At 71.4% G+C, this 115,343-nt stretch carries 84 protein-coding genes, 2 pseudogenes and 1 riboswitch (1 of these 87 cut by a window edge); of the genes and pseudogenes, 41 read left to right on the top strand and 45 right to left on the bottom strand.

Annotated features, from left to right (window positions below):
* Positions 1-302: 302 nt before the first annotated feature.
* From OG622_RS07350 to OG622_RS07335, 4 genes are all read left to right on the top strand, one after another.
* Positions 303-2,066 (top strand): reverse transcriptase domain-containing protein, encoded by a 1,764-nt coding sequence (locus tag OG622_RS07350; RefSeq protein ID WP_371574201.1) that lies wholly within the window; start codon positions 303-305, stop codon positions 2,064-2,066.
* Positions 2,067-2,167: 101 nt separating this feature from the next.
* Positions 2,168-3,472, top strand: coding sequence for a group II intron reverse transcriptase/maturase (gene ltrA, locus OG622_RS07345; protein ID WP_371574200.1), 1,305 nt, complete (start codon positions 2,168-2,170; stop codon positions 3,470-3,472).
* Positions 3,473-3,702: 230 nt separating this feature from the next.
* Positions 3,703-4,245 (top strand): winged helix-turn-helix domain-containing protein, encoded by a 543-nt coding sequence (locus OG622_RS07340; RefSeq protein WP_371572540.1) that lies wholly within the window; start codon positions 3,703-3,705, stop codon positions 4,243-4,245.
* Positions 4,170-4,772 (top strand): transposase, encoded by a 603-nt coding sequence (locus OG622_RS07335; RefSeq protein ID WP_371572542.1) that lies wholly within the window; start codon positions 4,170-4,172, stop codon positions 4,770-4,772. Before OG622_RS07340 ends, OG622_RS07335 begins: the two co-directional genes overlap by 76 nt.
* A gap of 434 nt (positions 4,773-5,206) precedes the next feature.
* On the opposite strand, the gene OG622_RS07330 is transcribed toward OG622_RS07335, so the two are convergent.
* From OG622_RS07330 to OG622_RS07310, 5 genes are read right to left on the bottom strand one after another with little or no spacing between them, the layout of a single operon-like run.
* Positions 5,207-6,253: a branched-chain amino acid ABC transporter permease gene (locus tag OG622_RS07330; RefSeq protein ID WP_371574199.1), complete on the bottom strand. Its 1,047-nt coding sequence runs from the start codon at positions 6,251-6,253 to the stop codon at positions 5,207-5,209.
* Positions 6,250-7,122, bottom strand: a complete 873-nt coding sequence (locus tag OG622_RS07325) for a branched-chain amino acid ABC transporter permease (RefSeq protein WP_371574198.1) — start codon at positions 7,120-7,122, stop codon at positions 6,250-6,252. Before OG622_RS07325 ends, OG622_RS07330 begins: the two co-directional genes overlap by 4 nt.
* On the bottom strand, positions 7,119-7,841 hold the full coding sequence (locus OG622_RS07320; protein ID WP_371574197.1) for an ABC transporter ATP-binding protein: 723 nt from the start codon (positions 7,839-7,841) through the stop codon (positions 7,119-7,121). The genes OG622_RS07325 and OG622_RS07320 overlap by 4 nt, the downstream gene beginning before the upstream one ends.
* Positions 7,838-8,578 (bottom strand): ABC transporter ATP-binding protein, encoded by a 741-nt coding sequence (locus OG622_RS07315; RefSeq protein ID WP_371574196.1) that lies wholly within the window; start codon positions 8,576-8,578, stop codon positions 7,838-7,840. The genes OG622_RS07320 and OG622_RS07315 overlap by 4 nt, the downstream gene beginning before the upstream one ends.
* Complete coding sequence (locus OG622_RS07310) at positions 8,575-9,915, bottom strand: ABC transporter substrate-binding protein (protein ID WP_371574195.1); 1,341 nt, start codon at positions 9,913-9,915, stop codon at positions 8,575-8,577. Before OG622_RS07310 ends, OG622_RS07315 begins: the two co-directional genes overlap by 4 nt.
* 196 nt (positions 9,916-10,111) lie before the next feature.
* Between OG622_RS07310 and OG622_RS07305 the strand changes: the two genes are divergently transcribed.
* From OG622_RS07305 to OG622_RS07275, 7 genes are all read left to right on the top strand, one after another.
* The gene (locus tag OG622_RS07305) at positions 10,112-11,506 is read left to right on the top strand and encodes an amidase family protein (protein WP_371574194.1); all 1,395 of its coding nucleotides are present in this window, start codon (positions 10,112-10,114) and stop codon (positions 11,504-11,506) included.
* Between the two features lie 70 nt (positions 11,507-11,576).
* Positions 11,577-12,602, top strand: a complete 1,026-nt coding sequence (locus OG622_RS07300; protein WP_371574193.1) for a nitrilase-related carbon-nitrogen hydrolase — start codon at positions 11,577-11,579, stop codon at positions 12,600-12,602.
* Positions 12,508-13,260: an IclR family transcriptional regulator gene (locus OG622_RS07295; RefSeq protein WP_371574192.1), complete on the top strand. Its 753-nt coding sequence runs from the start codon at positions 12,508-12,510 to the stop codon at positions 13,258-13,260. The genes OG622_RS07300 and OG622_RS07295 overlap by 95 nt, the downstream gene beginning before the upstream one ends.
* A gap of 314 nt (positions 13,261-13,574) precedes the next feature.
* The gene (locus OG622_RS07290) at positions 13,575-15,200 is read left to right on the top strand and encodes a thiamine pyrophosphate-dependent enzyme (protein WP_371574191.1); all 1,626 of its coding nucleotides are present in this window, start codon (positions 13,575-13,577) and stop codon (positions 15,198-15,200) included.
* Between the two features lie 11 nt (positions 15,201-15,211).
* On the top strand, positions 15,212-16,144 hold the full coding sequence (locus tag OG622_RS07285; protein ID WP_371574190.1) for a malate dehydrogenase: 933 nt from the start codon (positions 15,212-15,214) through the stop codon (positions 16,142-16,144).
* 249 nt (positions 16,145-16,393) lie between these two features.
* A complete protein-coding gene (locus OG622_RS07280) occupies positions 16,394-17,128 on the top strand; it encodes an SDR family NAD(P)-dependent oxidoreductase (protein WP_371574189.1) in 735 nt (244 codons plus the stop codon).
* Positions 17,129-17,434: 306 nt separating this feature from the next.
* A complete protein-coding gene (locus tag OG622_RS07275) occupies positions 17,435-18,394 on the top strand; it encodes a helix-turn-helix domain-containing protein (RefSeq protein WP_371574188.1) in 960 nt (319 codons plus the stop codon).
* Between the two features lie 145 nt (positions 18,395-18,539).
* Here the strand turns inward: OG622_RS07275 and OG622_RS07270 are convergent.
* Positions 18,540-18,788: pseudogene (locus OG622_RS07270) on the bottom strand (IS21 family transposase); the annotation flags it as partial.
* A gap of 176 nt (positions 18,789-18,964) precedes the next feature.
* On the opposite strand from OG622_RS07270, the gene katG reads away from it, so the two are divergent.
* Entirely contained in the window at positions 18,965-21,154 is a 2,190-nt protein-coding gene (gene katG / locus OG622_RS07265; RefSeq protein WP_371574187.1) for a catalase/peroxidase HPI, read from the top strand.
* A gap of 137 nt (positions 21,155-21,291) precedes the next feature.
* Here the strand turns inward: katG and OG622_RS07260 are convergent, their stop codons facing one another.
* Positions 21,292-21,684 carry a VOC family protein gene (locus tag OG622_RS07260; protein WP_371574186.1) on the bottom strand — a complete coding sequence of 131 codons (393 nt, stop codon included), beginning with the start codon at positions 21,682-21,684 and terminating at the stop codon, positions 21,292-21,294.
* A gap of 204 nt (positions 21,685-21,888) precedes the next feature.
* On the opposite strand from OG622_RS07260, the gene OG622_RS07255 reads away from it, so the two are divergent.
* Positions 21,889-22,071: a hypothetical protein gene (locus tag OG622_RS07255; RefSeq protein ID WP_371574185.1), complete on the top strand. Its 183-nt coding sequence runs from the start codon at positions 21,889-21,891 to the stop codon at positions 22,069-22,071.
* A gap of 526 nt (positions 22,072-22,597) precedes the next feature.
* Here the strand turns inward: OG622_RS07255 and OG622_RS07250 are convergent.
* The 9 genes and pseudogenes from OG622_RS07250 to OG622_RS07210 all read right to left on the bottom strand — a co-directional run bounded on the left by OG622_RS07250 (position 22,598) and on the right by OG622_RS07210 (position 32,688).
* Complete coding sequence (locus OG622_RS07250; protein ID WP_371574184.1) at positions 22,598-23,194, bottom strand: isochorismatase family protein; 597 nt, start codon at positions 23,192-23,194, stop codon at positions 22,598-22,600.
* A gap of 213 nt (positions 23,195-23,407) precedes the next feature.
* Positions 23,408-24,262 (bottom strand): urease accessory protein UreD, encoded by an 855-nt coding sequence (locus OG622_RS07245; RefSeq protein WP_371574183.1) that lies wholly within the window; start codon positions 24,260-24,262, stop codon positions 23,408-23,410.
* Entirely contained in the window at positions 24,259-24,948 is a 690-nt protein-coding gene (gene ureG / locus OG622_RS07240) for an urease accessory protein UreG (protein ID WP_371574182.1), read from the bottom strand. Before ureG ends, OG622_RS07245 begins: the two co-directional genes overlap by 4 nt.
* Before the next feature lie 39 nt (positions 24,949-24,987).
* Positions 24,988-25,662, bottom strand: coding sequence for an urease accessory protein UreF (locus OG622_RS07235; protein WP_371574181.1), 675 nt, complete (start codon positions 25,660-25,662; stop codon positions 24,988-24,990).
* A gap of 111 nt (positions 25,663-25,773) precedes the next feature.
* Positions 25,774-27,831 (bottom strand): urease subunit alpha, encoded by a 2,058-nt coding sequence (locus OG622_RS07230; RefSeq protein ID WP_371574180.1) that lies wholly within the window; start codon positions 27,829-27,831, stop codon positions 25,774-25,776.
* The gene (locus OG622_RS07225) at positions 27,828-28,391 is read right to left on the bottom strand and encodes an urease subunit beta (protein ID WP_371584024.1); all 564 of its coding nucleotides are present in this window, start codon (positions 28,389-28,391) and stop codon (positions 27,828-27,830) included. The genes OG622_RS07230 and OG622_RS07225 overlap by 4 nt, the downstream gene beginning before the upstream one ends.
* A pseudogene (locus OG622_RS07220) lies at positions 28,389-28,685 on the bottom strand (urease subunit gamma); the annotation flags it as partial. The gene OG622_RS07225 and the pseudogene OG622_RS07220, both read right to left, overlap by 3 nt.
* A gap of 527 nt (positions 28,686-29,212) precedes the next feature.
* Positions 29,213-29,524, bottom strand: a complete 312-nt coding sequence (locus OG622_RS07215) for a hypothetical protein (protein ID WP_371574179.1) — start codon at positions 29,522-29,524, stop codon at positions 29,213-29,215.
* A 539-nt stretch (positions 29,525-30,063) separates the two neighbouring features.
* Positions 30,064-32,688, bottom strand: a complete 2,625-nt coding sequence (locus OG622_RS07210) for a cellulosome protein (RefSeq protein ID WP_371584023.1) — start codon at positions 32,686-32,688, stop codon at positions 30,064-30,066.
* A gap of 812 nt (positions 32,689-33,500) precedes the next feature.
* Here OG622_RS07210 and OG622_RS07205 point away from each other — a divergent pair.
* The 6 genes from OG622_RS07205 to OG622_RS07180 all read left to right on the top strand — a co-directional run bounded on the left by OG622_RS07205 (position 33,501) and on the right by OG622_RS07180 (position 42,932).
* Entirely contained in the window at positions 33,501-34,544 is a 1,044-nt protein-coding gene (locus OG622_RS07205) for a LacI family DNA-binding transcriptional regulator (protein ID WP_371574178.1), read from the top strand.
* Between the two features lie 165 nt (positions 34,545-34,709).
* On the top strand, positions 34,710-35,954 hold the full coding sequence (locus tag OG622_RS07200; RefSeq protein WP_371574177.1) for an extracellular solute-binding protein: 1,245 nt from the start codon (positions 34,710-34,712) through the stop codon (positions 35,952-35,954).
* A gap of 19 nt (positions 35,955-35,973) precedes the next feature.
* Positions 35,974-36,960, top strand: a complete 987-nt coding sequence (locus tag OG622_RS07195; protein ID WP_371574176.1) for a carbohydrate ABC transporter permease — start codon at positions 35,974-35,976, stop codon at positions 36,958-36,960.
* On the top strand, positions 36,957-37,799 hold the full coding sequence (locus OG622_RS07190) for a carbohydrate ABC transporter permease (protein WP_371574175.1): 843 nt from the start codon (positions 36,957-36,959) through the stop codon (positions 37,797-37,799). The genes OG622_RS07195 and OG622_RS07190 overlap by 4 nt, the downstream gene beginning before the upstream one ends.
* A 92-nt stretch (positions 37,800-37,891) precedes the next feature.
* Complete coding sequence (locus tag OG622_RS07185) at positions 37,892-39,652, top strand: amylo-alpha-1,6-glucosidase (RefSeq protein WP_371574174.1); 1,761 nt, start codon at positions 37,892-37,894, stop codon at positions 39,650-39,652.
* An 85-nt stretch (positions 39,653-39,737) separates the two neighbouring features.
* Positions 39,738-42,932, top strand: a complete 3,195-nt coding sequence (locus OG622_RS07180; RefSeq protein ID WP_371574173.1) for an RICIN domain-containing protein — start codon at positions 39,738-39,740, stop codon at positions 42,930-42,932.
* A 51-nt stretch (positions 42,933-42,983) separates the two neighbouring features.
* Here the strand turns inward: OG622_RS07180 and OG622_RS07175 are convergent, their stop codons facing one another.
* The 12 genes from OG622_RS07175 to OG622_RS07120 all read right to left on the bottom strand — a co-directional run bounded on the left by OG622_RS07175 (position 42,984) and on the right by OG622_RS07120 (position 67,194).
* Positions 42,984-43,253, bottom strand: a complete 270-nt coding sequence (locus OG622_RS07175; RefSeq protein WP_371574172.1) for a hypothetical protein — start codon at positions 43,251-43,253, stop codon at positions 42,984-42,986.
* A gap of 22 nt (positions 43,254-43,275) precedes the next feature.
* Positions 43,276-43,776: an SRPBCC family protein gene (locus OG622_RS07170; protein ID WP_371574171.1), complete on the bottom strand. Its 501-nt coding sequence runs from the start codon at positions 43,774-43,776 to the stop codon at positions 43,276-43,278.
* Positions 43,776-44,999 carry a cytochrome P450 gene (locus OG622_RS07165; RefSeq protein WP_371574170.1) on the bottom strand — a complete coding sequence of 408 codons (1,224 nt, stop codon included), beginning with the start codon at positions 44,997-44,999 and terminating at the stop codon, positions 43,776-43,778. Before OG622_RS07165 ends, OG622_RS07170 begins: the two co-directional genes overlap by 1 nt.
* A gap of 114 nt (positions 45,000-45,113) precedes the next feature.
* Positions 45,114-45,944 carry an LLM class F420-dependent oxidoreductase gene (locus OG622_RS07160; protein WP_371574169.1) on the bottom strand — a complete coding sequence of 277 codons (831 nt, stop codon included), beginning with the start codon at positions 45,942-45,944 and terminating at the stop codon, positions 45,114-45,116.
* Positions 45,945-45,960: 16 nt separating this feature from the next.
* Positions 45,961-47,508, bottom strand: a complete 1,548-nt coding sequence (locus OG622_RS07155; protein WP_371574168.1) for a class I adenylate-forming enzyme family protein — start codon at positions 47,506-47,508, stop codon at positions 45,961-45,963.
* A gap of 92 nt (positions 47,509-47,600) precedes the next feature.
* A complete protein-coding gene (locus OG622_RS07150) occupies positions 47,601-55,073 on the bottom strand; it encodes an SDR family NAD(P)-dependent oxidoreductase (RefSeq protein ID WP_371574167.1) in 7,473 nt (2,490 codons plus the stop codon).
* 41 nt (positions 55,074-55,114) lie between these two features.
* Entirely contained in the window at positions 55,115-63,283 is an 8,169-nt protein-coding gene (locus tag OG622_RS07145) for an SDR family NAD(P)-dependent oxidoreductase (protein ID WP_371574166.1), read from the bottom strand.
* Between the two features lie 12 nt (positions 63,284-63,295).
* Positions 63,296-64,753, bottom strand: a complete 1,458-nt coding sequence (locus OG622_RS07140) for a class I adenylate-forming enzyme family protein (protein ID WP_371574165.1) — start codon at positions 64,751-64,753, stop codon at positions 63,296-63,298.
* Complete coding sequence (locus tag OG622_RS07135; RefSeq protein ID WP_371574164.1) at positions 64,750-65,295, bottom strand: coronafacic acid synthetase; 546 nt, start codon at positions 65,293-65,295, stop codon at positions 64,750-64,752. Before OG622_RS07135 ends, OG622_RS07140 begins: the two co-directional genes overlap by 4 nt.
* Positions 65,292-66,401 carry a beta-ketoacyl synthase N-terminal-like domain-containing protein gene (locus OG622_RS07130; protein ID WP_371574163.1) on the bottom strand — a complete coding sequence of 370 codons (1,110 nt, stop codon included), beginning with the start codon at positions 66,399-66,401 and terminating at the stop codon, positions 65,292-65,294. Before OG622_RS07130 ends, OG622_RS07135 begins: the two co-directional genes overlap by 4 nt.
* Before the next feature lie 29 nt (positions 66,402-66,430).
* Positions 66,431-66,925 carry a 3-hydroxyacyl-ACP dehydratase FabZ family protein gene (locus OG622_RS07125; protein WP_371574162.1) on the bottom strand — a complete coding sequence of 165 codons (495 nt, stop codon included), beginning with the start codon at positions 66,923-66,925 and terminating at the stop codon, positions 66,431-66,433.
* Positions 66,922-67,194, bottom strand: a complete 273-nt coding sequence (locus OG622_RS07120; protein ID WP_371574161.1) for an acyl carrier protein — start codon at positions 67,192-67,194, stop codon at positions 66,922-66,924. The genes OG622_RS07125 and OG622_RS07120 overlap by 4 nt, the downstream gene beginning before the upstream one ends.
* Positions 67,195-68,243: 1,049 nt before the next feature.
* On the opposite strand from OG622_RS07120, the gene OG622_RS07115 reads away from it, so the two are divergent.
* Together OG622_RS07115 and OG622_RS07110 are read left to right on the top strand one after the other, a co-directional pair.
* Entirely contained in the window at positions 68,244-69,101 is an 858-nt protein-coding gene (locus OG622_RS07115) for a LuxR C-terminal-related transcriptional regulator (RefSeq protein WP_371574160.1), read from the top strand.
* Between the two features lie 105 nt (positions 69,102-69,206).
* Positions 69,207-71,102 (top strand): ThiF family adenylyltransferase, encoded by a 1,896-nt coding sequence (locus tag OG622_RS07110; protein WP_371574159.1) that lies wholly within the window; start codon positions 69,207-69,209, stop codon positions 71,100-71,102.
* Positions 71,103-71,326: 224 nt separating this feature from the next.
* On the opposite strand, the gene OG622_RS07105 is transcribed toward OG622_RS07110, so the two are convergent.
* Complete coding sequence (locus OG622_RS07105; RefSeq protein ID WP_371574158.1) at positions 71,327-72,565, bottom strand: cytochrome P450; 1,239 nt, start codon at positions 72,563-72,565, stop codon at positions 71,327-71,329.
* Positions 72,566-72,879: 314 nt separating this feature from the next.
* Between OG622_RS07105 and OG622_RS07100 the strand changes: the two genes are divergently transcribed.
* From OG622_RS07100 to OG622_RS07080, 5 genes are all read left to right on the top strand, one after another.
* Positions 72,880-73,149 (top strand): hypothetical protein, encoded by a 270-nt coding sequence (locus OG622_RS07100; RefSeq protein ID WP_371574157.1) that lies wholly within the window; start codon positions 72,880-72,882, stop codon positions 73,147-73,149.
* Between the two features lie 104 nt (positions 73,150-73,253).
* Positions 73,254-74,450, top strand: a complete 1,197-nt coding sequence (locus tag OG622_RS07095) for a radical SAM protein (protein ID WP_371574156.1) — start codon at positions 73,254-73,256, stop codon at positions 74,448-74,450.
* Positions 74,447-75,925: an MFS transporter gene (locus OG622_RS07090; RefSeq protein WP_371574155.1), complete on the top strand. Its 1,479-nt coding sequence runs from the start codon at positions 74,447-74,449 to the stop codon at positions 75,923-75,925. Before OG622_RS07095 ends, OG622_RS07090 begins: the two co-directional genes overlap by 4 nt.
* A 93-nt stretch (positions 75,926-76,018) precedes the next feature.
* Positions 76,019-78,184 (top strand): prolyl oligopeptidase family protein, encoded by a 2,166-nt coding sequence (locus tag OG622_RS07085; protein WP_371574154.1) that lies wholly within the window; start codon positions 76,019-76,021, stop codon positions 78,182-78,184.
* Between the two features lies 1 nt (position 78,185).
* Positions 78,186-79,304 carry a glycosyltransferase gene (locus OG622_RS07080; protein ID WP_371574153.1) on the top strand — a complete coding sequence of 373 codons (1,119 nt, stop codon included), beginning with the start codon at positions 78,186-78,188 and terminating at the stop codon, positions 79,302-79,304.
* A gap of 305 nt (positions 79,305-79,609) precedes the next feature.
* On the opposite strand, the gene OG622_RS07075 is transcribed toward OG622_RS07080, so the two are convergent.
* The 6 genes from OG622_RS07075 to OG622_RS07050 form a co-directional block, all read right to left on the bottom strand.
* A complete protein-coding gene (locus OG622_RS07075; protein ID WP_371574152.1) occupies positions 79,610-80,221 on the bottom strand; it encodes a GAF domain-containing protein in 612 nt (203 codons plus the stop codon).
* Positions 80,218-81,078 carry a S8 family serine peptidase gene (locus OG622_RS07070; protein WP_371574151.1) on the bottom strand — a complete coding sequence of 287 codons (861 nt, stop codon included), beginning with the start codon at positions 81,076-81,078 and terminating at the stop codon, positions 80,218-80,220. Before OG622_RS07070 ends, OG622_RS07075 begins: the two co-directional genes overlap by 4 nt.
* Entirely contained in the window at positions 81,075-84,149 is a 3,075-nt protein-coding gene (locus OG622_RS07065; protein ID WP_371574150.1) for an AAA family ATPase, read from the bottom strand. Before OG622_RS07065 ends, OG622_RS07070 begins: the two co-directional genes overlap by 4 nt.
* Positions 84,150-84,238: 89 nt before the next feature.
* On the bottom strand, positions 84,239-84,448 hold the full coding sequence (locus OG622_RS07060; protein ID WP_371574149.1) for an aroma-sacti cluster domain-containing protein: 210 nt from the start codon (positions 84,446-84,448) through the stop codon (positions 84,239-84,241).
* Positions 84,441-85,133, bottom strand: a complete 693-nt coding sequence (locus tag OG622_RS07055) for an iron-containing redox enzyme family protein (protein WP_371574148.1) — start codon at positions 85,131-85,133, stop codon at positions 84,441-84,443. Before OG622_RS07055 ends, OG622_RS07060 begins: the two co-directional genes overlap by 8 nt.
* A complete protein-coding gene (locus OG622_RS07050; RefSeq protein WP_371574147.1) occupies positions 85,130-86,197 on the bottom strand; it encodes a radical SAM protein in 1,068 nt (355 codons plus the stop codon). Before OG622_RS07050 ends, OG622_RS07055 begins: the two co-directional genes overlap by 4 nt.
* 437 nt (positions 86,198-86,634) lie before the next feature.
* Here OG622_RS07050 and OG622_RS07045 point away from each other — a divergent pair, with 437 nt between their 5' ends.
* The gene (locus OG622_RS07045; protein ID WP_371574146.1) at positions 86,635-88,689 is read left to right on the top strand and encodes a BTAD domain-containing putative transcriptional regulator; all 2,055 of its coding nucleotides are present in this window, start codon (positions 86,635-86,637) and stop codon (positions 88,687-88,689) included.
* Between the two features lie 239 nt (positions 88,690-88,928).
* Here the strand turns inward: OG622_RS07045 and OG622_RS07040 are convergent, their stop codons facing one another.
* Positions 88,929-89,882, bottom strand: a complete 954-nt coding sequence (locus OG622_RS07040) for a LuxR C-terminal-related transcriptional regulator (RefSeq protein ID WP_371574145.1) — start codon at positions 89,880-89,882, stop codon at positions 88,929-88,931.
* Between the two features lie 206 nt (positions 89,883-90,088).
* On the opposite strand from OG622_RS07040, the gene OG622_RS07035 reads away from it, so the two are divergent.
* Complete coding sequence (locus OG622_RS07035; protein ID WP_371574144.1) at positions 90,089-90,274, top strand: hypothetical protein; 186 nt, start codon at positions 90,089-90,091, stop codon at positions 90,272-90,274.
* 170 nt (positions 90,275-90,444) lie between these two features.
* On the opposite strand, the gene OG622_RS07030 is transcribed toward OG622_RS07035, so the two are convergent.
* From OG622_RS07030 to OG622_RS07015, 4 genes are all read right to left on the bottom strand, one after another.
* Entirely contained in the window at positions 90,445-91,467 is a 1,023-nt protein-coding gene (locus OG622_RS07030; RefSeq protein ID WP_371574143.1) for a 2-hydroxyacid dehydrogenase, read from the bottom strand.
* 85 nt (positions 91,468-91,552) lie between these two features.
* The gene (locus OG622_RS07025) at positions 91,553-92,620 is read right to left on the bottom strand and encodes an L-idonate 5-dehydrogenase (RefSeq protein WP_371574142.1); all 1,068 of its coding nucleotides are present in this window, start codon (positions 92,618-92,620) and stop codon (positions 91,553-91,555) included.
* A gap of 15 nt (positions 92,621-92,635) precedes the next feature.
* A complete protein-coding gene (locus OG622_RS07020) occupies positions 92,636-93,439 on the bottom strand; it encodes an SDR family oxidoreductase (RefSeq protein ID WP_371574141.1) in 804 nt (267 codons plus the stop codon).
* The gene (locus OG622_RS07015) at positions 93,436-94,332 is read right to left on the bottom strand and encodes an NAD(P)-dependent oxidoreductase (protein ID WP_371574140.1); all 897 of its coding nucleotides are present in this window, start codon (positions 94,330-94,332) and stop codon (positions 93,436-93,438) included. Before OG622_RS07015 ends, OG622_RS07020 begins: the two co-directional genes overlap by 4 nt.
* Before the next feature lie 269 nt (positions 94,333-94,601).
* On the opposite strand from OG622_RS07015, the gene OG622_RS07010 reads away from it, so the two are divergent.
* Both OG622_RS07010 and OG622_RS07005 read left to right on the top strand, forming a co-directional pair.
* Positions 94,602-96,080 carry a gluconokinase gene (locus OG622_RS07010; protein ID WP_371574139.1) on the top strand — a complete coding sequence of 493 codons (1,479 nt, stop codon included), beginning with the start codon at positions 94,602-94,604 and terminating at the stop codon, positions 96,078-96,080.
* Complete coding sequence (locus tag OG622_RS07005) at positions 96,077-96,199, top strand: hypothetical protein (RefSeq protein WP_371574138.1); 123 nt, start codon at positions 96,077-96,079, stop codon at positions 96,197-96,199. The genes OG622_RS07010 and OG622_RS07005 overlap by 4 nt, the downstream gene beginning before the upstream one ends.
* Before the next feature lie 377 nt (positions 96,200-96,576).
* Here the strand turns inward: OG622_RS07005 and gnd are convergent, their stop codons facing one another.
* The 4 genes from gnd to OG622_RS06985 are packed head-to-tail and all read right to left on the bottom strand — an operon-like array spanning position 96,577 to position 100,474.
* A complete protein-coding gene (gene gnd, locus OG622_RS07000) occupies positions 96,577-97,473 on the bottom strand; it encodes a phosphogluconate dehydrogenase (NAD(+)-dependent, decarboxylating) (RefSeq protein ID WP_371574137.1) in 897 nt (298 codons plus the stop codon).
* A 6-nt stretch (positions 97,474-97,479) separates the two neighbouring features.
* On the bottom strand, positions 97,480-98,409 hold the full coding sequence (locus tag OG622_RS06995) for an NAD(P)-dependent oxidoreductase (protein ID WP_371574136.1): 930 nt from the start codon (positions 98,407-98,409) through the stop codon (positions 97,480-97,482).
* A complete protein-coding gene (locus OG622_RS06990) occupies positions 98,406-99,482 on the bottom strand; it encodes an NAD(P)-dependent oxidoreductase (protein WP_371574135.1) in 1,077 nt (358 codons plus the stop codon). Before OG622_RS06990 ends, OG622_RS06995 begins: the two co-directional genes overlap by 4 nt.
* Positions 99,482-100,474 carry a cyclase family protein gene (locus OG622_RS06985; protein ID WP_371574134.1) on the bottom strand — a complete coding sequence of 331 codons (993 nt, stop codon included), beginning with the start codon at positions 100,472-100,474 and terminating at the stop codon, positions 99,482-99,484. Before OG622_RS06985 ends, OG622_RS06990 begins: the two co-directional genes overlap by 1 nt.
* Positions 100,475-100,667: 193 nt before the next feature.
* Here OG622_RS06985 and OG622_RS06980 point away from each other — a divergent pair, with 193 nt between their 5' ends.
* From OG622_RS06980 to tal, 6 genes are all read left to right on the top strand, one after another.
* Positions 100,668-101,462 (top strand): IclR family transcriptional regulator, encoded by a 795-nt coding sequence (locus OG622_RS06980; RefSeq protein WP_371574133.1) that lies wholly within the window; start codon positions 100,668-100,670, stop codon positions 101,460-101,462.
* 156 nt (positions 101,463-101,618) lie between these two features.
* On the top strand, positions 101,619-103,214 hold the full coding sequence (locus tag OG622_RS06975; protein ID WP_371584022.1) for a sugar ABC transporter ATP-binding protein: 1,596 nt from the start codon (positions 101,619-101,621) through the stop codon (positions 103,212-103,214).
* Complete coding sequence (locus OG622_RS06970) at positions 103,214-104,557, top strand: ABC transporter permease (protein ID WP_371574132.1); 1,344 nt, start codon at positions 103,214-103,216, stop codon at positions 104,555-104,557. Before OG622_RS06975 ends, OG622_RS06970 begins: the two co-directional genes overlap by 1 nt.
* Before the next feature lie 101 nt (positions 104,558-104,658).
* Positions 104,659-105,777, top strand: coding sequence for a substrate-binding domain-containing protein (locus OG622_RS06965; protein WP_371584021.1), 1,119 nt, complete (start codon positions 104,659-104,661; stop codon positions 105,775-105,777).
* 198 nt (positions 105,778-105,975) lie between these two features.
* On the top strand, positions 105,976-108,084 hold the full coding sequence (gene tkt / locus OG622_RS06960) for a transketolase (protein WP_371574131.1): 2,109 nt from the start codon (positions 105,976-105,978) through the stop codon (positions 108,082-108,084).
* A gap of 13 nt (positions 108,085-108,097) precedes the next feature.
* Positions 108,098-109,246, top strand: a complete 1,149-nt coding sequence (gene tal, locus OG622_RS06955; protein WP_371574130.1) for a transaldolase — start codon at positions 108,098-108,100, stop codon at positions 109,244-109,246.
* Between the two features lie 173 nt (positions 109,247-109,419).
* On the opposite strand, the gene OG622_RS06950 is transcribed toward tal, so the two are convergent.
* Positions 109,420-109,716: a DUF2218 domain-containing protein gene (locus OG622_RS06950; RefSeq protein WP_371574129.1), complete on the bottom strand. Its 297-nt coding sequence runs from the start codon at positions 109,714-109,716 to the stop codon at positions 109,420-109,422.
* A 256-nt stretch (positions 109,717-109,972) separates the two neighbouring features.
* On the opposite strand from OG622_RS06950, the gene OG622_RS06945 reads away from it, so the two are divergent.
* From OG622_RS06945 to OG622_RS06925, 5 genes are all read left to right on the top strand, one after another.
* Positions 109,973-110,938, top strand: a complete 966-nt coding sequence (locus tag OG622_RS06945) for a D-2-hydroxyacid dehydrogenase family protein (RefSeq protein WP_371574128.1) — start codon at positions 109,973-109,975, stop codon at positions 110,936-110,938.
* Positions 110,939-111,192: 254 nt separating this feature from the next.
* Positions 111,193-112,476, top strand: a complete 1,284-nt coding sequence (cbiE, locus tag OG622_RS06940) for a precorrin-6y C5,15-methyltransferase (decarboxylating) subunit CbiE (protein ID WP_371574127.1) — start codon at positions 111,193-111,195, stop codon at positions 112,474-112,476.
* Positions 112,473-113,222, top strand: coding sequence for a precorrin-4 C(11)-methyltransferase (cobM, locus tag OG622_RS06935; RefSeq protein WP_371574126.1), 750 nt, complete (start codon positions 112,473-112,475; stop codon positions 113,220-113,222). The genes cbiE and cobM overlap by 4 nt, the downstream gene beginning before the upstream one ends.
* 199 nt (positions 113,223-113,421) lie before the next feature.
* Positions 113,422-113,492: riboswitch (cobalamin riboswitch) on the top strand.
* 133 nt (positions 113,493-113,625) lie between these two features.
* The gene (locus tag OG622_RS06930; protein ID WP_371574125.1) at positions 113,626-114,681 is read left to right on the top strand and encodes a FecCD family ABC transporter permease; all 1,056 of its coding nucleotides are present in this window, start codon (positions 113,626-113,628) and stop codon (positions 114,679-114,681) included.
* Positions 114,682-114,683: 2 nt separating this feature from the next.
* Positions 114,684-115,343 carry the 5' portion of an ABC transporter ATP-binding protein gene (locus OG622_RS06925; RefSeq protein WP_371574124.1) on the top strand. It continues 108 nt past the right edge of the window, so only the first 660 of its 768 coding nucleotides appear in the window; it begins with the start codon at positions 114,684-114,686; the stop codon falls past the right edge of the window.

Here is a 115,343-nt window from a genome sequence, read left to right as displayed (position 1 = left end):
CCGGAAATAGTGCCTGATACCGGCGCCACACCCTGTATCGGCATCACGAGGTGGCTGATACATCCTCCGGGATGTGGAGCGATGCCCAACGAGGGCATTCAAGGAGATGAATGAGGATCCTAAGTCGCACTATCACGTATGACAGAGACGAACGTGGGATCACCTAAGGGGCGCGAGCCCTACGGTGACAGAGGCCCCGTAGTAGTCGTAGGAGTAACGCCCTACCGAGGGGGACGGGAAGGCCGTCCGCAGGGCCAAGGGGGCCAGGTGATCGGGTATTCGAAGACTGGGAGGTATGCGTAATGCAGAGCGCCGAAACAGTACTGAGTATCCTCCGTGATCGCGGTAGGCGTGGCCTGCCGTGCAATGAAATGTTCCGACAACTGTTCAATCCGCAGATGTATCTGATGGCCTACGGGCGCCTGTACTCCAACCATGGAGCCATGACGCCTGGGGTCGATGGAGAAACCGCAGACGGCATGTCGCTGGCAAAGATTGAACGCATCATCGACGCCCTGCGTCACGAGCGGTTTCGGTTTAAGCCAGCAAAACGGATCTACATCCCGAAGAAGAATGGGAAGCAGAGGCCGCTCGGCTTGCCTTCGTGGTCGGATAAGCTCGTCGGTGAAGTGGTCCGCCTCTTGCTGGAGGCGTACTATGAGCCGCGGTTTTCTGACCGTTCACACGGTTTCCGTCCCGGCAAGGGCTGTCACACTGCACTCAGCGAAGTGGCGGACCTTTGGACTGGCACGGCATGGTTCATTGAGGGTGATATATCAGACTGCTTTGGAAGCCTTGACCGCGAGGTCATGCTCTCGATGCTGGCTGAGAAAATCCACGACAACCGGCTCCTCCGGCTGATCGAACAGATGCTACAAGCCGGATATCTGGAGGATTGGGTATGGAACGAAACGCTCAGTGGAGCCCCACAGGGCGGTGTCGTTTCGCCGATCCTTTCCAATATTTACTTGGACCGGCTGGACAAGTTCATCGAAACAGTTCTGATACCGCAGTACACCAGAGGAGCTAGCAGGGCCAACAACCCTGCCTACGCAAGGGTACGAATGGCGGCGGTGCGCGCTCGAAAACGCGGCAATGTAACCGCAGCACGCGAGTTGCGTAAACAGCTACGGGGAACGTCCAGCAAGGATCCTCAGGATCCGGGCTACAGGCGACTCCGCTACTGCCGGTACGCCGACGACACCCTCCTCGGATTCGCCGGACCGAAGGTCGAAGCTGAGGAAATCAAGCAGCGTCTGGCACAGTTCCTTCGAGACGAACTCAAGTTGGAACTGAACCCGGACAAGACGCTGGTTACGCAAGCCCGTACCCGGGCAGCGTCTTTCCTTGGCTACGAGATCACTGTCCAGCACAGCGCGACCCGCCCGTCTGTTAACGGCAGCGTCGCTCTGCGCGTCCCACGACAAGTGATCAAATCCAAGTGTGTCCCCTACCTGAAGCACGGAAAACCCGAGCGCCGCACCGAGCTGTTCAACCGTGACGACCTCACGATCATCAGCACATACGGAGCGGAATATAGGGGTCTCGTCCAGTACTACCTGCTGGCCGGTGACGTCTGGAGACTGAGCCGGCTGAAATGGGTCGCACAGACCTCCATGCTCAAGACGCTTGCCGCCAAGCACCGTTCGACGGTGTCGGCGATGGCCCGCAAGTACAGGGCCAAGATCTCGACACCAGATGGACCACGGACATGCTACGAGGCCAGCATTCAACGAGCAGGCAGGAAACCACTGGTCGGAAGGTTCGGCGAAATCCCGCTGAAACGGCAGAAGAAGGCGGTACTACAAGACCGCCCGGTAGTCCGACCCGTTGCCCGCAAAGAGCTGATTACACGGCTCCGCCTGGGCAAGTGTGAACTGTGTGAGCAGATAGACCAAGTGGAAGTCCACCAGGTCCGAAAGCTCGCCGATCTCACCGAGTCCGGACGACCACAGCCCCCGTGGGCACAACACATGGCAAAGAAGCGGAGAAAAACCCTCGTGGTCTGCACCCGCTGTCATGAGGCCATCCATACGGGGCAACCCACCGCGCAATTCACGGAGTAGTCGCTGGAGAGCTACGTGCACCGAAAGGTGCCCGCGTGGTTCGGACCGGGGGCCGCTGGAGCAGGACCGTGGTAACACGGCACCTCGCCAGCGGCCTACCGGTGTTCGCCGATCCCGCTTTCCTGTTGGTCGCGTGGGACCGGGTGCGGGGGAACAAGGGAGCCAAGACGGCCGGGATCGACGGGCGCACTGCTTCGTCGATCGCATTGTCGGTTGGGGTCGATGAATTTGTCGACCGGGTGCGGGTCTCGCTCAGGGACCGCACTTTCCAGCCGATGCCGGTGCGGGAGCGGATGATCCCCAAGACGGGCGGCAAGTGGCGTCGTCTGGGGATCGCGACGATCACCGACCGGGTCGTGCAGGCATCTCTGAAACTGGTGTTGGAGCCGATTTTCGAGGCGGATTTCCTCCCGTGTTCTTACGGGTTTCGCCCGAACCGTCGGGCTCACGACGCGATAGCCGAGATCCGCCACCTCACCTCCCACTCCTACGAGTGGATCGTGGAGGGCGATATCAAAGCCTGCTTCGACGAGATCTCGCACCCCGCTCTGTTGGACCGGGTGCGTCTTCGGATCGAAGACAAACGCGTCCTTGCCCTGGTCAAGGCGTTCCTCAAGGCGGGCATCCTCGGAGAGGATCGCGTGCTGAGGGAGAACAACGCCGGTACCCCCCAGGGTTCGATCCTTTCACCGTTGCTCAGCAATGTGGCCCTCTCAGTCCTCGACGAGTTCATCGCCGACGGTCCGGGCGGTCCCTCGCTGACCAACGGCCGCAGGGCCAAGCGCCGGGCCCAAGGTCTGCCGAACTACCGTATTTCAAGGTACGCGGACGACTGGTGCCTGATGGTCTCGGGCACTCGGGCACACGCCGAGACTCTGCGCGATGAGATCGCCGCAGTTCTGAGCACGATGGGGTTGCGGCTTTCCGAGGAGAAGACCCTGATCACTCATATCGACGACGGCCTCGACTTCCTTGGCTGGCACATCCAGCGCCACCGCAAGCGAGGTACGGACAAGCACTACGTCTACAACTACCCGGCCAAGAAGTCTCTGACCTCGATCACCGGAAAGATCCGGACGTTGTGCCGACAGTCAACGCACCTGGAGTTCGATCACCTGTTGTACCAGCTCAACTCGGTGCTGCGGGGCTGGACCACGTACTTCCGAGCGGGGGTTTCCTCCGTCACGTTCTACTACCTGCACGCCTTCCTCTGGAAACGCGTCTGGTATTGGCTGCGGAGAAAGCACCCCCGCGCGACTTGGAAGGAATTGCGCCGCCGCTACTGCGGGGGCGGATGGTGGCCCAGCGGCCAGAAGGCAGTCCTCTTCGATCCGGAGAAAGTCACCACGCAGTGGTACCGCTTCCGAGGAACGAAGATCCCAAGCCCATGGCCGATCACCGGATGAGAAGAAGAACACGTCCCATCAGGACCTGTGGAGCGCCGGATGCGTTGAAAGGCGCACGTCCGGTGCGGGAAGCGGTTCGGGGAAACCTCTGGTGGAAACATCAGCATGGCGCCCCGGACCGACTTTCACTACAATCCCTGCCGCATCCAGAAACGCCTCGGCTACTCAGGTTGAACTCGTAGAGCCTGTGGGGTCGTGACGGTTCGTGATCCCTGCGGTACGACGGGATCGTGAGGTATGCGCAGAGGGGCGGGTATACGCCCGTCGAGCAGGAGAAGCGGGAACTGTTGAGGCTGGAGGCGGCCGAGCGGTTCGGGCGCGGTGATGAGGCCACGGTGATCGCGGCCGACCTGCGGGTCACGGAGCGCACGGTGCGGCGGTGGCGCAAGGTGTGGCGCGAGGGCGGGGTCGCGGCGCTGAAGTCGAAGGGGCCCGTGTCGCGGGAGCGGCTGTCGGTGCGGGAGTGGGACCGGCTGGAGGCGGAGCTGAAGCGGGGGCCTCTGGCCCACGGCTTCAGCGATGACCAGCGGTGGACGCTGGGCCGGATCAAGACCCTGATTGGCAGGCTGTTCCACAAGGGCTACACGATCCAGGGGGTGGCCAAACTGCTGAAACGGCACGGCTGGTCCTGCCAGGTCCCGGTGCGCCACGCGATCGAGCGCGACGAGGAAGCCATCGAGATGTGGAAGGACGAGGTGTGGCCGGAGTTAAAAGGACAGCGGCGGACCTGGGCGCCTACATCTGTTTCGAGGACGAGGCGGGCCAGGGGCTGAGGCCGCCGAAAGGCCGTACCTGGGCACCGCGCGGAGCACGCCCGGTGGTGCGGGTGCGGGGCCGGGGGAACGGCCGGGTCAACATCGCCGGCGCCGTCTGCTACCGGCCCGGCAGCCGCCCGCACTTCTTCTACCGGTTGCACGTCTACCACGGCCGCAAGGGTGAGCCGAAGACGTTCGCCTGGCACGAGTACCGTGACCTGATCATCACCGCCCACCAGCAGCTCAACGCCCCCCTGGTGTGGTGCTGGGACAACCTCAACGTCCACCTTGCCAAGGATCTCGCTGCCTTCGCCGAGGAACACGCGGACTGGTTACGGATCTTCCAGATGCCGTCCTACGCACCGGAGTTGAACCCCGCCGAAGGCGTGTGGTCGCTCCTCAAGCGCGCCATCGCCAACTTCGTCGCCCCCGACCTCAGCGGCCTCGTCCGCATCGTCAAACGCAAGCTGAAGAAGATCCAGTTCAGACCCCACCTGATCGACGGCTGCCTCGCCGGGACCGGACTGATCATCGAACCTTGGTGATCGCTCAGGCAGACACTACGAGTTCAACCTGAGTATCACAGCCCCATCGAGTTCGAGGAGAAACACTACGCCGACCAGGCAGCGGCCGAACAAGTGAACCTGAAACCACGTCGATCCGCCCTGACCAGCTGATCAGCCTCTCCCGCGCAGCGGGGGGAACCTCAGGCAGATGCCGACCGCGATCGGTGTGGGTCGCTTCAACGTTGTGATCGTCCTGGTTGATCTGCATGACGCCAACTGGATTCCTGACGGTGTCGAGGGCACGCGGTGCCGGGATGGTAGAGGGCTCGACGGCCCGAACACCGGCGCCGACTACCGAAGCCTGCTCAAAAACGACCTGCTACCCCTATGGGGCCCCGTGCCGCTGAGTGAGAACACACCCACGGGGATCGATGGGGAGTCGCTTGCGCGACTCCTTTCCGGGCGGGCGGCTGTCAGGCCTCGTCACGTCGCGCGGTCTGCAGGACTTTGTGGGTCACGGGAAAGATCGCGAAACCGGTCCGGTGGGCCAGGGTTCCCCACAGGCCCCGTGGAAGGTAGAGGGAGACGGCGATGGCGGCGGCGCCGATGACGACGAGGTACCAGACGCCGCTCTGGGCGAAGTACTTGTCGAGGAGGAAGTAGACGAGGGCGCCGATGACCGGGCCTTCGACGGTGCCGATGCCGCCGATGACGACCATGAAGATCATCAGGGCCGTGTACTGCACCCCGAAGATCTGTGAAGGCGAGGCCACCCCAAGGCTGTTGACGCAGATCACCGCTCCGGCGGCGGCGCAGCCGCCGGCCGCCGCGATGTAGATGATCCGCTTGCCACGCGTGACGTTCACGCCGAGCGAGCCGGCAGCGGTCTCGTCGTCTCGGATGGCCTGGAGATCCAGCCCGAGGCGGCTGCGCAGCGCCAGATACGTGCCCAGCACCGCCGCCGCCATCACGGCGAGGGCCAACCAGTAGGTGTACGCCTGCCGTAGCACCGGTTCGGCGGTGATGGTGGTGATGTTGCGGCCGCTCGCGGCACCGAGGGAGTCGAAGCGGACGACGATGAGGCGAACGACCTCGGCGATCACCCATGTCCCGACGGCGAAGTAGCCGCCGCGCAGCCGGAAGGCGATGTAGGACACCGGCCACGCGATCAGAGCGACGACCGCCGAGACGACGAGCGTGCCGGCGTAGACGTTGATTCCGTGGTCGTTGACGACGAACAGCGTGTACGCGCCGAGGCCGATGAAAGCCTGCTGGCCCATGGAGACCATGCCGGCGTATCCGGCGAGCAGGTTCCACATCGAGGCCAGGGCGATGAGGTAGCAGAGCTTCACCAGTTGGGTGGTGACGCCGTTGTCGACGACGTAGGGCAGGCTCGCCATGACCCCCAGGACGAGGAACGTCCCGGTCAGCCCGAGGACGGCGGCGCGGCCGCCGCGTCGGACGGCGGGGGGTACGGACGGGGCCACCGGGGCGTCGACGGCGGTGGTCTGGGCGGTCATGCGAGCACACTCCTGCCGAACAGGCCCTGCGGCCGGAAAACCAGAATCACCAGGAACACCAGATGCCCGGCGAGCAACGGCAGGTCGGGCGAGATCTGGGCGCCGACGGACTGCGCGATGCCCAGCACCATGCCGCCGGCGAGGGTGCCCCACAGCGAGCCGAGGCCGCCGATGATGACGACTTCGAAGGCGAACAGGACGTTGAGCTGGCCCTCGTACGGGGTCACTCCGCCCTGCCGCATGGTGTAGAGGGTGCCGGCCAGGGCGACGGTGGCGAAGGCGATGACACTGGTGAGGGCATAGACCTTGCGGTTGTCGACGCCCATCAGCCGGACGACGGCGCGGTCGTCGGCGGTGGCACGGACGATGCGGCCGGACTGGGTGCGGTAGAGGAAGACGTGCAGCGCGGCCAGGACGGCGACCGCCGCCACGACGGTGATCAGCGGGAACCAGCCGATGGCCAGGTCGCTGCCGACGCGGATGCTCGCGGTGCCGAGCGAGCCGATGTTGAGCGGTTTGGTGTCGTTGCTGAAGAGCTGGACAAGTACGTTGGGGATGATCACGGAGATGCCGAAGGTGACCATCAGGGGCGCGAACTCGCCGAGCCCCATGGCCCGGTCGAGCAGTGTCCGCTGGACGAGGTAGCCGAGGCCGCCGACGGCCGCCATCGAGACCAGCACGGTGAGCGCGACGGGGATGTGCAGGCTGACGGCGGCCACCGAGGCCACGTAGCCGCCGAGGATCATCAGGTCGCCGTGGGCGAGGTTGGCGACCCGCATCACCCCGAAGATCAGGGACAGGCCCGCTGCGGCCATGGCGAAGATGCCGCCGAGCAGCATGCCCTGTGCGATGGCGTTGAGCCACGTCATGGGGACGTCACCTCCAGGGTGCCGAAGTAGGCGGCCGTGACCTGCTCACGGGTCAGGTCGGCGGCCGGGGCGGTCAGGACGACGCGGCCCTCCAGGACGCAGGCGATGCGGTCGGCGACCGCGAAGGTGCGGGTCAGGTCCTGCTCCACGAGGACGACGGTGGTGCCCTCGGTGCGGATGCCGGGAAGCGCCGTGTAGAGCTGCTCGACGACCAGCGGCGCGAGGCCGAGCGACACCTCGTCGAGCAGCAGCAGGCGGGGGTTGCCCATCAGGGCGCGGCCGATGGCGACGGCCTGCTGCTCGCCTCCGGAGAGGCGGGCGGCCTTGCGGGTACGGCGGTCGGCGACGAGCGGCATCATCTCGTACACCTTCTTCAGGTCCCACGGGCCTTTGCGGCCGGTGGCGGCGCCGACCCGGAGGTTCTCCTCGACCGTGAGGGACGGGAAGAGCCGCCGCCCCTCGGGGACGAGGCCGATGCCCTTGCGGGAGCGGTGGATGTCGGGGAGGGCGGTGACGTCCTCCCCGTCGAAGCGGACGGTTCCGCTGAAGGGCTTGAGGGCCCCGGCGACGGTCCGCAGCAGGGTGGACTTGCCGGCGCCGTTGGCGCCGACAAGGGCGAGGAGTTCGCCTTCGGCGACGTCGAGGGTGATGCCGAAAAGAGCCTGGAAGTCCCCGTATCCGGCATCGATCGCGTCGAGGTGCAGCAGTGGGCTGCTCATACTGTCGTACCTCCCAGGTAGACCTCGGCGACCTCGGGGCTGGCGAGGACCTCGTGCGGGTCGCCGTCGACGCGGATGCGGCCGTATGCGAGGCAGACCAGCCGGTCCACGACCTGGACCAGGGCCTTGACGACGTGCTCGATCCACAGGATGGTCACGCCGGCCTCCTTCAGCGACAGGACGGTGCCGACCAGTTCGTCGGCCTCGCTCTCGGTGAGGCCGCCCGCGATCTCGTCGAGCAGGAGCAGTTCGGGGGCGGTGGCCAGGGCGCGGGCCAGCTCCAGGCGCTTGCGGCCGAGCAGCGGCAGGCCGCCGGCCGGCTTGTTGGCGACCGGGAGCATGCCGGTGGTCTCCAGCGCGGTGAGGGCCTGTTCGCGGGCGTGGGCCCCGCGCAGCCCGCCCCCGCGTTGGGCGCCGACCAGGACGTTCTCGAAGACCGTCAGATCCCCGAACGGGCGGGGGATCTGGAAGGACCGGCCGACCCCGAGCCGGCACCGTTGGGCGGCGGAGGCTCGGGTGACGTCGCGGCCCCCGAGCCGTACGGTGCCCCGGGTGACGGGTTCGACGCCCGAGATGGCGCTCAGCAGCGTCGACTTGCCGGCCCCGTTCGGGCCGACGATGCCGACGGCCTGGCCGCGCGGGACCGCCAGCTCGACGTCCTCCAGGACGTTGAGGGCCCCGAAGCTGACGGCCAGGTTCTCGACCTCCAGCAGCGGCTGGGGCACCGTCGCCGTCACAGCTCCCGGGCCTTGCCGTCGATCTTGGCCTCGGGGATCATCGTGTTGCCGACGATCTTCAGGTCGTACGCGCCGCCGCTGCCCTTGACCCACTGGGTGGTGACCACCGGGATGGCGGCGACGTTCTTGACCGGGTTGGCCGCGCCGCCCCCGGTCCAGTCGACGCGGCCGATGACCGTGTCCAGGCTGGTCTTCCCGAGCTGGGTGGCGACCGCCTTCTTGTCCTTGGGGTTCGCGTGCCGCAGGACGTCGCTCGCGATCTCGAACAGGGCGTGGTTGGGGCCGATCCCCTGGTTCCACCTGCGGCCCTTGGCCTCAGCGGACTTCTCGTAGCCGTCGGCGAGCTGCTGCGACGTCTGCCCGGTCAGGCTGGAGCTGAACGGGAACTGCGGCAGCCACCAGCTCACGGTGATCAGTCCGTCGCCCAGGCCGTTCGGCAGCGAGGCGACCGACGACTCGAAGAGGATGGCCTTGGCGACGGTGGCCACCTTCGGCTTGAAGCCCTGCTGGGCGGCCTGCGTCCAGAAGGTCGCGAAGTCCGGCGGCGTCGGCACACCCGCCAGGATCTGCACGCCTTCCTTCTTGAACGTCGCGATGATCGACGAGAAGTCCTTCGTCCCGTTCTCGTAGGCGCCCGGGTCGACGAAGGTGTAGCCCTTGGTCCCGGCCTGCGCGCGGTAGCCGGTCTTCTTGTCGCGGAACGCGCCGCCGTCGGCGTCGTTCGGCCACAGGACACCGACCTTCTTGTTGGTGTCGAACATCCGCCACGCGTCGCTCTCGCCGGTGACGACGTGCTCGATGCCGTCGAAGAAGTGGTACGTGTACGTGAACGTCTTCTGCGGGGTGCCGCCACGTCCGAAGAAGTACGCCTGCCAGGGCTCGATGGTCGAGATGCAGGGCACGCCCTCGCTCTCGCACTTGTTGGCGACCGGGTGCACGGTCTCCGGCGTCGACGTGACCAGCATCAGGTCCACGCCCCGCTGGGAGATCAGCTCGTTCGCGATCGTCGCCGCCTGCTGCGGGTCGGAGCCGGTGTCGCGGTCGAGGATCTGCACCTTGTAGGTCTTGCCGCCGTACTTGATGCCCTTGGCGAAGGCCGCTCTGGCCTGCTTGAGGATGTACTCGTCGGACTCGGTGAAGGCCGCGTACGCACCGGTGCGCGGGCTCACGTAACCGATCTTGATGACGTCGCCGGACGAGGATCCGGATCCTTTCAGGCCTCCGCTACAGGCGGCGATCAGCGGCGCGGCGCCCGCGGTGGCGGCGCCGAGCCCGAGGGCCCGCAGGACGGTTCGTCTGTTCGGCTGGTTCTTCGGCTGCTGCGCGGAGTGGTCCATGTGGTGACTCCTGGCTCCTTGTGACGGAGCGGTGAACGTAGGACTGCGCGGAGCCGGTGCACAGTGCATGGATTCGATATGAGAAACGGCGGCGACGCCGTTGTGAAACGGTGATGAAACGGGACCTGTTCGTCCGCGGTCTCTCCTTGCGAAACGGCTCCTTCACCAGCTGGGACCCCGCGTCTACGGTCCCGGCATGAACAGTGTTCGGCACGTGGAAGAGCTGCTCGCCCGCGCCGAGCGAACGGCCGGGCTGGGCGCCTTCGTCACGTTGTCCGCCGACCGGGCGCTCGCCGAGGCCCACGAGGCGGACCGCAGCTCGCCGCGTGGCCCGCTGCACGGCCTTCCGCTGGCCGTCAAGGACAACATCCACGTGGCCGGGCTGCCGAACACGGCGGGTTCCAGAGTGCTCGCGGACTTCGTACCCGCCCAGGACGCGGCAGCGGTCGCCCGGCTGCGCGAAGCCGGGGCGATCGTTCTGGGCAAGACGAACATGCACGAGCTGGCCTTCGGCGCGACCAGCGCGAACGGCCCGTTCGGCCCCGTACGCAACCCGGCGGATCCGGACCGTTTCGCCGGCGGGAGCAGCGGCGGCACGGCGGCGGCGATCGCCTGCGGAGCCGCACCGGCGGGCCTGGGGACCGATACCGGAGGCTCGGTGCGCATCCCGGCCGCGCTGACCGGCATCGCCGCCCTGCGACCGACCGCCGGCCGCTATCCGGGCACAGGGGTCACCCCGCTGTCCCGGACGACCCGCGACACGGTCGGCCCCATGGCGCCGACCGTCACCGTCCTGGCCCTCCTCGACGCGGTACTGGCCGCCGATCCGGCCCCTGCCGAACCGCCGCCCGCCCGTGACGTCACGCTCGCCGTCCCCGAGCACCACTTCACGGAGCCGCTGCATGCGCACACCGCCGCCGTCTGGGGGCACAGCCTGGACGTGCTGCGCCGCGCCGGGGTCCGGCTGGTTCCCGTACGGCTCGCGGACGTCGAGACAGCCGAAGAGCTGGCTGGATTCCCCATCACCCTGTACGAGGCCGCCCGGCAGCTGCCGGGGTATCTACGGAAGGCCACCGGACGCGACCTCGCCGACTGTCTGTCCCTGATCACCGACCCGGACGTCCGCACCGTCCTGGCCGAGGTCGTCCTCGACGGAGCCCCGAGGGCAGTCACTCCGGTGGAGTACGAGGCCGCGCTGCGGGTCCGCGAACGGGTGTTGGTCGAGGGCTACCGGCGGATCTTCCGGACGTCGGGCGCCGACGCGCTGCTGTTCCCCACCACACCGCTGCCCGCCGGGCTGATCGGCGAAGAGACCGTCCGGGTTCGGATCGGCGGCAGCCTCAGGCCGACATTCCAGACATACATCCGCAATACGGGACCGGGCAGCATCGCCGGCCTGCCCGGCATCACCGTGCCGGCCCTTCCCCGGCCACCGCTGGGAGGCGCCCCCGTTCCGGACCAGGCACTGCCGGTCGGCCTGGCCCTCGACGGGGCCTGGGGTACCGACCGGAAGCTGCTGGGCCTCGGCATGCTGCTGGAACAGCTCCTGAGAGCAGAAGCAGAAGCAGAAGGAGACCGGACACGGACATGACCGACGCCGTCAGGAGGTTCAGAGCCGCCGCCGTCCAGGCCGAGCCCGTGTGGCTCGACGCCGCTGGGGTGTGGCGAAGACCGTCGACCTCATCGCCGAGGCGGCCCGGGGCGGCGCCGCGATCATCGCCTTCCCGGAGGTGTGGATCCCGGGCTCCCCGCACTTCCTGTGGCTGGGACCGGTGGCCGGCCAGGTCCCCTTCGTCGGCCGCTGCCATGCCAACGCCCTGACGGTGGACGGCCCCGAGCCGACCGCCATCCGCCGGGCCGCCCGCAGTCATGGCATCACCGTCGCCCTCGGCTACAGCGAGAAGTCGTACGGCAGCCTCCACATCAGCCGGACGGTGATCGCCTCCGACGGCAGCGTGCTCCTGCACCGCCGCAAGCTCAAGCCCACCCACGTCGAGCGCGCCCTCTTCGGCGAGGTGACGGCAGCGACCTCAAGGTCGTCGACTCCCCCTGGGGCGGCTCGGCGCTCTCCACCGCGCCGAGCACGTCCAGCCGCTCAGCGAGTACGCCCCGTACGCGCAGGGCGAGGAACTCCACATCGCCTCCCGGCCCTGCTTCGGCCTCGCCGCGACTTCGCCCACCAGCTCAGCGCCGAGGCCAACACCGCCGCCACCCAGGTCTACGCCATCGAAGGCGGCTCCTTCGTCCTCATGGCGACCCAGGTGATCAGCCCGGCCGGCATCGACCTGTTCGCCACCACGGACGAGCAACGCCGCCTGCTGTCCGCCGGCGGCGGCTGTTCCCGGATCCACCGACCGGACAGCCGCATGATCACCAAGGAGCTGGACGAGGGCGAGGAGGGGCTGGTCCACGCCGGCATCGACCTCGACGCGATCGTCATCGCGAAGAACGCGTACGACCCGGCCGGTCACCACGCGCGCCCCGACGCGACCTACCTGGTCCACCATCGCGAGCCACGCCGAGCGGTCGTGCCGGGAGACCGAGGCAACCTTCTCCTAGCTGGAGGGTTCGGAAGGCGCGTAAGGTGCCGGTATGGGCGAAGCGCGAGGAAGCGGCAGCGAACCGGGCGAGCCGGATGCCCCCAAGCCCTCCGTTCAGACCCTGGACCGGGGGCTGCGGCTGCTTGAGCTGATCGCGCTGTCGCACGAGCCGCTGGCGCTGGCCGAGCTGAGTCAGCGGATGGGGCTGCACCGGTCGATCATCTACCGCCTGCTGCGCACTCTCCAGGACCACCGCCTGATCGCGCACACCCCGCAGGGATACGTGCTCGGCACGCGCGCCCAGTCACTGGGCCGCCGCACGCTCCCCGTACTCCAGCGGATCGCCAAACCCGAGATCGCCAAGCTCGCCGCCCGCGTCGGGCTGACCGCGTTCTTCGTCGTCCGCGACGGTGACGAGGCGGTCACTCTCGTCTCCGTCGAGGTGGAGAGCGCCCGCTCCCGCTCCGTCTACACCCCAGGTGACCGGCACCCCCTCACCCTCGGCTCTCCCGGCATCGCCATGCTCGCCGCCGAACCCCCGCGCGCCGACGAACGCCCCGAGATCACCCGGGCCCGCGCCGCCGGCTACGCCACCAGCCGCAGCGAGGTCGTCCTCGGCCTCGGCTCCCTCGCCGCCCCTGTCGTCTCACCCTCCGGCAACGCCGTCGCATCCGTCTCCATCGTGTACACCGTCGAACGCCCAGGTCACGCCGAGATCGAGGCCGTCCTCGACACCGCTCGGGTGATCACCGGGCGTCTGCACACGGCTCTGTCCACGGGGGCGGTCCTGCCGGGCGTCGGCTGACCCTTTCCCCTACCGCCGCTCTCGCCCCTCGCGGGCGCTTCGCCCGCTCAGGACGGCTGTGCCGGGCTCTCCCCCACCCTTCGGGCCGGGAGGTGCACCCTCCGCCTTGCCGGGGCACACGCCCGTGCCGGGTTCAGGGGGCAGCCCCGCGAACGCACCACGCCGCGGTCCGAGGCGGAGCCCATTGTTGAGCGGAGCCCGTTGTTGAGGGGAAGGCGAGGCGTTCGCGGGGATCTCGCATAGCGAACTCGCCTGTGGTCCGACGACGGGGGCCGCGCCTAGCGTCGCGTTCCGAAGTCCGAAAGGGGGACCGCGTGGCAACAGCCGGAACGGCCCGGACGATCAAGGACTCGACCTTTGAGGTCCTGCGCCAGTACGGACTCACAACGCTGTTCAGCAATCCGGGTTCGACAGAGGTCGGCTTCCTCGCCGACCTGCCGGCCGATATCGAGTTCGTCCTCGCACTGCACGAGGGTTCGGTGGTTGGTATGGCCACCGGATACGCGCTGAAGAGCGGTCGGCCGGCGCTGGTGCTGCTGCACACGACCGCCGGGTACGGCAACGCCGTGAGCGCGCTGGCGACCGCGCGGGCGAACCGGGCGCCGCTGGTGGTGATCGTCGGCCAGCAGGACCGGCGGCACCTCGCCCATGAGCCGTTCCTGGCCGGGCGGTTGGACGGGCTGGCCGGGGAGTACCCGGTGTGGCAGCACACCCCGGCGCGGGCGCAGGACGTGCCGGGTGCCATCGCCCGGGCGTGGCACGAGGCGCGGAACGGCCGGGGCCCGGCGGTGGTGGTCGTACCGATGGACGACTGGCATGCCGAGGCGGACCCGGACGCGGTCCTGGCCGCACCGGCGGCACTGCACGGGACCCGCAGCGCCGACGGCCCGGCGGTCGACGCACTCGCGGAGATGCTGCGCGGGGCCACCGCACCGTGCCTGGTGGCGGGCGCCGGGAACGACTCGCCGGAGGGGTGGGGGAGCCTGACGGCGCTGGCGGAACGGCTGGACTGCCCGGTGTGGCAGGAGTCGTTCGGGGCCCGGGCAGGCTTCCCGCAGGATCACCGGCTCTTCGCCGGGCACCTGCCCTCGGCCCGGTCGGGGCTGCGGGCGGCGCTGGCCGGGCACGACGCCGTACTGGCCGTGGGGGCACCGGTGTTCCGGCAGTATCCGTACGAGCAGGGCACCTTCGTGGCACCCGGTACCCGGCTCGCCGTGATCACCGACGACCCGGAGGAGGCCCACCGCAGCCCGGTGGAGCTGGCGGTGCTGGCCGACCCGGCTGACACCGTGCGGCGTCTGACCGTCGCGCTTCCCGCCGCCACGGGCACGCCCCGGCCGCCCATGAGGAGCCTGGCACCGCCTGCCCCGCCCGCCGACGGCGAGCCGCTGCGCGCGGCGCACGTGCTGGCGGCCCTGGCCGACCGGCTCGCCCCGGACGCGGTGGTCGTGGAGGAGACCCCGTCCAGCCGGCCTGACCTGCACGCGCTGCTGCCCGCCCGCGCCCCGTTCGGCTTTCTCAGCGCCGCCATGGGGGGCCTCGGCTTCGCGATGCCGGCCGCGATCGGCGTACGGATGGCGGATCCCGGGCGGCCGGTGGTGGCCGTCATCGGCGACGGGTCGTCGCTGTACTCGGTCCAGGCGCTGTGGAGTGCCGCGCACTACGGCACCGGCGTGCTGTTCGTCATTCTGGCCAACGGCCGATACGCGATCATGGACCGCCTCTCGGAACGCGCGGGCTCGGCCGCCCCCGCCTGGCCGGCGTTCGGCGAGTTGAGCGTGTCGGGACTGGCGCGCGGGCTGGGCTGCCCGGCCGAGCGGGTCGACAGCCACGCCGCCCTGCTGTCCGTACTCGACAAGGTGCTGCCGGACCTCGCCGGGCGGCAGAAGCCGCTGGTGCTCGAAGTGGCCGTCGAGGCCGATCCCGAATTCCGTTCGTAGGAGACAGATACATGATGAAGGTCGTCATCATCGGGGGCGCGGGCGGCATCGGCTCGTCCGCCGCGTTCAACCTGCTGTCCGCGCCGGGCACGTACGAGATCGTCCTGGTCGACACCAGGCCCAACATGATCACCAGCCATGTGATGGACCAGGAGAACGCGCTCGCGCTCGGCGCGACGCCCGACACCGTTCGCGGCGGCACGCCCGAGGACACGCTCGACGCGGACGTCGTCGTGCTCAGCGCCGCCGTACCGCTGCGGCTGAACTCCTCGCGGTCGGTCTTTCTCGCCGACAACGCGGCGATCGTCGGTCAGTGCTTGCGGCCCTTGAAGGATTCCGGCTTCGGCGGTGTCGTACTGATGCTGACCAATCCCGTGGACGCGCTCATGACCTGGGTGCACCGGCAGGGCTGGCTGCCTCGGCACCGGCTGATCGGCTACACGCTCAACGACAGCCTGCGCCTGCGCACCGGTATCGCGTATGCCCTGGGCATCCACCCCAGGAACGTCGACGCCTGGATGATCGGCGAGCACGGCGAGGGCCAGGTCCCGCTCTACAGCCGGATCACCGTCGGCGGCGAGCCCGTCGTCCTCACCACCGAACAGCGGGCAGCGGCCGAGGAGTACGCCGACAACTGGTACGCCCGGCATGTGGCGCTCGACTCGGGCCGTACCTCCACCTGGACCACTGGACTGGGCACCGCGCGGCTGATCGAAGCCATCGCGACCGACAGCGGGACCGTCCTGCCCGCGTCGGTCGTCCTGGACGGTGAGTACGGAGTGCACGGGGCGAGTCTCGGTGTGCCCGTGGAGCTGGGCCGCGACGGGGTACGCCGGGTTGTCGAGTGGGACCTCACGCCCGGCGAACTGCACGACATGCAGCAGGCGGCCGTACGAGTGGAGGCCACCGTGGCCGACCTGGACGACGTGTCCGCCGCCCGCTGAACGCCCCCCTCGGACGCGAAGCGACTCGCACCGACTCGCACCGACTCAAGGAGCAGTCGCAGTGACCGACCGGATATGCCGTGGGCGTCGATGCCTCGTTCGAGGTGGTCGGATCCGAGATCGCCCTGCGCACCTGCCTGGCCGCGACCCGACGCGGAGGGGCGGGTCGTCCTCGTCGACCCAGCGGCACACCGTACCGGGGCACCAGCCCCCCACCCACCCACCCGCCGACCGAACGGAAAGACAAAGATGACCACCGGACTCGTCCCCGACCTCTTCGCCGGCCAGTGCGTCCTGGTGACCGGAGGCACCTCCGGCATCGGCGCGGCCACCGCCGACCTGCTCGCCGAACTCGGAGCCGAGGTGCACGCCCTCGGGCTGCCGCCGGCCGACGTCGACGAACTGCCTCGCCACAAGCGAGTCGACATCGTGGAGCAGGACGTCACGGACCGGGACGGCCTCGTCGGCCGGATCGCGGCCTACGACCGTATCGACCACCTCGTCGCCTGCGCCGGGCTCAGCCGGGACCGCGACGAATACGACCTCGGATGGTGGGACCAGGTGCTGGAGGTCAACCTCACCTCGGCCATGGTCGCGTGCCAGGCGGCACGCCCGCTGCTCGCCAGCCAGGGCGGCAGCATCGTCACCGTCTCGTCGATGTTCGGTTTCTTCGGCAGCCGAGACAGGCCGGCCTACAGCGCCAGCAAGGGCGGCGTCTCCCAGCTGACCCGGTCCCTGGCTGCCGAGTACGCCGCGGACGGCATCCGTGTGAACGCGGTGGCACCGGGCTTCGTCACCACTCCGCTTGCCCGCGGTCTGCTCGACGACCCTGACGCCGCGCAGGCAGTGCTCGCGAGAGTCCCGCTCGGACGGTTCGGCCGGCCGCAGGAGATCGCGTCAGTGATCGCCTTCCTGTGCTCGCCCGCCGCCTCCTACGTCAACGGCGCGGTCCTCCCGGTCGACGGCGGCTACCTGGCCGTCTGAACCGTCCGGTACGCCGGAGTACGGCGCGCCCTCTCTGGACCGCTTTCACCCGGCCGCACTGGTCCGAGGGCCGGGCCTCTGGCTGCGGCCCATGACGCGGGTGCGGCACCGGAGTACGCTCAAGGCCGGCGGGAGAGGCAGGCGCCGCCGACGGCCCTCACGTCAGAGCAGGCGTCACGGCTCAGTTCGCTCACTCTCCTGCCGGTGGCTGTACTCACCCCGGCGCGGCAGCGAGTTGTTGTCGCCCCGGTATACCGGCCCCCGACCACACCGTTGTCGGATGTAGGGGTCGGAAAGGAGACTCAGGTGACCGTACCCATCGTCTCCCGTGTGTCCACGCAGTCGGTCGATCCGGCGGATCGTATCGACTTCTGGGAGGAACACAACCGACGGGCGCTGGTGGGCTTGACCTGCTCTTCCTACTCGGAGCAGGGTCTGCTGGCCACGGAGACGAACATCGAGCTGGGTGATCTGCGACTGGCCGAGATCTCCGGCAACGAACACGTCATCGAGCGGACTCCGCGGACGTGTCAGGCGCTGCCGAAGGACTCCGTCTTCGTCTCGTTGCTGACAGCGGGCCGCGGGGTGTTCTTCCACGAGGGCGGCTGCCACACCCTGCAGACGGGCGACCTGATCCTCTATGACACGCGCCGGTCGTACCTGTTCGGGTTTCCCACCCCGATGCGCCAGCTGTTGGTGGACATCCCCCGCGAGGTGTTCGCCACGCGGTGCGCCTCCGGCGACGTGTCGGCGCCGATGCTGCTCGGCAGGGGGTCGGCGGTCGAGGGTGCGCTCGCTTCCGCGCTGCAGGCGGTACTGGCCGGCTGGGCCACGGGGCCGGAGAGCGATGACTCGATCAGCACCCAGGACACTGTGCTGGACCTCGTCCGTACGCTGGCCGCACCCAGGCTGGATGGTGGTTCCGCGCCGCCTGCCGCACTCTCCCAGCTGGCCGTGGCCAAGGACTTCATAGACCGGCACCTGGCCGACCCCGGGCTGAGCGCAGGGCGGGTGGCCGAGGCGATCGGAGTGTCGGCCCGGCACCTCAGCCGTATCTTCCAGCCGACCGGGGTGAGCCCCTCCCGCCACATTCTCGAACAGCGGCTGGACAAGGCCCGGCAGGCGCTCGCCGATCCCGGCTCACGCCATCTGACGATCGCCGATGTCGCCCATCGCTGGGGCTTCGCCAGCCAGGCTCACTTCACCCGGGTCTTTCGGAGCCGTTTCGGCCGGACTCCTGGCAAGACGCGCCCGTTCCTCATGTGAAGGCGGTAGCCGCGGCGCCTTCGGCACCGTCCGGCCGGACCGCCGGACCGCCGGACCGCCGGACCCGGATCTGGTGGTCAGCGCGTCGAACGCCGGTGACCCTGTGGGTGCCAGTAGCCCGAGTTGTCTCACTTGGGTGCAGATCTGATGACCGCATGTGCTCGATCGAGGTGAACTCCCGCCCGTGCCAGAACGAGTCACGGACATTGATTGTCGGGTCGTAAAGGCCGGGCTTGTCGACGCCGGTCTTCAAGTTGTCCGGCACCAGCCGGCGCGGGACGCCGTCGAAGTAACGGAAGGCCGCGACGTGCGCCTCGGTCCACGCGTGCTGGTCCAGGTGCAGGACCGGCCGCACGAACATGTGCCGTGAGCAGGGCAGCACCATCACGAACGCCCCGTCGCTCGGATATTGACTTCCAAGCAGAAAAGAAGCCTTTGCTCGCACGTTTGTCATGCGGGGGTGCTCTGCGTGTTTCGTAGCGGTGCCGTCTGCGGTGCGCGACCATACGGACGCCGACATCACATTCATCGGCATGGTGCGTGGAATCACCGATCAGAAAGAAGGAAGACGTGTCCGGTAGCGAAAGCGAGAACCCGGCAATCGCCTCTCCGACCCCCACGCCGACTCGGCCCAGGACGAACCGGGACTGGTGGCCGAATCAGCTGGACCTTCAAATTCTCCACCAACACTCGTCCCGCTCCAATCCGATGGACGAGGACTTCGACTACGCGAGAGAGTTCGCGACCCTCGACCTCGACGCACTGAAGCAGGACGTCTTCGACGTGATGACGACGTCACAGGAATGGTGGCCTGCCGACTACGGCCACTACGGGCCGCTCTTCATCCGGATGAGTTGGCACGCCGCGGGCACGTACCGTATCGCCGACGGCCGGGGCGGTGGCGGCAGCGGCGCTCAGCGCTTCGCCCCCCTGAACAGTTGGCCGGACAACGCGAGCCTCGACAAGGCGCGCCGTTTGCTGTGGCCGGTCAAGCAGAAGTACGGACAGAAAATCTCCTGGGCCGACCTTCTGGTTTTCGCCGGTAACTGTGCCATGGAATCGATGGGATTCAAGACGTTCGGGTTCGGATTCGGGCGAGAGGACATCTGGGAACCCGAGGAGATCTTCTGGGGGCCCGAGGACATCTGGCTCGGAGATGAGCGCTACAGCGGCGACAGGGAACTCGCCGGCCCCTTCGGTGCCGTGCAGATGGGACTGATCTACGTCAATCCGGAGGGGCCCAACGGAAACCCGGATCCGATGGCCGCCGCCCGGGACATTCGCGAGACATTCGCGCGCATGGCGATGAACGACGAGGAGACGGTCGCGCTCATCGTCGGCGGCCACACCTTCGGCAAGTGTCATGGTGCGGTCGATCCCACGTACATCGGCCCGGAACCCGAGGCCGCACCCGTCGAGCAACAGGGTCTCGGCTGGTGGAACACGTACGGCGGCGGCAAGGGCACCGACGCGCTCACCAGTGGGCTCGAGGGCGCATGGACCTCCGAGCCGACCCGGTGGGACAACGGGTACCTGGACAACCTGTTCAGGTACGAGTGGGAGCTGACGACGAGCCCCGCCGGTGCCAAGCAGTGGACTCCCACGGATCCTTCGGCCAAGGGCACGGTGCCCGATGCTCATGATCCGTCGAGGAGGCACGCTCCGATGATGCTGACGACGGACCTCGCGCTGAAGCTGGATCCGGTCTACGGCCCGATCTCGAAGAGCTTCCACGAGAACCCGGACAACCTCGCGGAAGGCTTCGCCAAGGCGTGGTACAAGCTGTTGCACCGCGACATGGGACCCGTCACGCGCTACCTCGGCCAGTGGGTTCCCGAGCCGCAACTGTGGCAGGACCCCGTCCCCGAGGTCGATCACGAACTCGTCGTGGCCGAGGACGTCGCCGCTCTCAAGAGCAGGATCGTAGACTCGGGGCTGTCCATCTCCCAGCTGGTCACCACCGCTTGGGCGTCGGCGGCGAGCTTCCGCGGCACCGACAAGCGGGGCGGGGCCAACGGGGCACGGATTCGCCTCGCGCCGCAACGGGACTGGGAGGTCAACCACCTGCCCGAGGTGGCCGAGGTGCTGCGGAAGCTGGAGCAGATCCAGCAGGACTTCAACCGCTCACATGCCGGCGGCACGAGGGTCTCGCTCGCCGACCTCATCGTCCTGGGCGGGTGCGCGGCCGTCGAGCAGGCCGCGAAGAACGCCGGTTACGACATCACGGTCCCGTTCGCGCCGGGACGCACGGACGCCTCGCAGGAACAGACCGACGTGGAGTCCTTCGCCGTGCTGGAACCCAGGGCCGACGGATTCCGGAACTACGTCCGCGCGGGAGAGAAGCTGTCGCCGGAGACCCTCCTGCTGGACCGCGCCAACCTGTTGACGCTGACCGCCCCCGAGATGACGGCACTGATCGGCGGCATGCGGATCCTGAAAACCGGATACAAGCGATCCTCGCACGGCGTCTTCACTCACCGGCCGGAGACACTGACCAACGACTTCTTCGTCAACCTGCTCGACATGGGCACGGAGTGGAAGGCGTCGACTTCGGACGAGAACGTGTTCGAAGGCCGGGATCGCGCCACGGGCGAGTTCAAGTGGACCGCCACCGCGGTCGACCTCATCTTCGGATCACACTCTCAGCTCCGAGCCGTCTCGGAGGTCTACGCGTCCCAGGACGCGGGACACAAGTTCGTGCGTGACTTCGTGGCCGCGTGGGACAAGGTGATGACCCTCGATCGGTTCGACCTGGTCTGAACCCGATGTCCGGGCGAGGGGCAGGGACACTGGTTCCCCAGAGCTCCCGCAGCGCCTCTATGGCGGGCACGCGTGCTCCACACAGCACGCGGGCCCGCCGAGCCCAGAAGGCCACTCACACCAACCGGCCCCGGTCGTCAATTCTCCTGGAGCACGGAGAGAACGTTCCCGGCCGGGTCGGTGAACCACGCGATCGCCGCAGGACCGCCGCCACCGACACGGACGATGCCCTTCTCGTCGTGGTCGAATTCGCTGTAGCGCTCAACGTTCACGCCGCGCCGCTCCAGTTCACTGACGGCGGCCTCGATGTCGTCCACGGGGAAGTTGAGAAGCGTGAACGTCGCGGGGGTGTGCGTCTCCTTCGGATAGACGAAGACACGCGCGCCGCTGCCGAGTGTGAGGGTCAGCATCCTCATGTCCCCCTCCCCGGTCTCCTCGACCTGGAGACCGAGAGTCTCACCGTAGAACCTGCGGGCCTCGCCGAGGTCGTCGACCGCGAAGCCGCTGAACGCCTGCGACTGTCCGAACATGCCGTGTGTCTCCTTCACGGGTGAGCCAGCACAGGATCTCAGGGCACACCACACGGACCACGGCCAACGGCACGCCACGCGGTCGACGCCCGGATGGTCGTGCGCCCTTCACCCGCACGAAGCGATGGCCGGCCGCCCCGCCTGTGCTCCGTAGACGGACAGTCACCGGAGCCGATCACCATCGACCTCCTTGGGCACGCGGACGTGGAGACGACGAAACGGCACTACCTCGCGCCCGTCGCGCGTCTGCGACCGGAGTCGATCCTCGCGGTCGCCGAGAGCACCGATGAGGACAAGGACGTCGAGGACCTGGACGGTGTCTTCGCCCGGCTGGCCCGGGAGACGGCCGCCATCCAGGACAACGACCCCCTCGTCGCGGCCGCATGACCGGGCGGGGGCGGAAGCCGTCCTGCCGCCGGTCGGCCACCGCGTCGAGCCGCCGGCCCCGGAGAGCTTGGTGGTGACGGTTATCAACCGGGCCGGGCACCGCAGGACATTCGACTTCACTGGTCTCCCTGTCGCCGAGGCGACGCGGCGGCCCCTGGCGGCCTCCTTCGCTGCGCAGTCCCGCCGCTGGAACACGCACGGCACCGCACTGAGCTACGGGTGGTCAGGTGGCCTTGCAGCCGGCGTTCACACACCCGGGCAAGGCGCGAATCCGGATCCGGCCGACTCTCAGAACGTCATCCCACTCCGCCCCTGACCAGTTGAGCGAAGCCCCCTGCCGGCTGCCCGCCCGCTCTCAACCCGACAGGTCAAACAAGCGGTGGATGAACTCGCGGACGGCCGGCTCGCGCCGCCAGGGGGCGAGGGCCGTGTTGAAACTCGCGGACGTAGTCCTGGCCCGGGAGGACTGGACGCGGGTGAGGATGTCGACGGCCCCGTTCCTCAGCTCGAGACTGTGGTCAGCAGCTTATGCGGGGACACGTCCGGAGACGGTGACGCCGGCCTGGCGGAAGTCCTCAAGGGTGGCTGCCGTGGTGTCCTGGGCGACACCGACGGAGTAGTCCAGGCGTACGCGTGCCCGGAAGCCGGCCTTCACCGCGTCCAGCGCGGTCGCGCGTACGCAGTGGTCGGTGGCGATACCTACCACGTCGACGGCCTCCACTCCGCGCTCACGGAGCCAGTCGGCCAGAGAGGTGCCCTGTTCGTCGGCGCCTTCGAAGCCGCTCTTGGAGGCGCTGTGCGCGCCTTTGAAGAAGACGGCGTCGACCTTGCCGCTGGTGACGGCGGGGGCGAAGTTGGGGTGGAACTCGCCGCCTTCGCCTCCGGCTACGCAGTGGACGGGGAAGCTGTCCTTGAAGTCCGGGTGTTCGGAGAAGTGGCTGCCCGGATCGATGTGATGATCGCGGGTAGCCACGACGTACTCATAGTTACGCCCCGCACTGCGCTCGACCAGGTCCGCGATGGTCGAGGCGATCCGCGCACCTCCCGCGACGGGCACGCTGCCTCCCTCACAGAAGTCTTTCTGCACATCCACGATGATCAAGCCTCGGCTCGTCACGAACACCTCCAGATCGGTGGCACAGGAAAGGAACCCTTCGGGAATCCTTCCGATGCCGGCCGAGCATCGTCGCCGATTCCGGACAAGTTACGCCGAACGGATGATTTTGGGGAGCGAGGCAGCATGTACGCCGTCGTGGCGTCGGGCACCTGGTGCTGCACGGATACACCTCAGTGAGCGCCTCCGCTATGGGCCGTCGGCGCGGTGGGCCGCCCGGTTCTAGCGGGCGACAGCGTGTGCGTGCGCTTCGTCGAGCAGTTGTCGCAGTCTTGAAGCGGTGGGTGCGACGGCGGTGGTGAGCAGTGCCGGGCCGCCTGCCAATGGTGCGAGGACAGCGCACCCGTCCTCGGCGCCTTCGCCGAGCAGGACGACATCTCGTCGGACGTCGAGGCGCGGATCCACGATGAGGAGTTGGCCGACGGCGCGGTGTCCGTTCAGGATGGCCGGGCCGTCCCAGCCAGGTTCTGGAGCCCCGTAGGCCGTGTGCTGGTCGAGTAGTGGGCGTCCGGCGCGGTGGACCAGGATCCGGGTGACGAGGTGGCCTGGTTCCTCGTCGGCCCGGCCCAGGAGCTGTTCTTCTCGCAGCACCAGGTGTGAGGTGGCGGCGAGTTCGACGGTGTATGTCTGGTGCAGGTTGCTGCCGGCGGCGCTGATCAGGGGCTGTGGTAACCAGCGCAGACGGGCGTGTTCTCCGATGGTGAGGCGTACGTCGTAGGTGGCCGCGTCGGTGGTGGGGCCGCGCAGGGCGAGTGTGGCGGCGGCCGTGGTGATCTCCAGCTCGGCCCGGTCCTCGGCGGTGATGTCGAGGGTGAGCCGGTCGCCACCGAGCGGGGCGCTCATCGCGCCGATGATGCCCACTGTGGTGGCGTTACCGTGAGTGCGCAGGCGCCGCAGGTGGAAGGGGCCGTCGCTCTGCAGTTGCGGGAGGGTGGTGACGCGTCCGTTGTGCGCGGCGCGGATCCGGGCCGTGGCAAGTACGCCGTCGGGGTGTCCGGCGGGCTCCTGGGTGCCAGATGGGGGAAGGCCGGGGCCGGACGTGGTTCGAGCGGGGATGAGCTGGGGGGAGGGGCTCATACGGTTGCCCCGGCGCGCCACTGGGTGAGGTGGCCGGTGACCCAGTCGGCGACTTCGCGGATGCCGTTGTCACAGGTGAGGCTGGTGAAGATGACGGGGAGGTCGCCGCGCTGTCGTTTCGCGTCGCCGGCCATGGTGTCAAGGTCGGCGCCGACGTGCGGGGCGAGGTCGGTCTTGTTGATGATGAGGAGATCGGCGGTGGTGATGCCGGGGCCGCCCTTGCGAGGGATGTCGTCGCCGCTGGCTACGTCGATGACGAAGATCTGAAAGTCGGCGAGGCCTTTGGAGAAGGTGGCGGTCAGGTTGTCGCCGCCCGACTCGATGAGTACGAGGTCGAGAGGGTCGAGGGTTGCTTCCAGTTGCTCGACGGCTTCCAGGTTCGCGGAGATGTCGTCGCGGATCGCGGTGTGGGGGCAGGCGCCGGTCTCGACGGCGGTGATGCGCTCGGGCGGCAGGACGGCTTCGCGCCGCAGGTACTCGGCGTCCTCGCGGGTGTAGATGTCGTTGGTGACAACGGCGATGCACCAGCGGTCGCGCAGGGTGCGGCACAGCGCGGCGACGGTCGCGGTCTTGCCCGAGCCGACGGGGCCGCCCAGGCCGACGCGCAGGGCACGGCGGCTGCCGTCGGGTCGGGCCACCGAGACGCTGGGGGTGTGCTCGTGAGGCAGAGAGTGGTCGAGGTGCATGGCAACTCCGTCGAAAGACTCAAGTGTGGTTGTTGGTCGTCAGGAGGCGAAGAGACGGGCGGTCCAGGCGGCGTGCTGCTCTGCGGTGATGTCCAGCAGGGGTGAGGAGGCCGACGGCAGGGCGTCGAGGCCCTCGGTCATGGCGCGGGCTGCGGCGTCGGCTGCGGCTTGGGCGACGTCGTCGGTCTCGGGGCCGAGGCGGGCCAGCAGCCCGGAGGCATCGAGCGGGTCGAGGCTCAGCAGGCGCACCGCCGCGGTGGCCGGGCCGCCGACGTTCTCATAAGCGGCGGCGTAGGCGGCGTCCAGCGGGGTGAGCCCGGCGGCGCGGGCGGCGAGGCCCAGGACGACGGGTTGGTGGGCGCCCTGGGGACGTGCAGCGGCCAGGTGTTCGAGTGCGTCGGAGGGGAAGGTGGCGCGGGCCGCGCGCATCATCTGCCGGCCGAGCCTGCGGGCGACGGCGCGCAGTGCGGGGGCGGGGGTGCGTGCGTCGGCGGCGTCGTCGAGCAGCAGCGGGTCGTATCCGCCGGCGGCTGCGGCGGCGAGTCCTGCCGTGGTCAGGCCGGTGGTGTGCAGACGCCCGCGGCAGAACGCCTCCAGGCCGGGGGTGTCGTGGACGGCTTGGTGGGCGACGGCGGCCTCGACGCCGCCGGAGTGGGCGTGCCCGCCGGCGGGGAAGCGGCCGTCGGCCAGGAGGAGCAGGGCTGCGCGGCTCATGGGTGAGCGGCTGCCTTTCGCAGGATGGTGATGCGGCGGCCCGGGCGGACACATCAAGTCCGCCCGGGGCCCGGCCGCAGCGGCGGGGCCGGCGGCCGGGCAGGTGGCCGTTCAGAAGAGGAAGTACCGCTGTGCCAGAGGGACTTCGGTGACGTAAGAGCGCGGCACGGTGGCACCGTTGAGTTCGGTGCGGGCGTCGCTCGTGGTCGCGCCGCCGATGGTGACCTCGAAGCTGTTGTGGTCGACTTCGAGGCTGTCAGGCACCGTGTCGTTCAGCTTCATGTGCTTCTTCTCGACGCTCCGGGTGCTCTCGATCGCTTCGAACTTCTTGCCGAGCCCGAGACCGTCGTACGTGTTGTTCGAGTCGGTCCCGCCGTTCAGCCGGAGCGCCACCTGCTCGTCGGCCACGAAGTTCACCGAGTTCTTCCCCGGGGAGCGGCTGGTGGAGCCCCAGACCGGGCGCGGCAGGTAGGGCTGCGGCGTTGTGATCGACGCGTTGGCGTCGCCGACCTGCGCGTAGGCGAGCTGGCCGCCCTTGAGGAGCATGTGCGGTTTGACGCCGAAGAACTTCGGCTCCCACAGCACCAGGTCGGCGAGCTTCCCGGTCTCCACGGAACCGACGTATTTGGCGATGCCGTGGGTGATCGCCGGGTTGATCGTGTACTTGGCAACGTACCGGCGCGCGCGGAAGTTGTCGTTCGGCTGCAGCTGCTGGTCGTTGAAGGAGTGGTCCGTGTCGTCGGTGATCGTGCGGACCTTCGCGGCTTCGAGGTCCTCCTTCAGCGCCCCGTAGCGGCACTTCATGACGTGCGCGGTCTGCCAGGTACGCATGACCATTTCGCCGATGCGGCCCATCGCCTGGGCGTCGGAGGACATCATCGAGATGGCGCCCATGTCGTGGAGGAGGTCCTCCGCGGCCATGGTGGACGGCCGGATCCGGGAGTCGGCGAAGGCCATGTCTGCCGGAATCTCCGGGTTGAGGTGATGGCACACGATCATCATGTCGACGTGCTCCTTGACGGTGTTGATCGTCAGCGGACGCGTCGGGTTGGTCGAGGCCGGCAGGACGTTCGGGTCCTTGACCAGCTCGATCATGTCGGGCGCGTGACCGCCGCCGGCACCCTCGACATGAAAGATGTGGATGGAGCGCGCCTTCTTCGCCGTGAACTTCCCATCTGTGTCCCTGGCGTCGCCTGTGAAGGCTGCCCGCGTGCTCTCCAGGAACCCCGACTCGTTCAGTGAGTCGGCGTGCAGCGCGAGCTGGACGCCGCGCTCTTCGCAGACGTCCAGGGCCCGGTCGATCACTGCGGGCGTGGCGCCCCAGTCCTCGTGGACCTTGAAGCCGCAGGCACCGGCGTCCACCTGTGCGTTGAGTTCGTGCTTGTTCATCGTGCTGCCCTTGCCGAGCAGGCCGATGTTGACGGGGAACTCATCCAGCGCCTCGAAGAGCCGCCTGATGTGCCACGCGCCCGGTGTCACGGTGGTGGCCGTACTGCCCTCGGCCGGTCCCGTCCCGCCGCCGATGAGGGTGGTCACGCCCGAGGCCAGGGCCTCGTGGATCTCCTCGGGGCAGATGAAGTGAACGTGGGTGTCCACGCCACCGGCGGTGAGGATCCGCCCGTTGCCGGAGATGACCTCGGTGCTCGGCCCGACCACGAAACTCTCCGGCGTCACCGGAACCGGCACCGCGTTGCCGACAGTCGTACGGTTCGGCATCTCGAACCTGTGGCTCGGAATCGGATCCATCGTCTCGGGGTTGTACGCCTTGCCGATGGCGGCGATCCTGCCGTCACGGATGCCGATGTCGGCCTTGACCACGCCCCACCAGTCGAGGATCAGCGCGCCTGTGATGACGGTGTCCACGGGCCTGTGGGCCGTGGCGTCGCCTTTGCTGTTCCGCCCGTCCCTGGCGAGGTGCGACATCCCCATCGACTCGCGGATCACCTTGCCGCCACCGAAGATCATCTCATTGCCGCTGTACGAAGGGCCGCCGCTCCAGTCGGCCTCGATCTCCAACGTGAGGTCGGTGTCGGCGAGCCGGACCCTGTCCCGCGTGGTCGGCCCGTACAGCGCGGTGTAATCCGCCCGCGTCAGCTCATTGCTCGGCTTCGGTCGGCCCTTGCCAGGCTTCGGCGCCTGGCCACGGCCTTGTCCCTGCGGATTACTCATCGGATGATCCCTTCGCGCAGCCCCTGGATCTTGGTGAGGTCGCTGGTGTTGCTGCCGCCGGCCGTGACATCACCCTGGATCTGCACCAGTTCCACGCAGCACTCGTCGCCCGGTTCGAAACGTACGGACGTGCCCGCGGCGATGTTGAGCCGCCGGCCCCTCGCCGCGTCGCAGTTCCAGAGGCTGCGGTCTTGGGGGACTGTCTGCCCGGCGGGGACCTCGACGCTGACGACCTTCAGCCCCGGGTTGACCTCGGCGAAGTGATAGTGGGAGCCGACCTGAATAGGACGGTCCGACTCGTTCTTCACCTTGATCTTCGTCCTGCCCGGCCCCGGCAAGGTGGTGGCGTCCGTCTGCAGGTTGACGCCCTGCGTCTCCCCGTCGAGGTGCACGTTGAAGCAGATCGCGTCGTACCGGGAGACTGTGTCGTCGTCCTCGTCGCAGCTGACGGACGAGTTGCCGCTGTCGTCGCAGTCGACCGGGGAGCCTGGCTTGCGGGGCGGCTGGGGGTGCTCGATCTTGCCCGGGTAGACCTCGGGTTCCTCCGTGGCCTCCGGGATGGGGTCATGGATCGTGACCAGCTTGGTGCCGTCCGGGAAGGTCGCCTCCACCTGGACGTTCTTGATCATCTCCGGGACGCCGTCCATCATGTCGTCACGTGTGAGCACCCGTCGGCCCGAGTCCATGATGTCGCTGACCGTCTTGCCGTCGCGCGCCGCCTCGAAGACGTGAACGGTCAGCAGGGCCATCGCCTCGGGGTAGTTCAAACGCAGCCCCCGGTCGCGACGCTTTCCTGCCACGTCGGCCGCCACGTGGATCAGCAAGCGCTCCTGCTCATGCGGAGTCAAATGCACGATGACTCGTCTCTGTTGTTCGGATTGTGCGTGCGACCGGGCATGCCAAGGTCACGGACAACGCTTTCCGGATGGCGACGGGCGCCCTTCGAGCATCGGCGGGGAAGATCGGCGAGACGGCCAAATGGCGGGTGCTCCACACCATCTGATGAAACTGTGGAGCACCCGGTTTCACCCTGCTGGGCAGGACAAGCGACCTGGAGATCCGTCTCTACGGCCTTCCTCTCACGCGCCTTGGCGACTGGCGGTGACAGGACTGCCGGAGGCCGTGGTCGGCTTGGGCTGGTCGGACTGGGTGCTGCCCCAGGTGTTGGTGAGAAAGTTGGCGGGTGGGCAGTAATCAGCGCGGCGGGGACGGTCGGGCTTCTGCAGCGGTACCCGGCCTGGCTGAGCGGGGCGGCTGTGCGCTTGGTCGGGGTGGTCAGGCCGGCGGAGGTCCACAACTCCGGCTATTGGACGTTGCGGAATAGGAACCGGTGATCATCCCTGGCCCGGCGCGACTGCCCTTGCTCACGGTCCAAGCCGCTCTAGCCGGCTTCTCCCAGGTAGCTCAGGGCTTCGCGGAAGTCATCGAGGGCGGGCCCGAACTCGCGAGCGGCGGTGTGGAAGGTCGATCGGTCTGTGAGAATCTGGGCCAGTACCGGGGCTCCGTATCTCGGATGGTGCTGGACCAGTCGGCGAGCCAGGCCCACACCGTCATCGAACAGGGAGCGCACTTGCTCCGCGAACAGATGGGTACGGTGCTCCCAGTAGACAGCGGAGCGGATTGGTGAGTACGCGGTGTAGCCGGACCCCTTCGGCCAGGTGTCGCTCCGGATCTTCGGCGGCTCGAGGGGCAAGGGCGTCCACCGCTTCGCGCAGAGCGATGCGGCTGTCGAAGTAGCGCCGTTTGGCATCAGGGGACCACTGCATCGGCGTAGTTCCCGAAGGCGGAAGCGGCCCGCCTGCCGTCGGTGGCTCGCTGACGGGGCCGGCGGAGGACAGCTGAACCGCCCAGTAGGACGTCTGATAGCCGCTCCAGGATTTGCGCTCGCCGGGCGCGCTCAACGGCGGAACCCGGCCTTGGGCCAAGGCCCCTCCGCTGCTGCCTCCGAGCTGCCGTCCATGCCGTTGAAGCTGAGGGGGAGAATGCGCTGGCCCGCGGGAATGGCCACCCCTGCCATCCGCCGACGGGGCGTCGTAAGGAGGCGACCAGCGGGTCGAATGACCGTGGGCCGACTGCCTTGAGTCGTGGGTGAGCTCGGGGGTCGGGCGGGCGGTCGCCGAGTGTGGGTGTGGCAAGGCCGTCCACTGCCACCGTGGGGTACGGGACCCGTGGACATCCGGGTGTCGGACGGCGTCCGGCCGGCACCCGGATGTTCCAAGGAGGTTCGGGCGGCTACTTCTCCGTCAGCGGTGTGACGGCGATCTGGTCGATCACCGGGGCGTAGGGGGATCGCTGGTCGAGCTGGTTGTAGGTGTCGCCGTCGAAGTCGGGCAGTTCCTCGGCCGTGAAGGTGATCCGGTTCGTGCCCTTCTTCAGGGTGAGGGGGACGGTCAGGTCCCGGAAGCTGTTGAAGTGGAAGGTGGTCGGGAACAGGGCCCTGTGGGCCGGGCCGTTGTTGACCGAGATGTCGGCGTGGCGGGCGATCGGGTCGGGGTTGTAGTGGGTGGCGGGGAGCTGTTCGGCGTTGGAGTAGCGGATGGTCACCGCGTGCCGTCCGGATCTGGCGGCCACCACGTCGATGGTGAGGGCGTTGGCGGTCCCGTTGCCGATGTCGGTGACGGACTTGCCGCCTGCGGCGAAGGTGTACGCCTCGGTGGCCTTGGCGGCCCCGGAGGCGCTGCCGTCCTCCGCCTGGTAGACGGTGGGTACCAGCGTGCCCTGCGAGGGCGACACCCGCAGCCGGTCGAGGACCAGGTCGCGGGAGGTACCGGTGACGGTGATCTTGTTGATGCCCGCGGACAGGAACATCTTGACCGTCTCCGTGCGCGGCTTGCCGTTTCCGATCCGGGGGACGTCGAGTTCCTCGCCGTTGAGTGACAGGCTTGCCCGGCCGCCGCCGAGGTGGTCGAGGGAGACGGTGGCCTCACCGTCGGTGGGGGAGTGGACCCAGAAGGTCGCGGAGGCGTCCGCGGGCAGCGGCACCGCGCCCGGCCCGGAGGCCTCGGGGTAGCTGTAGCCGGGCCGGGTTCCGGTGAGCGTGGCGTACTCGGCCTCGTAGATCGCCGGCTGGGTGACGTGCTCGTCGCGCAGGGCCAGGTCGATCTTGTCGATGATGGCGTCGCCCTTGGTGACGCCCAGGTCCGCGTCCTTCGCGGAAAGCGTGATCCTGTGCTTGCCGGCGGTCAGCTTCACGGTGGTGTCGGTGTGCCCCCAGACCACCCACTTGTAACCGAGCGTCAGGCGCAGCTCCTGCGGGTCCTTGCCGTCGACGCGCAGGAAGACGTTGGTGGGGCCCTGTTCCTTAACCCGGCCGTCCAGGTTGTAGGAGTTGGCGAAGACGCTCAGGTCGTAGGCGCCGTCCTGCGGTACGTCCACGTCGAAGGCGAGCACGCCGTCGGAGCCGGTGCGCAGTCCGCCGACGTTGTAGTTGCCGCTTGTCGCGAACTTGCCGACGTTGGAGGGTGTGCCCTCGGGACCGTTCTTGGAGTAGCCGCCGCCGGTGTAGGTGGCGTTCTCCGCCTCGTAGGACTTCCGCCAGCTGACGGAGGGCTCGGCCGGCTCTCCGCCGTTTCCGCCGGGGGAGAGGATGACCTGGTAGGCGGACATCTCGTTCATGCCGGTCATCGGCAGGGTCACCGTGCCGTCCGCGCCGACGGTGACCTCCTGGTCCGCCAGTCGCTGGGGCTGGGCCGAGTCACCGACCTGCCCGGTCCACGGGATCTCCTGCACGGTGGCGTGCACCGTCGTCCCGAACAGCTTCGGGTCGATGTTGTCGAAGACGATGTCCGCGTCGCCGCTCTTGCCGCCGAAGATCGCCCGGGACTGCTTCTTGTCGGCGTCCAGCGTGGCCACGCCCTGGAGGGTGTACTGCTGGTTCGGATGGGGAGCGGTCACCTGGACGGTGTGTCCGGACATCTGGCCGTAGGCGTTGAACAGCCACCACTGGCCGTTGCCCTTGTTGGCGTCGACGGCCGAGTCGTTGAGGTTGCCGTCGATGTTCCAGTACGCCAGGTCGGCGTCGATCTTCGACTCCTCGATGGCGGAGACCCACTGGACGACCTGGCCGGGCACGGACAAGTGGTAGTTGTGGCCGTACTCGTTGACATTGATCGGCAGCGGGTCGATACCGACCTCCTTCTCCCACCGCCGGTACTTCGCGACGCTGGTGCGGACCGCGGCGGGGCTGGACAGCTCGTGCCAGGTCATCACGTCCGGGACGACGTCGTTGGCCTTGGCGTACTGCAGGAAGCCCTTGACCTGGTCGAAGAGGAGGGAGGTGTTCGGGCCCGCGATCCGCGCGTCCGGGTCCAGGCTCTTGATGAGGCGGTAGGTCTCCTTCCACGCCTCGAAGAAGTACTGCGGATCGTTCAGCCAGGAGACGTTGTTGTAGCTCCACGCGCCCGAGCCGAACATGTTCCCCTCGGGTTCGTTGAAGGGGACGTAGACGACGTGGTCCTGGTAGTCGCCTGTCGTCCTGACCTGGGCGACCTGCTTCCTGATCTTCTCCTTGAAGTCCGCGAGCCGCTCGGGGCCGTTGGCGCCCGGCCACTGGTACGGGAACCCGCGGTAGATGTCGGTCATGTAGATGTAGACGTCCTTGCCGCCGGAGTCCACGAACGGGGGCAGGATCTCCAGGGCGTCCGCACCCGGGTGCTGCGGACCGTCCTGCGCCTTGGTGGACACCGTGCGCAGGTTCATGCCCTCGATGAGGTTGCGGCTGGGCGCCCCGTCGCCGTAGATCCCGTACAGCGAGCCGCTCGCCCCGCCGTGGAAGGCACCGGTGTCGGTGGCCAGGTCGATGACGAGCTGTTCCGGACCGGCCGCCTGTGCCGGGCTCGCGGAGGGCACGGCGAGCATGGTGGCGAGGGCTGCGGCCGTGATGACGCCGGCTCCCGTCGTTCTCTGTCGTTGTCTCACTGAGGTCTCCGTGGATTCCGTGGCATCTCGGATGCTGGATCCGATGCGTTTCGTACGGGACGGGGCCGGTCCGTGCGGTGGTCTGGTCCGGCCACGTTCCGCCAGGGGCGAATCGGTTCGACATTGGGCCGCGCGACAGGAGTCGCCCCGGTTCACCGGCGCTCAGGCTCCGGGTAGCCGGACGCACTCGGCCGGCCTTCGGGGAGAGGACCGCGTGCCCTGGCGGCGGGTGTGCCGAGTCGGCGAGGCACCGCCGCCACGTACGAGTGCGACGGTCACTGGGTGGCATCCGCCGCCTGGAGGGGGAGCTCCGGGCGGCGGATGTATAGGGGGTATGGGCCCCGGCGACGCTCCGAGGCGTGGGTGGCGCCTCGATAGCGGTCTTGGCCTGTCGACGCTTTGTCGAACCGGTTCGGGGAAGCTAGCACCGGGGAAACCGGCCAGCAATACCCCCGACACGATTCTTTTCAGCCGCGTACGGCCGGCCGCCCTGACGGGGGAGGGGTGCTGCCGACCGCCGATTACGGCTCCTGGCCTGCCGGTAAGTGTGCGCAAGCCCAGGCTGGCCAGGAGTCATGCCTCCGCACACCGAAGTTTCCAGGCCGTTACGGAAAATTTCACACGGGGCGTTGACACCCGTCTTGGTTGCTCTTACCTTCACTTCACGCGAACCGGTTCGATGGTCGGTATCCGGCCGATCTTGTTCTCAGGAATCATCGAACCGATTCGACTGCTCTCTGTGAGGAGTCCCCGTGAACATCGGCGAGATCGCCAAGCGGGCCGGTGTTTCGCGGAGCACCGTGTCGTATGCCCTGAGCGGGAAGCGACCGGTGTCCGAGGACACCCGGCAGAAGGTCCAGCGGGTCATCGACGAGCTGGGTTACCAGCCCAATGCCAGTGCGCGGGCGCTGGCCAACGGCCGGACCAACACCATCGGTCTGGTCTTCCCCCCGGCCGGGAACCACTACACCGGCATGCAGCTGGACTTCATCGGCAGCGTCACCGAGGCCGCCGCGGCCTACGACTACGACGTACTGCTTTCTCCGAGCGGTGTGGACAGCGACCGCTCGTTCCAGCGGCTGCTGGGCGAGCGGCGGGTCGACGGCGCGATCCTGATGGAGATCCGACTGCGGGACGACCGCCTCGACCACCTCACCGCGGTGAATTTCCCCTCCGTCGCCATCGGCCGCACCGCCCACCCGGAGGGCAGCTGGTGGGTGGGCCTGGACCACACGGCCCTGGCGGCGGCCTGTGTGCACCACCTGGCGGACCTGGGCCACCGTCGGGTGGCCTTCGTCAACCGGCCCGAGCAGCTCCTACGGGCGGGGTACGAGTCCGCCCACCGGGGCCTCGAGGGGTTCACCAAGGCCGCGGCGGAACGCGGGCTGACCGTCCGGACGTACTGCTGCGAGGACGACGCCGCCTCGGGCCTCGCCTGCCTGGAACGGATCCTGCACGACGACCCCGCCACCACGGCCCTGGTCACCTTGAACGAGGCCGCGCTCGGCGGCCTCTACCGGGGGCTGGTCCAGGCCGGCCGCCATGTGCCGCGCGACTTCTCCGTCACCGGAGTGGTGGCCAGCAGATGGGCGGAGACGGTGACCCCGCAGCTCACCGCGGCGGACGTACCGGCGGAGCAGATGGGCCGCCTCGCCGTCGAGCTGCTCGTGGAGCGGCTCGACCACCCCGACGCACCGGCCCGGAATCACCTGCTCGCGCCGCCGATCTCGTTGCGAGCGAGCACCGGACCCACCGGCACCACTCCAGCCGACCCCGCTGCCTCCACGCACCCCTGACCGTCCTCCCGCACCCTCCCCCTTCAGCCTCCGCATCCCCTACCGGCCGGCCCGGCAGTTCACCCCCCGAGTCCGGCGAGTTCAGCAGCCACCGATCACCTGTCCCAGGGCACACCTGTGCCGATCCCAGGGCACGCCTGTGCCAATAACCATGAGGAACACGCCATGAACCGATCTGCCAGACGGCGTCTCACCGCCGCAGTTCTGACCGTCGTCACCGTCACCGCCGGCGCCAGTGCGTGCTCCTCCGGCTCGGGCGACACCTCCACGAAGGCCGCGGGCGGCGGTACGTACACGATCTGGGACCCGTACCCGCAGTTCAACAAGGGCTCGGCGTGGGCGAAGCTGCTGGACGACTGCGGCAGCAAGGCCGGTGTGAAGATCAAGCGGACCGCGTTCGACACCAGCGACCTGACGAACAAGGCACTGCTGGCGGCGCAGCAGGACAACTCCGCGGACGTCCTCATCGTCGACAACCCGGTCGTCTCCACCCTGGCCGAGGCCGGCCTGCTGACCACGACCGACGACAACAAGATCGACACCTCGGCCGTCGACGCCAACCTGCTCGGGGCCGGCCAGTCGGGCGGTAAGACGTACGGCACTCCGGTCGGCGCCAACACCCTGGCCCTCTACTACAACAAGGAGGTCCTCAAGAAGGCCGGCGTGGACATCGAGTCGGTGAAGGACTGGGACTCGCTGACGGCGGCGCTGGCGAAGGTCGACAAGGCCGGGAAGAAGGGCATCACGTTCTCGGCGATCGGGACCGAGGAGGGCAGCTTCCAGTTCCTGCCGTGGTTCTGGGGCTCGGGAGCGCAGCTCACCGACATCGGCTCGACCGAGGCGGTGTCCGCGCTGTCGCTGTGGAAGAAGTGGCTGGACAAGGGCTACGCCCCCAACTCGGTGATCAACAACACCCAGACGACCAGCTGGCAGGAGTTCGCGACCGGCGACTACGCGTTCGCCGAGAACGGCACCTGGCAGCTCGCCAACGCGCAGAAGGCCGGCTTCGACTACGGCGTCATCCCCGTCCCCGGCGCCGACGGCGGCAACGCGGCCGCCCCGACCGGCGGCGAGTTCGTCACCGTCCCGGTCCAGGGAGAAACCGGCCGCTACGCCACCTCTCAGAAGCTCGTGACCTGCCTGACCAGCACCGACAACCTCCTCGCCACCGACACGACCCTGTCGTACGTCGCCCCCACCACCGAGGTCCAGGACAAGCAGGTCGCGGCGAACGCCGAGCTGAAGCCGTGGGTCGACGCGGTCAAGGCGGCCAAGGGACGCACCAGTGACGACCTGGGCACCAAGTACCCCAAGATCTCCGAGCAGATGTGGAAGGCCGTCCAGTCCGCCCTCAGCGGGTCCCAGTCACCCAAGGACGCTCTGACGGCCGCCCAGTCCGCCGTCAAGTAACCGGGACTCCGGCCAGCCGATGAAGCACACCACACAGTCGACGGACCGCCGGCCCGTGCGCGACCGGAACGGAGCGGCGAACGCCGCCGCTCCGCCCCCGGCCGGCGCCACGGCCCGGCGCCGTCCCACCTCCCCACAGTGGGCCGCCTGGGCGTTCCTCGCCCCGGTCGTCCTCTACCTCGTCCTCTTCTACGCCTATCCGCTCTACCGCAACATCGACCTGAGCCTGCGGAACTACACCGTGCGCTCCTTCGTCCAGGGCGACGCGCCGTTCACGGGCCTGGCGAACTACCGGACCGTCCTCGACGACCCGGCCTTCGCCCCCGCACTCCTGCACACCGCGGTGTTCACCACCGTGTGCCTGGTCTTCCAGTACGCGATCGGCCTGGCGCTCGCGGTCTTCTTCCACCAGCACTTCCGGCTCTCGGCCACCCTTCGCGCCTTGTTCCTGGTGCCGTGGCTGCTGCCGCTGATCGTGTCGGCGTCCACCTGGTCGTGGATGCTGAACAGCGACTCCGGCATCGTCAACGCCGTACTGCACGCGGTCGGTATCGGACCGGTGAACTGGCTGACCTCACCGTCCTGGTCACTGGCCTCGGTGATCATCGCCAACATCTGGATCGGCGTCCCCTTCAACCTCGTCGTGCTCTACAGCGGCCTGCAGTCCATCCCCACCAGCCTGTACGAGGCCGCCTCCCTCGACGGCGCGGGCCCCTGGCGACGCTTCTGGAGCATCACCTTCCCGCTCCTTCGTCCGGTGTCCGCCATCACCCTGCTGCTGGGCCTGGTTTACACGCTCAAGGTCTTCGACATCATCTGGATCATGACCAAGGGCGGTCCGGCGGACTCGTCCACGACCTTCGCCACCTGGTCCTACCAGCTCGGCTTCGGCAACCTGCTGCCCGCCTTCGGCCCCGGCGCGGCCGTCGGCAACCTGCTCGTCGTCGCCGCCCTGGTCTTCGGCCTGGTCTACGTCCGAGTCCAGCGAAAGCAGGCGCTGTCATGACGAGTGCACAGACGGTCCTGAACCGGCGCCCCCGTACGTGGTGGAAGACGGTCATCGGTCTCCTGCTGACCGCGGTCATGCTGTTCCCGGTCTACTGGATGCTGAACGTGTCCTTCACCCGCGACCAGGACATGCGCAAGAGCCCGCCGGACCTGTTCCCCGCCCACGCCACGCTGGAGGGCTACCGGGCCGTCGTCGACCAGCAGTTGCCCTACCTCGGCACCAGCCTCGTCATCGGCCTGGGCACCGTGGCCCTGACCGTGGCGCTGGCCGCACCCGCCGGATACGCGCTGGCCAAACTGCGCCCGCGTGGCGGGGGAGTCCTCAACTTCGTCCTGCTGGCGGCCCAGATGATCCCCGGCATCATCATGGCGATGGGCTTCTACGCCATCTACCTCCAGCTCGGTCTGCTCCAGTCGATGCCCGGCCTGATCGTCGCCGACTCCACGCTGGCCGTCCCCTTCGCCGTACTCATCTTCACCGCGTTCATGTCCGGGATCCCCGGCGAACTGCTCCAGGCCGCGAAGACGGACGGAGCCGGTCCCCTGCGCACCTTCTGGTCTATCGTCCTGCCGATGAGCCGCAACTCGATCGTCACGGTCTCGTTGTTCGCCTTCCTGTGGTCCTGGTCCGACTTCATCTTCGCCAGCACCCTGGTCAACGGAGGTGCCCACGAGCCGATCACCCTCGGCATCTACCAGTACATCGGCAACAACAACCAGGAGTGGAACGCCATCATGGCCACCGCCGTCGTGGCCTCGCTGCCCGCCGCGGTCATCCTCGTCCTCGCCCAGCGCTACGTCGCCGCCGGCGTGACCGCCGGCGCAGTCAAGGACTGACGCCGGACCACCCGGCTCGCGCGCCCGCGGGTGCCGTGGCGCCGCCCGGCAGACCGCCGACCACCCCCACTCAAGAAATGAGTGCCGCCTTCATGACCGCCGCCTCATCCGGCCCGGCCTTCTCCGTTCACGACATCCCCTTCAGCACGCACGGATCCTGGTTCGGCATCTCTCCCGTGCTGGCGGAGAAGACGCGCGCCGAGGACCTCCACCTCGTCTCGCACCAGAACGGCATGCACGCCGTCCTGCGCCTCGTCCCCCTCGACGCGGCGACGGGCGAGCGGGCCGAGACCACCGTCCGGGCGACGCCGAGCCTGCTCAGCTGGACCGGCACGGACGGGCGTATCGATCTCGCCTACGAGTCGCCGGACACCGTCCGCGTGCGCGGCGAGGGAGTGGGCCTGCGCGTCACCGCGGCGGTGAAGGCCCTGACCCCCTTCAGCGGCACCTACTTCTACCGTGACCCGGTGGACGACGCGCATGTGTTCACCTCCTACGAGACCGGGCGCCGCTACCGGGTCACCGTGCTGTCCGGCACGCTTGCCGACGTGTCCGGTGCACAGACCCTGGGCGCAGGTGAGCGCGGTCTGACGGTCACCGCCGGGGCCGACGGCTCGTGGGAGGTCGCGGTCGAGGAACTCGACAGCGCGCGACAGCCCTTCCGCTCGTCGTCGACGTTCGGCGAGGTCATGGAGGCCGCACGGCAGTCGTTCGCCGAGTTCGTCGACACGGTCGCCCCGTGGCGCTCCGCCGCCACGCCGGCCGCCGAACTCGCCGCTTACGTGGTGTGGTCCGCGACCGTGCGTCCGGCAGGTCTGGTCACCCGGCCCGCCGTACTGATGTCCAAGCACTGGATGGACAAGGTGTGGAGCTGGGACCACTGCTTCAACGCCCTCGCCCTGGCCCCCGGATCACCCCGCCTGGCCTGGGACCAGTTCTCCCTGCCGTTCGACCACCAGGACGAGGCAGGGGCCCTGCCCGACTCCGTCACCCACTCCGAGGTCCTCCACAACTTCGTCAAACCGCCCATCCACGGCTGGACCCTGGGCCACCTGCGCAGGCGGCTCCCCGAGCCTCCCGGCCGGACGGAACTGGCCGAGGCGTACGACAGACTCGCGCGCTGGACGGACTTCTGGCTCACCGCACGGCGCGCACCTGGCGCGAGCCTGCCCCACTACCAGCACGGCAACGACAGCGGCTGGGACAACGCCACCACCTTCGACCCCCAACGCGTGGCCGTCACCGCCGATCTGGCCGCCTTCCTCATCCTCCAACTGCACGAACTCGCCGACCTGGCCGCCGAACTGGACCGGCCCGACGACGCCCACACCTGGACGCGTACGGCTGACGCGACCCAGGCCGCGATGCTCGACCAGCTCTGGACCGGCGAACGGTTCGTCGCCCGCGGTGTGGACAGCGACGACACCTGGAGCAGCTCCAGCCTGCTCGACCTGATGCCCATCGTGCTGGGCGAGCACCTGCCAGAAAGCGTCAGCGGTGTGCTGGCCGACCGGATCGAGGCTCATCTGACCCCGCACGGCCTGGCCACCGAACTTCCCACCTCGCCGCACTACCTCTCCGACGGCTACTGGCGAGGCCCGATCTGGGCCCCCGCCACGGTCCTCGTCGAGGACGGCCTGCGCCGCGCCGGCCACCGGCGTCTGGCGGACGAGATCAGCGCCCGCTTCCGCGCCCTGTGCGAGACCTACGGTTTCGCCGAGAACTTCGACGCCCTCACCGGGACCGGCCTGCGCGACCGCGCCTACACCTGGACCGCCAGCAGCTACCTCCTCCTCGCCCGCGACCACCAACAGCGCCGCGCGGACGCCGGGACCGACACCACCGTCGCCTGACCAGCGAAGCGACAACCCACCCACACGTCCGGCACGGGGGCCGGCGCAGCAACAACCAGCCGTACCCCTGAAGGGACGTAAGCACATGCCAAGAATCGGGCAAAGGCGCTCGACCGCGAGACGTCTTCTCCACGGCATCACCAGAACGCTGATTCCGCTGACCGTCATGGCCGGCGTCACCACCGTGACGGCAACACCGGCCGCCGCCGCCACCCCCACCCTCACCGTCGACCTGGGCACCACCACCGGAGCCCTCCACTACGGCGCCTCCGGCGCGCTGTACGGCCTGTACGGCCCGGACGTACCGACCAACAACCTCATCGAGGGGATGGGCCTCCAGACCGCCAACACGAAGGCCCAGGACGGACAGCAACACCCGGGCTCGGACGCGCTGGAGATCGCCAAGCCCTTCCTGGACAGCGGTGGCAAGGACGTCATGATCTACATGACGGACGTGTACCGCACGTTCAGCTACGAACGCACCAGCTACGCCGCCTACCAGGCAGCCATGAGGACCCAGATCGAGCAGGTGATGGCCAGCCCCTACAAGGACCGCATCGTCCTCGTCCCCTACAACGAACCCGACGGTATGTGGTTCCAGGGCATGCGTACCCAGGCCGGGCCGCTGGCCGCCTTCAACTCCGAGTGGCGCCAGACCTACAACTTCATCAAGGGCATCTGGCCCCAGGCGCGGCTGGCCGGCCCCAACACCTCCAGCTACACCGAGTCCTCCCTCAAGGGCTTCCTCACCTACTGCAAGGCCAACAACTGCCTGCCGGACGTCGTGACCTGGCACACCCTGGGCAGCCCGGAGGACGTGCGCAGCACCGTCGACAACTACCGCGCGGCCGAGACCTCGGTGGGGATCGGCTCGCACCTGCCGATCAACCTCAACGAGTACGCCTTCCGCTACCACCTGACCGACCCCGGCCAGATGGTCCAGTGGATCTCGGCCATGGAGGACAAGAAGATCGACGGCAACCTGCCGTACTGGAACATCAACGGCAACCTCGGCGACTCCGCCGCCGCCCAGAACACCCCCAACGCCCAGTGGTGGCTGTACAACTGGTACACCTCCATGAGCGGCGACACCGTCAAGGTCACCGGCGCCGAAAATGACGCCGCGTACACCCTCCAGGGCCTGGCGAGCCTGGACACGGCCAAGAAGCAGGCCCGCGTCATCCTCGCCGGGGGCGGCACCAGCGGTGACTCGAACACGGTCATCAAGAACATCGACCCCGCGGTCTTCGGCAGCACCGTGCACGTCAGCGTCTTCCAGGACCGCTACAGCGGCTACATCGGCGCGGCGGCCACCCCGACCCGGCTCTCCGACGCCGATGTCGCCGTGGGCGCCGACGGCTCGATCACCGTGCCCGTCACCCTCGACGCGATGTCCGCGTACGAGGTGATCGTCTCCCCGGGCGGCACCGGCAGCACCACCGCCTCCGACAGCACCTGGACGGGCACGTACGAGGCCGAGAACGCCACGCTCAGCGGCAGCGGCTACAACATCAACACCGAGGGCACCACCAGCAGGCTCGACAAGTTCGCCACCTCCGGCACCAAGGACGTCGGCGGCCTGCGCACCGGCTCGACCACGGTGATCTCCTTCCCCGTCTCCGTCCCCACCACCGGCGACTACGACCTGTCGGTGTTCGGCAACAGCTACGCCAAGGACGCCGACGTCAAGGGCCCGACGAACGTGTACGCGCGGGTCGACGGCGGCCCTTCGACCAGGGTCGACATACCGGTGGGCTTCCAGTGGGTGGTGTGGGGGCACAGCGACACCACCGTGCACCTCACCGCGGGCAGCCACACCATCACCCTGGCCACCACCGGTGACAACGGCGCGAACACGGTCGGCGACGCCATCGTCGACAAGATCGACCTGCGGTACAAGGACGCCGCGGTCCAGGGCACCACGCTCTACGAGGCCGAGCAGGCCAACCTCTCGGACAGCGGCACCGCCACCTACACCTCCCAGGGCCAGTCAGGCGCGGGCGCGGTGAACCTCACCTCCGGCAAGTCCGCCACGTTCTGGGTGTACTCCGAGCGGGACGGCTACGCGGACCTGACGGCCCGCTACCGCAACACCGGCCAGGCCGACCTCACCGTCAACGGCAAGGCGACCGACGACCAGACCCTCGCCGGCGCGACGACCGGCGCATGGTCCACCTCCGCCAACCGGGTCTACCTGAACAGCGGCATCAACAAGGTCAAGGTGACCGGCACCGGTGGCACCCTCGCCCTGGACCGCCTTGCAGTCACCCCGTTCAGCGCCACCAACGCCGTCACCACCAGCAACGTCGTCACCTACCAGGCCGAGAACGGCGCCCTCGCCGGCACCGCGGACGCCGACACCACCTACAGCCAGGCCAACGGCGGCGTCGTCACCGGCATCGGCAACGGAACCGCCAACTCCCTCAGCCTCAACGTCAACGCGCCCGAGGCCGGCACTTACGCCATGACCATGCGCTACGCCAACGCCGAGGAACTGCCCTCCAACCACTACAACCCCGACCTGTACGCCGAGCACGCCGACGTCAGCGTCAACGGCGGTGCCGCCAAGCGCGTCAACTTCGCCAGCACCCTGCACTGGAACCAGTTCAACGACTACACCGTCCCCGTCACCCTCACCAAGGGCACCAACACCGTCAGGTTCACCGCCTCACAGCTCTACGACTACGACGGCACCACGATCGGCAAGGTCTACTCCGGCGGCGGCAGCGACATCGGCCAGCCCATGCGCTCCAGCTCCGCGCCCCACCTCGACCAGGTCTCCTTCGCTCCGGCGAGTGTGCACATCGGCGCCTCGACCGGCTTCTCCTCCACGGCCGTCGCCCAGCACAGCGGGCTCTGCCTGGAAGACCCCGCCAAGTCCACCGCGGACGGCACCCAGTACGAGCAGAACACCTGCGGAAGCGGCCAGGAACAGCGCTTCGACTTCCACCCCGTCAGCGGCGCGACCGACACCTACACCGTCGTCAACCACTCCAGCGGCAAGTGCCTGGACATCTCCGCCTACTCCACCGCCAACGGGGCCGCCGTCCAGCAGTGGACCTGCCACGGCGACACCAACCAGCGGTTCACCCTCAGGCCCGTCACCGCGCTCGGCAACAGCCAGGACTATCAACTGGTCGCCGTCAACAGCGGCAAGTGTGTCGACGTCAGCAACATATCGACCGCCTCCGGCGCGAAGATCCACCAGTGGCCCTGCGACTCCGCGAGCACGCTGAGCACCAAGAAGAACCAGATCTGGCGCCTGCTCGGCAAGAGCTGACGCCCGGCATCCTGTGGGGTCCTCCGGTCGGTTCCGGCGGACTCCCACAGGTCAGCTTGAGCCCGACGCGTACCCGATGCCTCGCAAGTCGCGAGGCATCGGGTACGGCCGTGAGCGGCTCAGCGAGAGAGTGCCCAGCGCGGCAGGCGGCGTTCGCGGAACGCGCGCACGCCTCCACAGCGGGGAGCGGATGTAGCGCACCGCCTCGGCCCCGCCGTGCGGGCGGCCGAGGACGCCCTGGCGGCCGCCGGCTCTGCGGAGGCGGGTGTCCTTGCAGTCCATGTGGTGGACGTGGTCGGAGAAGCCGGTGACGAACGACATCACGTCGATGCCCGAGGCCTGGTCATACTCCGCTCGCCCGCAGGTTCTCGCCGTTCTCCACCGCCGCCTTGATTCGGCCCAGGGTGGTGCGCATTCCGGCTCGGTTGACCGTGGCGCGGCCGGCCGGCGGGATGCCGGTGAAGACCAGGCCGAGGAGTTTGGCCACGGGAGCGCTGCTGCCGGAGCGCAGGTCGTCCCAGTACTCCGTGACCTGGCTGCCGCCCTCACGGGCCTCGAAGCGGTAGCCCCACAGCGCCACCGGCATACCGAACGTCCGTACCTCGAAGGCGAATTCACGGTCCTTGTCGGCGCGTACGACGCGACACGAAGTGAACCAGATCCACACCCGCCGACGGTTGAAACCGATGAATCGCGACCCGACGTCGAACCGTCGGCTCGACGACCACACGCCCATGCATTCCGGGCTCCATGAGCCCATGCGCCGCACATCGCTCACCGCGCGGTATACGGATTCGGCGGGTGCGGCGACAAAGGCGCTCTCCTCGACCGTGTGTCTCTCCATCAACTCTCCACATGTGTACGGACGGGCAGGGAACGTACCCCACGATGGAGCATGCTGGGCCGCCGGGTCAGCCCTTCCGGGGAGATCGCCAGGTCCAGAACGGGGAAGCGCGCGAGGAGCCGTCCGAAGGCGATCTCGCTCTCGGCCCTGGCGAGCGGAGCGCCCACACAGTGGTGGATGCCGTGGCCGAACGCGAGATGGCCGGTCGCGGAGCGGGTGACGTCGAGTGCGTCCGGGTCGGGGTAGCGGGCCGCGTCCCGGTTGGCCGCCAGGAGCCCGACGAAGACGAACTCGTCGGCCGGAATGGTCACGTCGCCGACGGGGATCGCGTCGGTGGTGCGCCGGAAGTGACTGATGTTGGCAGACCCGTCGAAGCGCAGGAACTCCTCGACGGCGCCCGGCAGCAGCGACGGATCGGCGCGCAGTTCGGCGAGCTGGTCCGGATTGCGCAGCAGGGCGAGAGTGCCGTTGCCGATGAGGTTGACCGTGGTGTCGAAGCCGCCGACGAAGAGCACGACGGCGAGGGAGACGACCTCCTCGTGACTGAGCCGGTCCTCGCCGTCGGCCGCGAGGATCAGCGAACTGAGCAGCCTGTCGTCGGGCTCGGCGCGTTTAGCCTCGACGATCGCGCTCACCAGGGTCAGCAGCGCGTTCGACGCCTTGTTCACCACGTCCCGGTCGGCGTCGGAGGTCAGGATCTCGGATGTGTCGCGGAACTCGGCGCGGTCGCCCTCCGGGACCCCGAGCAGTTCGGAGATGACCGTGCTGACCAGGGGCGCCGCGTAGTCGGCGACGATGTCGAACTCGGTGCGGCCGGTCAGTGAGTCGAGCAGCTCGTCGGCGATCTCCTCGATCCTGGGGCGCAGTCGGTTCACCTGTCGCATGGTGAACGCCCTGCCGACGAGGCCGCGCAGTCGCGTGTGGTCCGGCGGATCCATGTTGATCATGGACTGCTGGATCGAGTGGGAGTAGTCGCGCTGCCGGCTCATGTCGGTCTGGTGGAGCTCGAAGAGATGCCCGGCGTCGGCCATGTTCTTGCTCAGCCGCGGGTCGGCGAGCAGGGCCCGGCCGTCCTCGTAGGAGGTGATCAGCCAGACCTTCAGACCGGTGGGCAGGATGGCCCGGTGGACCGCGCCCTCCTTGCGGAGCCGGTCGTAGACGGAGTGCGGATCGCGGACGAAGTCGGCGCCGAGCACCACGGGTTCGGTCGTGGGGGATGACATGGGTTGACCGCCTTTCACAGGGCTGTTTCTCGCGGGAGGGCTGTCCCAGGGGAGTCCCGGGCCTTGGGAGGGGCCTCGGGGGCTTGGGACGGTCGCGGTTCCTTGGGGATTCGGTCAGCGGAGACGGTCGCCGAGGCGGAGCGCGATCCGGTCGACGGTTCTCGTCATCCGGGCGGTGTCGAGGGGCCGTACCCAGATCAGGACGCGGTCGACGCCGACGGCCTCGTAGGCGTCGACATCGCGGATCTCACCGCCGAAAAGGGTGACGGGGAGGGGCTCGTCGCTCCCGGGCTTGCGGGCGGTCTTCTTGAACTCGGCGATCTGGTCGAGGACTCCGGGGCGGGCCATGGGGATCCACTCGTCGCCGTACGCGAGGACGCGCTCGGTGACGCCGGGGCCGTTGCCGCCGACGAGTACCGGCGGGTGGGGTGCCCGGACGGGCTTGGGCCAGGACGTGATGTCGGCGAAGTCGACGAACTCGCCGTGGTAGGAGGCGATGTCCTGGGTCCAGATCTCCCGCATGGCCTCGACGCGCTCCCGCATGACCTGCCAGCGGTCGTCGGGGTTCGTGCCGTGGTTGCGCAACTCCTGCTTGATCCAGCCCGGCCCCACCCCGAAGTTCATCCGGCCGCCGGAGAGCACGTCCACCGACGCGACCGCCTTGGCGGTGACGATGGGGTCGCGCTCCGGGACCAGCAGGATCGCGGTGCCGATCTGCAGGGTCGAGGTGGCCTGCGCGAGGGCGCCCAGGGCGACGAACGGGTCCATGCCGTTCCTGAACTCCGGCGCGAGGTTCGCGACGTCGTCCTTCTCGGGCGTGACAGCCGGGATGTGGGTGTGGTCGGGCACGAACAGGGACTCGAAGCCCCGGTCCTCCAGGAGGGGACCGAGGTCACCGGGCGCGATGGCGTCCCGGGTGGGAAACATGACGAAGCCGAACTTCATGACGGGCCGTCCTTCTTCAGCCCGCGTGGGCCGACGGGCCCGAGGGGGCTGCCGTGCCCGCCCGGGACGACGTGTACTCGGCCGCCAGCCGCTGCCGGCCGAGCTTGCCGCTGGGCAGTACCGGCAGTTTCTCGACGACGCTGATCTCGCCGGGATGCTTGTACGCGCCGATACGGCCGGACAGATGCTCCAGCAGCGCCGTCGGCTCGACCCGGCGCCCCGGCTCCGGTTCGACCAGCGCGACCGCGCGTTCGCCGGTGAGGGTGTCGGGTACGCCGAAGACGAGGGCGGCCGCGACATCGGGGTGCGCGGCGATCGCCTGCTCGATCTCCAGCGGCGAGATCGGATAGCCCTCGACCATGATCAGATCCTTCTTGCGGCCCACGAACAACAGACAGCCGTCCTCCCGTCGCCGGACGACGTCGCCGCTGGCGAGCCACTCCGTACGGTCGAAGCGGTCCACTCCGGTCCCGTTCCACGACCCGACGGGCCGGGACGGGGTGCGCAGCAGCAGTTCACCCGTCTCCTCGCCCTCCTCGCCGTCCTCAGTGTCGACCCGCACCTCCACACCGGGCAGCGGCCAGCCGATGGACGGCACGTCGACGGCTTCGATCCGCGGCTGTTCGATCACGGGCGCGGCGGTCTCCGTCATGCCGTAGACGCCCGTCAGGGAGGCCCCGAAGGTCTCCGCGAAGTCCCGGCTCAGCTCGATCGGGCAGGCGTCCCCTCCGGCCACACACCTCGTCCCCGCCAGGCCGGGCGCCGGTTCGGCGGCGGCACGGGCCTCGGCGAGCAGGGCGCGGAAGGTGGTCGGCGCGCCGCCGATCCAGCCGAAGCGGTGGGTGCGCAGCATGCGCAGGATGACGTCCGGGGTGTTCGTCGCCGTCAGGGCCAGGGGACGACCCCGGCGCAACGAGGTGAGCAGGACGAGGATGCCCCACGGGTTCATCAGGTTGATCATGTAGTACGTGGCGTCGGCGTGCCCGACGCCCTGAGCCTCCGTCAGGTCCAGGCCGGCTTCCAGGGTGGCCTGGGACAGCACGAGGCTCTTGGGCCGTCCGGTGGTGCCCGAGGTGTAGAAGATGGCGGCGAGTTCGTCCGGGCCGATGCCGTCGGCGGGGGAGGGGCCGTCCGCGAGGAGGCCGCTCCACGGCTCGGTCGTCGTGGTTCCCGAGGAGTCGAGGATCCACGCGCGCTCGATCGTCTCGCGCTTCTCGATCACATGCGCGCACGGCCCGTGGACCTCGGCCTCGCCGAGATAGAACCGGGGCGCGCTGTCTTCGATCAGCTGGTCCACCTCGCCCGCCGACAGCTTGTGGCTCACCGGCACGATCACCGCGCCGACCCGCAGACAGGCGTAGTAGACCGAGACCAGCTCGTACCGGTTGGAGAGGTGCACCGCGACCCGCTCACCCGTGCGCAGGCCGGCCCGCAGCAGCCCGGCGGCGACCCGGTCGGCGAGGCCGAGCACGGCCCCGTACGACACGGCGTCGTCGAGGGTGACCAGTGCGGGCGCGTCCGGTTGCCGGAGTGCGACCTGCTGGAAGTCCGAGAAGATTGACATGGGTTCCTCCGGTGGATCGCCGAGCGGGGGCCCCTCGGGACGGAGCGCCGCTGGTGCTCGTGCGGTCCGGGTCGAGGTCGTGGGGTGGTCGTTCAGCCGGCCGGGGTGGCCCGGTCGGAGCCGAGCAGGCCGGTGAGGGTGCGGGCGGTGTCGGTGACGTGATCGGTGAGCAGCCCGAAGTGGCTGCCCGGCGTGGTGGTGCGGGTCGCGAGCCCCTCCCACAGCCGGGCCCATGCGCCGTCGGGTGCGGAGGGCACTTGCCGGGCCGCCTGGACGAGGTGGACCGGGGCGTCCGGGGCGACCGGTGTCCAGTGGTTGCCGAACAGGTCGAGGTACCAGCCCATGGCGGTGAGCCCGGTGTCGTCGCGGGACCAGAACTCGCCCTGTGCCTCGGCCCACTCCCGCAGGATGTCGGCCGCCGCCGCGGTGGTGAGGGAGCCCGGCGGCAGTGTGTCGATCAGGACGACGGCCTCGGCCCGGATTCCACGCGCCGCAAGGCGGTGGGCCGTGGCGTGCGCGACGAGGCCTCCGGTGGAGAACCCGACCAGCGTGAACGGCTCACCTCCGGCGCACTCCTCGACGGCGGTGGCCACGGCCTCGGCCACGGCGTCGGCGGTGTCGGGCAGCGGCTCGCCCTCCCGGTACCCGGGCAGCTGGACGGCCGCCACGTCGTACCGGGTCTCCAGGGCGACGGCCAGTCGCTGGTAGGTGAGGTCCGCCGCGGCGGGGATGAACGAGTCCACACAGATCAGCGCGGGTCGTCCGGCCCGCCGCAGCCAGGTCGTGGCTGGGGTGTGCTCGGGCAGCGGGGGGTGGGAGAACGCCGGCCGCAGACGCGCCGCCGCCGCCAGCAGGCCCACTCCCTCGCCGACCCGCCCCTGGGTGACGGCCTGGCGCAACAGCGTGCCGAGGGTGCCCTCCTGCCGTTCCCGGCGGTCGGCCTTCGGCGCCGTGGGGGTGGCGGGGTCACCGATGTCGGCCAGCCGTTCGCCCAGGTGGCCCGCGAGGGCGGCGGGGGTGGGGTGGTCGAAGACCGCGGTCGCCGGCAGGCTCAGCCCGGTCGCCGCGGCCAGCCTGTTGCTCATCTCCACGGACGTCACGGAGTCGAAGCCCAGGGACCTGAACCCGGTGTCGGCGGCGAGGGCCCCGGGGTCGGGGTGGCTGAGGACGGCACCGGCGTGATCGGTGACCAGCTCCAGCAGGACCCGCCGTCGTTCGGCCTCCGGCAGCCCCGCGACCTGCAGGGCCACGCCGGGCGCCGTCGTCGGCCGGGACGCCGGGGGCGCGGTCAGGTCCGACAGCAGGTGTACGAGGCCCTGGGTCCGCAGCGCGTCCAGGTGCAGCCGCGCGGGGACCAGCGACGCCAGGTGGCTGTCGGCGCCGGTACCGACGGCGGCGTCGAACCGGGCCAGCCCCTCCCCGGTGGGGATCGGCGCCAGCCCGGCGCCGAGGACCTGGTGGATGCCGTCCGCGCCGAGCCGCTCACCCATCGCGGAGCGTTCCCCCCACATCCCCCAGGCCAGCGCGGTCGCCGGCAGCCCGCCCGCGCGGCGGTGGGCGGCGAGGGCGTCGAGGAAGGTGTTGGCGGCGGCGTAGTTGCCCTGCCCGGCGAGCCCGAGGACGCCCACCGACGAGGAGTAGAGGACGAACGCGGCGAGGTCCAGATGCCGGGTGAGCCGGTGCAGATGCCATGCGGCGTCCGCCTTGGGCCGCAGCACGCCGGTCACCTGAGCGGCGGTCAGCTCCCGCACGGGCCCGGGATCCACGGTCCCGGCGGTGTGCACCACGGCGGTCAGCGGATGTTCCCCGGGGACGGTGTCGAGGAGCGCGGCGAGGGCGTCCGGGTCGGCGGTGTCGCACGCGGCGACGGTGACCTCGGCACCGAGTGCGGCAAGCTCGGCCCGGAGTTCGACGGCGCCGGGGGCGTCCGGACCCCGGCGGCTCACGAGCAGCAGATGCCGGGCCCGGTGTTCCGTGATCAGGTGCCGGGCGACGAGGGAACCGAGGGTTCCGGTTCCGCCGGTGACGAGGACGGTGCCCTCCGGGTCGAGGGGGCGGGGAACCGTGAGGACGATCTTGCCGGTGTGGGCCGCGTCGCGCATGAGCCGCAGCGCCCGGGGAGCCTGGCGGATGTCCAGGGCGGTGACGGGCAGCGGGGCGAGGGTGCCGTCGCGGAACAGTTCGGCGAGGTGGGTGAGGGTGCCGGAGACATGGTCGGGGTCGATGAGGAGTTCGTACGGCCGACGGCGCTCGTCGGGGTGGTCCGGGACGCCGTGCGCGGTTCTGCCCAGGTCGACGAGGCGACCGCCGGGGGCGAGCAACCGCAGGGAGGCGTCGGTGAGTTCGCCGCTGAGGCTGTGCAGGACGACGTCGACGCCACGGCCGTCGGTGGCGGCCCGGAACTTCCGCTCGAAGGCGGTGTCCCGTGAGGAGGCGATGCGGGAGTCGTCGAGGCCGAGGGCGCGCAGCGTGGCGTGCTTGCCGGGGTGCGCGGTGGCGTAGACGTCCGCGCCGAGGTGCCGGGCGATCCGGACGGCGGCCATCCCGACCCCTCCGGCGGCGGCGTGCACGAGCACGGTGTCGCCGGGGCCGAGACCGGCGACGTCGACCAGGCTCTGCCAGGCGGTGACGAAGGCTCCGGGCACGGTGGCGGCCTCGGCGAACGTCCAGCCCTCCGGGACCCGGACGAGCGTGCGGTGGTCGGCGACCGCGAGGGTGCCCATGGCCCCGCCCGGGACCAGACCGGTCACCCGGTCACCGGGACGGAGGTCGTCCACGCCCGGTCCGGACTCGACGACCACACCCGAGATCTCGGTGCCGATCCGCCCGGGTCCGGGATACATGCCCAGCGGGATGAGGACGTCGCGGAAGCTGACCCCGGCCGCCCGAACGGCGACCCGGACCTGTCCGGCGGCGAGGGGCGCCTCGGACTCGGGGCAGGGTGCGAGCAGGAGGTCGTCGAGGCTGCCCGTGGGGCTTTCGCGGAGGGTGAGGTGCCAGGCCCGCTGCCCGGCGGGGGGTGCGAGCGTGGCCGCGAGGTCGGTCTTGGCCAGGCGGGGCATCTTCAACCCGCCGCGCCGCAGGGCGAGTTGGGGCTCACCGTCGGCGAGCGCGGTCGCCACCGCCGCCGGGACGCTCCGCCAGGACTCGTCGTGGCCGTCGACGTCGAGGAGGACGAAGCGGCCCGGGTGCTCGGTCTGCGTCGTACGCAGCAGTCCCCACGCCGGTGACTGGGCGAGGCCGGGGACGTCCTCCCCGGCCTCGGTGGCCACCGCGCCATGGGTGAGCACCACCAGCGTGCGCTCGTGGGTCCGCTCGTCGGCCAGCCACTGCTGGACGGAGGCGAGAAGATCCCGGGTGGAGCCATGGACGTCGTCCGGGATGCCCGCGGCGAGGCCTCCGTCGTCGGGGCGCTCGGCACAGCCCGGGTGGGCGAGGATCGTCACCTTGTGGTCCGGTCCGGTCTCCAGCGCGTCGAGGGCCTCGCCGACGCCCCCGAAGACCGGCGAGTCCGCGTCGGCGAGCGCGAGACCGTGCCGCAGCCGGGTCGCGTTTCCCTCGGAGACGATCCAACGGACCTCCCGCCGCGGCGCGTCGGAGGCGGGCACGTGCTCACGCCAGTCCAGGTGGTACGGCCGTGGGCCGCGGCCGGTCGCGCCGGTGCCGACCGGCCTGAGCTCCAGCGAGTCCACGGTGGCTACGGGCCGGCCGGTGGCGTCGGCCAGCCGGAGCGAGTGGCGGCTGTGACCGGACGGTGCCGAGGCGTCCGTCGTGGTCGACAGGTGGCCGCGTACGGCGGTGACGCCACTGGTGTCGTGGAGGGTCAGGCCGCCGAGGGAGAAGAGCATCCTGGGCCGCCGCTCGTCCTCGGCGTCGGGCAGGGTCGCGACGAGGCTCGCCTGGAGACCCGCGTCGAGCAGGGTCGGGTGGAGGGCGTGTCCGGCACGCGTCTCGGGGGAGTCCGCGGGCAGCGCGGCCTCCACGTACACGTCGTCGCCACGCCGCCATGCCGCCGTGATCCGCCGGAAGGCGGGCCCCAGGGTGACGTCCTGCTCGGCGAGGTGTACGTGGAGCGCATCGAGGTCGACGGGCTCCGCGTCGGCCGGCGGCCAGGCCCGCAGGTCGGGCCAGTCGGGGCGGGAGCCGTCATCGGGGGCGAGGACGCCGGTGGCGTGGCGGGTCCACTCCGGTGCCTGGTCGTCGAGTCGGCCGCCGTCGAGAGGCTCGACACGGTCGGCGTGGTCGGCCGGGAGGCGGAAGTAGAAGTCCGCCGGGCGCCTGCCGTCGGCCGTGGGCGGTCCGACGCGCACCTGGATGTCGACGGCGGCGTGGGCGGGCAGCGGCAAGGGCGTGTGCAGGGAGAGTTCGTCGAGGCGGCCGTGTCCGAGTGCGCTCCCGGCGTGCAGGACGATCTCGGCGGTCGTGGCACCGGCGATCGTCGCCGCGCCGCGCACCACGTGGTCGCTCAGCCAGGGGTGGGTCTCGGCGGACAGGCTGCCGGTGAACACCCGGTCCGCCTGCCCGGCGATGTCGAGCCGCGCCGTGAGGAACGGGTGCGTCAGCTGGGTCAGGCCGCCCGCCCTGACCTGCTGCCGGGACGGCGGGGTGCGCAGCCAGTAACTCCGGTGCTGGAACGGATAGGTGGGCAGCTCCACACGATCGGCACGGGGAACGTGGGGCAGCAGCCTCGGCCAGTCGAGTCCGGCTCCCCGGACGTGGAGTCGCGTCAGCGCGGCGCCGAGGACACGCGCCTCGTCACGGCGCTTGCGAAGGGTGGGCGTCCACGCGATGTCGGGCGCCCCGGAACGGGTGTCCTCGGTGGGGCCGGTCTGCCCCTGCCCCAGCGCGGTCAGCACGGCGTCCGGTCCGATCTCCAGGAAGGTCGTCGTGCCCTGGTCCCGCAACCAGGCGACGGCGTCCGCGAAGCGTACGGAGCCCCTCGCGTGGCGGGCCCAGTAGTCGGGCGAGCAGGCCTCGTCCGAGGTCAGGGCGGTGCCGGTGAGGGTGGACACGACGGGGACGGAGGGCGGCCGGAGGTCGAGTTCCGCGGCCGCACGGACGAGTTCGACGAGCACGGCGTCGACGTGCGGTGAGTGGAAGGCATGGCTGACGCGCAGCCGGTTCACGCGGCGGCCTCGGTCGCGCCACTCCTCGGCGACGCTCAGGACGGTGTCGCGGTCGCCGGAGATCACGGTCGAGGACGGCGCGTTGACCGCGGCCACGGCGACCTGCCGCTCATGACCGGCCAGCGTGGCCAGGACCTCCTCCTCACCGGCTCCGATCGCGATCATGGCCCCTGTGTCGGGCAGCGACCGCATGAGCCGCCCGCGTGCGCCCACGAGCCGGGCCGCGTCCGCCAGGGACATGACCCCGGCGACATGAGCGGCGGCGATCTCACCGATGGAGTGACCGGCCACGAAGTCGGGGCGGGGCCCGAGGTGTTCGACGGTCCGGTACAGCGCGACTTCGAGGGCGAACAGGGCCGCCTGGGTGAAGTCCGTACGGTCGAGCAGGGTGGCCTCGTCGGTGGTCTCCGCCTCGGCGAACATCACCTCGCGCAGGGGGCGCGGCAGGTGCGGGTCGAGGTGGGCGCAGGCCTCGTCGAGCGCTTCGGCGAACACCGGGGAGTGGGCGTGCAGTTCGCGGCCCATGCCCGCCCACTGGGAGCCCTGGCCGGAGAACAGGAACGCGGTCCGGCCGGTCACCGCGCGCACGCCTCGGGTGAGGCCCGCCGCCGGCCGGTCGTCCGACAGGGCGTCGAGCCCGGCGAGCAGGGCGGCGCGGTCCGGGGCGGTGACGACCGCCCGGTGGTCGAGGTGCGCCCGGGTGGTGGCCAGCGCGTGGCCCACGGCGTCGAGATCGGCGTCCGGGGTGTCCGAGGCGAGCCTGGAGAGCCGCGCGGCCTGGGCACGCAGCCCGCCGGCCGAGGCGGCTGACAGCGGCCACACGATCCCGGGAAGGGTCATCGGGGGAGCCGAGGACGGCATCGGTTCTTCCGGCGCTGCGGACGGAACAGGCTCGCGCCGCCCCTCGCCCTGAGCTGCGGCGGGAACCGACTCTCCGTGCGCCCTGTCCGGAGCCGTCACCGCGGTCGCCCCGCCCGACGCCGCCGACCGACCTGGTGCCCGGCCCGGAGCCGCCTCCGTGACCGGCGCCCCCCGGACGTCATCCCGCCCGGTGGCCTCCTCCAGCACGAGGTGGGCGTTCGTGCCGGAGATCCCGAACGAGGACACTCCGGCGCGCCGGGGTCGCCCGGAGTCCGGCCAGGTGCGGTGGCCGGCCAGCAGCCGTACCGCTCCCCTGGACCAGTCGACCTTGGCGGACGGGACATCGGCGTGCAGAGTCCTCGGCAGCTCGCCGTGGCGCAGGGCCATGACCGTTTTGATGACGCCGGCGACACCGGCCGCCGCCTGGGTGTGGCCGATGTTGGACTTCAGCGAGCCGAGCCACAGGGGCCGGTCGGCGGGCCGGTCCCTGCCGTACGTGTTGATGAGGGCGTTCGCCTCGATGGGGTCGCCCAGCGCGGTGCCGGTGCCGTGCGCCTCCACCGCGTCGACGTCGGACGGGGTCACGCCCGCGTCGGCGAGCGCCTGGCGGATCACCTGTTCCTGAGCGGGGCCGTTCGGCGCGGTCAGGCCGTTGCTGGCGCCGTCCTGGTTGATCGCGCTGCCCCGGATCACGGCGAGCACCGGGTGACCGTTCGCCCGGGCGTCGGACAGCCGCTCCAGGAGCAGCAGGCCCACGCCCTCGGAGAAGCCGGTGCCGTCGGCGCCGTCGCCGAACGCCTTGCAGCGCCCGTCCACGGCGAGTCCCCGCTGCCTGCCGAACTCGACGAACACCTCCGGGGTGGCCATGACCGTCGCGCCGCCGGCGAGAGCGAGCGTGCATTCCCCGGAGCGCAGGGACCGTACGGCGAGATGCAGGGCGGTCAGGGACGAGGAGCAGGCGGTGTCCACGGTGACGGCCGGCCCGTTCAGGCCCAGCGTGTAGGCGATACGGCCGGACGCGACGCTGGTCAGACCGCCCTGGAGGCGGTATCCCGCGACACTCGGGGCCGGCTGGTCGACCGGGGGCAGATAGGCCTGGGCCGCGGTGCCGACGAAGACACCGGTCCGGCTGTTGCGCAGTGCTGCCGGGACGATACCGGCGCGTTCGACCGTCTCCCACGCGGTCTCCAGCAACAGGCGCTGCTGCGGGTCCATCGCCAGCGCCTCACGGTCGGAGATCCCGAAGAATCCGGCGTCGAAACCGGCCGCGTCCTCGACGAACCCGCCCTGCCAGGGGCGGCCGTCGTCCGGGTCGGTCATCCGGTCGAGGTCCCAGCCCCGGTCGCCGGGGAAGTCTCCGACCGCGTCCGTCCCGGTGGCCACCAGCCGCCACAGCTCCTCGGGCGACCGGACACCGCCGGGCAGCCGGCACGCCATGGCGACCACCGCGACGGGTTCCCGCCCGGCGGAGACCAGCTGGAGGTTCCTCCGCTTCAGCTGTTCGTTCGCCAGCAGGCTGCGGCGCAGCGCCTCGGCAAGGTCGGGTCGGGGCACGGTCGACTCCGTCGTGTCGTTCACCGAGGATTCGGTACGGGTGGGTCCGTTCTGCGGTCGGGGCGTCATTCGGCGTCCTCCGCGGAGAACGCCATCGCGACGAGTTCGTCGAGGCTCGCCGTCCTGATGTCCTCGATGTCCTTGATGCCGTCGTGGTGGTCGCCGGGGGCCGTCTCGATCCCCGCGATCTGCAGGAGGGTTTCGAGCAGACCGAGTTCGCGCAGGCGCGCGAGCGGGATGGCGGCGATGGCCTCCTGGATCCGGGTGTCCTCCGGCGCCCGGGCCCCGTCGTCACCGGCGTCGGGGAAGAGTTCTCCGTCGAGGTGGCCGGCCAGCGAGACCGGGGTCGGATGGTCGTAGGTGAGGGTCGCGGGCAGCTGGAGCCCGGTGGCGGTGGTCAGCCGGTTGCGGAGCTCCAGTGCCGTGAGCGAGTCGAAGCCGGACTCCCTGAACGGCTGGTCCGGTGCCAGGGGCGTGGCCGCGTCGAGGCCGAGGACGGCGGCCGCGTGTGTGCCGATGAGGGACTGCAGCCGCCGCAGCCTGGCGTCGGGCCCGAGATCGGCGAGGTCGGTCCGCAGATCGGGGGCCGGTGCGGACACGGTGGCCGCCCGGCGGGTCCCGGCCGCGGCGGTCAGCCGCTCCAGCAGGGGGTGCAGCGTGCCGTAGGCGCTGTTGCTGCGCAGTGTCTGCTGGTTGAGGGGGGTCGCGGTGACCGCCGCGTACGGCAGTTCCAGGGCGGCGTCGAGCAGGGCGTGGCCGTACTCGGCGGTGATGGGCGCGAGGCCGGTCCGCGCGATGCGGGTGTTGTCGGCGTCGGTGAGGGCGCCGGTGAGGCCGGTGACCGGCTGCCACCAGCCCCAGGCGACCGAGGTGGCGGCCAGGCCCTGGCGACGGCGGTGGCGGGCGAGGGCGTCGAGGAAGGTGTTGGCGGCCGCGTAGTTGCCCTGGCCCGGGTTGCCGAGGGTGCCGGCGGTCGAGGAGTACAGGACGAAGGCGGCCAGGTCGAGATGGCGGGTCCGCTCGTGCAGATGCCAGGCGGCGTCGACCTTCGGGGCGAACACCCGCTGCAGGTCGTCGGGGGTCAGGTTGGGCACGGTGCCGTCCGCGAGGACGCCCGCCGTGTGGAACACCCCGGTGAGCGGATGTTCGGACGGTATCGAGTCGAGGAGGCCGCGCAGCGCGTCCGGGTCGGCGGTGTCGCAGGCGGCGATCGTCACCTGTGCGCCGAGTCCGGTCAGTTCGGCGCTGAGCCGGTCGGCTTCGGCCGATTCCGGTCCGCTCCTGCTGGCCAGCAGCAGGTGGCGGGCGCCGTGCGCGGTGACGAGGTGCCGGGCGAGCAGTCCGCCGAGGGTGCCGGTGCCGCCGGTGATCAGGACGGTGCCGTCGGGGTCCAGGGGGCGGGGCAGGGTGAGCACGATCTTGCCGGTGTGGCGGGCGTCCCGCATCAGCCGGAAGGCGTCGGCGGCCTGCCCGATCCCGTAGGCCGTGACCGGCAGCGGCGTCAGCACTCCGCCGTCGAACAGGCGGCGCAGCTCGGCGAGGATCTCCTCGGTGCGTTCGGGGCTCGCGCTGTCGCGCCGGTCGAAGGCCCGGTAGGCGAGGTGCGGGTGGGTGGCGGCCAGCTGCCCGGCGTCCCGGATGTCGGTCTTGCCCAGCTCGATGAACCGGCCCCCGGCGGCCACGAGATCCAGTGACGCGTCGGTGAACGGGCCCGCCAGGGCGTTGAGCACGACGTCCACGCCGCGCCCGCCGGTGACCTCCCGGAAGCGTTCGGCGAAGTCGAGCGTGCGGGAGCCCGCGATGTGCTCCTCGGCATAGCCGAGGCCGCGCAGGGTGTCCCACTTGTCGGGGTGGGCGGTGGCGAGGGGCACCGCGCCCAGATGACGGGCGAGTTGGGTGGCTGCCTGGCCGACGCCACCGGCGGCGGCGTGGATCAGGACCGTCTCGCCGGGCCGGATCCCGGCGAGGTCCACGAGGGCGTGGTAGGCGGTGACGAAGGCCACGGGCACACCGGCGGCCTCGGCGAAGGACCAGTCGTCGGCGATCCGGGTCACCATGCGGTGGTCGGCCACGACGACCGGGCCGAAGGCCTTCTCCGTCAGGACGGCGACCCGGTCCCCCACGGCGAGGTCCACGCCCGGCCCGGCCTCGGTGACGACACCGGCGGCCTCGGCCCCGGAGTCGTGCTGGACGGCGATGAGACCGAGGGCGGCGGCGGTGTCGTAGAAGTTGACGCCGGCGGCCCGTACGTCGACGCGGACCTGGCCGGGCCGCAGCGGGGCGTCGGCCTCGGGGGCCGGGAGCAGGGCGAGGTCGTCGAGCCCGCCGCCGCCGGTGGTGTCCAGCCGCCACAGGGGCGTGTCGGCGGGCGGTGTCAGCAGCTCGGCCGTGGCGGTGCGCGCCAGATGGGGAATGTACGCCTGCCCGCCCCGGACGGCCGACTGCGGGTGACCGGCGGCCAGTACGGCCGACAGCGCGGCCGGGGTGTCGGGGTGGCGGTCGGTGTCGATCAGGACGATCCGGCCCGGGTTCTCGTTCTGGGCGCTGTGCAGCAGGCCCCACGCCGGGCCGTGGACCAGGCTCGGCAGGTCGTGGGTGCCGGTGGCGACGGCGCCCCGGGTGACGACCGCCAGCACGGTCCGGGTGAGCTTGTCGTGGGCGAGCCAGGTCTGGAGGAGGTCCAGGATCTCCTGGCACCGGGCGCGTACGGCGTCGGGCAGGTCCTTCGTGCCGGCCGGGTCCGGTGCGGGCAGCGTCCAGACGACGGTCTCGGGCGGCGTGGCCCCCGCGTCGACGGCCGCGGTCAGCGCGGACAGGCCGGCGTAGCGGGGCAAGTCGCCGAAGGCGGCGGCAAGTTCAGGGCCCGGGTCGAGCAGTGCCCACGTACCGGTGTCGCGGGCGCCGACCGGGTCGCCGGGCAGCGCGGTCCAGTCCAGGCGCAGCAGGTCGTGCTCGGGGCCGGTGCGCAGCAGGCGGCGCAGATGGTCACCGGCGGTGGCCCGCAGGGTGAGCGCCTCGACGGTCAGGACGGGGGCGCCCGTATCGTCGGTGGCGGCCACGGCGACGGTGTCGGGCTTGACGAGGCGCAGCTGGACGCGCAGCCGTGTCGTGGCGGTCCCGGTGTGGGTGATGCCGCCGAATGTGAAGGGCAGCCTCGGCCCGGTCCGTCCGTCCGCCGGGTCGGCCGCGGTGTCGGGTACGGCGACGGGGTGCAGCGCGGCGTCGAGCAGCGCCGGGTGCAGGACGTGGCCGGTGGCCGCCAGGCCCTCGGGCAGGTGGACCTCGGCGTAGAAGTGCTCGCCCCGGCGCCAGGCGGTGCGCAGGCCGCCGAAGGCCGGGCCGTAGTCGTAGCCGGCCGCGGCGAGACCGGCGCGCAGGGCGGCCAGGTCGACCGGGTCGGCGTCGGCGGGCGGCCAGGAGGAGGGGCCGGTCTCAGGGGGCGGCCCGGACGGTTCCTCGCTCAGCCGGCCTGTGGCGTGCAGGGTCCAGGCGGGCGGGTCGGTGTCGTCCGTACCGTGGGTGCGGGCGTGCAGGGTCAGCGGCCGGTGGCCGTGCTCGTCGGCCGGCCCGATCCGCAGCTGCAGGTCCAGGGCGTCCTGCTCGGTCAGCACCATCGGGGCGTGGAGGGTCAGTTCGGCGATGTGGGGGTTGCCCGCCAGACGGGCCGCGTGCAGCGCCATGTCGACGTAGGCGGTGCCGGGGACGAGGACGACTCCGGTGGCCGCGTGGTCGGCGAGCCAGGGCTGGGTGTCCAGGCCGACCCGGCCGGTCAGCAGCAGTCCCTCGCCGTCGGGGAGATCGATCACCGCGCCCAGCAGCGGGTGCTCGGAGGTGCGCTGCCCCGCCGTCGCCACGTCCGCGGGCGGCGCGGCGGTGAGCCAGTGGCGGCGGTGCTCGAAGGGATACGTGGGCAGGTCGACATGACCGGCCGTCGGGTGTTCGGAGTTTCGGTCCAGGGCGTGGCCGTGGCCGTGGGCGTGCAGACGTGCCCGGGCGGCGGCGAGGGTGCCGGTCTGGGGCTTGGCGCGGTGGAGGGTGCCGGTGACGAGCGCGGCGGTGTCGAGGGTCTCCTCGATCGGCGGCACGAGGACCGGGTGCGGGCTGCACTCCAGGAAGGTCCGGTGGCCCAGCCCGGCCAGCGACCGGAGGGTGTCGGTGAGGCGGACGGTGTCGCGGAGGTTGCTGTACCAGTACGCCGCGTCCAGTGAGCCGCCGTCGAGCGGGCCGTCCTGGAGGTGGCCGTCGACCGTGCTGTGGAAGGCGACGGTGCTGGGCCGGGGGGTGACGTCGGCGAGCCGTTCGAGGAGGCCGTCGCGGAGGGGGTCGATGTGCCGGGAGTGGCTGGCGTAGTCGACGTCGATGCGCCGGGCCCGTATGCCCTCGGCCTCGCAGTGGCGCAGCAGGTCGGTCACGGCGTCGGTGTCGCCGGCGACGACGGTGGAGGCGGGACTGTTCACGGCGGCGACGCCGATCCGGCCGTCGTACGCGGCGAGCAGTTCCCCGGCCCGGTCGGCGCTCAGACCGACGGTGGCCATGGCGCCGGTGCCGGACAGCTCCACCAGGGCCTGGGCTCGCAGGGCGACCAGCCGGGCGGCGTCGGGCAGGGTGAGGGCACCGGCGATGTGGGCGGCGGCGATCTCGCCCTGGGAGTGCCCCACGACGGCGTCCGGGACGACACCGAAGGACTGCCAGAGGCGGGCGAGCGAGGTCATCACCGCGAACAGCGCGGGCTGGACGACGTCGACCCGGTCGAGGGCGGGCGCGCCCGGCGCGCCGCGCAGCACGTCCACGACCGACCATCCCGTGTACGGCCGCAGCGCCTCGTCGGCGCGGTCGAGGGCCTGACGGTGGACGGGGTACGCGTCGTACAGCTCCATGCCCATGCCGGGCCACTGCGAGCCCTGGCCCGGGAAGACGAACACGACCTTCCCGGGGCCCGAGGCGGGTACCACGCCCTGGACCAGGCCGGGGTGGTCCCGCTGGTCGCCCAACGCGCCCAGAGCTTCGAGGAGTTCGTCGCGCGAGTGTCCCCGGGCGACGGCCCGGTGGGCGAACCTGCTGCGGCTGGTGGCCAGCGCGTGCGCCACGTCCACGGGGTCGAGGTCGGGCCGGTCGACGAGGTGGCGGCGCAGTCGGGCGGCCTGGGCCCGCAGCGCCGTCCCGGTCTTCGCCGAGACGGTCCACATCACCTCGGTCGACGGGTCGGCGCGGCGCTCGGAAGCGAGGTCGGCGAGGTCCGCGGAGTCGGGTGCCTGTTCCAGGATGAGATGGCTGTTGGTGCCCGAGACCCCGAAGGAGGACACGGCGGCGCGCCGGGGGCGGTGGTCGGCGTCCGGCCAGTCCTGCTGTTCGGTGAGCAGCCGGACGGCGCCGGAGGACCAGTTGATGTGGGGGGAGGGCGCGTCGATGTGGATGCTGCGGGGCAGTTGCCCGTGGCGGAAGGCCATCACCAGCTTGATCAGGCCCGCCACGCCCGCGGCGGCCTGCGTGTGGCCGATGTTGGACTTCACCGACCCCAGCAGCACCGGTCGTTCCTCGGGCCGCTCGCGTCCGTAGGTGGCCAGCAGCGCGTGGGCCTCGATGGGGTCGCCGAGGCGGGTTCCGGTGCCGTGGGCCTCGATCACGTCGATGTCCTGCGGCGTCAGCCCGGCGTTGGCCAGGGCGTGCCGGATCACCCGCTGCTGTGCGGAACCGCTGGGCGCGGACAGGCCGTTGGAGGCGCCGTCCTGGTTGACCGCGCTGCCCCGGATCACGGCCAGGACGGGGTGGCCGTTGGCCCTGGCGTCCGACAGGCGTTCCAGCACCACCATGCCGACGCCTTCGGCCAGGCCGATGCCGTCGGCGGACGCGGAGAAGGCCTTGCAGCGGCCGTCGGGGGAGAGGACCCGCTGCCGGGAGAAATCGACGAGCACACCGGGGCCGGACATCACGGTCGCCCCGCCGGCCAGCGCCAGTTCGCAGTCGTCGTCGCGCAGTGCCTGGCAGGCCTGGTGGATCGCCACGAGGGAGGAGGAGCAGGCGGTGTCGAGGGTGATCGCGGGCCCTTCGAGCCCCAGGGTGTACGCGACCCGGCCCGAGGCGACACTCAGCGCGGTGCCCATGAAGGCATGGCCGGCCACGTCGTCGGAGGCCTGGTGGAGGCGGGGGCCGTACTCCTGGGAGATCACCCCGGCGAAGACCCCGGTGCTCGTGCCGCGCAGGGTGTCGGGGTCGATACCGGCGTGCTCGATCGCCTCCCACGACACTTCGAGCAGCAGCCGCTGCTGCGGTTCCATCGCGGTCGCCTCACGCGGCGAGAGCCCGAAGAAGCCCGCGTCGAAGTCCGCGGCGTCGTACAGGAAGCCGCCGTTGCGGGAGGAGATCTTCCCCAGTTCCCCAGGGGTGGGGTCGTACAGGCCGTCCGTGTCCCAGCCCCGGTCGGAGGGGTGCTCGCCGATCACGTCGCGCCCGGCCGCCACCAGGTCCCACAGGGATTCCGCGTCGGTCACCCCGCCCGGGTAGCGGCACCCGATGCCGACGATCGCGATCGGTTCGTCCGACGGGCCGCGACGGGTGCGGCGGGTTCGCGCGTCGGCCACTGCGGTCGCCGGGTCCTCGGACGCGAGGCCGAGTTCGTGCCGCAGGTGCTCGGCGAGCGCCGCCGGTGAGGGGTGGTCGAAGACGAGGGTGGTCGGCAGGTCGAGGCCGGTGGCCGCCGCGAGGGCGGCGGTCAGCTCGACCACGCCGAGCGAGGTGAATCCGATCTCCAGGAAGGTCTGGGTGCCCGCGGCGAAGCCGTGCCCCAGCACCCTGCCGGTCTCCGTGGCGATCAGGTCGACGAGTGTCTCGCGCTGTCTGTCCGGCGAGGCGTCCCGGAGGGCGGTGGTGTCGAGCAGACCGGCGGGCTCGGTGCCCGGAGTCCGCCGCTGCCGGCCCTCGTCCGCCTCCGTCGTCGGCTCCGCGTCCGTGTGCGTCACCGTCACCCGGGGCCGACTGACGACCCGTTCGTACGCCGTCTCCCAGCTGACCGGCACCCCGTTGACGAACGCGTGGGTGAGCGCCTGCAGGAAGCTTTTCCTGTCGCTCTTGCGGTGGTCCAGTGTGGGGATGACCGCGCCGGTGACGCCCGCTGCCCGAAGGGTCTCGCCGATGACCGTGGTGAGCGTGGGATGGGCGCTCACCTCGATGAAGAGCCGGTGGCCGTCGTCGATGAGCGCGCGTACGGCCTGCTCGAACAGGACGGTGCCGCGCATCGACCGGTACCAGTGGTCGCCGGTCAGGCTTGTGCCGTCGAGCCGCGTACCCGTGGCGGTGGAGTAGAACGAGGCGCGCGACGGGCCGGACGACGCGTGCGGTGCCTCCTCGGCCATCAGCTCCCGTAACCCGTCCACCTGGGGCGAGTGGCCGGCGACGTCGATGCCGGGCACCTTCCAGGCCCAGATCCCCTGCTCGGTGAGCTCCGCGAGGAGCTCCTCCAGGGCGTCGATGTCACCGCTGACCGTCACGTTCCGGGCGCTGTTGACGGCCGCGACACCGAGCCGGCCGCTCCACCGCTCGATCAGCGGGCCGATCCTGTCGACGGGCGCGGCGATCGACGCCATGGCCCCCCGGCCCTCGATACGGGTCAGGGCCGTGCCGTACAGCACGAGCAGCCGGGCGGCGTCCTCGGAGTCCAGCGCTCCGCAGGCGTGGGCGGCGGCGATCTCGCCGACGGAGTGTCCGACGACCGCCGCCTCCTTGAGCCCGTGGGCGCGCCAGGAGTCCGCGAGGGCCGAGGACAGGGCGAACTGGACCGGCTGGATGGTGCCGAGCCGGGTGAGTTCCTCTCCGGAGGCGAGCGCGGCGGCCGGGTCCCAGCCGTCCAGACGGACGGACAGCGCCCTTCCGTAGCTCTCGACACGGTCCCTGAACTCGGGCGAGGAGGAGAGCAGTTCCGTCGCCATGCCGGGTTGGACGGCGCCCTGGCCGGGGAAGACGAGGACCGGTCGCCGGGCCGTGCCCGCGGTTCCGGTGAGGACGCCCCGGGTGGGGCGGCCCTGGGCCAGAGCGGTGAGTCCGCGCAGGAGTCCGTCCCGGTCCGTCGCGAGGACCGCGCCGCGGTGGTCGGCGTGAGCCGTCGTCAGCAGACGGTGTCCCAGGTCCGGCAGCGCCTCGTCCGGGGTCGCCTCGACCCTCTCGCGGAGCCGGTCGGCCTCGGCCGCGAGCGCTTGAGGGGAATCCCCCGAGACAACCAGGGGTGGGTTCTGCAGTTCCATGGTCAGCCTTCGCTACTTGGCAACGGACTTGCGCCAGCCCAGGTGGGCGGCCGGGTGGACCAGCACACGGGCCGGCTGCTCGCTGCGGAGCAGGACCTTCGCGAGCCGCCGCCGGATCTCCTGGTCGTCGACGGAGTCGTCCGCGCAGTAGACGTCGAGGGTGAAGACGACCTCACCCGCGTCGTTCTCGTGGGTCCACGCCTGTGCTCCCCGTACGCCGGGGAGCGTCTCGGCTATCTCGCAGACCGACCGCAGCGAGACCTTCTCGCCGCGGCTGATGACATAACTCGGCCGTCGGCCGCGGAAGAAGAGATAGCCCTCGTCGTCCATCTCGAAGAGGTCGCCGGTGCCGATCGCGGTCCTCACGGGGCCCGGTGAGCCGATCGGGGTCCCGGTGTCACCGGTCGTCGGCCCGCCGCCGTCGGGCTGTGTGCTCGGCTCCCGACGCCCGACTCTGCGGAGCATCGCCGTGTCGGTTTCGACGACCAGCTCGCCGACCCGGTCCTCCGGGCTCTCCGTGCGCAGGCGGACCTCCACACCGGGAAGCGGGAGCCCCACCGAGGTGTGGCGCCGGGGCGGCTCCAGGTGGGCGGCCAGCGTGGACACGCGGGGACCCGCCTCGGTGAGGCCGTAGGTGAGGTAGAGCTCCAGGTTGGGGTTGTGCGCCAGCAGGTCCGCCACGGACGAGGCACCGAACGCGTCACCACCGACGGTGAGCCGACGTAAGGGTGCCGGAAGCGGGCGGCCCGTCCGGCGCCATGTCTCGACCAGCGCCGGCGTCAGCGAGGACACTGTGACCTCGTACTCCTCGATGGTCCGCCGGTAGCTCACCGGGGTGAACGGCGGGCCCGCGATCACCGCTCTGCCCCCGGAGACGAGGGTCCCGAGCAACTGGGCGACGAACGCGTACGAGTAGTGCGTGGGGAGGTTGATCAGGACGGTGTCGTCGGCGGTCTGCCCGATCGACCCCACGTGGCGGGCCGCGTTGCGGAGCAGCGAGTCCACGTGGTGCAGACAGCCGCTGAACACACCCGAGGTGCCGGAGGTGAGGAGGATGATCTCGCCGGGGTGGTGGGAGTGGCTGTCCGCGCCGGGCAGCGTCGCGAACTGGGCGATCCCGCCGATGAGGTGCGGGGCTTCGCCGTTCAGCAGCTCGGCCGGGATGCGCGGTGCCACGATGGCGTCCGCTCCGAGGGCCCTGGCCATCCGTTCGATCCTGGACGGCGGAGCCGACGGCGGCAGGAGCGCCGGAACCGCGCCGTGGGCCAGCAGGGCCAGCACCACGGCGGTGAACGCCCCGCCGTTCGGCATCGCCACCATGACGGTCCGTCCGGGCTCGACGCCGAGCGCGCGCAGTTCGTCCACCACGAAGTCGAGCGTCGGGAGCCGCGCCTCGGGCCGGTCGGCCTGGACGAGGTGGTGGAGGAAGTGCTGTACGGCGCTCGCCTCGAGGGTGCCAACGGTCTTCACATCAGTCCTGCCGTCGCGTCCGGGGTGAGGAGCGTGCTGGTGACGCGGTGACCCGACGCGTCGGCCCGGTGGGCCGTCACGATCACATGGGTCGCGGAGCCCTGGCGCAGCCAGGCCCGGGCCACGGCCATCGCGGGTGGCAGGCCCTTGTCCGGGGGCATCGACAGGGTCATGGTGGGTCCGCTGAATCCGAGAAGCTGGGAGGGGAGGCTGCAGATCGAGCCCGGATTGGCCCCGGAGAAGCGCAGCGGCGAGATACGGCCTGCCGGAATCGCCTCGGCCAGTTGCCGCATGGTGTGTGTGGTGCACTGATCGCTCACGGCGATGTGTCCCACGGCCTCCTTCACCGACGCGTCCGACGGTGTGAAGTCCCCGCCGCAGGCGCCGAGCGCCTGCTCCACGGCGTCGAGGACGAGCCAGGAGAGGGGGTCCGCGTAGAGGGATGCCTTCCGCTTCGGCGCGGCGGACAGGTCGGCTGCGACGGCGACACCTTCGCCGACGGCTTTCATGCCGTACGTGTGCGGGTCGGCGAGTGCGTTCATGGCGTCGCGCTCCCCGGCCCCTGCAGGACGAGGCAGGTGTTGAAGCCGCCGAAGCCGAGCGTCACGCTGATTCCGTACCCCTGGTCGATCTTCATGGGCTGTCTGGCCGGAACCGGTAGCCCGAGCTGCGGGATCGGTTCCCGGAGGCCGTGGACGGGGGGTGCCATCGACGTGGCGAGGGCCTGGAGCACGGCGACCGCCTCAATGGCGCCGGTCGCGCCGAGGGTGTGCCCGAACGCCCCCTTGGTCGCGAACACGACCGGTGGACTGGGTACTTCGGCGAACAGGCGGGCGTAGGCCCGGGCTTCCACGTCGTCGTTCACCGGTGTTCCGGAGCCGTGTGCGTTGACGACGGAGACGTCCGCCGGGGTGATGTGGGCTGTACGCAGGGCGCGTTCGACGGCGAGGACGACGTTCGCGCCGGACGGGTCGGGGGCGACGGCGCTGGCCGCGTCGTTCGACGATGCCGCGCCGGCGAGGACTCCGCGCGGGCGGGCGCCCCGGGCACGCGCCCGCGCCGCGGGCTCGAGGACCAGGAAGGCCGCGCCCTCACCGAGAACCGTGCCGTTGTGCCGCGTGTCGAAGGCGCGCAGCCCGTCGGGGGACATGGTGCCCAGACGTGAATGCCCCAGCCGCTTGCCGAGGGTGAGCACATCCGCCCCACCGCACACGCACAACTCCGCGGCGCCTTCCTGGAGAAGGGCGAGACCGGTCAGGATCGCGTCGGATCCCGCGGAGCAGGCGGTGGTGACCGTCACGGGTTCCGCCGTCAGTCCGGCGTCTCCCGCTGCCGCTGCCGACCACTGGGAGAGGGAAGCGGTTTCCGCCTGGTCGAGGTGAGCGCCGTAACTGGTCCCGAGGACCGGCACGAGCGCCGGGTCGTCCGGCTCGATCCCCGCGTCCGCCAACGCCCTGGACAGCGTGGTGCGCGTCAGTTCGTGCTGGCGGTGCGACGCGGGGGAGTCCAGCGGAACGCCGGGCACGACGGCCGCGTCGGCGTTACGCAGCGGCAATGGGGAGACGACGTCGGTGATTCCGGAGGCATCGTCGAGAAGTAATTCCCATACGGGGTCCAGCGCCGACCCCAGGGCTGTGGTCCACGCCATTCCCGTGACCCAGATCCGGGAATCGGGGTTCACCACAGTTGCTCACCCAGGTCGGTGACCTTGGTGCGTACCAAGCTGCCCCGGGTCATGGCGACCGGTTTGCCGGAAACCTCCGCCCGGCAGGCGAAAGTGAGGAAATTCCCACGAAGGCTCTCACAGGTCGTGTTGAAGACGATTTGGTCACCGGGAACGACGACATGGGTGAATCTGGCTTTGACCGACCCGATCAGGGTGATTTCGTCGTCGGCCAGCGGCGAGGTGGACAGCTGGGCCAGAATGATCGCCGACTGGGCGATCGCCTGCATCATATGGCTGGCCGGAAAGATGGCGCGTTCGGGGAAGTGGCCGGAGATGGCGTCCGTCTGGCCGGAGACGGCCATGAGGCTCTTTACGTATTCGCCGGGTTCGTAGTCCAGAATTCGGTCGAGGTACACCATCGGGTGGCGGTGCCGCAGCCAGCTCTTGAGTTCCGTGAACCCCATGGTCCTCGGCTGGCGCTCCTTGACGTCGGTCATCTCGGTCATCGGCTGCCGGCTCCGTCCGGGACCGGCGCGCCGAGGCGTTTCACCAGCAGTGTCAGGTCCCGCACCGTGGAGAAGTTCTCCGGTACGAAGTCCTCGTCCGGGATCGTTATGTCGAAGGCATATTCGCACTGGGCGCGGAGTTCGGTGAATCCGAGCGAGTCGAGACCGAGGACGTCCCGAAGGCCGTCGTCGAGGCCGATCTCGGCTTGTGGAACACTCACGAACAGATCGTCGACCAGGATTCTCTTGACGGTTGCCTCAATACTCACGAGTAGTCTCCAGGATTGCCGACCGGGGCGGGCTGGGAAACGGCGTGGCCGACGCCCGCACTCCACCGGTAAAAGCCGGGCTCAGGTCGCTCGTGACGGCATGAATGAAAGAACATGCGAGCGATCGGAAAACTGACCTCTCCGGTGAGAACGGTGCGACCTTACAAGCTTCAAGTAGCGGGCGGCGACTACGGAAACCCTTAGTCCCTGTCGGCAAAACAGCCCAAATCGGACCGTCGCTCCGCGTCGGGCCGGGCGGCTTTCGGGTTCCTGAAAAAATGCGGATTTGCTACCGGTGGGTTTATGAAAGTCGCCGCGAGCAGTCCGCCGGCGCGCCGCCGACCCGTTCCGTCATGGCTTTCCTGCGCGTCCTCGGCGCGCCGAGGACGCGCAGGAAAGCCACGCAGCACACGCGCCACAGTGGCATACCAATCGGTACGTGTCGCGGTGCACAGTGACACCCTTGACCAAGTGCCGCTCCAACAAGGCAAACTGATCCGGCATCACCCGTCGGGCGGCACCACGGCCTCGCTCGACGCTGTTCCCGGCCGCCCTGCGACGGCCCTCCGGGCAGGAGAGACACAGCCATTTCACCCCCCTAGCGACACACCAGCGTCGGCACGGTTCCGTCCGCCCTGCCCGAAAGCGTTTGTCACCGGAGCCCCCGCGGCCCAGGTGCCGCAGACCCGGACCTCCGACGGGCCCACGGCTGCGACACCGCGGTACTGCGCGGCGGACACCCCCCCCGTACCACCAGGAGACCTCGCATGACTGCGCCGCCCCCACGGCGGTCAGACGGCTTTCCCCCACTCCTACCCCACCCCCCACTCTCATCCCCACCCCACCCTCGTCCGACGGACGCGAACGGGGATCACAGAACGACGTTCGGACGGGCCGACAGCCCGGCGTACCACCGGTCTCCCCACCCGGCCCCGATTCCCCACACGACGGAAGAGACGAGGACACCCCCGTACCGGGCGGTCCACCGGCGCCGGCCGAACGCGGCGCACCCGGGTCTCTTCCGGCCACCCCCCGAAAGAGGTACTGCCTTGTCCACCCTGCCCAAGGTCACGACCCTGGACCTGGACCCAGCGCCCCCCACGGCGAAACCCGGGGACCTGCCGGCACCCGACATCCCCTCGGCCCTCGCCGCGACACTGGGCATCGTCCATCTCGACGTCGAACTCCGGGTCGTGGAGGCCAACGACACGTTCTGCGAGCAGTTCGGGCTCATGCCCTCCGAGGTGCGGGGGGTGCCCCTGTCGCGGTTCTTCCACCCGACGGCCGGGGCGAGCCTCCAGGAACACTTCTCCCAGCTCGTCACGGGGCGGCACGGTGACTTCAGCATCCCCACGACGCTCGTGGACGGGAACCTCAGGGACAGGGACTGCCTGGTCACGGGCATCGCGCTGAACAGCGTCCTGCATGTGTACTGCACCGAGTGCGCCGCGGTCGCGCTCATCGTCCCGGACACCGTCCACAGCCCCCCGCTCGCGCTGGCCGCGGCGCCCGCGGCGCTCACCGAGGTGCCCGGCCGCGTTCTGGAAGGGGTGGCCGCCGGGTTATCCACCCAGCAGCTGGCCTCTCGGCTCGGCCTCAGCAGCCACGGTGTCGAGTACCACATCAGCGCGATGCTGAAGAAGCTGAAGGCACCCAACCGCTCCGCGCTCGTCGCCCGCGCCTACGCGCTGGACATCCTCGTCCCGCACTGCTGGCCGCCCCGGGTCAGGCCCCAGTACATGGCACGGTTCCAGGTCGGGACGTCCGCCTACGCGGCAGCGGCCCCCGTGTCGGTGGAGCGCACCCGGGTGCGCGTTCCCCGCCGGTCCGACGACCTCACCGAGGCGCGACGGCCCGCACCCGTGCTCGCCGACGGCGACAGCCACCCGGAACAGGAACGCGCATGAGCCGGACACATCCCCGAGCCACCTCCCGCCACCGCCGTACGGGGCCTCGCGCCGCCGCCGTCGCGGCAGGGGCCCACGGCGAGCGCCGAACGAACGGAGCCGGTCATGGACACTGACACCCACCGGGCGGACATCGACGTGGTGGCGGCCGGGGCCGAGGCCGTGAGCCGCAACGCCGACATCATCAGCGAACGGGAGCAGGCGGCGTTACGTGCCGCGACCGTGCTGGTCGCGGGGTGCGGCGGCGGTGGCGGGGTGGTCGAGCCACTGACCCGGCTCGGCGTGCTGCGCTTCCGCCTCGCCGACCCCGACCGCTTCGACGTCTCGAACCTGAACCGGCAGGCCTGCGCACAGGCCGATGTGGGCCGCTCCAAGCCCGAGGCGATCGCCGACCGCGTGCGCGCCCTCAACCCGTCGGCCGACGTGACCGTCTATCCCCAGGGGCTGACCCTGGAGAACCTCGACGAGGCGCTCGACGGCGCCCACATCGTCTTCGACGGAATCGACCCGACGATGTCGGCCTGGGTCAAGTACCAGCTGCACGAGCGGGCGGCCCGGCGCGGCATCCCCGTCCTGGCGGGCATGGACTTCGGCGGGAAGCCGACCCTGTACGTCTTCGACTACCGGCGCAATCCGGTGCCGTTCTACGGCAGGGCGAGCGCCGAGGCGCACCGCGAGAACCGCCTCTGGGAATCGATGCGGTGGACCGGCAGAACCCATGTCCCCAGCGACTTTCTGCCCATCCAGGCCGACCGGTTCGCCAACGGGGGCACCTGGCCGCAGATCGGCTACTGCGTCCTCGGTCTCGCCACACTGACCACCAGGACGGTCGTGGACCTGCTGATGAACCGCAGAACGCGGCACGTCGTCACCATGGACGTGCACGCCGCGGTCATGTCCCGCCCGGCCGCCCTGATGCACCGGGCGCGGATGCCGGTGGAGCTCGTCAAGACCCGTCGGGCGCTACGCGCCGCGGCCCGGCGCGGTCCGCGCCCGCGGGAGGCCGCGCCGCAGCCGCCGCGCCCGCTGCCCGAGCGGCTCGCCACGGTGCTCGGCGGCGCCCGGCTCGCCCCTTCCGCCTACAACGCACAGCCGTGGCGGTTCGAGCTGCTCGACGACCGCACGGTCCGGCTGGCACCCGACCCGGAGCGCTGGCCCGCCGCCGACCGGCACCCGCTGGGCTGGGCGGAGAGCCTCGGCTGTGCGCTGGGTTCCATGACCTACCTGGCGCACGGTGAGTGGGAAACCCGGCCGGCCGACCAGGGCGGCGCGCTCGAATCCGTCGGCCGGTTCCACTGCGACCGCCTCCGTGACGACATCCTTCCCCGGCAGGGAGCGCTCGGCCTGCGTGCCACCCATCGCGAGGACCTGCTGCGCACCCCTCTCGACCAGGCCACGGCGAAGCGGATCGAGCTGCTGTGCGCCGAGCGGAACCTCACCCTGGACACGGTCACCGGGCCCACCGCCCTCGCCCGGCTCGCCCGGACGGAGCTCGACTCGGCCATGGCCGCCGATCCGGCGCGGGACGTCGAACTCCGGGCCTGGCTGCGCGAACGGGCGCGGACGGGGAGCGGCCGCCGTTCCTTCGGGGGCCCGAGCGACCTGCTCGACCGCTCGGGTGCGACCGGGGCTCTCGCCCGCGCCCTTCACAGCGACGCGGTACCGCACGTGTTGGCCCGTCCGCTGGGCTCGGCGGCGGCGAGCGGACAGGCACGGAGGCTGCGCAACTGCGGAGCCGTGCTCGTCCTGCGCGGTCCGCGCAGGACCGTCGCCGACCGCCTGGAAGCGGGAGCCACGCTGATGCACATCTGGCTCACCCTGACCGAGGCCGGATACGCGGCCCAGCCGCTGCGGGGCGAGCTCGGCCGCCCATCGGCCGGACTCGGCTCCGACGGGGACAACGAGATTCTGGCGGTCCTGCGCACTGGACGGGCCACGACCACACCGCTGCACCAGGTCACGCGCTGTCCGGTCGAGGCCTCCGTGCGGTGGGCCGAGTAGCCCGATGCCCGTCGGGCCCCAGCCGGGACACGGTGGGGACCCGGGCCGCCCACTGGCGGCCCGGGGCCCCGCCGCCGCTCGCGCCGCTGCCCTGACCCGTTGACCGACGGCCGGCCCCGCCCTACCGGGAGCCGCGCATCAGCCCACCTGAGAGTCGCAGCGCATCAGCCGCGCCACCCACGCCTTCGCCTTGTTCGGTCGCTGCGACTCGCGTACCCACCCCCTCATGCCGGCCCGCAGGGCAGGACGGGCAGCGCGGCCAGACGCCGGTGCAGGTAACCGCCGCCCCACGCCAGTTCGTTCAGCGGAACCGCCGGCTTCAGCCGGCGCCAGCGGCCGAGGATGCCGGTCAGGGCCACCGTGAGTTCCAGGCGGGCCAGCGCCGATCCGGGACAGTAGTGCGGACCCAGACCGAAGGTCAGGTGGCGGCCCGCGGTACTGCGGCCCGGGTCCAGGGTTCCGGGGTCGGCGTGGCATCGCGGGTCGTGATTGGCCGCCGCCACGGAGAGCAGGACACCGCTGCCCGCCGGAATGACCGTGTCCCCGAACCGGACGTCCTCCAGCGCCACCCTCTTGGTGCTGAAAGGGCCCGGGGTGTCCCAGCGCAGCAACTCGTCCACCGCGCGCGGAATGCGCCACGGCTCGTCCCGCAGGGAGTCCTGCACGTCGTGGTGGCCCAGCAGCGCCACCACGCTCATGCCGATCGCCTGCACCGTGCTGTCGAAGCCGGCCAGCAGCAGCATCGCCAGGAGGGAGGCGACCTCGTCCTCGGTCGCACCGCCCTGTTCGTGCCATGCCGCGAGGACGCGGGAGACGACGTCGTCCCCCGGCGCGGTGGCGCGGCGGGCCATCTCGCCGCGGACGAAGGCGTCGATACGGGCCACGCTCTCCTCGACGGCGCCGGCGGTACAGCCCGCCTTGTCCGCGAGGCGCGCCACCGGTTCGTACAGTGCGGCCCGCTCCTCCTCCCGCACCTCGAAGACCTCGCACAGCGACCGGAAGGCGAACGGGCGCGCGAAGGCGTCCATCAGCTCCACCGGTCCCTGCCCGCGGGCCGCGTCGGCCGCGTCGAGGAGTTCACCGGCGGCCTGTTCGATGCGTTCCCGGTGGGCGGCCATGCGTGCCGGGGTGAGGGCAGGCGTCGCCAGGCGGCGGATCCGCGTGTGGTCGGGCGGGTCGTAGTTGACCAGCGTCACGTCCAGGGCGCGCCGGCGCACGCCGGGGTCGGGTACGCGGCCGCCGCTCAAGGAGAGGCGGGGGTCCAGGAATCCGGCCCGTACGTCCTCGGCGCGGGTCACCAGCCACGCCGGCCGTCCGGCGGGCGTCCTGATCCGGGCCACGGGACAGGTCTCCCGGATCTCGGCCAGCGTCTTGTCCGGCCGGGCCAGGAACTCGGCCCCGAGGGGCTCCGGCAGCCGCTGCTGTCCTGCCGGTGCGGCCGTGACGGCGGGCTCGGTGTCCATACGGAGGCGTCCTCTCGCGGTCGCGGGGTGTGCGGCGGTCACCGTAGGAACGGCCGGTTGCCCGCCGGTTCGCGCCCGGTGCGATTCCGGTATGCCTCCGCGCCCCGCCGTACCACCCGGAGCACCGCACGACGGCCTCGCCCGTGCCGCGGTCCCGGTACGGCACCGCGGGCGGCGCCGGCGCGCCCACCAGGAGGATTCACCGCGGGCCAACCGGCGGTGAACCGGTGCCGAACCCCCTGCTCCTAGCTTCCTGCCGGTCGGCGCAGTGCTGCCGTCCGTCGTCCCGAACGCCCGTCGTATGGAGGACCATCATGGCCGAGAACGTCGAGCCCAACGAGGAGACCACCGAGACCCCCGCGGAGGAGACTCCCGAGGTCGTCGCGCACGCCGCGTCGAACCCGGCCTGGTGCGGTGTGCACCAGGAGTCGGTCGACGAGCCCGAGGTGGTCGCGCACGCAGCGTCCAACGTCGCCTGGTGCGGGATACACCAGGAGTCCGTCGACGAGCCCGAGGTGATCGCGCACTCCGAGGAGGGCGAGGACACCCCGTGGTGCGGCGTCCACCAGGAGCAGAGCGCCTGATCGGGTCATCACCGGGCCGGTCCTTGTCGGCCGCGGTGGCGCACGACGCCACCGCGGCCGGGCCGCGCCCCCGTCCATCTCCCGCCCCCGCCCCGGAGGTTGCCGTGCCCGGTACACAGTCCGTCGCCGTCCCCACCGCCGGGGCCCGTCTGATCCGTGCCGACAGGGGGTGGTGGTTCCTGGGCGCGGGCGGATACGCCCTGATGCGGCCCGGCCAGGTGGAGCCGGACGGCACCCTGCGGCCCTCGGCCGAACGCTATCTGCGGGAGGCGGGGCTGTACGACATACAGCCCTACACCTCGTACTCGCTGACCGTGCTGACGAGCACGGACTGCAACCTCGGCTGTGGCTACTGCTTCCAGAACACCGCGCAGGACCCGAAGGGCGGCAGCCGGCCGCCGCGGATACGTCACGCCCGCCTGACCCCCGAAGCCGTGGGGCAGGTGCTGGACTTCACCCGCGAGCGCATGGCCGCGGCGGGTATGGACCGGCTGTCGCTGCTGCTGTTCGGCGGCGAGCCGCTGCTCAACCCGCGGGGCTGCCGCGACCTGCTCACCAGGGCCGGGAAGCTGGGCGCCCTCACCGCGTCGATGACGTCCAACGGCACGCTGCTCACACCGCTGATCGCCAAGGAGCTCAACGCGGCGGGCCTCGGCTCCGTACAGGTGACCTTCGACGGCGACCGGCCCGACCACGACGCCATCCGGGTACGGCGCTCCGGGGGCGGCACCTTCGACGTCATCGTCTCCAACATCGCGCGCGCCATCGAGAAGACCTCCCTGCGCTGGATGCTGCGGGTCAACGTCTCGCACCTGAACCGGCACGGCGTGGACGAACTGGTCGAACGGCTCGGCACCCACCTCGATCCGGCCCGCTGCGGCATCCACTTCGCACGCGTCGGCGACGTCGGCGTCGGCTACGCGAACAACCTGCAGCACGAGAACGGCCTCGTCGACGACTTCGTCCGCTGGCACGCCCGCGCCCTGGAACTCGGCTTCACGGTGGCCCGTCCGCGCGCCCATGTCCCCTGCCAGGCCTGCTCCTTCACCGACGGCCGCTACGGTGCGGTCGTCAACGCCGACGGCGTCCTCGCCAGCTGCTGGGAGACCGCGGGCAAGCCGGGCATGGAGGTCGGCACCATCGCCGACGGCTATCTCGGCGCCGAACAGACGGAAGGCCGCTGGGTCAGCTGTCACGACCACTACCAGTACGACGAGGAGGCGGCTGTCCGCGCCGTCTTCCAGGACCGGGTCGACGCCGGCGTCCTGGACTGCCTGGACGCCGTCGGACGGCTGGGATGAAGGGCGCCGGCATCCTGCGCACCAACCCCGACTTCCGCCGCTTCTGGCTCAGTTCGACGCTGTCCACCCTCGGATCCCAGCTGTCGCTGCTCGCCTTCCCGCTGCTCGTACTGTCCATCGGCGGCAGCGCCGCACAGGCCGGCACGGTCGCCACCTGCTCGCTGGTGACCCGGACGCTGCTGCGCCTGCCGGCGGGCCATCTCGCCGACCGGCTCGACCGGCGGATGATCATGGTCGGGGCCGATCTGGTACGGCTCGTGGCGCTGGCCAGCATTCCGCTGGTCTCGGCACTGGGAGACCTCGGACAGGCGCATCTGCTCGCGGTGGCCGTGGTCGAGGGCGCGGCCACCGCGCTCTTCGCACCGGCCGCCATGATCGCTGTGCGCGACGTGGTGCCGGAGAAGGATCTCACCGACGCACTGAGCCGCAGTCAGGCCGCCATGGCGTCGAGTTCGCTCATCGGCCCCTTCCTCGGCGGCTGGCTGTTCACGCTGGACCCGATCCTGCCGTTCGCCGCCGACGCCCTCTCCTACGGGCTGTCCGCCGTGCTGCTGCTGCGGATCACCGCCCGGCCTCCCCAGGAGATCGCGGAGAGCGAGCGCGACAACCGGCTCACGGCCGGGCTGCGGTGGCTGACGCGCCAGCGGGCGCTGCTGGCCGCACTGCTCTTCGCCGCGGGCATCAACATCGTCTCGGCGGCGGCACAGACGACCATGGTCGTCTCCCTGCGGCAGAGCGGCGCCGGCGGGACGGCGATCGGTGCGGTGATGGCCTGCGCGGGCGTCGGGGCGATGCTGGGCGCCGCCTCGGCGCCATGGCTGATCAAGAGGATCCCGGCCGCCCGGCTGTTCCTGCTCATCGGCGCGGTCTGGGCGATCGGCCTCGCCGTCTTCTCCGGTACCACGCACCCCTGGACGATCGGCCCCGTGCTGGTCGTCGTCGTCTTCTTCAGTCCGCCGGCGGGCATCGTCGTCGGCCGCGCGATGCTGGTGCTCGCACCCCGCGACCTGCTCGGCAGGGTCAGCACGGCGACCGGGCTCCTCATGGCCGGTCTCGCTTCCCTCGGACCGCTCCTGGCGGGCTCCTTCGTGGATTCCCTGGGTGCGAGCCGCACCTGGCTGGCCCTGGCCGGAACCGCGGCGGTGGTCACGGTGGTGTCGTCGGTGCCGCTGCTGTGCGAGACCAGCCTGGACGCCGTGGCGGACGACGCGAAGAACGCCGAACCCGCCGGTCGGCCCCCCGCCCTCAAGGATCTTCCGGCTCCCACCGGCCCCAAGCCTCCCGCCGGCCTCAAGGCTCCCGCCGGCGCCCCGGACTCCGCGGACCCCGTCGGCGCCGGCCTTGCCGACCGGCCGGCGGTCGAGGCGCACGGGGACCCGGCCGCTCCGAGCGGTCCGGGACCGGAACCCGGGCCCGTGGACCCGGTTGCCTCGCCTCCCGTTCCCGTCCACCGCCCGCCCACCGGCGCGGCCTGAGCCCCGTCGCTCGTCCGCAGGTGCGCGACAGGGGTGACTGAGCTCCCTCGCCCCTCCGCCCGCCCACCGGGGGCGCCCGAGGTGCCTCCTCCCGTGACCGACGTGATCCGTTCTCCCTGGAGCGCCGCGATGACCCAGTCCCCGCCCCGCGACGCCAGGCCGGCGCGCGCCCGGTACCCCTACCCGCCCGCCCCTCGCAGCGGACCGGAGGAGGTCGTCCACGGACTGCGGGTGGCCGACCCCTACCGCTGGCTGGAGGATCCGCGGGACCCCGCAACCGCCGAGTGGTGCGCCGCCCAGGAACTGCTCTACGCGGACGAGCAGGCACGCTGGCCGGCCCGGGACGAGCTGCTCGTGCGGATGACCGCCCTGCTCGCCGGCGGTGGCGCCCGGCCGCCGGTGGTGCGCGGCGGACGGGAGTTCCAGCTGCGCAGGGAACCGGGGCGCGACCTCGCCGCGCTGACCGTCCGCGAGGCCGGCCGGACCCGGATCCTGCTCGACCCGCTGGACGCCGACCCCTCAGGTACGACGCTGCTTGACGCCTGGGAGCCGTCATGGGAGGGCGACCTGGTGGCCGTCCAGCTGTCCTCGGGCGGTACGGAACACTCGGTGCTGCGGGTGCTCGACACGGCGACGGGCGAGACGGTCGACGGGCCCGTGGACCGGGTCCGCCGTTCCCCCGTGGCATGGCTGCCGGGCGGCCGGGCCTTCTACTACGTGCGCCGGCTGCCGTCGGAGCACGCCGCCGGCGGGGCGGGACCCCGTCGCCGCGTGTATCTGCACCAGGTCGGTGCGCCGCCGGACCAGGACGCGGAGATCTTCGGGGCCGGGCGGTCGGCGACCCAGTACTACACCGTGGCCACCGCCCCCGACGGCCGAATCCTGGTCGTCGGCGCCAGCGAGGGCACCTCACCGCGCACCGACCTGTGGACCGCCGACCTGACCAGGACCGGTCCCGACCGGCCCGACCTGCGCCGCCTTCAGCACGGCGTCGACGCCCACACCGCCGTCCGCCTCAGGCCGGGCGGAGGACCGCTGCTGGTGAGGACGACCGCCGGTGCCCCGCGCGGCCGGATCGCCGCAGCCGCGCGCGATGCCACGGACCCCGGCCACTGGCGCACCCTGGTCGCCGAGCAACCCGGCACCGTACTGCAGGACTTCGCGGTCCTGGACGGCCCCGCACTGCACCGGCCGCTGCTGGTGGTCGTCCGGACCCGGCACGCGGTCGGAGAGATGACCCTGCACGACGCCCGGACCGGAGCCCGGACCGGAACCGTACCCCTGCCCGGACGGGGCACGGTGACCCGCCTGACCACACGTCAGGAACCCGGCTGCGACGTGTGGTTCGCGTACACCGACCACGTCACACCCTCCGTCGTCCTGCACTACGACGCCGTCACCGGACGCCTGAGCCCCTGGACGGGCGGCTCCCCAGTGGCGGCCCCCGCCGAGGGCGTGCGCGTCACCCAGGAGGTCGTGCGCTCCGGCGACGGCACCGAGGTGCGCATGTTCGTCATGTCCCCCACGGGCCGCCCCGACAGACCCCGCCCCGCCGTCCTCACCGGTTACGGCGGCTTCGGCGCCTCGATGACCCCCGGCTTCACCCCGCAGGCCGTGCCCTGGGTGCGTGCGGGCGGGGTGTACGCGGTGGCCTGTGTGCGCGGCGGGGGCGAGGAGGGTGAGCAGTGGCACCGGGCCGGGCGCCGCGAGCACAAGCACAACACCTTCGACGACTTCGACGCCGCGGCGGACCAGCTGCTCCGTGACGGATGGGCCGCACCCGGCCGGCTCGGCGTCCTCGGCAGCTCCAACGGCGGCCTGCTGGCCGCCGCCGCGCTGACCCGCCGGCCGGAGACCTACGCGGCCGTCGTGTGCGCGGCGCCCCTGCTCGACATGGTGCGCTACGAGCTGTCGGGGATGGGGGCGAGCTGGCGCGACGAGTACGGCAGCGCGGCGGACCCCGCTCAGTTCGCGCGGCTGCTCTCGTACTCGCCCTACCACCGGGTGCGCGAGGGCGCGCGCTACCCGGCCGTGCTGCTGGCCGTCTTCGACGGCGACACCCGGGTCGACCCCGCGCACGCCCGGAAGATGTGCGCCGCCCTGCAGTGGGCCGGTACGGGTGACGGGCCGGTCGTGCTGCGCACCGAGCGCGGCGTCGGCCACGGCGCGCGCGGTGCCTCGCGCAGCGCCCGCCTCTACGCGGACGTCATGGCCTTCCTCGCCCACCACCTGGGCCTGCCTCTGCCGGGGGACGGCTGACATGAAGGTGCTCCTGTGCCCGCTGAACGACCCGGGCTACCTGTACCCGGCCCTCGCGGTGGGCCGCGAACTGCGCCGCCGCGCCCACACGGTGCACGTCCTGGCCGGGCCGCCGGCCGCTCCGGCGGTCACCGAGGCAGGCTTGGAGGTATCGGCCGTCGCGGACGCCACCGCGCTGTCGGTGGCCCACTGGACGGTCCGCGGCCCCGAGCAGTACACCGTGGTGTCGCGGGCGGTCCGGCGGCTGCGGCCCGACGTCCTGGTCACCTCCGTGCTCTGCCACGGCGCGCTCGTGGCCGCCGAGGCCGCCGGCCTGCCGGTGGTGGTCCTCGGACTGGCGGCACATCTCTGGCCCTACCGCGGTGACGCCGGCCCGGCGGACGCGCACGGCCGCGAGTGGCGGCTGACGGAGACCCTGAAGCACTACGCGGCGGTACGAGAGGCGGCCGGCCTCGCCCCACGCCGCGACCGGTCCCCGGACACCCCGCTGTTCGGCGCCGCCTTCCTGCTGCGCGGTCACCCCGTCATGGAGGCGCCCGGCGGCGAACTGCCCCCCGCCGTACGGCATGTCGGTCCCTGCTGGTGGGAGCCGGAACCCCTGGTGGCCGAACCGCTGCCGGATTCCAAGCCCCTGGCGTACGTGCATCTCGGCCGGACCTTCGGAGGCGCCGCCCTCTGGCCGCGCCTCAACGCGGCCTTCACCTCGGGCACGCACCGGGCCGTCGTGGAACTGGGACGGTCGGGCGCCCCCGAGGCCGCCGCGGACGCCGACCTGATCGTCGGCCGACGCCCCTGGATGGGACCCCTCGTCGACCGGGCCGACCTCGTCGTGACCAATGCGACGTCCGCCCCCGTGCTCGCCGCCCTCCTGCGCGGCAAGCCGCTGCTCGTGGCCCCCAACGGGTCGGAGCAGCAGGTCCTCGCCGCCGGCTGCCTGCGCGCCGGCGTCGCCCGCAGACTGCCGGAGCCCGGAGCTCCCGCCGCGGACCTGCGTGCCGCGGTCGCGGAAACCGCCCGCGACACCGAACTGCGTGCGCGCGCGGAGGAGATCGGCGGTCTGCTCGCCGACGGCAAGAGCGAGACCCGCGCCGCCGACGCCGTGGAATCGGCGGCCCGCTGACCCGGTCCCCGTCCCCGGCGCGCGGATCCGCCCCCTGTCCGAAGGCCGCGAGGCGGCACCCGGGCCGCGAGGCGGCACCCGGGGCGTGAGGCCGGAGGCCTCCCGAAGGCTGTGGTGCTGTCCTTCGGGTGGGGAGCCGGGTGCTGTTCGAAGGGCTGCGGCGCCGTCCTTCGAGTGAGGAGCCGGGGGTGTCCGAAGGCGCGTTGTTGTCCTTCGGGTGGGGAGTTGGGGCTGTTCGAAGGTGCGGTGCCGCCTCCCGGGTGGGGAGCCGGGGGCTGTCCGAGAGTGCGGCAGCCCCCGGGTGCTTACCCCTCGTGCGGCGCCTGCGGCTGCACTCCGTCGAGCAGTACGTCCCGAAGCGAGGCCAGCAACTCCAGGCCCCGCGCGCGGACGGCCGACGGGGTCTCCTCGTGGCGCCGGTCGGCTATGACCGCGAGAGCCGCCGCGGCCTGACGGGCGAAGAGTGCGAGAAGATCGAGTTCGGAGAGGCTGGAGCGGGACTGCTCGGCGGGGTCGAGCACTTCGAGGACGCCGAGCACCCGGTCGCGATGGGCGAGCGGCGCCGCCATCAGCGCGTCCGGCACGTACCCCGTCGACTTCGCGACGTCCCTGGCGAACATGCCCTGTTTCCGCAGGTCGTCCGCGATCATGGGCTCGCCCGAGACGAGCACCCAGCCCGCCAGGCCCCGGTCGGCGGGGAACCGCGAGCCCACCAGGGACCCTTCGCCCTCCCCGGCCACGGCCTGGAAGACCAGCTCGTCGGTGCCCTGGTCGTGCAGCAGGACGGAGCTGGCCGCGGCGCCGAAGATGGCCCGCGCTGTCTCGACGACGGACTGCAGCAGATCGTGCTCCGCGCTGCCGACGCGTGTCGCGGGGCCCACGCCTGCGGCGGGGACGAGGCCGGGGGACTGGCTCATGATTCACCTCGGGTTCCTGGTTCGCCGATGCGCACGTTCGCGGCGGAGAGGTAGAGCGCGTGTTTGATCTGAAACGGTGTCAGCTTCGGGTGGGTGCCGAGCAGGCGTGCGCACATCCCGCTGATGAAGGGGGTGGCGAAGCTGTTGCCCGTGGTACGGATGGTTCTGCCGCCCGTCCAGGCCACCTGCACGTTCTGGCCCGGTGCGAAGAACTCCACGGGTGGTGCGGGGTTGTAGAGGAAGAGCCCGGAGTCGTCCTCGCGGTGCGTACCGACCGAGATGACCGACGAGAACCGCCAGGGGAAGCTCTCCACCGGTGTGTTGTGGGCGGACGCCACCAGCGTGGTGCCGGAGAAGAACGCCTGGTCGGCAAGGGACCGCAGGGTCTCCAGAAACTTCGGACGGGTCGTGGACAGACTGAGGTTGATCACGTCGAAACCCTGCTCGACGGCCCACCGCAACCCGGTGAGCAGGGCTTCACCGCTGCCGGTGAAGCCCTCGCCCAGCACCCGCACGCTGTACAGCTCGCAGTCCGGTGCCACGCGCCGGACGATGCCGGCGCACGCCGTCCCGTGCCCGCAGCCGTCGCCGGCGCCGTCGGGCAGCGCGCCACTGTCGACGACGCGCAGGGTTCCGTCGGGGGCGGGCGCCACCTCGTAGGAGCCCTGGACCGTACCGACCGACGGGTGGCCGCACTCCACCCCGGTGTCGACCACGCACACACGCACCCCGCCGCCGTCCGACCACGCCGAGGGATCGGCGGGCAGCGCCGGCACCGTGTCGGCGAGCATCGTCAGGTCCTCGGGAGAGCGGTCACGCAGGCTCCAGGTGAGCCCTCCCGCCGTTCCTGTGGTCATACGGTCCTGCCTTCCCGTCCGGCCGGGCGGTCCGCGCCCCGGACCGTGGCCGTCTTCTCGTCGGCGAACAGGGACGCGCGGTCCATGCCCAGCCGGTGCCCCTTGGCGGCGAAGTGCCGCAGCGCGGTGCGCGCCTCTCGCGCCGCGTCCGCGGGCAGACCGAGCGCGCGCAGCGTGTGAGCGAGGTCGAGGGCCGCGGTGCCCCGGACGACCGGGGAGTCCGTGTCACCCGCCGCGGCCACGGCCCGGCCCGCGCAGGCACGTGCGGCGTCCGGTTCCCCGGCGAGTGCCAGGGCACGGGCCCGCAGCCCGTACGCGTCGGCGGACTCGGCCGGAGGCAGGCCGGCCAGCCGGGGGTCCGGCAGAGCCAGCGCCTCCGCCGGCTCCCCGCGGTCCAGCAGGATCCGCGCCCGCTCGCGGGCGATGCCGGGCAGGGCACCCGTGGCGCCGAGTGCGCGGCCCGCGTCGGCGGCCTCCGCCAGCAGGGCGAGACTTCGGGTCGGCGTACCCGTCAGGGCCTCGACCTCCGCGGCGAACAGCGGGACGAACAGCGCGCTCTCGGCGTAGCCGAGGCCGCGGGCGAGGCGCGCGGCCTCGGCCAGCCGCTCGTGCGCCTCGTCGTGCCGGCCCTGCAGGGCCAGGAGCACAGCCAGCGGGCAGCCGAGGGTGGCCCGGACGGTCGGCCGGCCGGCGCCGTGGACCGTCAGCAGTTCCTCGCAGCGCGCGACGGCACTCGCGACAGGGGTGGGGCCGCGCCACAGGGAGATACCGACCGCACCGAGCGCCAACGCCCGTTCGGGTTCGGCGTCGGCGCGGTCGGCGTGGTCCAGGGCCCGGTGGAGCAGCGCCTCGGCCTCGGCGTGCAGTCCGCGCCGCTGACGGTCCTGGGCGATACGGACACAGGCACGGGCGATGCCCTGGTCGTCGCCCGTCTCCGTGAACAGCGCGAGCGCGGCCTCGGCCACGTCGGCCGCGGCCCCGTGCCGGGGGTCGAGCGCGGTCAGCGCGAGCCGGGCGTGGGCGGCGCCCAGCGGATCACCGGCCCGGTCCGCCGTGTCGAGCGCGTCCGCCAGCAGTTCCCGGCCGCGCTCCGGCTCGCCGCGGGCGACCTTCGTCTCGCCGAGCCGCCTGGCGGCCTCGCCGGCGACGGGCTTGCCGGGAGCGGCCAGGGCCAGGGCCTGGGTGAGGAGATCGTCGGCCCACGGCAGGTCGGAGCGGGCCAGGGCGGCTGCTCCGGCCCGGGTGAGCAGCCCGGCGGCGCGAGCACGCAGCGCGTCGGTGTCGCCGTCGTGGATGCCCAGTTCGGTGAGCAGACGGTGGGCGCGGGCCAGATGGGAGCCGACAGCCGCATCGCCCGCGTCGTGTCGGACGAGGACCCGGGCGGCGTGCTCGTGACGCCGGGCCCGTACCTTCTTGGCCATCCCGCGGTACGCGGTCTCCTGCACCAGGGCGCTGCCGAACCTGAGCACGGAACTCGTGGACAGGGTGCGGCCACCGGCCTCGATGAGCCGCCGTCGCACGAGGCCGCGCAGCAGACCGCCGGGGGACCGCGTGGGGTCGGCGGGCTCGTCGGCGGTGGCCAGTTCGGTCAGGTCGGCGCGGTGGAACTCCCGACCCAGGACGGCGGCCACCTGCAACAGCGTCCGCTCCTCGGGCGGCAGCGCGTCGATGCGGGCGCCGAGCAGGGCGTGCACGGTGAGAGGCAGGTCGTCGCACTCGGCCGCCATGGCCGTCAGATGCTCCAGGTACAGCGGATTGCCCTCGGCGCGGTCGAGTACGCCCTCCAGCACGCCCTGCCGGTGGGCCGCCACCTCGACGAGCCCGTCGGCGAGGGCGGCGGCCTCCGCCCGGGTGAGCGGCGTGAGCAGCAGCGACGCGGACCGCATCCGGCCGCTGCCCCAGCCGGGGTGGGTTTCCAGCAGCTCCGGACGCGCGACGCACACCACGGCCACGGGGCAGCGGTCGAGTTCGTCCAGCAACCGGTCCGCCATGTCGAGCAGCGGCCCGGACGCCCAGTGACAGTCGTCCAGCACCAGAACCACGGGTCGCTCGCGGGACAGCCCGTCCAGCAGGCAGGCCAGTGCCATGAGGGTGTCGTCCGCCGAGGGGCTGGGCGTGCCGTCCGCGAGCAGGCCGGCCCGCAGCAGGCGCAGCGCCTGCTCGGCCTCCGTCCGCTCGTGGTCCGGCAGCGCGGAGAGGGCGGAGTCCCCGCCGACGGCCGAGAGCACCTGGCGTACCGCTTCGGCGAGCGGAGAGAGCGAGCCGGTCTCGCCGTAGGGCCGGCACCGGCCCTCGCCGTACACCGGGCAGTCCCGCAGCCACTCGCGCAGCAGGCGCGTCTTGCCGAGACCCGCCTCGCCGTAGACGGTCACCAGGTGCGAACGCGGATCCGTCCCCAACTTGCGCAGCAGCAGGTGGAGTTCGGCCAGTTCCTGCGCACGGCCGATGAAGGGGGTGTCGAATCGGCGGACCCGCTCCGGGTCGTCCTCGTGCAGGGCGACCAGGCGGTGGGCCGGGACGGGAACGCCGACTCCCTTGAGGGACAGCGACCCGGCGGGTTCGGTGACCGCGGAGGGACCGGCGGCGCGCAGCGTGGCGGGGCCGATCAGGATGTCCCCCGCGCCGGCGTGCTGTTCGAGACGAGCGCCGATGTTGACGACCTCGCCCGAGACCAGAGCCTGCCGGGCGGCGGGATCGACGCACACCACCACCTCACCGGTGTTCACACCGATGCGGACGGCGAGCCGCACGCCGTGCTCCCGCTCCAGCTCGGCGTTGAGTCCGTCGAGGCCGGTGACCATTCCACGCGCGGCGGCCAACGCCCGGCGGGCGTCGTCCTCGTGGCGCACGGGCACCCCGAAGACCGCCATCACGGCGTCGCCGATGAACTTCTCCACCGTGCCGCCGTGTTCCTCGATCCGCGTCCGCATCAGCGCGAAGTACCGGAGTGTCACCGTGCGCAGTGTCTCCGGGTCGAGCCGCCCGGACAGGGCCGTCGACCCGACGAGGTCGCAGAAGAGCACGGTCACCACCCGGCGCTCCTCGGCCGTGGCGGAGTCGCCCGCGGCCACGCACGCGGTTCCGCACCGGGGGCAGAACGCCGCGCCGTCCGGCGGGGGTTCAGGACACCGGGGGCACTTCACGCGCGCGGTACCGGTCATCAGAACAGCGCTCCGCCGGCGATCTCGCTGTGCGCCTGCACCTCCGGCTCGGCCGCGTCCAGCCGCTCCTTCAGGCCCAGCAGCAGGGTCAGCTCCTCCGCGCTGAGGTCCTGGAGCACCTCGCGCTGCTCGGGGGAGAGGCTGTGCAGCGGGAACCCGGCGTCCTCCAGCGCGCGGAGGCGGTCGCGATCGGGTGCGGGGTCATTCATGGGGGCTCTCCCATTCGGTCGGTGCCGCGGCGATGCGGTCGAACAGTTCGGCGAGGGAGCCGACCGTGTGCAGCGCGCTGACGGCGACCAGGGAACGCTGCGCGGCGTCCAGGGGCAGCCGGTCGATCAGCCGGTCCAGGTCCGCGCTGTGTCCGTCGTCGAGGTCCGCGTGCAGGCGTACGGTCTCGAAGGCGGCCTGCGGCAGCCCGGTCTCACGTGCCAGCCGGCCGGCCAGGCCCGGCGCGGGTGCGTTGCCCTCCAGTACCGCGATGTAGCCGAGCAGGGCCACCGGATGGCTGTGTTCGAGCCAGTAGTACTGCGCCCCCACCAGCGCGGCCACATGGGCCGGCGGCACGGCGTGGGTCAGCTCGCCCGGCTCCGTCCCGGTCGCCGCCGCGTCGGCGAGCAGCCAGTCGTCGTGGCCCCGTTCCTCCTCGGCGTGCGCCCGCAGGTACCGCGCGAGAGGCGGCGCCACCTGGTCCTGCGGCAGCGCCTCGCACCGTGCGGCGGCCCGCTCCATCAGCGGTACGGAGGCGCGGATCACCTGGTGCATGACGCACAGGTAGCGCCGGTAGCGGCCGGGGAGCCCGGAGCCGGAGCGCCACATGCGGGCGGTGGCGGCCCACAGCACGGGCTGCACGAGGGACAGTTCGAGTCGCAGGCTCGCGACGGCCGACGGGCTCACCCGGGAACCTCCTCGTCCCCGGCACCGCCGAGCAGCACGAGCGGTGCGTACCGCTCACTTCCGTACCGTCGCAGCAGCGAGGCGGCCCCCGCGTCGTGCTGGAGCCGGGCGCCGAGCACGTCCATCGCGCCGGCCGCGGGGCGCGAACCGGACCGTTCGGCCGCGTCCAGAGCCGCGGGCCGCCCGGCCAGGCCACGGCAGTCCGTACACGATCCGACTCCGGCGGTACGGATGGTGCGCAGCACGGGTGACGCCTGGCAGCGGCGCCGTATCGCGGCCCAGTCGTCCTCCGCGATGTGCCCCAGACGCAGGTGCTCCGGAACCGGCCGGGCGTCCACCACACGCTGGTTGCAGCAGGCCGCGACGGTGCCGTCGAAGGCCACCACCGGCCAGGCCGCCATCGCGCACGGGGCCGGGGGCGCCTCGAAGAGACCTTCGTCCACTGCGCCCCGGAGCGGGACCGTGCGCGCGGCCGCCCAGCCCGCCGCCCGTCCCACCGGCCGGACGTGATTGACCAGTACGGCTGCCTGGTCCCGGAATTCGGTGCGAATGGACGTGGTGATGTCCGCGAGATAGGAATCGTCCGCCGCGGTGCCCGCCACGTGGAAACTCACGTCGATTCCGCTTTCCCTGATGCGGTGCATCGCACGAAAGACCGCCGAGCGCGGTACCTCACGTTCGTGGAACACGTCGACGCTCGCCGAGAAATGGGTGACGTCCCGCAGGGCGCGCATGATGCGGGCGGGCACCCGGCCGTCGGCCGCGAAGAACATGCCGCTGAGTACCGATGTCCGCGTTCCGGCCGCCGCGGCGAGTGCCGCGAGGTCCGCCACGAGCGCGGGCCGCAGCAGCGGCTCACCGCCCGTGAGCATGAGGACCTCCGGACGGTGTTCGGAGGTGAAGCCACCGACGAAGCGGCGCAGCGCCTCGGCCGGAGTGTCCTCGCCGCGGGGCCCCGACGAGGTGGAGCAGTGGGCACAGCTCAGCGGGCAGCGCCTGGTGAGGGTGGCGAGGAGTCCGGCTGCCGGTACCGGACGTAGCGCGATGATCTCCGCCAGTCGCATCTCGTCACCTCCGTCGGTCACCGGGATGTGCGGCCTCAGCGTGATGGGCGCCGGTTCGGTGGTGGTTGGCGGGCGGTTCGGGGCCGGTACGCGGCGCAGGGCTGACCGGCCGTGGGACGGAAGGGAGCGCGGCGCGCCGATTCGCGGCGGTTTGTATGCTTCTTCGCCCTTTATTCCGGCGGGTGCGTTGCTGCATGCACCTTGAGCCATTCTCGGGTCCATGGCCCCGGCCCCGGCTTGTGCGCATGCTGTGCAGGCCGAAGGAATTCCATCGAATTCCCGAAGTGTTCACGGCTCCTCGCGGATTCCCTCACTCCTGCCGCTCCTCGGAGGCTTTCGTGTACGGAATTGTCTTTCTCTGCCAGAACTCCGACGACACCGGATGGGGAAGGGGCTGAGAGGGAAAGATGGTCGATTCGCTCACGGAAAGCCGAGGCATGGCGTCGGGTCCTGTGATTCCGCGAGAGCCCGCCGGTGAAACAGACAGTGAGAACACCACAACCGCCCTTCTGCGACTTACCCTCCTCGGCCCTCTGCGGGCCTCCCGCGGCGGTCTGCCGCTGGCGCTCGGGCCGCTGAAGCAGCGCCTCGTCCTGGCAGTCCTGCTCACCCGCCCGAACACACCGGTGTCACTGGAGGAACTGACCGACGCCGTCTGGCCGGACGATCCGCCCCGTACGGCCCGCAAGAACCTTCAGGTGTACGTGTCGACCCTGCGCCGGGTGCTCGACCCCGACGACCTGGGCCGGCTGCGCCACGGTCCCGGCGGCTACGTTCTGCACCTCACCGCGGAGGAATGCGACACCCTGCACTTCGAGGAACTGGCCCGGCGCGGCGACGCCGAGGTGCGCGCCGGCACGCCGAGCCGCGCGGCCCGGACGTACCGCAGGGCGCTGGACCTGTGGCGGCACGACCCCTTCAGCGACCTGGCCTCCTGCGCCGATGTGCTGCGGGCCGCCGTCGAACGCCAGCATGCCCGGCGACTGGCCGTCTACGAGGCCTGGGCGGAAGCCCAGTTGGAGATCGGGGATCCGGGCCCGGTCGCGGACTCCGTGGACGAGATGGTGAGCCGCCACCCGCTGCGGGAACGGCTGCGCGCCGCCCAGCTCACCGCGCTGTACCGGGTCGGCCGCCGAACGGAGGCACTGGCCGCCTACGACGACTGCCGTCAGCAGCTGTCCCGGGAACTGGGCCTGGCACCCGGTGCGGCGCTGCGGGGCGCCTACCGCTCCCTGCTGGACGAGATGGCCCCGCCCCGGCCGCGCGGCGGCCCCACCGGGTCACGGCTGCTCCCGCCGGACCTCGCCGACTTCACCGGGCGCACATGGGAACTGGACGCTGTCACAGCGCGGTTGGACACCGAGGGCGGACCCCCGGTACTCCTCACCGGCGCGGCCGGCGTCGGCAAGACGGCCTTCGCCGTGCACATCGCGCACCGTCTCGCCGCGCGCTACCCCGACGGCGTGGTCGCCACCCGGCTGTGCTCCGAGGACGGTTCCACGCGCCCATGGGCGTCGGTGCTGGCGGAGCTGGCCCGCTCCCTGGGCTGCACCGAGCGGCTGCCCCCCGGCCGGGAGGAGGCCGCCACCGTATGGCGCTCCTGGCTGTCCGGGCGCCGGATCCTGCTGCTCCTGGACGACGCGCCCGACGCCACCGCCCTCGGCCCACTGCTGCCGCCGTCGGGCACCGCCGCCGCGCTGGTCACCTCGCGCAGCCGGCTGCCCTGTCTGGAGTCCGCGCACCGGGTGGAACTCCCGCCGCTGTCCACCGAGGAGGCCCTGGATCTGCTCGGTGGAATCATCGGGCGGACCCGGCTGGCCGCCGAGCACCCCGCCGCGGCACGCGTCGTCGGCGCCACGGGGCTCCTCCCGTTCGCCCTGCGAGCGGCCGGAAACCGCCTGTCGGTGCTGCGCCACATGCCGCTCGGTCAGTACGCGGACCGTCTCGAACATCCCCTGGAGGCCCTGGACGAACTCGCGTCCGGCGGCCTCGGGGTCCGCGCCCGTCTCGCCGGGGCGTGGGCCCGGCTGCCCGCTCCCGCCCGCGACTCCCTCCACGCGCTGGCCGCGCTGCCGGACTCGTCCTTCACCCTCCCCGCCGCCGCCCGCGCCCTGGGCAGGGACGGACGGGACGCGCAGCGTGCCCTGGAGGAACTGATCGACGTCGGCGTCCTGCCACCGCCGTCCCTGCCCGAGGTGACCGCGCACCTGGCCGCGGTCCCGGACGCCGTGCGCTACGAACTGCCCTGGCTGACCCTGCTGTTCGCGCGGGAACAGGCGGCCGCGTCAGGAGAGCGGCGCCAGGCGGTGTCCGCGACGCCGTGGGAGCAGGATCAGGCCGACGGCGGCGGCCACGGGTGCGGGGGCCCTTCGCGAGTCGTGGCGGGCGAGGGTGGCTCCGCGCTGCCGAGAGCGGGCCGGGCGTGCGGCGGCGGTACGGCGGCGGAGGGCGCTGTCGGGGCGGCGGTGGGTCCTGCCCTGTACCAGGCATGACGAGGTACGACGTCCTCCCGGCGAGCACCTCGCTCGACGGGCACGCTCCGGTGACGCGCCGGCCACGGCGTGCCCCGTCCGACGCGGGGCCGGGGCCGCCTTTCAGGTCCGGGCGGGATCCGGCCGGGGACCCCCTCCGACCGGCTCGGGGCCGGTCCGGAGGGGAGGGGGCCGGGCGGGCCGCTGCCGGTCCGGCGCGGTCGGCCCACAGCCCCCCAAGGCTCTCCCCGGCGGGGTTCTCAGGTACCGCCCGCGGCCGCCGAGGCCGGACCGGAGGACTGCACGCGGGCCAGATACCCGGCCTGGAAGCGGCTGGCCGCGCCCAGCTGCTCCATGATCTCGGCGATGTGCTTGCGGCAGGTGCGCAGCGACATCCCCAGCCGCCGGGCCACCATCTCGTCCTTCATGCCCTCGGCCAGCAGCCGCACGATGGCCTGCTTCACCTCGTCCCGCGCCGAACTCTCCGTCCAGGCCGGCTGGTAGGGCTCGGCCAGCGACCAGGCGTGATCGAAGGCCGCGCAGAGATAGGAGACCGTGGACGGCTCCTGGATGGCGATGGCCGCGTCCAGGTCGTCCTGGTGCGGGATGAACACCGTCTCCCTGTCGAAGGCGACCATGCGGCCGAACAGTTCGCTCAGCGTCCTGATCTCGGCGCCCTCGTCGGTCATCCGCCGCGCGTACTCCTGGGTGGGCAGGTGGTAGCGGGCCGTGTGCTGGTACAGCGTGCGCATACGCACGCCTCGGCGCAGCATGTCGCGGTCCTGTACGAACGCCTGCTCCAGCAGCGCCGGGGAGCGGCCGCCGCCGGGGTGACAGGTGCGGACCTCCTGCCGGCACCGCATGGTCGCCTCGGTGATCATCCCGACGACGGTCTTCAGGTCCGTGACCTCCGTCAGCGGCGCCCGTCCCCGCCCCTGCCGCCGGCCTTCCGCGTAGAAGGGCGTCAGGAGGGACAGTTCGGCCCGCAGCCGGTCGATCTCGGCGAGCTGCCGGCGCAACCCCGCCTCCCTCGGCGCGACCAGCGCGGCGAGGGCCGTGTCCGGCGCCACCGCCACCAACTGGTCGGGTTTGCCGGGCAGATGGCGCAGCAGCAGCAGTTCGGTCAGCCTCGCCACCGTCGAGGCCGCGCGGCTCTCCGGCAGCCCCAGCGTCGCGCCCAGCGTCCTCGCGTCACACGACCCCTGGTCGCTCACCCAACGGAACATCCGGACTGCGTCCTCGGACAGTTGCGCTTCGTGCGACGGCCACCCGGCCGCCGTACGAAGGCCCGGTGTCGTGCCGTCATCACCGATGCCGCCCACCCAACCCCCTCATCAGCCAGATGACCCCAACAGCCCCTGCTGCGTCCATTGTTCAGATGTGCGATGGATATTCCCAGACCCCCTCGGAAGGCATCACTGTGAAACGGGCCAAAGGCGCATTCGTCCTGCTCCTCGAACGCCTCGCCCTCCTCGGCGACCGGGTGCGCGCCCGGCAGCGCCGGACCGGTGGTGACGGAGTCGCGGCCCGCGACATCCTCGACCAACCTCCGCGGCCGGTGCGCGGCGACGACGACTCGCCGACCGTTCCCACCCCGCACTGGTGACCGGCCCGCGACAACGAAGCCCCGGTGGGCACACCGACCGTGCCGTGCCGGCCGTTGTGCCACGTTCTCTCCGAGACCGTACGCATGGCCGGGCGTACCCCGTACGGCTCCGCGCCGATCGGTGACCGCGGGCTACACACCCCTGGGAAGCGTCATCGAGCGGACCCGGGTCAGGCGCCCTCGCGTGCCGCGGCCACCACGGGCCGCCCCCCGGTCCCCGGCAGCGGGGTCGGCGCTGCCTCCCCCTCCAGTACGGCCTCGATATTGCGCGCCGCCAGCTCGACCATCGCCGCGCGCGTGGCCTGCGTCGCCGACCCCACATGCGGCAGCACCACCAGGCGCGGCTCGGCGAACAGCGGATCGGCGGGATCCGTACGAGGCTCGTCCACCATCACGTCCAGCCCCGCCGAGTGCAGCTTCCCGTCGCGCAGCGCGGTGAGCAGGGCCTGTTCGTCGACGATTCCGCCGCGTCCGGTGTTGACGAGCGTGGCGGTCGGCTTCATCAGCGCGAGCTCCGGTGCGCCGATCAGGCCTACGGTCTCGGGCGTCAGCGGAGTGTGCACGGACACCACGTCACTGGTCCGCAGCAGCTCCTCGAAGGTGACCCAGCGGGACAGCTCGTCGTCCTCCTGGCGGCGCGGATGGTGGTGCTGGACCCGCATCCGGAATCCGGCCGCCCGGCGCGCGACGGCCTTGGCGATCTGCCCGTAGCCGATCAGCCCGAGTGTCGCTCCCTGTACGTCGAGCCCCAGGAAGGCGTCCATCCTGAAGGCGCCCCACTCGCCACGCCGCAGCGCGTCCACGCTGGCGCCGAGGCGCCGCCGGGCCATCAGGATCAGCGCCATCGCCACGTCCGCCGTGGTGTCGGCGAGCACGTCGGGGGTGTGGGTGACCACCACACCGCGCGCGGCGGCGGCACCGACGTCCACGCCGTCGTATCCCATCGACGCCAACGCCACGACCCGGAGGCCGGGGCCGGCCGCGTCCAGCAGAGCGGTGTCCACCCGGTCACTGCCCAGGACGAGGAGCCCGGAGCAGCCCCGGACCAGCGCGCCCAGCTCCGCGGAGGTGGGCGGGGCCGTCCCCTCCCACGAGACGACGTCGTACCGCGAGGCGAGTCGCCGGACGGCGGCTCCCGGCAGACCGGCGCGGCTCACCGCGACGCGTGGACGGGGTACGGGTGTGCCGGACATGCTGAACTCCCAAGACCTGAGGGGACGTTGGCGGAGAAGGGGAAGCGCGCGGGCTGGGCAGGGGGTGGCGCCTGGCCGGCCCGGGTCAGGGAGCTGTCGTAGGTCCGAAGTCGAGAAGCACCTTGCAGGAGCGCGCCGGATCCGCCGCCAGCTCGAACGCCTCGCCGACGCGGGCCACCGGGAGTACGGAGGTCACGACCGGGTCGACCGGGAGGCGGCCGTCTGCCAGCGCCCGGAGCACCTCGCCGAGCTCGACGTCGAAGCGGAAGGAGCCGACCAGTCGCAGTTCCCTCGTGATCACCGCGTTGGCGGCGACCGGAGTGTCCCCGGGCGGGAGCAGACCGAGGCCCACCACCAGTCCGCCCCTGTCCACTCCGTGGACGCAGGTGCGCAGCCCGGCGGGGTTGCCCGACGACTCGATGGCGATGTCCGCGGCGAGTTCTTCCAGCGCTGCGGCCTCGGGTCCGCCGACCCGTACGGTCGAGTCGGCGCCCACCCGCTTGGCGACGGCCAGTGGCGCGTCATGGACGTCGGTCACGGTGATCTCACCGGCGCCGGCGGCGCGCAGAGCGGCGACCACCAGACAGCCGATCGGTCCGGCGCCGGTGACCAGGACCCGTTTCCCGCGTACGTCGCCGGCCTGTCGTACCGCGTGCCAGGCGACCGCCGCGGGCTCGGCGACCGCGGCGAGCCGCAGGTCCAGGCCCTCGGGCAGCGGCAGGACGCGTTCCGCGGGTACCACCAGGACATCGGCGAAGCCGCCCTGGACGTGGGGGTCGCGGGCGGCGCTGCCGAGATAGCCGGTGTCCAGGCAGGTGTTGCGCCGTCCCGCGGCGCACTGCCGGCAGGTGCCGCAGGAGGCCAGTGGGTGGACGGCCACCGGGGTTCCGGGCGGCGGGGCCTGTGTGCCGGGGCCCGCCGCGCGTACCCGGCCGACGATCTCGTGACCGAGGATCAGCGGTTCGCGCAGGCGGAACTCACCGACGGCGCCGTGCCTCCAGTAGTGCAGGTCGGAGCCGCAGATCCCGCCGTAGCGGATGTCGACCGCCACCTCGCCGGGGCCGGGCTCGGGTACCGGCCGCTCCTCCAGGCGCAGGTCGCCCGCCCCATGGGCCACGACCGCTCGCATCGTCGCCGCGTCAGCTGGGTTCATGTCCTTGATCCGTTCTCAGATGACCGCGGTCAGACCGCCGTCGACGGCGATCACCTGGCCGTTGACGAAGTCCGACGCGGGGGCGGCGAGCCACACCAGCGTGCCGACGAGATCCTCGACCGAGGCCCAGCGCCCGGCCGGGGTGCGGCCCCGGATCCAGGTGTCGAAGGCCGGGTCGTCGACGAGGGGGCGGGTGAGTTCGGTGACCACATAGCCGGGTGCCAGGCCGTTGACCGTCAGCCCCGATCCGGCCCACTCCGCGCACATGCCCCGGGTCAGCATCGCGAGGCCGCCCTTGGAGGCGGCGTACGCGGCGATGCCGGGACGGGCGAGCCAGGTCTGTACGGAGCAGATGTTGACGATCTTTCCGTGGCCGCGCCCGACCATGCCCTCGGCCACCGCGCGGCCGACCAGGAAGGCGCTGGTGAGGTTGGTGTGCAGGACCCGCTCGAAGTTCTCGGCGGACACCTTCAGGAGTGGTTCGCGGTGCTGTACGCCGGTGTTGTTGACCAGGATGTCGAGCGGACCGATCCGGTCCTCGATCTCCTGGACGGCCGCCCGCACGGCCGTCTCGTCGGTGACGTCGAAGGGCACGGCGTGCACCTTGGTCCCGATGCGTTCGGCCAGTTCGGCGCGCGTGCGTTCCAGGGCCTCGGGGTCACGGCCGTTGAGGACGAGTTCGGCGCCCGCCTCGGCCAGTCCCGTCGCCAGGGCTGTTCCTATGCCCTTGCTGGAGCCGGTGACCAGGGCCAGCCGACCGGAGAGGTCGAACAGCGCGGGCCCTGATGCCTGGGCCGAAGTCCTGCCCGGTCCCGTCATGAGTGGTCTCCCGTCGGGCCGATTCCGTATCCGTAGTAGTGCATGAGCGCGGCGTTGTCGGCTCCGCCGTGGCCCGCGGCGGTCAGCCAGCGGTGCAGTTCGGCGACCGCGGTGGTGACCGGGAGCGGCACTCCGGTGGAGCGCGCGTAGTCGCGGGCGGCCTCCAGGTCCTTGACCATGTTGTCGACCCGTCCGGTGGGCGTGAGGTCGACCTCGGCGAACTTGACGAAGAATTCCTGGAACAACGCGGAGTCGGCCCTGCCCCCGGTGAGCGCCGTCCGTACCTGCTGTGGCGGCAGACCGGCCGCTCGTATCAGCGCGGCGGCCTCGGCGAGGGCGGCGAACCCGCAGCCGACGAGCACTTGGTTGACGGACTTCACCAGCTGCCCCGAGCCGGCCGGGCCGAGGTGGGTGAGGCGGGCGGAGAGCGCCCGGAGCACGGGCAGTGCCCGCTCCACGTGTGCGTCCTCGCCGCCGAGCATCAGGGTCAGCTCACCCTGTTCCGCGCCTGGCGCGCCGCCCGACAGGGGGGCGTCGACCCAGCCCGCGCCGAGCTTCGCGGCCCGTTCGGCGAAGGCGCGGGTGCGCCCGGGGTCGATGCTGGACATGTCGATGACGAGGACGCCGTCGGGAGCGGCGGCGAGGACGCCGTCGGGGCCGAAGACCACCTGTTCGACGATGTCCGCGGTGTTGAGGGAGAGGATCACCACGGAGGACGAGGCGAGAGCCGCCGCCGACTCCGCCGGGTCAGCCCCGGCGCCGGCGACCTCCGCCACGGCGTCCCGCCGGACGTCATAGACCCGCACGGCGTGCCCGCACCGCAGCAGCCTGCGGGCGATCGCCGATCCCATGACGCCGAGACCCGCGACCCCGACCTCCGCATGTCCTGACACTCGGACCCACCTCCTGAACGAAATGCTGTACTGAGGCCAACATGTTGAACCCAAGGGGAGGGGTAGTGCAACTCTGAGGCGGTATCGACGTGTAAACGTCCAGCATATTGGCTTCGGTGCCGCATGCTGTTACGGTCCCCAGGGGCCATCGCCGACCGACGCCGCGCCCTGAGACAGCCGCTCCCGCGCCCTGCCCCCGGGCGCCGGACCGGCACCCGGGCGACCCATGGCGGGAACGCCGGGTCGAGACGGAAACGGAGGCCACGACCGTGGTGAAGGACGAAACCCAGGTAGTGCTCGGGATCGACCTGGGCACCACCGCGACCAAGGTGGTCGCGGTGGACGGGACCTACCGGGTCGTCTCCACCGTCGAGCGTCCCGCCCCCCTCCTCACGGGCCGGCACGGGGAAGCCGTCCACGACCCGGAGACGGTGCTGGCAGGGGCCGTCGACGCGATTCGGGAGAGCGCGGAAACCTGCGCCGGACGCGGTCTCACGGTGGTCGCCCTGTCCTTCAGCGCGGCCCTGCACACCCTGCTCGCCCTCGATTCCTCCGGCGAACCGCTGACCCCCGCGCTGAGCTGGGCGGACACCCGGGCCGCCGACACCGCCCGCGGCCTGCGGGCGGCCGGCAGCGCCGACGCCCTGCACCGGGCGACCGGAACCCCCGTCCACTCCATGGCCCCGCTCGTCAAACTCGCCTGGTTCACGGCACACGAGCCGGGACTCGTCCGGCGTACGGCCACCTGGTGCGGCCTGAAGGACTACGTCCTGTCCCGGTTCACCGGCAGGCTGGTCACCGACCTGTCCTGCGCCTCCGCCACCGGCCTGCTGGACCTGCGCACCACCCGATGGCACGGCCCCGCCCTCGACATCGCCGGGGTGGGCGCCGACCGGCTGCCCGAACCGGTACCGCCGACCGCCGTGTTCACGCTGCTGCCCGAGGCCGCCGCCAGGCTGGGCCTGCCCGCCGGGCTGCCCGTGGTGGCGGGTGCCGGGGACGGTCCGCTGGCCAATCTCGCCGTCGGTGCCACCGCGCCGGCCACCGCCGCGCTCTCCCTCGGCACCAGCGGCGCCCTGCGTGTCGTACGCGACCGGCCGGGCGTGGACGAACGCTGCCGGGTGTTCTGCTACTACCTCGCGGACGGGCTGTGGGTGCTCGGAGGCGCGGTCAGCAACGCCGGGGTCGTCGCCCAGTGGGCCGCCGAGTCCTTCGGCGGCGTCGACGTCGGCGATCTGCTGAAGGAGGCGGCCCAGGTGGAGCCCGGCGCCGAGGGGCTGATCGGCCTGCCGCACCTGCTCGGGGAACGCGCGCCCTGGTGGGATCCCGACGCCCGCGGCGCCCTGATCGGGCTGCGCCGAGGGCACGGCAGGGCCCACATGACCCGGGCCATGATCGAGGGGGTCGGGCAGCAACTCGCCCTCGTACGCGACTCCTTGCTCGCCGCCGACGCTCCGGTCACCTCGATACGGGCCACCGGGGGCGCCCTGCGCTCCCCCCTGTGGGCGGAGATCGTCGCCGCCGCGCTCGACATGCCGCTGGAGATCACCGACGACACCGCGGGCTCCGGATTCGGCGCCGCGCTGCTCGCCCGGCACGCGCTCGGAGACCTGCCCTCGCTGACCTCCCCGGTGCCCGGTGCCCGCACCCACCGCACCGTGGTGCCCGACCCGGTGGCGGCACGGCGGCTGGCGAGGACCCGCGGACTCAGCGAACAGCTTTACCAACTCCTGCGCGAGGTGCGGTGACCGCACCGGTGATCACGGCTCCGGCGTCCCGCCGCAGCCGTACGGCTTCCGCGACCGCGACCGCGACCGCGATCAGAGGAAGCGAGGGGCGCGACCGGGCCCGCCGCTCGCAGCGCTGAAGCGCCGAAGGCGACCCCGGGCCCGGTGGCGAGCCGCGTCGGCGGACCGGGCAGGGTCGGAAGGGCGATCGCGCGCGGAGATCCGGCCTGCGGGTGGAGCGCGGCCCGGGCGGAGACCCGGCGGGCGCCACAGCGGTCGGCGGCCCGGCCGCTCACCGGGATGACCACGGCCTGCGCGACGGGATCGCCGTCACGGCGACGCCGATGTCGGCCGGCCGCACTTCGAAGGGGTGCCATGCCGGGGGCGGCCGTCGAGATGATCGTGCCGTCCGGGTTCTCCCGAAGGAGGCCCGGCGACCAGCGGCGCCGGTCCCCGGCGACCAGCAACGCCAGTCCCCGGCGGCCCGCTTCCTCACCCTTCCGGCCGCCCCCGCCGCTCACCCCTTCTCTGCGGTGACCGTGTCCGCGCCGTGCACCGCGTGGCCGCCGAACTGCCGGCGCATCGCCGCGAGGGCCTTGAGCTGGTCGGCGTCCGGCTTGCGGGAGGCGAAGCGGGCGAAGAGAGCGGCGGTCATGGCGGGGGCGGACACGGACAGACGTACCGCCTCCTCGACCGTCCAGCGGCCCTCACCGGAGTCGTCGACCCGGCCGGAGAGGGTGGCGAGGCCCGGGTCCTCTTCCAGGGCACGTACCAGGAGGTCGAGGAGCCAGGAGCGGACGACCGTGCCGTGCCGCCAGGAGGCGAGCACCTTGGGGACGTCGGGCACGTACTCGCTGGCCTCCATCAGTTCGTAGCCCTCTGCGAGCGCCTGCATCATGCCGTACTCGATGCCGTTGTGGACCATCTTGGAGTAGTGACCGGCGCCGACCGGGCCCGCGTGGCACAGGCCGTCCTGGTCGGGGGCGAGCGACTCCAGCAGTGGCCAGACGCGCTCCACGTGCTCGTCCTCGCCGCCGCACATCACGGCGTAGCCGTTCTCCCGGCCCCAGACGCCGCCGCTGACGCCGCAGTCGACGTAGCCGATGCCGTGCCCGGCGAGCATCCGGGCGTGCTCGGTGTCGTCGCTGAAGCGGGAGTTGCCGCCCTCCACGATCACGTCACCGGGCGACAGCAGTTCCGCGAGCTGCCGCAGGGCCTGACGGGTCGGGTCGCCCGAGGGCAGCATCAGCCACACCACACGGGGGCCGGCGAGCTTCGCGACGAGTTCCTCCAGGGAGTCGGCGTCGCGGTCGGGGGAGGTGCGGCTGTAGCCGAGCACCTCGTGGCCGCGGTCCCGCCAGCGGGCGGCCATGTTGCCGCCCATGCGCCCGAGGCCGACGATTCCTACCTGCATGTGTCTTCAGTCCTTCGTGGAATGAGTGGAGTGAGGTGAGTCGGGGAAGCCGCCGCGCAGCAGACCGAGGACGACGCTGTTGTCCAGGTCGCCGAGGCCCTGTGCCTCGACGGCGGCGTACAGCTCGGCGACGGTCGTGGACAGCGGCAGCGCGACTTGGGCGTCGGCGGCGCTGTCCAGGACGAACCCGAGGTCCTTGTGGAGGTAGCGGGCAGGCCCGGACGGGGTGAAGTCGCCCTCGGCCAGGTGGTGCCGCTTCTGGGCGAGCACCTCGGAGGAGGCGAGCCCGCCGGCCAGTACGTCGAGCAGCGCGGCCGGTTCGAGGCCGCCCCGCTCGCCGAGCAGGACGGCCTCGGCGAGCGCGACCAGGGTTCCGGCGACGACGAGCTGGTTGCAGGCCTTGGCGAGCGAGCCGGCGCCGGTGTCCCCGAGGCGCCGTACGGTCGATCCCATCGCCTCCAGATACGGGCGGATCCGCGCGACCGCCTCCGCCGGGCCCCCGCCCATGATCGACAGGGTGGCGTCGCGGGCGCCGGTCACCCCGCCGCTGACGGGGGCGTCGACGACCGTGACGCCCTGCGGGCGCAGCTTTTCGGCGAGGGTGCGCACCGCGACGGGGGAGACGGTGCCCATGACGACCAGAGTGTCCATGACCGGCCGTCCGGAGCGCAGTCCGTCCGGGCGGTCCAGCAGCTCGATCACCTGGGGGAGGTCGGGGAGCATGGTGAGGACGACCGGTGCGGCTGCGGCCACCTGCTCCGGGCTGTCTGCGGTACGGCAGCCCGCGGCGGCGGCGGCCTCCAGCGGGGCCCGGCCGCGGTTCCAGGCGATCACGTCGAAACCGGCACGGGCGAGGTTCACCGCCATGGGCAGTCCCATCGCGCCGAGCCCGAGGAAACCGACGGTGCCGGCGGTGCCGACGTCGGCGACGCTCATGCGCCGGCTCCCGCCGGAGTGCCGTGGCGAGCCGTCAACTCGGCGAGGCGGCCGATGAGCCGGGGACTGTCGACCACATCCCGGTTGACGACGAACGGCGGCACCCGGCCCGCCGCCACCTCCAGCACGGCCCGGACGGCGCTGCCGCCGTTCCCGGCCGACATCTCGTCGGTCCACGCCAGGGCGTGCGGGCTGAGCACGACGTTGTCCATGCCCAGCAGCGGGTTGTCGAGGGCCGGCGGCTCGCTCTCGAACACGTCGAGTCCGGCGCCCCTGATACGCCGTACGCGCAGCGCCTCGATCAGCGCGGCCTCGTCGACGATGGGACCGCGAGCGACGTTGAGCAGGACGGCCGTGGGCTTCATCAGGGACATCCGACGCGCGTCGACGAGATGACGGGTCTCCTCCGTCAGCGCGCACATCACGATCACGGCGTCCGCCTCGGCCATCACGGTGTCGACGTCCGCGAGCCGTACGCCGAGGCCGGAGGCAACCTCCGGCGGGCAGTACGGGTCGTACGCCACGATGTCGGCCTCGAACGGCCGCAGCAGCCCGACCAGATCGCGGGCGGTGTTGCCGAGGCCGATCAGGCCGACACGGCGGCCGGTGAGCCCGAGGCCCATCCACTGTTCCTTCTCGGCCCACCGCCCCTCCCGTACCAGCCGGTCCTTGGCGGTCACGTTGTGCAGCACGGCCAGGAGCAGGGTGAGGGCGGCGGTGGCCACCGGGCGCCGGGCACCGTCGGGGGTGATGGTCACGAGGGCGCCGTTGCGCGTGCACGCGCCGAGGTCGACGGTGTCGTAGCCGACGCCGAAGCGGGCGAAGAGGAGCGGGGGGCGGCCGGCGCCCTCGAAGGTGCGCGCGGTGACGGCGGGGCCGGCGAACAGGACGGCGTCCAGGCCGTCGACGTCCTTTCCGAGGAGTTCCCCGGTGTCGCGCGGCAGGTAGTGCCAGTCGATCCCGGCGGCGTCCAGTTCGCCGAGCCGGATGTCGCCCCACACATTGCGGCCGTCCGCGTCCAGGAAGTCCCGGCTGACGCCGACGGTGAACTCCGTGGCCGATGTGGCGCCCATCACAGCACCGCGATCGGGTTGACCGGCGAACCCGTGCCGCCCGGGACGTTCAGCGGGGCCACGACGAACAGGAACTCGTAGCGGCCGGCCTGCGCGCAGGCCGCGGAGAGCGCTTCGAGGTCGAGGTTGTCCAGCAGTGGCACACCCATGGCGGTGATCGCCAGGGCGTGCACGGGGGAGTGCAGCCCTTCGACGGGGGAGGGCCGTACGTCACTGTCGCCGTCGCCGCCGAGCAGCGCGATCCCGCGCTCGGCGAACAGTGGCATGGCGTCCACATGGAAGCCGGCGCTGGCGTTGTCCGGATTCCAGGCGCCGAGTTCGGCCCGGCGCCGGAAGTGGCCGGAGCGCAGCAGTACCGCGTCGCCGTCGCCGATGGTGACGCCGAGGGTCTTCTCCGCGGCGATCACGTCGTCGGCGTGCACGGCCCGGCCGGGCTCCAGCCAGTCGGTGCCGAGCACGGCGGGCATGTCGATCAGTACGCCCCTGGTGACCAGCGGGCCGAGCGCGGAGACGGAGCCGAAGCGGGCGCCGCCCGCGTCGACGACCTCGCGTGCGACGCGGCCGTCGTAGAGCTGTCCGCGGTAGGCGATGTGGGAGAGCGCGTCGAGGTGGCTGACGCCCTTGCCGTGGTAGTCGACGGCGATGAAGTCCTTGTGACAGGACGGTTCGGGGGCCTCGACGTCGCCGAGGTCGGACATGTAGTGGAGGGCGGGCTTGCCGTTGTCCGGGCCGGGCGCCGTGTTCCACGGCAGGGCCGTCGGGACGGTGGTGCCGGTGCGGACCAGGGCGGTGGCGCGGCGTGAGTGTTCGGGGGTGACCCGGTTCCAGGCGCCGCGGTCGGCGTCGGCCGGTGCCCAGCGGCCCCAGGTGCTCAGCTCGTCAAAAAGTGTGTCGAACCGCTCGCGGGACATGGCGGGTCCGTTGTCCGGTTCGCGGCCGGAAGCGTTGTCGTCGGGAGAGGGGTGAGGCGGATCGTGCGGGCTGCTGGTCATCTGCTGCTCAGCGCTCCAAGGCTCGCAGGGTGTCGTCGGCCGGCCCGGAGGGGCGCGCTACGGTCGAGTGGTCCGGAGGGATGCGGAGAATCTCGACGGCAAAGCGTGCGCCGACGGCATTGTCGTTCGGGGGCACACGAGAGACAATAGCCAATATGCTGAACGACGAACAGAATGATGGGTGGAGTTACTGGTGAGCGCAAGTGACCCGGGTAGTCTCGTCCCCGCTGTGACGCGGGCCGTGGCCATCCTCGACGCACTCGGCGAGGCGGAGGGCCGCCCGCTGTCGGTGAGTGAGATCGCGCGCGCCCTGGACCTGCCGAAGTCCTCGACGGGCAATCTGTGCGCCTCGCTGGAGGCGGCCGGGATGATCGCGCGCAACGGCTCGGGCTTCGGTCTGGGGCGCAAGCTCGTCGAGCTCGGTGGCCGCTACCTGGCCACCGTCGACCAGCTGCGCGACTTCTACGAGCTGTGCCGGCGCAGCTCACACATCTCGCGGGAGACCGCGCGGGTGGCCGTACTCGACGGCCTGGACGTCCTCTACCTGGGGCGTTACGACGGCACGCAGCCGTTGCGGCTGACCGCCAACATCGGCGACCGCTTCCCGGCGAACTGCACGGCCACCGGGAAGGCCATTCTGTCCACGCTGGATCCGGCGGTGGCCGAGGACCGGCTGCGCGGTCGCACCCTGCCCGCGCTCAGCGAGCGGTCCATCACCTCCGTGCCCGCCCTCATGGCGGACCTGGCCGAGACCCGGGAGCGCGGCTACGCGGTCGACGACGAGGAGGCTACGGCGGGCATCCTCTGCATGGCCGTGCCGGTCAACGGCTTCCGGACGGACTCGGCGCCCTTCGCGATCAGCGTCACCGTGCTCAAGGCCCGGCTCGACGACGAGTTCCGCGAGGCGCTGCTGAAGGATCTGCGGACCGTCGCGGCGGGGCTGGAGAACCCCATGCTTCCCCAGGGGGCGCCGGTGGGTCGCGACTGAGGTCGGGGGCCTGTTCCCGGCCCTCTCGACGACTACCCCATGGCGGCCGTACGGAGATCTTTCCGTGCGGCCGTCGTAACTTTGGGGCAATAAATCCTTCCGGACCTATTGACCAACATGCTGGCGGCTGTACAGGATTCTGGTCGAGCCGACGGAATGGTCCTCGGCTGGCAGATCCCTTCGGAGAAGCCCGTGTATGACGCTCCCGATGACACAGCTGACACAGCTGACACAGCTTCACACCGGCCCCTGGTCAGCATCCGGGGGCTGCGTAAGCGATTCGGCGGCACTCTCGCCCTGGCCGACGTCGACCTCGACCTTCACCCGGGCAGGGTTCTCGCCCTATTGGGTCACAATGGTGCAGGTAAGTCCACACTGATCAAGATCCTGGCCGGGGTGTACCGAGCCGACCACGGCGAGGTCACCGTCGCCGGTCATCCGCTCGGCACCGACGCCGCCGCCGCGGAGATGTCCTTCATCCACCAGGACCTCGGTCTGGTCGAGTGGATGACGGTCGCCGAGAACATCGCCCTCGGCACCGGATACCCGCGCCGCGCCGGGCTGGTCTCCTGGCGGCAGGTCCGCCGGCGCAGCACCGAGGCGCTGGACATCGTCGCAGGCCACCTCGACCCGGACGCCGCGGTCGCCGACCTCACCCGCGCGGAGCGGTCCCTCGTCGCCATCGCCCGCGCCCTGTCCACCCGGGCCCGGCTCATCGTCCTCGACGAACCCACCGCGAGCCTGCCCGCCGCGGACTGCGCCCGCCTCTTCGACGTCCTGCACACCCTGCGCGACCGAGGCCACGGCATCGTCTACGTCAGCCACCGGCTCGACGAGGTCTATCAGGTCGCCGACAGCTTCGCGGTCCTGCGCGACGGCCACCTCATCAGCCAGGGCCGTCTCGCCGACCACGGCCCCGAGCGCATCGTGCGCGACATCGTCGGCCACGAGGCGGAGAGCCACCGGCCGAAGCCCGGCCCCAAGGCCGCCACCGGAGAAGCTCCGACCGTGCTGCGCCTCACCGGCGTCACCACCGAGGGCGCCGGCCCGGTCGACCTGGAGGTGCGCGCCGGGGAGGTCCTCGGCATGGTCGGCCTCACCGGCGCCGGCCACATGGACCTCGGCCGTGCCCTCGCCGGTTCCCGGCCGATCCAGGACGGTGAGGCACTGCTCGACGGCAAGCCCTACCGGCCGGGCTCGCCCGCCGCGGCCGTCGACGCGGGCATCGGCTTCGTCACCAGCAACCGCCAGGAGGAGGGCTGCGCCCTCGAACTCACCGTCAGGGAGAACTTCCTGGCCAACCCGCGGGCCGACAGCCGCTCCCCGTGGCGCTGGATCAGCCCGGCACGCGAGCGTGCCACGGCGACCTCGCTGGTCGAGAGGTTCGGCGTACGGCCCGCCGACTCCGAGGCACCCATCGCGACCCTCTCCGGCGGCAACCAGCAGAAGGTCATGATCGGCCGCTGGCTGCGCCTCAGCAGGCGCGTCGTGATCCTGGAGGAGCCGACCTCGGGAGTCGACGTCGGAGCCAAGGCGGAGATCTACCGCCTGCTCGACGACGCGCTCGCCCAGGGACTCGCCGTCCTTCTCATCTCCACCGACTTCGAGGAAGTCGCCGACGTGTGTCACCGCGCCCTGGTCTTCGTACGAGGCACCGTGACCGCCGAACTCAGCGGTGAGGCCCTCACCGTCACCGAACTCACCCACGCCGCGTCGGCCATGCCGGCGCTGACCGGAACGGCGGACAACTGATGGCCACCGAGACCGAATCCCCCCGTGGGCCGGCCGACCACGGCACAGGCCCACAGCGGGAAGGTTCCGCCGGGGACGGCGCCCGCAAGGCGGCACCCCGAGGGCCGCGCAGGCAGTCACCCGGCGGCACCGACAAGGGCACGGGCAGCGGCACCCTCGCCGCCCGGCTGCGCGGCGGCCACCTCATAGGCACCTACGGCCTGTTCGGCCTGACCGTCCTACTGTTCGTGATCTTCGCGCTGGTCCTGCCGGACACCTTCCCGACGATGGACAACGCCTCGTCGATCCTGTCCAACCAGTCGATCCCCGCGATCCTCGCGCTCGGCGCGATGATCCCCATCGTCACCGGCAAGTTCGACCTCTCCGTCGGCTACGGACTCGGCTTCTCGCACGTCCTGGCCATGCAACTCATCGTGAACAGCGGCTGGTCCTGGCCGATCGTCTGCGTCGCCGTCATCGTCGGTGGCGGCATCGTCGGCGTACTCAACGGCCTGCTGGTGGAGTTCGCCAAGATCGACTCCTTCATCGCCACCCTCGGCACCGGCAGCCTCCTGTACGCCTGCACCGGCTGGATCACCGACGGCGCCCGGATCGTGCCCGGACCGGGCGGTCTGCCCCCGGCCTTCACCGACCTGTACGACTCCACGTTCCTCGGCCTGCCGGTCCCCGCCTTCTACGTCCTCGCCCTCGCCGTCGTGCTCTGGCTGCTGCTGGAGCGCCTGCCGCTCGGCCGCTACCTCTACGTCATCGGCTCCAACGCCCGCGCCGCCGACCTCGTCGGCATCCCCACCCGCCGGTACGGCATCTACGCCTTCGCCGGCTCCGGACTCGTCGTCGGCTTCGCGGGTGTCCTGCTCGCCGCGCAGCAGCAGATCGGCAACCCCAGCGTCGGCATGGACTACCTGCTGCCCGCCTTCGTCGGTGCCCTGCTCGGCTCCACCGCCATCAAACCCGGCCGCGCCAACGCCGCCGGAACCGTCGTCGCCGTCGCCATCCTCGCCATCGGCCTGGCCGGCATCCAGCAGCTCGGCGCCGAGTTCTGGGCGACCTCCCTGTTCAACGGCGGCACGCTGCTCCTCGCGGTCGGCCTGGCCGGCTACTCCGCCCGCCGCCGCCTGCGTGCCGGCGCCACCGCCACCCGCCACTCACTGTCCGCGTCCGGGACGGAGCCCGGGACGCATCCGCAACCCGGGACGGTGCAGGCGACCCCGGCCGCGACCGGTTCGCCATCGACCGGTTCGCCGTCGACCGGACCGTCCGCCGATGCCGATGCCGATGCCGATGCCGATGCCGATGCCGATGCCGATGCCGCTTCCGAAGACGACGCGCCGCACACCCCCTGACCGATCCGAATCGCCGCACCCGCCCGTCACCCCGCTGCCCTCCCTCCTCAAGGAGCACCCCCGTGTCGTACCACCCCACCCGCAAGGCAACCATCAGAGCCGTGGCCGCCCTGGCCGTGCTCACCGCTTCCGTCTCCGGCTGCTCCCGCGGCTCCGACAGTGCCGGCTCCGCCGCCGTCGACGGGCCCTCGAAGGCCGGCTGTCCGGCCGTCCTGGCGAAGGCCAAGAAGGCGGTCGAGGGCGCCGAGTCCGTCGACGCCGCCTGGGGCGGACCGACCAAGGGCCCCAAGGCGGTCGCGGGCAAGACGATCGTCTACGTCGCCCAGAGCATGACCAACCCCGGTGTGGCGGGCGCCGCCGAAGGGGTCAAGGAGGCCGCCAAGGCCATCGGCTGGAAGATGCGGATCATCGACGGTCAGGGCACCCCGGCCGGTATCCAGGCCGCCCTCAGCCAGGCCGTCGCCGTCAAGCCCGACGGCATCGTCCTGTCCGGCTTCGATCCCAAGTCGACCACCCAGCAGGTCGCACAGGCCGACGCCGCCGGTATCCCGCTCATCGGCTGGCACGCCGTCGGCACCCCCGGCCCCAGCACGGACCCCAAGCTCTTCAGCAACATCACCACCAAGGTCGAGGACGTCGCGAAGATCAGCGCCGACTGGATCATCAGCCAGTCCGACGGCCGCGCCGGCGTGGTCGTCTTCACCGACGCCTCTATACCGTTCGCCAAGGGCAAGTCGGACCTGATCGAGAAGGAACTCGCCACCTGCTCCGACACCAAGGTGCTCTCCACGTCCAACATCCCGATCGCCGACGCCAGCAGCCGCACCCCACAGGAGGTCTCCGCGCTGCTGTCCCGCTTCGGCACCAAGTGGACGCACTCGGTGGCGATCAACGACCTGTACTTCGCCGACGCGGCTCCCGCGCTGCGGGCAGGCGGCAAGCAGGGCGACGGTGCCCCCTTCAACATCGGCGCCGGTGACGGCGACCCCTCGGCCTTCCAGCGCATCAACAGCAAGGAGTTCCAGTCGGCCACGGTGCCCGAACCGCTGTCCGAGCAGGGCTGGCAGATCGTCGACGAGTTCAACCGCGCCTTCGCCGACAAGCCCGCCAGTGGCTACATCGCACCGGTGCACATCACCACGGCGGCCAACAGCGGCGGCGGCTCCTCATGGGACCCGGAGGGATACCGCGAGGCGTACCAGAAGCTCTGGGGCAAGTAGGCGACACCACACCTCCCCCGGCACGTCCCTCCCGTCCCTCCCCGGCGGGAGGGACGGGTGGGGCCTCGCCCTCGGCCACGGCTCCCCTCCACTTCTGCCTTCCGGCCTCACGTGCCGTGCGTCCTCACGTTCCTTGCGTCCTCACGCGCCTTTCGTCCTCACATGCCTTCTTCCCCGCACAGCCACAGGAGTTCACGCGTGAATCCGCACCCGACCGCAGCCGCCTTCGCGTGGACCGCAGTGGACCAGCGGGCCGTCGACACCGCCCGTGTCCTGGCCGCCGACGCCGTACAGAGGGTCGGCAACGGCCATCCCGGTACGGCGATGAGCCTCGCGCCCGCCGCGTACACCCTTTTCCAGAAGGTGATGCGCCACGATCCCGCCGACCCCGACTGGGTGGGCCGTGACCGGTTCGTCCTGTCCGCCGGCCATTCCTCCCTGACCCTCTACATCCAGTTGTACCTGGGTGGTTTCGGCCTGGAGCTTCAGGACCTGGAGTCCTTCCGTACCTGGGGTTCGAAGACGCCGGGCCATCCGGAGTACGGGCACACCAGGGCCGTCGAGACGACGACCGGGCCGCTGGGGCAGGGTGTCGCCAACGCGGTGGGGATGGCGATGGCCGCCCGCTACGAGCGCGGCCTGTTCGATCCGCAGGCCGCTGTCGGTGATTCGCCGTTCGATCACCACATCTTCGTGATCGCCGGTGACGGCTGCCTGCAGGAGGGCATCTCCGCGGAGGCGTCCTCGCTGGCCGGTCACCAGAAGCTCGGCAATCTGGTCCTGCTGTGGGACGACAACCACATCTCGATCGAGGGTGACACCGAGACGGCTGTCTCCGAGGACACCGCCGGGCGGTACGAGGCCTACGGCTGGCATGTGCAGCGTGTGGAGCCGAAGGAGAACGGCGACCTCGACCCGGCCGCGCTGTACGCGGCGGTCGAGGCGGCGAAGGCGGTCACCGACCGGCCGTCGTTCATCGCGATGCGCTCGATCATCGCCTGGCCCGCCCCGAACGCGCAGAACACCGAGGCCGCGCACGGCTCGGCGCTCGGCGCGGACGAGGTCGCGGCCACCAAGCGGGTCCTGGGCTTCGATGCGGAGAAGAGCTTCGAGGTCTCCGGCGAGGTCATCGCGCACACCCGCGCCCTGGGCGAGCGGGGCCGTGAGGCCCGTGCCGTCTGGGACAAGCAGCTCCAGGAGTGGCGCGACAACAACGCCGGGCGGGCCGCGGAGTTCGACCGGATCAGCGCGGGCGAGCTGCCCGGGGGCTGGCAGTCGCACCTGCCGGAGTTCGAGACGGGCAAGAGCGTCGCCACGCGTGCCGCGTCCGGCAAGGTCCTGCAGGCGCTCGGCACGGTGATCCCGGAGCTGTGGGGCGGCTCCGCCGACCTCGCCGGTTCGAACAACACCACGATCGACAAGACGTCGTCCTTCCTCCCGGCGGACAATCCGCTGCCGGAGGCGAACCCCTACGGCCGCACGATCCACTTCGGTATCCGTGAGCACGCCATGGCCGCGGAGATGAACGGCATCGCGCTGCACGGCAACACCCGTATCTTCGGCGGCACGTTCCTGGTCTTCTCCGACTACATGCGCAACGCCGTGCGCCTGTCCGCGCTGATGCACCTGCCGGTGACGTTCGTGTGGACACACGACTCCATCGGTCTGGGCGAGGACGGCCCCACCCACCAGCCCGTCGAACACCTCGCCGCGCTGCGCGCGATCCCGGGCCTGAACGTGGTCCGCCCGGCGGACGCCAACGAGACGGCGATCGCCTGGCGCGAGATCCTCAAGCGTTACACCAAGGAGTTCGGCAAGGGCGCCCCGCACGGCCTCGCGCTGACCCGTCAGGGCGTGCCGACGTACGAGGCCAACGAGGACGCCGCCAAGGGTGGTTACGTCCTGTTCGACGCCGAGGGCGGCGACGCCCAGGTCGTGCTGATCGCCACCGGGTCCGAGGTGCACGTGGCCGTGGAGGCCCGCGAGCAGCTCCAGGCGCAGGGCGTGCCCACGCGGGTCGTGTCCATGCCGTCCGTGGAGTGGTTCGAGGAGCAGGACCAGGGGTACCGGGACAGCGTTCTGCCGCCGTCCGTCAAGGCGCGTGTCGCGGTCGAGGCCGGTATCGGTCTGACCTGGCACCGGTACGTCGGCGACGCCGGTCGCATCGTCTCCCTGGAGCACTTCGGTGCCTCCGCCGACGCCGAAGTCCTCTTCCACGAGTTCGGCTTCACCGCCGAGAACGTCGCAGCCGCGGCACGCGACTCCCGCGCCGCCCTGGCCGGCCACCGCGATGACCAGCACCAGTAGGAGAAGCTCTTCCATGACCGACGACGTACTCCAGCGCCTCTCCGACGAAGGTGTCGCGATCTGGTTGGACGACCTGTCCCGCAAGCGGATCACCTCCGGCAACCTCGCCGAACTCATCGAGCGCAGGCATGTGGTCGGCGTGACCACCAACCCCACGATCTTCGAGCAGGCGTTCGGCAGGGGTGACGACTACGCGGACCAGTTCCGCGAGCTGGCGCTGCGCGGTGTGACGGTTTCCGAGGCGGTCCGCATGATCACCACGGCGGATGTCCGGGAGGCGGCAGACATCCTCCGCCCGGTGTTCGACGCCACCGGCGGCCGAGACGGCTGGGTCTCCATCGAGGTGGACCCGCGCCTCGCGCACGGTACGGCGGCGACCGTTGCCGAGGCCAAACAGCTGGCCTGGCTCGTGGACCGCCCCAACACCCTCATCAAGATCCCGGCCACCAAGGCGGGTCTTCCCGCGATCACCGAGGTCATCGGTCTCGGCATCAGCGTCAACGTCACGCTGATCTTCTCGCTGGAACGCTACCGCGAGGTCATGCACGCCTACCTCGCCGGCCTGGAGAAGGCCAGGGACCGAGGTCTGGACCTCTCCGCGATCCACTCCGTGGCCTCCTTCTTCGTGTCCCGCGTCGACACCGAGATCGACAAGCGCCTCGACGCCATCGGCACCCCCGAGGCCAAGGAGATGCGAGGCAAGGCAGCCGTGGCCAACGCCCGCCTCGCCTACGAGGCCTACGAGGAAGTGTTCGGCTCTGCCGACGGATCGACGCAACCCTTCCCCCGTTGGGCCGACCTCGACCGGGCCCCGGCCAACAAGCAGCGTCCCCTGTGGGCCTCGACGGGTGTCAAGGACGCCGCCTACCCCGACACCCTCTACATCACCGAACTGGTCTCACCGGGCACGGTCAACACCATGCCGGAGGCCACCCTCGATGCCATGGCGGATCACGGCGAGATCACCGGCAACACCATCGCCGGGACATACGAGCAGGCCCGCGCTGTCTTCGCGGCACTCGCCGAGCTGGGAATCTCCTACCGCAATGTCGCCCAGGTCCTGGAGACCGAGGGGATCCAGAAGTTCCAGCACTCCTGGGACAGCCTTCTGAACGCCGTGCGGCACGCACGGCCGACCAAGGCGCTCGCCGTGGCCGACTGAGGTGGTCAGGCGGCTTCGCCGTCCGAGCCGGGTGTGTGACGGGCCGGCAGCCGGGCGAGCGGCGCGTCGCCCCTGCCACTCGCGTCGCGCCGGCCACTCGCGTCGTGCACGGCGACGGCCGGGTCCCTGCGTGGCGGCCTGCCGCTCCCCGTCCCGGTTCGCGCCCGGGAGGGTCAGTCGGCGGAAGGCTCCTCCCAGACGACGGTCAGTTCGTTGCGGTGGCCGAAGCGTTCGAGGTGGCTGCCCACGACCTCGCGGATGGTGCTGAGCGTGGACGCGTCCGGCGCGGTCACGCGGAGCAGGAGGTGGTCCTCGGCGGGCTGGAGCAGGACGTCGGTCTGCTCGAAGGTGAGGCGGTGCCCCCCTTCGGGTGTCTCCTCGGCGGGGATCTTCCGGCCGAAGTGCGAGGCGAGCTGCTTGGCGTAGCGCGGGGCGGCGTCGGTGGAGGCGCGACCGAGGGAGGTGGGCATGGGGGAACTCCTGGGTCCGAGCGAACGATGTGATCGGCCTCCCGGAGCGGTGAGCGTGGCGCGGCCGTCCAGGGGTCGGCGTGTGCTTCAAATTTGAAACCAGCCGTTGTTCGACCATAGTCCCGCCTGCTTCACCTGTGAATCGGAGCGCCTGTTGCGTGGATCACATCAGGGTGGGTCGGCGGACCGGAGGAAGCCGTCGTGGCCGGATATCCCTGGGGCGACGTCGGCCGGCGAGGAACGGCAGACTGCCCGCATGACCCTCCACTGCGCAGTGCTGGACGACTACCAGGGCGCCGCCCTGACCATGGCCGACTGGAGCCCTCTCGCCGACCGGGTCGAGGTGCGCGCGCTCCGCGAGAACATCACCGACCGGGACCGGCTCGTGGCCGAGCTGGCCGACTGCGAGATCGTCGTGGCCATGCGGGAACGCACCCCCTTCGACGCCGCCCTCCTGCGCCGGCTGCCGCGCCTGCGCCTGCTGGTGACCACCGGCATGCGCAACGCCTCGATCGACCTCGCCGCGGCGCGGGCCCAGGGCGTGACCGTGTGCGGTACGGCGAGCAGCCCCACCCCGCCCGTCGAACTGACCTGGGCCCTCCTCCTCGGCCTCGCCCGCCGCATCACCGCGGAGAACCGGATCCTGCGGGAAGGCGGCCCCTGGCAGTCCACCGTCGGCCAGGACCTGCACGGCCGCACGCTGGGCCTGCTCGGACTCGGCAAGATCGGCACCCGGGTGGCCCGCGTCGCCACCGCCTTCGGCATGGAGGTCCTCGCCTGGAGCGAGAACCTCACCGCCGAACGAGCGGCCGAGACCGGCGCCCAACTGGCCGACAGCAAGGAGGAGCTGCTCCGGCGCAGCGACTTCGTGTCGGTCCACCTCGTCCTGTCCGACCGCACCCGCGGCCTGCTCGGCGAGCCGGAGCTGCGCACCATGCGCCCGCACGCCTACCTGGTCAACACCTCCCGCGCCGCCATCGTCGAGCAGGCCGCTCTCGTACGTGCCCTGCGCGAGGGCTGGATCGCCGGCGCCGGTCTCGATGTCTTCGAGACCGAGCCCCTCCCCGCCGACGACCCCCTGCGCTCCCTGCCGAACGTGCTCGCCACCCCGCATCTCGGCTACGTCACCGAACGGAACTACCGCACCTTCTACACGGAAGCGGTGGAGGACATCACGGCCTTCCTCGCCGGCGCCCCCGTCCGGCCCCTGACGCGCGGCTGAGGCTGAGGGGCCGGAGCCAGGCCGTACCGGTGGGCGACACCGTCGGTCTTCAAGAACCGGCGTCTACAACCACGGCTCCGGTCGCGCCGAGGCCCGTTTCCGCGACGTCGCCCACTGGACGCGCTGACCGCGCCGGGTGCCGGACCGCGGGGCCGGGTGACGTGCACCCGGGCACAGGCGCGCAGGTCACCGCCCAGTAGAGTGCGCCTCTGTCGTCCCGAGAGCCGCCCCCGAACCGCCGAGGTACCCACGCAGTGACCCCCGCACGACCAGGACCGCCGTACGCCGTCACCGTCGTCGGGCTCGGCGCCGACGGCTGGCGAGGCGTCCCCGACGCCTCCCGGGCGGTCCTGCGTGACGCCGAGGTCCTGATCGGGGGCCCGCGCCAGCTCGACCTGCTGCCCCCTGAGTGCGCGGGCGAGCGGATCACCTGGCCCTCGCCTTTGCGTCCCGCCGTACCCGCCCTGCTCGCCGCGCACGCCGACCGCCGGATCGCCGTACTGGCCAGCGGCGACCCCATGTTCCACGGCATCGGCCGCGCCCTCGCCGAGGAGGCCGGTGACCGGCTGCGCGTCCTGCCGCACCCCTCCTCCGTCTCCTACGCGACCGCCCGCCTCGGCTGGCCGCTGGAGGACGTCGAGGTCGTCACGCTCGTCGGCAGGCCCGCCGCCCGCCTGGCCGCCGCCCTGCACGACGGCCGACGGCTCCTCGTGCTCAGCGCGGACGCCGGCACACCCGCCCAGGTCGCCGCCCTGCTGCGGGACCGGGGCTTCGGGCCGAGCCGGATGCGCGTCCTGGAACAGCTCGGCGGCGAGCGGGAACGGACGAGTGACGAGACCACCGCCGACGACTGGACGCGGACGCACCCGCCCGGCGACCCCCTCAACATCGTCGCCGTCGAGTGCCGCCGGACCCCGGACGCCCTGCGGCTCGGCGCCGTACCCGGCCTCCCCGACGAGGCGTACGAGCACGACGGGCAGCTCACCAAGCGGTATGTGCGCGCCGCCACGCTGGCCGCGCTCGCCCCGGCGCCCGGCGAACTGCTGTGGGACATCGGCGGCGGATCGGGCTCGATAGCCGTCGAGTGGATGCGTACGCACCCCTCCTGCCGGGCGGTCACCGTCGAACGCGACCCGGAGCGCGCCGCACGCATCACCCGCAACGCCGACCGGCTCGGCGTGCCCGGCCTGCGGGTCGTCACCGGAGCCGCGCCCGCCGCGCTGGCCGAACTGCCCCCGCCGGACGCCGTGTTCATCGGCGGCGGACTCACCGCGCCCGGCCTCCTCGACGCCTGTTGGGCGGCGCTGCCCGTGGGCGGACGACTGATCGCCAACACCGTGACGCTGGAGTCCGAGGCCCTGCTCGCCGCTGCCCGCCACCGCCACGGCGGCGAACTGGTGCGGCTCGCGGTGGCGCACGCCGTGCCCGTGGGCGGCTTCACCGGGTGGCGGCAGGCGATGCCGGTGACCCAGTGGGCGGTCCAGAAATCCCTCGACACCGTTGACACCGTTGACACCGCTTCGGGAGCAGACAGATGACCGTGTACTTCATCGGCGCCGGCCCCGGTGCCGCCGACCTGATCACGGTCCGTGGCGCCCGTACGCTCGCCGCCTGCCAGGTCTGCCTGTACGCGGGCAGCCTCGTCCCGCGCGAACTGCTGGCCGAATGTCCCCCGGACGCACGGCTCGTGGACACCGCCCAGCTCGACCTGGACCAGATCACCGCCGAGCTGGTGCGCGCCCACGGGGAGGGCCACGACGTGGCCCGGCTGCACTCCGGGGACCCGTCCGTGTTCAGCGCGGTCGCCGAGCAGATGCGGCGGCTGGACGCGGCAGGGGTGCCGTACGAGGTGGTGCCGGGCGTGCCCGCGTTCGCGGCGGCGGCCGCCGCGCTGAAGCGGGAGCTGACCGTGCCGACCGTCGGTCAGACCGTCATCCTCACGCGGATCGCCCAGCGGGCCACGGCCATGCCGGAGGGCGAGGACCTGGCCACCCTCGGACGCAGCGGCGCGCTGATCGTGCTGCACCTGGCCGCCCGTTACGTCGACCGGGTCGTCGAGGAACTCCTCCCGCACTACGGTGCCGACTGCCCCGTCGCGGTCGTCGCCTACGCCTCCCGCCCCGACGAGCTGATCCTCCGGGGCACGCTGGACGACATCGCCGGGCAGGTGAAGGACGCGGGTGTGCTGCGCACGGCTGTGATCATGGTCGGGCGGACGCTTGGTGCGCAGCAGTTCCGGGACAGCCACCTGTACTCGCCGGAACGGGACCGGCACAGCTGCTGAGCGGGCCTGTTGGGTTCGTTGTCGGGTGCGGGCCCGGTGGGCCTGAAAAGCACAGGGCGCAGCCCCGGTTTTTCGGGGGCGCGGGGAACTGCGCGAGAAGCCCCCACCGGGGCCCGCAGTCGCCGACGAACCCAAGCCACCCGAGCCCGAAGGCGCCCCGGTACCCGGTGTTAGGCTCACCTCGCCTCCCGCGGGGAAAGTCCGGTGAGAACCCGGCGCTGACCCGCAACGGTGTGCGCGACGGTCGAACAGCCCGTCGCGCGAGCCCGATCGCCCGTGGGTGGTGCGACCCGTTGAACGCTCGCCGTGGACTGCGAGAGGGGACCGCACGGCCCCCGCGCCGTACGGGCTGCTCCTGACCGACGTCCCATCAGGCGGCCCAAGGCGAAGGACCGCTCCGACCGTGCGCCGCAGCCCCACCCCCAGCCGCATACCCCTGCCCCCACTGGTCCTCGGTCTCGGCCTGCTCCTGCTGTTGTCGCTCGTGGGCGGCACCGGTCTGGGCGCCGCCGGGATCGGATGGACGGACGTCCTGCGGTTCCTGTGGGCCGGGCTCACCGGTGGGACCGTGCACGCCGGGGACGCCGCCTCGTACACCATCGTCTGGGAGATCCGGCTGCCGCGCGTCGCGCTCGGTGCCGTCGTCGGCGCCGGGCTCGCATCCGTCGGAGTGGCCGTCCAGGCGATCGTGCGCAACGCGCTCGGCGACCCGTTCGTGCTCGGCATCTCCTCCGGCGCGGCGGTGGGCGCCAACGCGGTCATCCTGCTCGGCGCGTTCGCCGGGCTCGGGATCTGGGCCCTGTCCGTGTCGGCGTTCCTCTCCGCGCTCGCCGCGATGGCGCTGGTGTACGCCGTGGCCCGTTCGCCCCACGGGCTGACCCCGCTGCGGCTGGTCCTGACCGGTACGGCACTGGCGTACGGCTTCGAAGCCGTCACCACGGTCATGGTGTTCGGTGCCGACCGCGGCGAGGCGGCCCGGTCGGCGCTGATGTGGCTGCTGGGCAGCCTGGGCGGGGCGACCTGGGCACAGGTACCGCTCGCCGCCGTGACCGTGGCGGCGGGGTGGGCGTGGCTGCGCCGGCGGGCCGAATCGCTCAACGCCCTCGCCATGGGCGACGAGACCTCGGCCGCGCTCGGCGTCCGGCCGGAGCGGCTGCGCCGGGAGCTGTTCCTCGTCACCGCGGCCGTGACCGGGACCGTGGTCGCGGTCAGCGGGGCCATCGGCTTCGTCGGGCTGATGGTGCCGCACGTCGTGCGCATGCTGGTCGGCGCCGACCACAGAAAGGTCCTGGCGGTGGCCCCGCTCGTCGGCGCCGTGCTCCTGGTGTGGGCGGACGTACTGTCCCGGCTGCTGCTCGCCCCCGCCGAACTGCCCGTCGGAGTGATCACCGCCGTGGTGGGGGTGCCCGCCTTCCTGCTGCTGATGAGGCGCGGCGGCTACGCGTTCGGAGGCCGCTGACCATGCGACTCGACATCGACGGAGTGACGGTCGAGGCCGCCGGGGCCCGACTGGTCGACGACATCCGGCTCACCGCCGACAGCGGGGCGTTCGTCGGACTCGTCGGCCCCAACGGCAGCGGCAAGTCGACGCTGTTGCGCTGTGTGTACCGGGCGCTGCGCCCGGCCGCCGGCGTGGTACGGCTGGACGGCGAGGACACGCACGCGATGCCGCCCCGGGCCGCCGCCCGGGTGCTGGCCGCGCTGCCGCAGGAGTCGTCCGCCGAGTTCGACTTCACGGTCGCCGAGGTGGTCGCCATGGGCCGGCTGCCGCACCGGGACCGGACGGCCGCCTCCGACACGGAGATCTGCGCGCGGGCGATGGGCCGCACCGGTGTGGACCACCTCGCCGACCGGGGGTTCCTGGCCCTGTCCGGGGGCGAGAAGCAGCGCGTCCTGCTCGCCCGCGCGCTCGCCCAGCAGCCCCGGGTGCTCGTTCTCGACGAACCCACCAACCACCTCGACATCGCCCACCAACTGGACGTGCTGTCCCTGGTGCGGGACAGCGGTGTCACCGTGCTCGCCGCTCTGCACGACCTCAACCTGGCCGCCGCGCACTGCGACGTCCTGTACGTGATCGCGGGCGGCCGGATCGTCGCCTCGGGCCCGCCCCACGACGTCCTC

This window comes from Streptomyces sp. NBC_01314 (assembly GCF_041435215.1).
GTDB lineage: Bacteria > Actinomycetota > Actinomycetes > Streptomycetales > Streptomycetaceae > Streptomyces.
The sequence above is the reverse complement of the archived record's forward strand: the minus strand, read 5'-3'. Positions and strand labels throughout refer to the sequence as shown.

What these genes read in the sequence shown, in the direction of transcription:
- OG622_RS07350 (WP_371574201.1), top strand. Translation starts at nt 303, where the DNA reads ATGCAGAGCGCCGAAACAGTACTGAGTATCCTCCGTGATCGCGGTAGG.
- OG622_RS07330 (WP_371574199.1), bottom strand. Translation starts at nt 6,253, where the DNA reads ATGACCGCCCAGACCACCGCCGTCGACGCCCCGGTGGCCCCGTCCGTA.
- OG622_RS07325 (WP_371574198.1), bottom strand. Translation starts at nt 7,122, where the DNA reads ATGACGTGGCTCAACGCCATCGCACAGGGCATGCTGCTCGGCGGCATC.
- OG622_RS07320 (WP_371574197.1), bottom strand. Translation starts at nt 7,841, where the DNA reads ATGAGCAGCCCACTGCTGCACCTCGACGCGATCGATGCCGGATACGGG.
- OG622_RS07310 (WP_371574195.1), bottom strand. Translation starts at nt 9,915, where the DNA reads ATGGACCACTCCGCGCAGCAGCCGAAGAACCAGCCGAACAGACGAACC.
- OG622_RS07305 (WP_371574194.1), top strand. Translation starts at nt 10,112, where the DNA reads ATGAACAGTGTTCGGCACGTGGAAGAGCTGCTCGCCCGCGCCGAGCGA.
- OG622_RS07295 (WP_371574192.1), top strand. Translation starts at nt 12,508, where the DNA reads ATGGGCGAAGCGCGAGGAAGCGGCAGCGAACCGGGCGAGCCGGATGCC.
- OG622_RS07285 (WP_371574190.1), top strand. Translation starts at nt 15,212, where the DNA reads ATGATGAAGGTCGTCATCATCGGGGGCGCGGGCGGCATCGGCTCGTCC.
- OG622_RS07280 (WP_371574189.1), top strand. Translation starts at nt 16,394, where the DNA reads ATGACCACCGGACTCGTCCCCGACCTCTTCGCCGGCCAGTGCGTCCTG.
- OG622_RS07260 (WP_371574186.1), bottom strand. Translation starts at nt 21,684, where the DNA reads ATGTTCGGACAGTCGCAGGCGTTCAGCGGCTTCGCGGTCGACGACCTC.
- OG622_RS07245 (WP_371574183.1), bottom strand. Translation starts at nt 24,262, where the DNA reads ATGAGCCCCTCCCCCCAGCTCATCCCCGCTCGAACCACGTCCGGCCCC.
- ureG (WP_371574182.1), bottom strand. Translation starts at nt 24,948, where the DNA reads ATGCACCTCGACCACTCTCTGCCTCACGAGCACACCCCCAGCGTCTCG.
- OG622_RS07235 (WP_371574181.1), bottom strand. Translation starts at nt 25,662, where the DNA reads ATGAGCCGCGCAGCCCTGCTCCTCCTGGCCGACGGCCGCTTCCCCGCC.
- OG622_RS07230 (WP_371574180.1), bottom strand. Translation starts at nt 27,831, where the DNA reads ATGAGTAATCCGCAGGGACAAGGCCGTGGCCAGGCGCCGAAGCCTGGC.
- OG622_RS07210 (WP_371584023.1), bottom strand. Translation starts at nt 32,688, where the DNA reads ATGCTCGCCGTGCCCTCCGCGAGCCCGGCACAGGCGGCCGGTCCGGAA.
- OG622_RS07200 (WP_371574177.1), top strand. Translation starts at nt 34,710, where the DNA reads ATGAACCGATCTGCCAGACGGCGTCTCACCGCCGCAGTTCTGACCGTC.
- OG622_RS07195 (WP_371574176.1), top strand. Translation starts at nt 35,974, where the DNA reads ATGAAGCACACCACACAGTCGACGGACCGCCGGCCCGTGCGCGACCGG.
- OG622_RS07190 (WP_371574175.1), top strand. Translation starts at nt 36,957, where the DNA reads ATGACGAGTGCACAGACGGTCCTGAACCGGCGCCCCCGTACGTGGTGG.
- OG622_RS07185 (WP_371574174.1), top strand. Translation starts at nt 37,892, where the DNA reads ATGACCGCCGCCTCATCCGGCCCGGCCTTCTCCGTTCACGACATCCCC.
- OG622_RS07180 (WP_371574173.1), top strand. Translation starts at nt 39,738, where the DNA reads ATGCCAAGAATCGGGCAAAGGCGCTCGACCGCGAGACGTCTTCTCCAC.
- OG622_RS07175 (WP_371574172.1), bottom strand. Translation starts at nt 43,253, where the DNA reads ATGTCGTTCGTCACCGGCTTCTCCGACCACGTCCACCACATGGACTGC.
- OG622_RS07170 (WP_371574171.1), bottom strand. Translation starts at nt 43,776, where the DNA reads ATGGAGAGACACACGGTCGAGGAGAGCGCCTTTGTCGCCGCACCCGCC.
- OG622_RS07165 (WP_371574170.1), bottom strand. Translation starts at nt 44,999, where the DNA reads ATGTCATCCCCCACGACCGAACCCGTGGTGCTCGGCGCCGACTTCGTC.
- OG622_RS07160 (WP_371574169.1), bottom strand. Translation starts at nt 45,944, where the DNA reads ATGAAGTTCGGCTTCGTCATGTTTCCCACCCGGGACGCCATCGCGCCC.
- OG622_RS07155 (WP_371574168.1), bottom strand. Translation starts at nt 47,508, where the DNA reads ATGTCAATCTTCTCGGACTTCCAGCAGGTCGCACTCCGGCAACCGGAC.
- OG622_RS07145 (WP_371574166.1), bottom strand. Translation starts at nt 63,283, where the DNA reads ATGGAACTGCAGAACCCACCCCTGGTTGTCTCGGGGGATTCCCCTCAA.
- OG622_RS07135 (WP_371574164.1), bottom strand. Translation starts at nt 65,295, where the DNA reads ATGAACGCACTCGCCGACCCGCACACGTACGGCATGAAAGCCGTCGGC.
- OG622_RS07130 (WP_371574163.1), bottom strand. Translation starts at nt 66,401, where the DNA reads ATGGCGTGGACCACAGCCCTGGGGTCGGCGCTGGACCCCGTATGGGAA.
- OG622_RS07125 (WP_371574162.1), bottom strand. Translation starts at nt 66,925, where the DNA reads ATGACCGAGATGACCGACGTCAAGGAGCGCCAGCCGAGGACCATGGGG.
- OG622_RS07110 (WP_371574159.1), top strand. Translation starts at nt 69,207, where the DNA reads ATGGACACTGACACCCACCGGGCGGACATCGACGTGGTGGCGGCCGGG.
- OG622_RS07105 (WP_371574158.1), bottom strand. Translation starts at nt 72,565, where the DNA reads ATGGACACCGAGCCCGCCGTCACGGCCGCACCGGCAGGACAGCAGCGG.
- OG622_RS07100 (WP_371574157.1), top strand. Translation starts at nt 72,880, where the DNA reads ATGGCCGAGAACGTCGAGCCCAACGAGGAGACCACCGAGACCCCCGCG.
- OG622_RS07090 (WP_371574155.1), top strand. Translation starts at nt 74,447, where the DNA reads ATGAAGGGCGCCGGCATCCTGCGCACCAACCCCGACTTCCGCCGCTTC.
- OG622_RS07080 (WP_371574153.1), top strand. Translation starts at nt 78,186, where the DNA reads ATGAAGGTGCTCCTGTGCCCGCTGAACGACCCGGGCTACCTGTACCCG.
- OG622_RS07075 (WP_371574152.1), bottom strand. Translation starts at nt 80,221, where the DNA reads ATGAGCCAGTCCCCCGGCCTCGTCCCCGCCGCAGGCGTGGGCCCCGCG.
- OG622_RS07070 (WP_371574151.1), bottom strand. Translation starts at nt 81,078, where the DNA reads ATGACCACAGGAACGGCGGGAGGGCTCACCTGGAGCCTGCGTGACCGC.
- OG622_RS07060 (WP_371574149.1), bottom strand. Translation starts at nt 84,448, where the DNA reads ATGAATGACCCCGCACCCGATCGCGACCGCCTCCGCGCGCTGGAGGAC.
- OG622_RS07050 (WP_371574147.1), bottom strand. Translation starts at nt 86,197, where the DNA reads ATGCGACTGGCGGAGATCATCGCGCTACGTCCGGTACCGGCAGCCGGA.
- OG622_RS07045 (WP_371574146.1), top strand. Translation starts at nt 86,635, where the DNA reads ATGGCGTCGGGTCCTGTGATTCCGCGAGAGCCCGCCGGTGAAACAGAC.
- OG622_RS07030 (WP_371574143.1), bottom strand. Translation starts at nt 91,467, where the DNA reads ATGTCCGGCACACCCGTACCCCGTCCACGCGTCGCGGTGAGCCGCGCC.
- OG622_RS07025 (WP_371574142.1), bottom strand. Translation starts at nt 92,620, where the DNA reads ATGAACCCAGCTGACGCGGCGACGATGCGAGCGGTCGTGGCCCATGGG.
- OG622_RS07020 (WP_371574141.1), bottom strand. Translation starts at nt 93,439, where the DNA reads ATGACGGGACCGGGCAGGACTTCGGCCCAGGCATCAGGGCCCGCGCTG.
- gnd (WP_371574137.1), bottom strand. Translation starts at nt 97,473, where the DNA reads ATGCAGGTAGGAATCGTCGGCCTCGGGCGCATGGGCGGCAACATGGCC.
- OG622_RS06995 (WP_371574136.1), bottom strand. Translation starts at nt 98,409, where the DNA reads ATGAGCGTCGCCGACGTCGGCACCGCCGGCACCGTCGGTTTCCTCGGG.
- OG622_RS06990 (WP_371574135.1), bottom strand. Translation starts at nt 99,482, where the DNA reads ATGGGCGCCACATCGGCCACGGAGTTCACCGTCGGCGTCAGCCGGGAC.
- OG622_RS06985 (WP_371574134.1), bottom strand. Translation starts at nt 100,474, where the DNA reads ATGACCAGCAGCCCGCACGATCCGCCTCACCCCTCTCCCGACGACAAC.
- OG622_RS06975 (WP_371584022.1), top strand. Translation starts at nt 101,619, where the DNA reads ATGGTCCTCGGCTGGCAGATCCCTTCGGAGAAGCCCGTGTATGACGCT.
- OG622_RS06970 (WP_371574132.1), top strand. Translation starts at nt 103,214, where the DNA reads ATGGCCACCGAGACCGAATCCCCCCGTGGGCCGGCCGACCACGGCACA.
- tal (WP_371574130.1), top strand. Translation starts at nt 108,098, where the DNA reads ATGACCGACGACGTACTCCAGCGCCTCTCCGACGAAGGTGTCGCGATC.
- OG622_RS06950 (WP_371574129.1), bottom strand. Translation starts at nt 109,716, where the DNA reads ATGCCCACCTCCCTCGGTCGCGCCTCCACCGACGCCGCCCCGCGCTAC.
- OG622_RS06945 (WP_371574128.1), top strand. Translation starts at nt 109,973, where the DNA reads ATGACCCTCCACTGCGCAGTGCTGGACGACTACCAGGGCGCCGCCCTG.
- cobM (WP_371574126.1), top strand. Translation starts at nt 112,473, where the DNA reads ATGACCGTGTACTTCATCGGCGCCGGCCCCGGTGCCGCCGACCTGATC.